The sequence below is a fragment of the Streptomyces sp. NPDC091376 genome (genome assembly GCF_044757085.1).
Taxonomy (GTDB): Bacteria; Actinomycetota; Actinomycetes; order Streptomycetales; family Streptomycetaceae; genus Streptomyces; species Streptomyces pratisoli.
On the sequence record NZ_JBIVUF010000010.1, the window covers coordinates 168299 to 280884 of the forward strand.

The 112586-nt window shown below is 71.0% G+C and carries 104 protein-coding genes, 2 tRNA genes, 1 other RNA gene and 1 riboswitch (2 of these 108 running past the window's edge); of the genes, 35 read left to right on the top strand and 72 right to left on the bottom strand.

Annotated features, from left to right (window positions below):
- Nucleotides 1–380 carry the 5' portion of an SRPBCC family protein gene (locus tag ACIQMR_RS22485; protein WP_401389993.1) on the bottom strand. Its footprint begins 64 nt before the window's first position, so the window shows 380 of its 444 coding nt (coding positions 1–380); its start codon is at nucleotides 378–380; its stop codon lies off the left edge, out of view.
- 251 nt (nucleotides 381–631) lie between these two features.
- Between ACIQMR_RS22485 and ACIQMR_RS22490 the strand changes: the two genes are divergently transcribed.
- Nucleotides 632–934 (top strand): hypothetical protein, encoded by a 303-nt coding sequence (locus tag ACIQMR_RS22490; RefSeq protein ID WP_328725372.1) that lies wholly within the window; start codon nucleotides 632–634, stop codon nucleotides 932–934.
- Between the two features lie 119 nt (nucleotides 935–1053).
- On the opposite strand, the gene ACIQMR_RS22495 is transcribed toward ACIQMR_RS22490, so the two are convergent.
- On the bottom strand, nucleotides 1054–2265 hold the full coding sequence (locus tag ACIQMR_RS22495) for a DUF445 domain-containing protein (RefSeq protein WP_401389995.1): 1212 nt from the start codon (nucleotides 2263–2265) through the stop codon (nucleotides 1054–1056).
- A gap of 822 nt (nucleotides 2266–3087) precedes the next feature.
- On the opposite strand from ACIQMR_RS22495, the gene ACIQMR_RS22500 reads away from it, so the two are divergent.
- Nucleotides 3088–4452 (top strand): SGNH/GDSL hydrolase family protein, encoded by a 1365-nt coding sequence (locus ACIQMR_RS22500; RefSeq protein WP_401389998.1) that lies wholly within the window; start codon nucleotides 3088–3090, stop codon nucleotides 4450–4452.
- Between the two features lie 195 nt (nucleotides 4453–4647).
- On the opposite strand, the gene bcp is transcribed toward ACIQMR_RS22500, so the two are convergent.
- Entirely contained in the window at nucleotides 4648–5115 is a 468-nt protein-coding gene (bcp, locus tag ACIQMR_RS22505; RefSeq protein WP_401390001.1) for a thioredoxin-dependent thiol peroxidase, read from the bottom strand.
- A gap of 138 nt (nucleotides 5116–5253) precedes the next feature.
- Here bcp and ACIQMR_RS22510 point away from each other — a divergent pair, with 138 nt between their 5' ends.
- The 3 genes from ACIQMR_RS22510 (at nucleotide 5254) to ACIQMR_RS22520 (ending at nucleotide 6481) form a co-directional block, all read left to right on the top strand.
- Nucleotides 5254–5574 carry a DUF3618 domain-containing protein gene (locus tag ACIQMR_RS22510; RefSeq protein ID WP_266373832.1) on the top strand — a complete coding sequence of 107 codons (321 nt, stop codon included), beginning with the start codon at nucleotides 5254–5256 and terminating at the stop codon, nucleotides 5572–5574.
- A gap of 53 nt (nucleotides 5575–5627) precedes the next feature.
- Nucleotides 5628–5975, top strand: coding sequence for a co-chaperone GroES (locus ACIQMR_RS22515; protein WP_328725376.1), 348 nt, complete (start codon nucleotides 5628–5630; stop codon nucleotides 5973–5975).
- 87 nt (nucleotides 5976–6062) lie between these two features.
- Nucleotides 6063–6127: riboswitch (guanidine-III (ykkC-III) riboswitch) on the top strand.
- A 33-nt stretch (nucleotides 6128–6160) separates the two neighbouring features.
- Nucleotides 6161–6481, top strand: coding sequence for a multidrug efflux SMR transporter (locus tag ACIQMR_RS22520; protein WP_266373827.1), 321 nt, complete (start codon nucleotides 6161–6163; stop codon nucleotides 6479–6481).
- 42 nt (nucleotides 6482–6523) lie between these two features.
- Here ACIQMR_RS22520 and ACIQMR_RS22525 read toward each other — a convergent pair whose 3' ends face one another.
- On the bottom strand, nucleotides 6524–8974 hold the full coding sequence (locus tag ACIQMR_RS22525) for a transglycosylase domain-containing protein (RefSeq protein ID WP_401390005.1): 2451 nt from the start codon (nucleotides 8972–8974) through the stop codon (nucleotides 6524–6526).
- A 236-nt stretch (nucleotides 8975–9210) separates the two neighbouring features.
- Between ACIQMR_RS22525 and ACIQMR_RS22530 the strand changes: the two genes are divergently transcribed.
- From ACIQMR_RS22530 to ACIQMR_RS22560, 7 genes are all read left to right on the top strand, one after another.
- Nucleotides 9211–10011: an ABC transporter permease gene (locus ACIQMR_RS22530; RefSeq protein WP_401390008.1), complete on the top strand. Its 801-nt coding sequence runs from the start codon at nucleotides 9211–9213 to the stop codon at nucleotides 10009–10011.
- The gene (locus tag ACIQMR_RS22535; protein WP_401390011.1) at nucleotides 10004–10828 is read left to right on the top strand and encodes an ABC transporter permease; all 825 of its coding nucleotides are present in this window, start codon (nucleotides 10004–10006) and stop codon (nucleotides 10826–10828) included. The genes ACIQMR_RS22530 and ACIQMR_RS22535 overlap by 8 nt, the downstream gene beginning before the upstream one ends.
- Nucleotides 10829–10960: 132 nt before the next feature.
- On the top strand, nucleotides 10961–11914 hold the full coding sequence (locus ACIQMR_RS22540; RefSeq protein ID WP_401390320.1) for an ATP-binding cassette domain-containing protein: 954 nt from the start codon (nucleotides 10961–10963) through the stop codon (nucleotides 11912–11914).
- A 117-nt stretch (nucleotides 11915–12031) separates the two neighbouring features.
- The gene (locus ACIQMR_RS22545; RefSeq protein ID WP_401390014.1) at nucleotides 12032–12748 is read left to right on the top strand and encodes a DUF1707 domain-containing protein; all 717 of its coding nucleotides are present in this window, start codon (nucleotides 12032–12034) and stop codon (nucleotides 12746–12748) included.
- 161 nt (nucleotides 12749–12909) lie between these two features.
- Complete coding sequence (locus ACIQMR_RS22550; RefSeq protein WP_401390017.1) at nucleotides 12910–13584, top strand: HNH endonuclease signature motif containing protein; 675 nt, start codon at nucleotides 12910–12912, stop codon at nucleotides 13582–13584.
- Nucleotides 13581–14255, top strand: a complete 675-nt coding sequence (locus tag ACIQMR_RS22555; RefSeq protein WP_401390019.1) for an HNH endonuclease — start codon at nucleotides 13581–13583, stop codon at nucleotides 14253–14255. Before ACIQMR_RS22550 ends, ACIQMR_RS22555 begins: the two co-directional genes overlap by 4 nt.
- Nucleotides 14256–14303: 48 nt before the next feature.
- Nucleotides 14304–14387 (top strand) — tRNA-Leu (locus ACIQMR_RS22560).
- Nucleotides 14388–14450: 63 nt separating this feature from the next.
- Here the strand turns inward: ACIQMR_RS22560 and rdgB are convergent.
- From rdgB to ACIQMR_RS22580, 4 genes are all read right to left on the bottom strand, one after another.
- A complete protein-coding gene (gene rdgB / locus ACIQMR_RS22565) occupies nucleotides 14451–15053 on the bottom strand; it encodes an RdgB/HAM1 family non-canonical purine NTP pyrophosphatase (protein ID WP_401390022.1) in 603 nt (200 codons plus the stop codon).
- A 101-nt stretch (nucleotides 15054–15154) separates the two neighbouring features.
- Nucleotides 15155–15532, bottom strand: a complete 378-nt coding sequence (locus ACIQMR_RS22570; RefSeq protein ID WP_401390025.1) for a hypothetical protein — start codon at nucleotides 15530–15532, stop codon at nucleotides 15155–15157.
- Between the two features lie 129 nt (nucleotides 15533–15661).
- Entirely contained in the window at nucleotides 15662–16399 is a 738-nt protein-coding gene (rph, locus tag ACIQMR_RS22575) for a ribonuclease PH (RefSeq protein ID WP_401390028.1), read from the bottom strand.
- 79 nt (nucleotides 16400–16478) lie between these two features.
- Complete coding sequence (locus tag ACIQMR_RS22580; RefSeq protein ID WP_093660495.1) at nucleotides 16479–16712, bottom strand: glucose PTS transporter subunit EIIB; 234 nt, start codon at nucleotides 16710–16712, stop codon at nucleotides 16479–16481.
- Nucleotides 16713–16945: 233 nt separating this feature from the next.
- Between ACIQMR_RS22580 and ACIQMR_RS22585 the strand changes: the two genes are divergently transcribed.
- Both ACIQMR_RS22585 and ACIQMR_RS22590 read left to right on the top strand, forming a co-directional pair.
- The gene (locus ACIQMR_RS22585; RefSeq protein WP_401390032.1) at nucleotides 16946–18241 is read left to right on the top strand and encodes a PTS transporter subunit EIIC; all 1296 of its coding nucleotides are present in this window, start codon (nucleotides 16946–16948) and stop codon (nucleotides 18239–18241) included.
- A gap of 287 nt (nucleotides 18242–18528) precedes the next feature.
- Entirely contained in the window at nucleotides 18529–19797 is a 1269-nt protein-coding gene (locus tag ACIQMR_RS22590; RefSeq protein ID WP_401390035.1) for a PTS transporter subunit EIIC, read from the top strand.
- 115 nt (nucleotides 19798–19912) lie between these two features.
- Here ACIQMR_RS22590 and ACIQMR_RS22595 read toward each other — a convergent pair whose 3' ends face one another.
- The 3 genes from ACIQMR_RS22595 to ACIQMR_RS22605 all read right to left on the bottom strand — a co-directional run bounded on the left by ACIQMR_RS22595 (nucleotide 19913) and on the right by ACIQMR_RS22605 (nucleotide 22737).
- Complete coding sequence (locus tag ACIQMR_RS22595) at nucleotides 19913–20329, bottom strand: universal stress protein (protein WP_358669327.1); 417 nt, start codon at nucleotides 20327–20329, stop codon at nucleotides 19913–19915.
- Between the two features lies 1 nt (nucleotide 20330).
- The gene (locus tag ACIQMR_RS22600; RefSeq protein ID WP_401390038.1) at nucleotides 20331–21857 is read right to left on the bottom strand and encodes an APC family permease; all 1527 of its coding nucleotides are present in this window, start codon (nucleotides 21855–21857) and stop codon (nucleotides 20331–20333) included.
- Between the two features lie 127 nt (nucleotides 21858–21984).
- Nucleotides 21985–22737: an MBL fold metallo-hydrolase gene (locus ACIQMR_RS22605; protein WP_401390041.1), complete on the bottom strand. Its 753-nt coding sequence runs from the start codon at nucleotides 22735–22737 to the stop codon at nucleotides 21985–21987.
- A 244-nt stretch (nucleotides 22738–22981) separates the two neighbouring features.
- Here ACIQMR_RS22605 and ACIQMR_RS22610 point away from each other — a divergent pair, with 244 nt between their 5' ends.
- Nucleotides 22982–23464: a type II toxin-antitoxin system PemK/MazF family toxin gene (locus tag ACIQMR_RS22610; RefSeq protein ID WP_401390044.1), complete on the top strand. Its 483-nt coding sequence runs from the start codon at nucleotides 22982–22984 to the stop codon at nucleotides 23462–23464.
- Nucleotides 23465–23578: 114 nt separating this feature from the next.
- Here ACIQMR_RS22610 and ACIQMR_RS22615 read toward each other — a convergent pair whose 3' ends face one another.
- From ACIQMR_RS22615 to ACIQMR_RS22635, 5 genes are all read right to left on the bottom strand, one after another.
- Nucleotides 23579–24529 carry a PLP-dependent cysteine synthase family protein gene (locus tag ACIQMR_RS22615; RefSeq protein ID WP_401390047.1) on the bottom strand — a complete coding sequence of 317 codons (951 nt, stop codon included), beginning with the start codon at nucleotides 24527–24529 and terminating at the stop codon, nucleotides 23579–23581.
- A 15-nt stretch (nucleotides 24530–24544) separates the two neighbouring features.
- Nucleotides 24545–24823, bottom strand: coding sequence for a MoaD/ThiS family protein (locus ACIQMR_RS22620; RefSeq protein ID WP_266373802.1), 279 nt, complete (start codon nucleotides 24821–24823; stop codon nucleotides 24545–24547).
- Nucleotides 24824–24926: 103 nt separating this feature from the next.
- Nucleotides 24927–25052: a putative leader peptide gene (locus tag ACIQMR_RS22625; RefSeq protein WP_401390050.1), complete on the bottom strand. Its 126-nt coding sequence runs from the start codon at nucleotides 25050–25052 to the stop codon at nucleotides 24927–24929.
- A gap of 102 nt (nucleotides 25053–25154) precedes the next feature.
- A complete protein-coding gene (locus ACIQMR_RS22630) occupies nucleotides 25155–25577 on the bottom strand; it encodes a M67 family metallopeptidase (RefSeq protein WP_266373801.1) in 423 nt (140 codons plus the stop codon).
- Nucleotides 25578–25722: 145 nt separating this feature from the next.
- Complete coding sequence (locus ACIQMR_RS22635) at nucleotides 25723–26385, bottom strand: TetR/AcrR family transcriptional regulator (protein WP_401390054.1); 663 nt, start codon at nucleotides 26383–26385, stop codon at nucleotides 25723–25725.
- 132 nt (nucleotides 26386–26517) lie between these two features.
- On the opposite strand from ACIQMR_RS22635, the gene ACIQMR_RS22640 reads away from it, so the two are divergent.
- Complete coding sequence (locus ACIQMR_RS22640) at nucleotides 26518–28752, top strand: MMPL family transporter (RefSeq protein WP_401390057.1); 2235 nt, start codon at nucleotides 26518–26520, stop codon at nucleotides 28750–28752.
- Nucleotides 28749–29435, top strand: a complete 687-nt coding sequence (locus ACIQMR_RS22645) for a DUF2993 domain-containing protein (protein WP_401390060.1) — start codon at nucleotides 28749–28751, stop codon at nucleotides 29433–29435. Before ACIQMR_RS22640 ends, ACIQMR_RS22645 begins: the two co-directional genes overlap by 4 nt.
- Nucleotides 29436–29525: 90 nt before the next feature.
- Here ACIQMR_RS22645 and ACIQMR_RS22650 read toward each other — a convergent pair whose 3' ends face one another.
- The 3 genes from ACIQMR_RS22650 to clpS form a co-directional block, all read right to left on the bottom strand.
- Nucleotides 29526–30971: an amino acid permease gene (locus ACIQMR_RS22650; protein ID WP_401390063.1), complete on the bottom strand. Its 1446-nt coding sequence runs from the start codon at nucleotides 30969–30971 to the stop codon at nucleotides 29526–29528.
- A 321-nt stretch (nucleotides 30972–31292) separates the two neighbouring features.
- Nucleotides 31293–31889, bottom strand: coding sequence for a DUF2017 domain-containing protein (locus ACIQMR_RS22655; protein ID WP_401390066.1), 597 nt, complete (start codon nucleotides 31887–31889; stop codon nucleotides 31293–31295).
- Nucleotides 31889–32200, bottom strand: a complete 312-nt coding sequence (gene clpS / locus ACIQMR_RS22660; protein ID WP_266373792.1) for an ATP-dependent Clp protease adapter ClpS — start codon at nucleotides 32198–32200, stop codon at nucleotides 31889–31891. Before clpS ends, ACIQMR_RS22655 begins: the two co-directional genes overlap by 1 nt.
- A gap of 175 nt (nucleotides 32201–32375) precedes the next feature.
- Here clpS and ACIQMR_RS22665 point away from each other — a divergent pair, with 175 nt between their 5' ends.
- Nucleotides 32376–33707 (top strand): nicotinate phosphoribosyltransferase, encoded by a 1332-nt coding sequence (locus tag ACIQMR_RS22665; RefSeq protein ID WP_401390322.1) that lies wholly within the window; start codon nucleotides 32376–32378, stop codon nucleotides 33705–33707.
- Nucleotides 33708–33855: 148 nt separating this feature from the next.
- Nucleotides 33856–34440 carry an isochorismatase family protein gene (locus tag ACIQMR_RS22670; RefSeq protein WP_266373791.1) on the top strand — a complete coding sequence of 195 codons (585 nt, stop codon included), beginning with the start codon at nucleotides 33856–33858 and terminating at the stop codon, nucleotides 34438–34440.
- Between the two features lie 54 nt (nucleotides 34441–34494).
- Here ACIQMR_RS22670 and ACIQMR_RS22675 read toward each other — a convergent pair whose 3' ends face one another.
- Together ACIQMR_RS22675 and ACIQMR_RS22680 are read right to left on the bottom strand one after the other, a co-directional pair.
- Nucleotides 34495–34809: a hypothetical protein gene (locus ACIQMR_RS22675; RefSeq protein ID WP_266373790.1), complete on the bottom strand. Its 315-nt coding sequence runs from the start codon at nucleotides 34807–34809 to the stop codon at nucleotides 34495–34497.
- Nucleotides 34810–34931: 122 nt separating this feature from the next.
- Entirely contained in the window at nucleotides 34932–37364 is a 2433-nt protein-coding gene (locus ACIQMR_RS22680) for an immune inhibitor A domain-containing protein (protein ID WP_401390071.1), read from the bottom strand.
- Between the two features lie 434 nt (nucleotides 37365–37798).
- On the opposite strand from ACIQMR_RS22680, the gene ACIQMR_RS22685 reads away from it, so the two are divergent.
- Complete coding sequence (locus ACIQMR_RS22685) at nucleotides 37799–38137, top strand: hypothetical protein (RefSeq protein WP_401390074.1); 339 nt, start codon at nucleotides 37799–37801, stop codon at nucleotides 38135–38137.
- Here ACIQMR_RS22685 and ACIQMR_RS22690 read toward each other — a convergent pair.
- Both ACIQMR_RS22690 and ACIQMR_RS22695 read right to left on the bottom strand, forming a co-directional pair.
- Nucleotides 38123–38884, bottom strand: a complete 762-nt coding sequence (locus tag ACIQMR_RS22690; RefSeq protein ID WP_401390077.1) for an RDD family protein — start codon at nucleotides 38882–38884, stop codon at nucleotides 38123–38125. The genes ACIQMR_RS22685 and ACIQMR_RS22690 overlap by 15 nt on opposite strands.
- Nucleotides 38885–39025: 141 nt before the next feature.
- Entirely contained in the window at nucleotides 39026–40528 is a 1503-nt protein-coding gene (locus ACIQMR_RS22695; RefSeq protein WP_401390080.1) for an RDD family protein, read from the bottom strand.
- Between the two features lie 265 nt (nucleotides 40529–40793).
- On the opposite strand from ACIQMR_RS22695, the gene ACIQMR_RS22700 reads away from it, so the two are divergent.
- Nucleotides 40794–41270 (top strand): SsgA family sporulation/cell division regulator, encoded by a 477-nt coding sequence (locus ACIQMR_RS22700; RefSeq protein ID WP_401390083.1) that lies wholly within the window; start codon nucleotides 40794–40796, stop codon nucleotides 41268–41270.
- 24 nt (nucleotides 41271–41294) lie between these two features.
- Here ACIQMR_RS22700 and ACIQMR_RS22705 read toward each other — a convergent pair whose 3' ends face one another.
- Nucleotides 41295–41675 (bottom strand): VOC family protein, encoded by a 381-nt coding sequence (locus tag ACIQMR_RS22705; protein ID WP_401390085.1) that lies wholly within the window; start codon nucleotides 41673–41675, stop codon nucleotides 41295–41297.
- An 84-nt stretch (nucleotides 41676–41759) separates the two neighbouring features.
- A complete protein-coding gene (locus ACIQMR_RS22710; RefSeq protein WP_401390088.1) occupies nucleotides 41760–43127 on the bottom strand; it encodes an FAD-binding oxidoreductase in 1368 nt (455 codons plus the stop codon).
- Between the two features lie 108 nt (nucleotides 43128–43235).
- Here ACIQMR_RS22710 and ACIQMR_RS22715 point away from each other — a divergent pair, with 108 nt between their 5' ends.
- Nucleotides 43236–44840 carry a tetratricopeptide repeat protein gene (locus ACIQMR_RS22715; protein WP_401390091.1) on the top strand — a complete coding sequence of 535 codons (1605 nt, stop codon included), beginning with the start codon at nucleotides 43236–43238 and terminating at the stop codon, nucleotides 44838–44840.
- 17 nt (nucleotides 44841–44857) lie between these two features.
- On the opposite strand, the gene nthA is transcribed toward ACIQMR_RS22715, so the two are convergent.
- The 4 genes from nthA to hppD all read right to left on the bottom strand — a co-directional run bounded on the left by nthA (nucleotide 44858) and on the right by hppD (nucleotide 47253).
- Nucleotides 44858–45445 carry a nitrile hydratase subunit alpha gene (nthA, locus tag ACIQMR_RS22720; RefSeq protein WP_401390093.1) on the bottom strand — a complete coding sequence of 196 codons (588 nt, stop codon included), beginning with the start codon at nucleotides 45443–45445 and terminating at the stop codon, nucleotides 44858–44860.
- Nucleotides 45442–45720, bottom strand: coding sequence for an SH3-like domain-containing protein (locus ACIQMR_RS22725; protein ID WP_401390096.1), 279 nt, complete (start codon nucleotides 45718–45720; stop codon nucleotides 45442–45444). The genes nthA and ACIQMR_RS22725 overlap by 4 nt, the downstream gene beginning before the upstream one ends.
- Complete coding sequence (locus ACIQMR_RS22730; RefSeq protein WP_323137235.1) at nucleotides 45713–45994, bottom strand: hypothetical protein; 282 nt, start codon at nucleotides 45992–45994, stop codon at nucleotides 45713–45715. The genes ACIQMR_RS22725 and ACIQMR_RS22730 overlap by 8 nt, the downstream gene beginning before the upstream one ends.
- Before the next feature lie 113 nt (nucleotides 45995–46107).
- The gene (gene hppD, locus ACIQMR_RS22735) at nucleotides 46108–47253 is read right to left on the bottom strand and encodes a 4-hydroxyphenylpyruvate dioxygenase (RefSeq protein ID WP_401390099.1); all 1146 of its coding nucleotides are present in this window, start codon (nucleotides 47251–47253) and stop codon (nucleotides 46108–46110) included.
- Nucleotides 47254–47375: 122 nt separating this feature from the next.
- Here hppD and ACIQMR_RS22740 point away from each other — a divergent pair, with 122 nt between their 5' ends.
- Genes ACIQMR_RS22740 through ACIQMR_RS22760 form a run of 5 tightly spaced genes read left to right on the top strand, consistent with a single transcriptional unit; the run spans nucleotide 47376 to nucleotide 51577 of the window.
- Nucleotides 47376–47849, top strand: coding sequence for an Lrp/AsnC family transcriptional regulator (locus ACIQMR_RS22740; protein ID WP_401390102.1), 474 nt, complete (start codon nucleotides 47376–47378; stop codon nucleotides 47847–47849).
- A 27-nt stretch (nucleotides 47850–47876) separates the two neighbouring features.
- Nucleotides 47877–48524 (top strand): ABC transporter permease, encoded by a 648-nt coding sequence (locus tag ACIQMR_RS22745; protein WP_401390105.1) that lies wholly within the window; start codon nucleotides 47877–47879, stop codon nucleotides 48522–48524.
- A complete protein-coding gene (locus ACIQMR_RS22750) occupies nucleotides 48502–49734 on the top strand; it encodes a betaine/proline/choline family ABC transporter ATP-binding protein (RefSeq protein ID WP_323137234.1) in 1233 nt (410 codons plus the stop codon). The genes ACIQMR_RS22745 and ACIQMR_RS22750 overlap by 23 nt, the downstream gene beginning before the upstream one ends.
- Nucleotides 49724–50578 carry an ABC transporter permease gene (locus tag ACIQMR_RS22755; protein ID WP_401390108.1) on the top strand — a complete coding sequence of 285 codons (855 nt, stop codon included), beginning with the start codon at nucleotides 49724–49726 and terminating at the stop codon, nucleotides 50576–50578. Before ACIQMR_RS22750 ends, ACIQMR_RS22755 begins: the two co-directional genes overlap by 11 nt.
- Nucleotides 50579–51577 carry a glycine betaine ABC transporter substrate-binding protein gene (locus ACIQMR_RS22760; protein ID WP_401390111.1) on the top strand — a complete coding sequence of 333 codons (999 nt, stop codon included), beginning with the start codon at nucleotides 50579–50581 and terminating at the stop codon, nucleotides 51575–51577.
- A gap of 30 nt (nucleotides 51578–51607) precedes the next feature.
- On the opposite strand, the gene ACIQMR_RS22765 is transcribed toward ACIQMR_RS22760, so the two are convergent.
- The 6 genes from ACIQMR_RS22765 to ACIQMR_RS22790 all read right to left on the bottom strand — a co-directional run bounded on the left by ACIQMR_RS22765 (nucleotide 51608) and on the right by ACIQMR_RS22790 (nucleotide 57732).
- Nucleotides 51608–52405: a S16 family serine protease gene (locus ACIQMR_RS22765; protein ID WP_401390113.1), complete on the bottom strand. Its 798-nt coding sequence runs from the start codon at nucleotides 52403–52405 to the stop codon at nucleotides 51608–51610.
- A gap of 158 nt (nucleotides 52406–52563) precedes the next feature.
- Entirely contained in the window at nucleotides 52564–53205 is a 642-nt protein-coding gene (locus ACIQMR_RS22770) for an IclR family transcriptional regulator (protein WP_266373770.1), read from the bottom strand.
- 490 nt (nucleotides 53206–53695) lie between these two features.
- On the bottom strand, nucleotides 53696–55480 hold the full coding sequence (locus ACIQMR_RS22775) for a DEAD/DEAH box helicase (protein ID WP_401390117.1): 1785 nt from the start codon (nucleotides 55478–55480) through the stop codon (nucleotides 53696–53698).
- 138 nt (nucleotides 55481–55618) lie between these two features.
- Nucleotides 55619–56014, bottom strand: a complete 396-nt coding sequence (locus tag ACIQMR_RS22780) for a type II toxin-antitoxin system death-on-curing family toxin (RefSeq protein WP_266373767.1) — start codon at nucleotides 56012–56014, stop codon at nucleotides 55619–55621.
- Entirely contained in the window at nucleotides 56011–56211 is a 201-nt protein-coding gene (locus ACIQMR_RS22785) for a hypothetical protein (RefSeq protein WP_266373766.1), read from the bottom strand. The genes ACIQMR_RS22780 and ACIQMR_RS22785 overlap by 4 nt, the downstream gene beginning before the upstream one ends.
- Before the next feature lie 57 nt (nucleotides 56212–56268).
- On the bottom strand, nucleotides 56269–57732 hold the full coding sequence (locus ACIQMR_RS22790) for an MFS transporter (protein WP_401390121.1): 1464 nt from the start codon (nucleotides 57730–57732) through the stop codon (nucleotides 56269–56271).
- Nucleotides 57733–57936: 204 nt separating this feature from the next.
- Here ACIQMR_RS22790 and ACIQMR_RS22795 point away from each other — a divergent pair.
- Nucleotides 57937–58008 (top strand) — tRNA-Cys (locus ACIQMR_RS22795).
- 82 nt (nucleotides 58009–58090) lie between these two features.
- On the opposite strand, the gene ACIQMR_RS22800 is transcribed toward ACIQMR_RS22795, so the two are convergent.
- The 15 genes from ACIQMR_RS22800 to ACIQMR_RS22870 all read right to left on the bottom strand — a co-directional run bounded on the left by ACIQMR_RS22800 (nucleotide 58091) and on the right by ACIQMR_RS22870 (nucleotide 75626).
- A complete protein-coding gene (locus ACIQMR_RS22800) occupies nucleotides 58091–59188 on the bottom strand; it encodes a sensor histidine kinase (protein ID WP_401390124.1) in 1098 nt (365 codons plus the stop codon).
- Entirely contained in the window at nucleotides 59181–59897 is a 717-nt protein-coding gene (locus tag ACIQMR_RS22805) for a response regulator transcription factor (protein ID WP_401390127.1), read from the bottom strand. Before ACIQMR_RS22805 ends, ACIQMR_RS22800 begins: the two co-directional genes overlap by 8 nt.
- A 63-nt stretch (nucleotides 59898–59960) precedes the next feature.
- A complete protein-coding gene (locus tag ACIQMR_RS22810; RefSeq protein ID WP_401390130.1) occupies nucleotides 59961–60671 on the bottom strand; it encodes a VanZ family protein in 711 nt (236 codons plus the stop codon).
- Nucleotides 60672–60927: 256 nt separating this feature from the next.
- Entirely contained in the window at nucleotides 60928–61620 is a 693-nt protein-coding gene (locus ACIQMR_RS22815) for a hypothetical protein (RefSeq protein WP_401390133.1), read from the bottom strand.
- A 6-nt stretch (nucleotides 61621–61626) separates the two neighbouring features.
- A complete protein-coding gene (locus tag ACIQMR_RS22820) occupies nucleotides 61627–63867 on the bottom strand; it encodes a hypothetical protein (RefSeq protein ID WP_401390135.1) in 2241 nt (746 codons plus the stop codon).
- A 33-nt stretch (nucleotides 63868–63900) separates the two neighbouring features.
- Nucleotides 63901–64389 (bottom strand): hypothetical protein, encoded by a 489-nt coding sequence (locus ACIQMR_RS22825; protein WP_401390138.1) that lies wholly within the window; start codon nucleotides 64387–64389, stop codon nucleotides 63901–63903.
- 165 nt (nucleotides 64390–64554) lie between these two features.
- The gene (locus tag ACIQMR_RS22830; protein ID WP_401390141.1) at nucleotides 64555–66861 is read right to left on the bottom strand and encodes a xanthine dehydrogenase family protein molybdopterin-binding subunit; all 2307 of its coding nucleotides are present in this window, start codon (nucleotides 66859–66861) and stop codon (nucleotides 64555–64557) included.
- Nucleotides 66858–68384, bottom strand: coding sequence for a 2Fe-2S iron-sulfur cluster-binding protein (locus ACIQMR_RS22835; RefSeq protein ID WP_401390144.1), 1527 nt, complete (start codon nucleotides 68382–68384; stop codon nucleotides 66858–66860). The genes ACIQMR_RS22830 and ACIQMR_RS22835 overlap by 4 nt, the downstream gene beginning before the upstream one ends.
- Nucleotides 68381–69259 carry an FAD binding domain-containing protein gene (locus ACIQMR_RS22840; RefSeq protein ID WP_401390147.1) on the bottom strand — a complete coding sequence of 293 codons (879 nt, stop codon included), beginning with the start codon at nucleotides 69257–69259 and terminating at the stop codon, nucleotides 68381–68383. The genes ACIQMR_RS22835 and ACIQMR_RS22840 overlap by 4 nt, the downstream gene beginning before the upstream one ends.
- Before the next feature lie 287 nt (nucleotides 69260–69546).
- A complete protein-coding gene (locus ACIQMR_RS22845) occupies nucleotides 69547–71199 on the bottom strand; it encodes a beta-N-acetylhexosaminidase (protein WP_401390150.1) in 1653 nt (550 codons plus the stop codon).
- Nucleotides 71200–71203: 4 nt separating this feature from the next.
- On the bottom strand, nucleotides 71204–72073 hold the full coding sequence (locus ACIQMR_RS22850; protein WP_401390153.1) for a carbohydrate ABC transporter permease: 870 nt from the start codon (nucleotides 72071–72073) through the stop codon (nucleotides 71204–71206).
- Nucleotides 72070–73035: a carbohydrate ABC transporter permease gene (locus tag ACIQMR_RS22855; protein ID WP_401390325.1), complete on the bottom strand. Its 966-nt coding sequence runs from the start codon at nucleotides 73033–73035 to the stop codon at nucleotides 72070–72072. Before ACIQMR_RS22855 ends, ACIQMR_RS22850 begins: the two co-directional genes overlap by 4 nt.
- Nucleotides 73036–73231: 196 nt before the next feature.
- Nucleotides 73232–74536 (bottom strand): extracellular solute-binding protein, encoded by a 1305-nt coding sequence (locus tag ACIQMR_RS22860; RefSeq protein ID WP_401390156.1) that lies wholly within the window; start codon nucleotides 74534–74536, stop codon nucleotides 73232–73234.
- Between the two features lie 205 nt (nucleotides 74537–74741).
- The gene (locus ACIQMR_RS22865) at nucleotides 74742–75035 is read right to left on the bottom strand and encodes a DUF3039 domain-containing protein (RefSeq protein ID WP_266373747.1); all 294 of its coding nucleotides are present in this window, start codon (nucleotides 75033–75035) and stop codon (nucleotides 74742–74744) included.
- A 30-nt stretch (nucleotides 75036–75065) separates the two neighbouring features.
- Complete coding sequence (locus ACIQMR_RS22870; protein WP_266373746.1) at nucleotides 75066–75626, bottom strand: YqgE/AlgH family protein; 561 nt, start codon at nucleotides 75624–75626, stop codon at nucleotides 75066–75068.
- Nucleotides 75627–75914: 288 nt separating this feature from the next.
- Here ACIQMR_RS22870 and murA point away from each other — a divergent pair, with 288 nt between their 5' ends.
- Nucleotides 75915–77255, top strand: a complete 1341-nt coding sequence (gene murA / locus ACIQMR_RS22875; RefSeq protein WP_401390160.1) for a UDP-N-acetylglucosamine 1-carboxyvinyltransferase — start codon at nucleotides 75915–75917, stop codon at nucleotides 77253–77255.
- Nucleotides 77256–77433: 178 nt separating this feature from the next.
- On the opposite strand, the gene ACIQMR_RS22880 is transcribed toward murA, so the two are convergent.
- The 12 genes from ACIQMR_RS22880 to ACIQMR_RS22935 all read right to left on the bottom strand — a co-directional run bounded on the left by ACIQMR_RS22880 (nucleotide 77434) and on the right by ACIQMR_RS22935 (nucleotide 92622).
- Nucleotides 77434–77715 carry an HU family DNA-binding protein gene (locus tag ACIQMR_RS22880; protein ID WP_003954777.1) on the bottom strand — a complete coding sequence of 94 codons (282 nt, stop codon included), beginning with the start codon at nucleotides 77713–77715 and terminating at the stop codon, nucleotides 77434–77436.
- A 401-nt stretch (nucleotides 77716–78116) separates the two neighbouring features.
- Nucleotides 78117–79538: an NAD-dependent malic enzyme gene (locus tag ACIQMR_RS22885; protein WP_401390164.1), complete on the bottom strand. Its 1422-nt coding sequence runs from the start codon at nucleotides 79536–79538 to the stop codon at nucleotides 78117–78119.
- 437 nt (nucleotides 79539–79975) lie between these two features.
- On the bottom strand, nucleotides 79976–82261 hold the full coding sequence (locus tag ACIQMR_RS22890; RefSeq protein ID WP_401390167.1) for a HelD family protein: 2286 nt from the start codon (nucleotides 82259–82261) through the stop codon (nucleotides 79976–79978).
- Between the two features lie 87 nt (nucleotides 82262–82348).
- Nucleotides 82349–83242, bottom strand: a complete 894-nt coding sequence (locus tag ACIQMR_RS22895) for an anti-sigma factor family protein (RefSeq protein ID WP_401390170.1) — start codon at nucleotides 83240–83242, stop codon at nucleotides 82349–82351.
- Entirely contained in the window at nucleotides 83239–83826 is a 588-nt protein-coding gene (locus ACIQMR_RS22900) for a sigma-70 family RNA polymerase sigma factor (protein WP_266373741.1), read from the bottom strand. Before ACIQMR_RS22900 ends, ACIQMR_RS22895 begins: the two co-directional genes overlap by 4 nt.
- A gap of 172 nt (nucleotides 83827–83998) precedes the next feature.
- Nucleotides 83999–84577, bottom strand: coding sequence for a CGNR zinc finger domain-containing protein (locus ACIQMR_RS22905; RefSeq protein ID WP_401390173.1), 579 nt, complete (start codon nucleotides 84575–84577; stop codon nucleotides 83999–84001).
- Between the two features lie 85 nt (nucleotides 84578–84662).
- Nucleotides 84663–85817 carry a uroporphyrinogen-III synthase gene (locus ACIQMR_RS22910; RefSeq protein ID WP_401390176.1) on the bottom strand — a complete coding sequence of 385 codons (1155 nt, stop codon included), beginning with the start codon at nucleotides 85815–85817 and terminating at the stop codon, nucleotides 84663–84665.
- A 75-nt stretch (nucleotides 85818–85892) separates the two neighbouring features.
- The gene (locus tag ACIQMR_RS22915; protein ID WP_401390179.1) at nucleotides 85893–87245 is read right to left on the bottom strand and encodes a nitrate/nitrite transporter; all 1353 of its coding nucleotides are present in this window, start codon (nucleotides 87243–87245) and stop codon (nucleotides 85893–85895) included.
- Nucleotides 87246–87352: 107 nt separating this feature from the next.
- The gene (locus tag ACIQMR_RS22920) at nucleotides 87353–88576 is read right to left on the bottom strand and encodes an acyltransferase (RefSeq protein WP_401390182.1); all 1224 of its coding nucleotides are present in this window, start codon (nucleotides 88574–88576) and stop codon (nucleotides 87353–87355) included.
- Complete coding sequence (locus tag ACIQMR_RS22925) at nucleotides 88573–90768, bottom strand: bifunctional polysaccharide deacetylase/glycosyltransferase family 2 protein (protein WP_401390185.1); 2196 nt, start codon at nucleotides 90766–90768, stop codon at nucleotides 88573–88575. The genes ACIQMR_RS22920 and ACIQMR_RS22925 overlap by 4 nt, the downstream gene beginning before the upstream one ends.
- Nucleotides 90769–91356, bottom strand: a complete 588-nt coding sequence (locus tag ACIQMR_RS22930; protein WP_401390188.1) for a hypothetical protein — start codon at nucleotides 91354–91356, stop codon at nucleotides 90769–90771.
- Between the two features lie 297 nt (nucleotides 91357–91653).
- Nucleotides 91654–92622, bottom strand: a complete 969-nt coding sequence (locus ACIQMR_RS22935) for a LysR family transcriptional regulator (RefSeq protein ID WP_401390190.1) — start codon at nucleotides 92620–92622, stop codon at nucleotides 91654–91656.
- Between the two features lie 108 nt (nucleotides 92623–92730).
- Here ACIQMR_RS22935 and ACIQMR_RS22940 point away from each other — a divergent pair, with 108 nt between their 5' ends.
- Complete coding sequence (locus tag ACIQMR_RS22940) at nucleotides 92731–93978, top strand: MFS transporter (protein ID WP_401390328.1); 1248 nt, start codon at nucleotides 92731–92733, stop codon at nucleotides 93976–93978.
- Nucleotides 93979–94040: 62 nt separating this feature from the next.
- On the opposite strand, the gene ssrA is transcribed toward ACIQMR_RS22940, so the two are convergent.
- The 5 genes from ssrA to ftsE all read right to left on the bottom strand — a co-directional run bounded on the left by ssrA (nucleotide 94041) and on the right by ftsE (nucleotide 97938).
- Nucleotides 94041–94410, bottom strand: a transfer-messenger RNA (tmRNA) gene (gene ssrA / locus ACIQMR_RS22945).
- A gap of 100 nt (nucleotides 94411–94510) precedes the next feature.
- A complete protein-coding gene (gene smpB / locus ACIQMR_RS22950) occupies nucleotides 94511–94990 on the bottom strand; it encodes an SsrA-binding protein SmpB (RefSeq protein WP_401390193.1) in 480 nt (159 codons plus the stop codon).
- Nucleotides 94991–95008: 18 nt separating this feature from the next.
- Nucleotides 95009–96178: a S41 family peptidase gene (locus tag ACIQMR_RS22955; RefSeq protein WP_401390195.1), complete on the bottom strand. Its 1170-nt coding sequence runs from the start codon at nucleotides 96176–96178 to the stop codon at nucleotides 95009–95011.
- A 68-nt stretch (nucleotides 96179–96246) separates the two neighbouring features.
- On the bottom strand, nucleotides 96247–97164 hold the full coding sequence (ftsX, locus tag ACIQMR_RS22960; protein ID WP_385480273.1) for a permease-like cell division protein FtsX: 918 nt from the start codon (nucleotides 97162–97164) through the stop codon (nucleotides 96247–96249).
- Between the two features lie 84 nt (nucleotides 97165–97248).
- The gene (gene ftsE / locus ACIQMR_RS22965) at nucleotides 97249–97938 is read right to left on the bottom strand and encodes a cell division ATP-binding protein FtsE (RefSeq protein WP_401390199.1); all 690 of its coding nucleotides are present in this window, start codon (nucleotides 97936–97938) and stop codon (nucleotides 97249–97251) included.
- A gap of 262 nt (nucleotides 97939–98200) precedes the next feature.
- On the opposite strand from ftsE, the gene ACIQMR_RS22970 reads away from it, so the two are divergent.
- Nucleotides 98201–98392 carry a hypothetical protein gene (locus ACIQMR_RS22970; RefSeq protein ID WP_401390202.1) on the top strand — a complete coding sequence of 64 codons (192 nt, stop codon included), beginning with the start codon at nucleotides 98201–98203 and terminating at the stop codon, nucleotides 98390–98392.
- Nucleotides 98393–98509: 117 nt separating this feature from the next.
- Here ACIQMR_RS22970 and ACIQMR_RS22975 read toward each other — a convergent pair whose 3' ends face one another.
- The 5 genes from ACIQMR_RS22975 to ACIQMR_RS22995 form a co-directional block, all read right to left on the bottom strand.
- The gene (locus tag ACIQMR_RS22975; protein ID WP_401390205.1) at nucleotides 98510–99385 is read right to left on the bottom strand and encodes a hypothetical protein; all 876 of its coding nucleotides are present in this window, start codon (nucleotides 99383–99385) and stop codon (nucleotides 98510–98512) included.
- 353 nt (nucleotides 99386–99738) lie between these two features.
- Entirely contained in the window at nucleotides 99739–100131 is a 393-nt protein-coding gene (locus ACIQMR_RS22980; protein WP_401390208.1) for a hypothetical protein, read from the bottom strand.
- 340 nt (nucleotides 100132–100471) lie between these two features.
- Nucleotides 100472–101578 (bottom strand): peptide chain release factor 2, encoded by a 1107-nt coding sequence (prfB, locus tag ACIQMR_RS22985; protein WP_401390211.1) that lies wholly within the window; start codon nucleotides 101576–101578, stop codon nucleotides 100472–100474.
- Between the two features lie 91 nt (nucleotides 101579–101669).
- Complete coding sequence (locus tag ACIQMR_RS22990) at nucleotides 101670–102908, bottom strand: protein kinase domain-containing protein (protein ID WP_340369579.1); 1239 nt, start codon at nucleotides 102906–102908, stop codon at nucleotides 101670–101672.
- A gap of 156 nt (nucleotides 102909–103064) precedes the next feature.
- Complete coding sequence (locus tag ACIQMR_RS22995) at nucleotides 103065–104759, bottom strand: serine/threonine-protein kinase (RefSeq protein ID WP_401390215.1); 1695 nt, start codon at nucleotides 104757–104759, stop codon at nucleotides 103065–103067.
- Nucleotides 104760–105214: 455 nt separating this feature from the next.
- On the opposite strand from ACIQMR_RS22995, the gene ACIQMR_RS23000 reads away from it, so the two are divergent.
- The 4 genes from ACIQMR_RS23000 to ACIQMR_RS23015 form a co-directional block, all read left to right on the top strand.
- The gene (locus ACIQMR_RS23000) at nucleotides 105215–108772 is read left to right on the top strand and encodes an FtsK/SpoIIIE domain-containing protein (RefSeq protein WP_401390218.1); all 3558 of its coding nucleotides are present in this window, start codon (nucleotides 105215–105217) and stop codon (nucleotides 108770–108772) included.
- Nucleotides 108773–109135: 363 nt separating this feature from the next.
- A complete protein-coding gene (locus tag ACIQMR_RS23005) occupies nucleotides 109136–110512 on the top strand; it encodes an ABC transporter substrate-binding protein (protein ID WP_401390221.1) in 1377 nt (458 codons plus the stop codon).
- 7 nt (nucleotides 110513–110519) lie between these two features.
- Complete coding sequence (locus ACIQMR_RS23010; protein WP_401390331.1) at nucleotides 110520–111875, top strand: carbohydrate ABC transporter permease; 1356 nt, start codon at nucleotides 110520–110522, stop codon at nucleotides 111873–111875.
- A protein-coding gene (locus tag ACIQMR_RS23015) for a carbohydrate ABC transporter permease (protein WP_401390224.1) crosses the window boundary here: on the top strand, nucleotides 111872–112586 show its 5' portion. Its footprint extends 167 nt past the window's final position; the window shows 715 of its 882 coding nt (coding positions 1–715); the start codon lies at nucleotides 111872–111874; its stop codon lies off the right edge, out of view. The genes ACIQMR_RS23010 and ACIQMR_RS23015 overlap by 4 nt, the downstream gene beginning before the upstream one ends.

Here is a 112586-nt window from a genome sequence, read left to right on the forward strand (position 1 = left end):
CGCTCGATGGCGGAGGACTGGGCAAACCCCTTGGGGCCCCCGAAGGCGTTGTGCGCCTCGCCGGGGTCGTAGTCCATGCGCAGTTGCATCCTCGTGTGGGTCGAGTCGATGGGGAGGAGCGATACGGAGCCGCTGAGGTGCGGGGCCTCCGTGGTCCTCCAGGTCATCGTCTCGTTGGGACGGAGATCCGTGGTGGCGGCGTCGAGCCCGTGGGCCGTGCCGCCGCTGGCCTCCAGGTCCATGTGTACGCCGGAAGCGCCTTCGCGCCGGGCTTCCCGTACGCCTCCGACGAACCGTGGATAGTCCTCGACCTGGTGCAAGTGGTCCCAGACCACGTCACCGGGCGCAGTGATGTCGATCTGTTCCTCGAGAGTGGGCATGACGGTCTCCCTGCCTCTCCTTCCAGGGTGCGTTCCGTGGCGCTTCATCGCAACGGATCCGGCGGCTCCGGAGCGGCCCGGAAGCCTGCCGTCCGCCGCGATCACACATCACGCACCACTCGCCCTTCAGACCTTGCCCGTTGATGCCTCGCGTCGGGGCCGGGACGCCCGGGCGCCCCGGGCCGGGGGCAGGTCCGGTCAAACCGCTCGTTAGGCTCCAGGCAGTCGAAAACGATCGAAGGGGGCATCCCATGGCCAGGATTCCGGCAGCGGCAGTCGCGGCGAGCGGCCTCATCGGGGGCTACGGCGTCGCCCGCTGGACCAGGAAGCGGCCGCTCGGCGGGGTTGCGCTGGCCGCCGCCGGGGCCGTGGCCGCGCGCCAGTGGCAGCAGGAGGCCGGCGGGAAGGCGGCGGCCGGGCTGAGTGCGGCGTACGTCGCCGCGTTCGCCGGGTCGCATCCGCTGGCCAAGAAGCTGGGGGCGTGGCCCGCGGTGTTCACCGTGGCCGGCGGTGTGGCGCTGGCTTCCTGGGCCGTGACCCGGCGGGCCGCCTGAGACTTTGCCCCGAGAGCGTTGAACGGGGACGGCGGCCCGTACGTACGTAAGGGCAACTCCCCCATGGTGGCTGGGCGCGCAACCGGCGGACAGAGTCCGATTGCGCGCCCAGCGCTTCCTCAGCCGCCGAGCGCGTGCGCCACCGTATAGATCAGCAGACCGGCCAGCGCACCGACGACCGTGCCGTTGATACGGATGAACTGCAGGTCGCGGCCGATGTGCGCCTCGATCTTGCGGGAGGTGTGCTCGGCGTCCCAGCTCGCGACCGTGTCGCTGATCAGGGACGTGATCTGCTCGCGGTACGTCGTCACCACATAGACCGCCGCGTCCTCGATCCAGCCCTCCAGCTTCTGCTGCATCCTGCCGTCCGTCGCCAGGCGGGCGCCGAAGGACATCAGGGAGGCGCGGGCGCGCAGCCGCAGTTCGCTGCGCTCGTCCTCGGCCGCCGAAATGATCATGGCGCGTACGGAGGACCAGGCGGAGGCGATGATGTCCTGCACCTCGGGGCGGGACAGCATGTCGGACTTCATGCGCTCGACCCGGGACCGGGTGTCCGTGTCGGCCTGGAGGTCGGAGGCGAAGTCGGCCAGGAAGCGGTCGATCGCGCCGCGCGCGGGGTGGTTGGGGGCGTCGCGCATCTCGGTCACGAAGCGGACCAGTTCCCGGTAGACCCGCTCGCCGACCTTGCGGTCGACGAAGCGCGGGGTCCAGCCCGGGGCTCCGCCCTGGACGGCGTCCATGACGGAGTCGCCGTGCACCGTCAGCCAGTCGTGGGCGCGGGCGCAGATCAGGTCGACGGCACGGTGGTGCGCGCCGTCCGCGACGATCTTGTCGAGGGTCTTGCCGATGCCCGGTGCGATCTCGGCGGTCTCGGCGCGGCGGGTGATGGCCTCGCCGACGACGGCCTGGACGTCGGAGTCCCGCAGGACGGCGAGTGCGCCGCGCAGGGCGGTGGACAGTTCGGCGGTGACGCGGTCGGCGTGCGCGGGCTCGGCGAGCCAGGCGCCCAGTCTGCCGCCGAGGGCGAGGCCGCTGAGGCGGGCCCGTACGACGTCTGCGGAGAGGAAATTCTCCCCCACGAAGGAGCCGAGGGACTCGCCGAGCTGGTCCTTCTTGGTGGGGATGATCGCGGTGTGCGGGATGGGGATGCCGAGGGGGTGCTTGAACAGCGCGGTGACGGCGAACCAGTCGGCGAGCGCACCGACCATGCCGGCCTCGGCGGCCGCGGCGACGTAGCCGGGCCATCCGTCGATTCCCGCGTTCTTCGCCCAGGTGGCGAGGGTGAAGATCAGCGCGACGAGGAGCAGCAGACCTGTGGCCGTGGCCTTCATACGTCGGACGCCGCGGCGCTTCTCCTCGTCGGCGGCGGTGTACGCGAACGAGGCAAGCGGGGCGGGGCGGACGACGGATTCCCCGGGCCGGGCGCCGGACCCTCCGGACCGCCTGCCGAACGGCCGGCCGGTGCTTCTCGGCGGGGTGGCGGAGCCTCCGGGCCGATCGCCCGCATCACGGGTCTGCGTACCGGAGCCCTCGGACCGATCGCCCGCATCACCGGCTCGCGTGCCGCTGCCTCCAGCCCGATCACCCGCACCGGCGGCCCGATCGCCGGAGCCCGCGGGCCGATCGCCCGTACCAGCGGCCCGATCGCCGGAGCCCCCGGCCCGATCGCTCGCATCACCGGGTCGCGCGCCGGAGCCTGCGGGCCGCCTGGGCGTCCGTTCGCTGCCGCCCTCCTGCCGGGCTTCGGTGCCTCCCGGCTGCTGCGTGCCCGAACCTCCGAGCGGCCCGGTTTCGCCGTCCCGGGCTGCCGGGCGCGCGCTCGTGCTGCCTTGGGCGGCCCGGTCGGCGGCAGCGTCGGGCGGTGCCACCGGCGGCCGACCGCTCCGGTCGCCGTCGGCGCCCGGCATCGTCGGACCGGCGTGCGTCCCCCCGCCCCCGCCCGGTACGCCAGGTCCGGGGCCACCCGGTCCCGGACCTCCGGAACCAGCACCGTCGGGGCCCGGACCTGCGCGTTCAGGTCGTTCCGTTCGCTTCATCGACTCCACCCGTCCGCGTACGCATCGTCCCTACCCAACGGCCGTACGCCTTTTGCCTACCTGAGGTACTCCCGGGGCGCACGTCGAGTTCCCACCGGCATATCGGATGATGTGTCCATGAAAACCCAGCGGGCCGGATACGGCCTGTTCGCCGCCCTCGTCGCCCTGACTCTGCTGATCTGTGCCGCGATCATCGCCACCTTCGCCGTCACCGGCCCGGACCACGGACAGCCGACCCCCGCCGGTGCCGCGGCCGGACCCGGGACGGACCCCGCGGCCGGAGCCGGGCCTGTCGGCACCCGGCCCGGCGGGGCGACCGCGCGGGCCGTGGACACGGGCGGCTGGGCCGGGACCTGGTCCGCCGCACCCGGACAGGCCGGAACGGGCCCCGCCGGACCGCACTCCGTACGCAACGTCGTGCACACCTCCCTCGGCGGCGACCAGGTGCGGATCACCCTCTCCAACCTCTTCGGGACGGAGCCCCTGTACATGGCGCACGCCTCGATCGCGGTCGCCGCGGCCTCGGACGGCGCCTCGGACGGCGCCTCGGTCGTGCCCGGCACCCTGCGCGAGGTGCTGTTCGCGGGACGCCCGTCCGTGATCGTGCCGCCCGGCGGGCATGTCGTCGGCGATCCGGCTCCCCTCCTCGTTCCCGAGGACGGACATCTCCTGGTCACCCTCCATGTGCCCGCATCCGGCCCCGCCGGCACCGTCACGCTGCACGAACGCGCGAGGCAGACCTCCTACCTCGGCCCCGGCGACCGTACGCGGGACACCGACGGCTCCGCCTTCACGCACCGGACCTCGACCTGGCACTACCTGACCGCCGTCGACGTCCACAACCCGGCCGCCCGTGGCGCCGTGGTCGCCATCGGGGACTCGCTCACCGACGGCGCCGGCTCCACCTCGGACACGGACCGTCGCTGGACGGACCACCTCGCCGACCGGCTGCGCGCGGGGCGCTGGGGATACGGGGTCCTCAATCTGGGCATCGGCGGCAACCGCCTCCTGCAGGACGGCATCGGCCCGAGCGGACTCTCCCGCTTCGAGCGCGACGTGCTCGACCGGTCGGGAGCCCGGGTCGTCGTCATCGAACTGGGCATCAACGACATCATCCGCCCACCGCGCCCGGCGGATCCGGCCGCGATCACGGCAGGTCTTCGGACGCTCGCGGAGAAGGCCCGGGCCAACGGGCTGCGGGTCGTGGGAACGACGCTGATGCCGTTCGAGGGCCACCGGCGGCACACTCCGGAGCTGGAAGCGGTACGAGAAGAGGTCAACGAAGCCGTCCGCGCGGGCCGGGTCTTCGACGACGTCATCGACTTCGACCGGGCGGTGCGCGACCCGTACGCGCCGGACCGGCTCCTCCCGGCGTACGACTCCGGTGACCATCTCCACCCGAACGACGCGGGATACGCGCAGCTGGCCCGGAGCGTGGACCTGGCCGTACTGATCGGCGAGCGGTCCGCCGCCCGGCTGTGACGCGTACGGGGACCAGACCGGACCGGACCACCGGATTCACGTCCCCGGGACCCCGTCCGCGTCTCCGCCCCGTCCCCGTACAGGTCCCGCCCCGTCCCCGTCCGTCTCAGGAACGGGGAGCGAGCCCAGCCCCGGGACCGCGGCCGGGGTCCCGCGCAAGGCGGGACCCGGCCGGGCTGCCGGGCCCGGGGGCTCTCAGATGCCCAGGTCCTTGATGATCTTCGCCACGTGACCGGTCGCCTTCACGTTGTACAGCGCCCGCTCGACCTTTCCGTCCTCGTCCACGACGACCGTCGAGCGGATCACGCCCGTCACCGTCTTGCCGTAGAGCTTCTTCTCGCCGAACGCGCCGTAGGCCTCCAGCACCGCCTTCGACGGGTCGCCGACCAGCGTGACCTTGAGGTCCTCCTTGTCGCGGAACTTCGCGAGCTTCTCCGGCTTGTCCGGCGAGACGCCGATGACGTCGTACCCGGCTCCCGCCAGCAGCTCCAGGTTGTCGGTGAAGTCGCAGGCCTGCTTGGTGCAGCCGGGGGTCAGGGCCGCCGGGTAGAAGTACACGATGACCTTGCGGCCCTTGTGGTCGGCGAGCGAGATCTCGTTGCCGTCCGCGTCGGGCAGGGCGAAGTCCGGGGCGGTGTCGCCGGGCTGGAGTCGCTCGCTCATTCTCGGTTCTCCTCAGGAGTGTGGGCGTACGGCACCGAGCGTAATAGGGGTGCCGTGGGGTGCGGTCGCCGTCGAGCTGACAGACTGTCGAGGAACAACTGAGGAAGAACTACCGGATACGACGACGGAGGCGGCGCGGTGTCGGACGCCAGGACCCCTGCGCAGATCGAGGCGGACATCGTCCGCCGGCGCGACCAGCTCGCCGAGACGCTCGACGAGATCGGGGTGCGGATGCACCCGAAGACGATCATCGGGGATGCGAAGGCCAAGGTCGCGTCGACCGTGGACCAGACCGCGGGACGGGCGTTCGTCGCCGTGAACCGTGCGGTGACGGACGTGAAGGCCCGGTTCGTGCACCACGACGGCGCGCCCCGGCTGGAGCGCGTGGTGCCCGTGGCGCTGGCTGTCGTGGGCCTGGTGGGACTGCTCGCGCTGACCGCGAGGAAGCGGAAGGCATGACCCGCTCGACCCCGGCGGCGGCCGAACCGGCTTCCGGCAGGTAGGTTCGAGTCGTGAGCCACAACACCCTCGACAAGCACGACAAGCTGCCGATCAAGATGCTGCACGACCGGGTCCTGGTCCGGTCGGACGCCCCCGAGGGCGAGCGGCGGTCGGGCGGCGGCATCCTGATCCCGGCGACCGCGGCCGTCGGCCGGCGCCTCGCCTGGGCCGAAGTGGTCGCCGTCGGACAGAACGTCCGTACGGTCGAGGCGGGTGACCGCGTGCTGTACGACCCGGAGGACCGCGCCGAGGTCGAGGTGCGGGGAGTCGCGTACATCCTGATGCGGGAGCGCGATCTGCACGCCGTCGCGGCGGACCGCTTCGAGGGCGGCGAGGACTCGACGGGGCTCTACCTCTGACGCAGGCCCGCCGGACCGCACCGCCCCGCACACTCATCCGGAACCGGAAAAGGCCTGGTGACCGAGTTCACCAGGCCTTTCGCACGCCGTTTGCTACGGTGTGACGAACCCGACGAGACGCGCCGTACCGGGCATCGCAAAGACGACGCACCCCGCACGAAGTCCGCGTCTCGGAGGTGCCTGTCATGGCCTGGGTTCTGCTTGTTCTCGCCGGTCTGCTCGAAGTCGGCTGGTCGATCGGGATGAAGTTCACCGAGGGGTTCACCCGGCTGTGGCCCAGCGTGTTCACGGCCGCCGGGATCGTCGCGAGCATGCTGCTGCTGTCGCACGCCGCCAGGACACTGCCGATCGGTACGGCGTACGGCGTCTGGGTCGGCATCGGAGCGGCGGGCGCCGCGATCGTCGGCATGGTCGTCCTCGGGGAGCCGGCGACCGCCGCCCGGATCTTCTTCGTCGTCCTCCTACTCGTCGCGGTCGTGGGCCTGAAGGCCACCTCGGGGCACTGATCGCGAGGCACTCGGCCCGCAGGGCCCTGAACCGGCTGACGCTCACAGCCTGCGGGGCACGACACCCCAGCCGTCGGGGCCGTCCGTCCCCTGGGCGTCCCCGCCGGAGCCGCCGTCGCTCGTCCTTCCCCGGGGGTCGGCGCCGCCCTGCGTCGTTCCGCCCTGGCTCGCGCCGCCGTTCAGCGGGCCGCCCGTCGTGGGGAACGGACCGGTCGGATCGCCCCCGGAGGGGCCGCCGTTGGTGGGACCGCCCGCCGACGGGAATCCGCTGTCCGTCGGCGACCCGCCGACCGTCGGGCTGCCGCCCGTGTCCGCGCCACCGTTCGACGGCGACTGCGACTGGCCCTGCGGCCGGCCGTCCTCGGTCCGGCCGTCGGTCTCCGGCGGGCCCGACGAACCCTCCTCGGGCTCCTCCAGCTCGTCCGGCGGGTACAGCTCCTCGCCCGCGCCCGGAGCGAGCATCAGATCGAAGTCCTCGGCCTCGGAGCCCGACAGCGCGGCTGCCGTGAACTGGCCCCAGATACCGGCCGGCGCCCCGCCACCGTTGATCCGCGACAGACCCAGCGCCCCGTACAGCGACTTCTGCACACCGGTGTCCGGATCCTGGCCCATGACGGCGACGACGGTCGCCAGGTCGGGGGTGTAGCCGGCGAACCAGGCCGCCTTGTCGCCCTCGGCCGTGCCGGTCTTCCCGGCGGCCGGCCGCCCCGCGGACAGCGCCGCCATGCCCGAACCCTGCCGCACCACGCCCATCAGGACGGACGTGGTGGTGTCCGCGGCCTCCCTGCTGATGACCTGCCTGCTCGGGACCTCGGGCAGTTCCAGCTCGACACCGTCCTTGGTGATCGTCTCGACGAGCGAGTACGTGCCGTGCCTGCCGTGGTTGGCGAGCGTCGCGTACGCCTCCGCCATGTCGAGGACGCTCGCGGTCGCCACCCCCAGCGCGATCGACGGAGTCGCCGTCAGATCCGGCGTGCTCTCCGGCACACCGAGGGCGATCGCGGTCTCCCGCACCCGTCGCGGGCCGACGTCCTGGGCCAGCTGCGCGTACACCGAGTTGACCGACCGGTCCGTCGCCATACGGACGGAGAGCGGACCGTACGAGATGTTGTCCTCGTTCTCCGGGGCGTAGCCCGTCGGCCCGTACCGGCCCTGGACCTCGCGCCGGTCGCTGCCGTCGTACAGCGTGTTGGGCGTGATACGGCGGCCGTCCTGCGTCATCGAGCCGTTCTCGACGGCCGCGGCGAGGACGAACGGCTTGAAGGTGGAGCCGACCTGGTAGTCGCGGCGGGTGGCGTTGTTGACGTACTGCTTCGTGTAGTCGATGCCGCCGTACATGGCGACGACCCGTCCGCTCGCCGGGTCGATGGAGGCGCCGCCCACGCGGACGTTCCGGTCGGCGGGCCGGGCGGGATCGCGCCGGGACGTCACGTGCTGGTCGACGGCCGCGGCGAAGGCGTCCTGCTTCTTCCGCTCCAGCGTGGTCGTGATCCGGTAGCCGCCGCGGGCCAGGGTCTTCTCGTCGAGGATCCCGCTGCCGGTGATCCAGTCCTCGACGGCCTGGACGATGTAGCCGCGCTGCCCGGACAGCCCCGTCGCGGGGCCGCCGGTGTGCGGCATCGGGAAGATCATGGTGGCCCGGTCGGCGGCGGACAGCCAGTCCTCCTTCACCATGCCGTCGAGCGTGTAGTTCCAGCGCGCCAGCGCCCTGGGCCGGTTCTCGGGATGGGCGGCGAGGTCGTACGCGCTCGGCGCGTTGAGCAGCGAGGCGAGATACGCGCCCTCGGCGGAGTCGATCGCGCTGACGTCCTTGCCGTAGTACGCGTGCGCGGCGGCCTGGATGCCGTAGGCGTTGCGCCCGAAGTAGCTGGTGTTGAGATAGCCCGTCAGGATGTCGGCCTTGCTCTCCTCCCGGTCGAGCTTGATCGCGATGAAGAACTCCTTCACCTTCCGGGTGACGGTCTGCTCCTGACCCAGGTAGTAGTTCTTGACGTACTGCTGGGTGATGGTGGAGCCGGACTGCCTGCCCTTGCCGGTGACCGTGTTCCACGCGCCGCGGACCATGGCCTCCGGATCGATGGCACGTTCGGAGTAGAAGTCACGGTCCTCGGCGGCGAGTACGGCGTGCTGGACGGCCACCGGGACCTGGGAGAGCTGGACGTTCTGCCGGTTGACCTCTCCGTCGCGGGCGATCTGGGTGCCGTCCTTGTACAGGTACACGTTGGACTGGGCGATGGCGGCGGAGTTCGCGGGCGGAATGTCGACGAGCAGGTAGCCGGTGACGAAGCCGCCGATCAGGACCAGCGCGAACAGCAGGAACGCACCGCACGTCAACCGCCAGGTGGGGACGAGACGACGCACGCCGGTGCGCCTGGGGCGGGACGTCCCGCCCGGTGCGTCGCTTCGGCCCTTCCCGCCAGGCGGGCCCGGGACGGACCCGACGATCGTCGGCTCCCTCGGGTCCCGGCGCTGCTGCTGTGGCTCGTCGGTCATGTCTGTGGGGACTCCTCGGCGCCGGCCGGGGGCGCACCCTCCGGCCCAACAGTGTCATTTCGGGCGATTCGCTTGGTGTGCCCATACTGCACTTCTCGCCCTGTTAACCCCCGGATGCCCGGCCGAAATACGGTCGCGGCGGCCCGTCCCGCCGGGCTAGGGTCGTGCGCTTTGGTGCCGTACGGACACGTCGTGCGCTTCGGCGCCGACACGGAGCGGAACGGAGAGGAGCTGTGGTGCGGCTCTACGCGGTTGTCGCGACAGGCGGGTTCCGGCGCTATGCGACCTACCGAGTGGCCACGGCGGCGGGCGTGTTCACCAACACCGTCTTCGGTTTCATCATGGCCTACACCTATATCGCCCTGTGGGACCAACGACCGCACCTCGGCGGCTACGACCTCCCCGAGGCGCTCACCTACGTGTGGCTGGGCCAGGCCCTGCTGATGACCTGCGCCATGATGGGTGGCGGCTTCGAGGACGAACTGATCGAACGGATCAGGACCGGCGACATCGCCATCGACCTCTACCGCCCCGCCGACCTCCAACTCTTCTGGCTCGCCGGCGACTTGGGACGGGCAGCCTTCCACCTGCTGGGCCGCGGCATCGTCCCCGTACTGCTCGGCGGCCTCGCCTTCGACCTCGCACTGCCGGCGTCCCCACTCAGCTGGCTCGCGTTCCTGCTCGCCGTGACACTCGGCGTGGTGGTGAGCTTCGCCGTCCGCTACCTGGTGGCACTGTCGGCGTTCTGGCTGATGGACGGCGCCGGAGTCACCCAGATCACCTGGCTGGCAGGGCTGTTCTTCTCCGGGATGCTGCTGCCGCTCACCCTCTTCCCCGGCGCACTCGGCGAACTGGCACGGATCCTGCCCTGGTCCTCACTGCTCCAGATCCCCGTGGACGTCCTCCTGGGCAAGCACACCGGATGGGGACTCGTGCAGGCATACGCCTTCCAGTTGAGCTGGGCGGCGGCACTCCTCGGCGCCGGACGCCTCCTCCAGACGATCGCGACGAGGAGAGTGGTGGTCCAGGGTGGCTGAGCGACTGCCGGCCCTACGAGCCGGCCTGCGGGCCTACGGGCTCATCGCCGTCATGTGGATGCGCTCCACCATGACCTACCGGACGTCCTTCGCCATGACGGCGCTCGGGAACTTCGCCGCCACCGCGTTCGACTTCCTCGTCATCCTGCTGATGTTCACGCACGTCGACACCCTCGGCGGGTACAGCCTGCCCGAGATCGCGCTCCTGTACGGGGCCTCCGGCACCGCCTTCGGCATCGCCGACCTCGTCATGGGCTCCATGGACCGGCTCGGACGACGCGTACGCGACGGCACCCTGGACACCCTGCTCGTCCGGCCCGCCCCCGTACTCGCCCAGGTCGCGGCGGACCGGTTCGCACTCCGCCGGCTCGGCCGGATCACCCAGGGCCTCCTGGTCCTCGGCTACGCCCTGTTCGCACTCGACATCGCCTGGACACCACTCAAAGCCGCCATGGTGCCGATGATGCTGCTGAGCGGGGCGGCCGTCTTCGCCGCGATGTTCGTGACCGGCGCGGCGTTCCAGTTCGTCGCCCAGGACGCCGCGGAGGTGCAGAACTCCTTCACGTACGGCGGGAACACGCTCCTGCAGTACCCACCGACCGTCTTCGCCAAGGATCTGGTGCGCGGCGTGACCTTCGTCGTCCCGCTCGCCTTCGTCAACTGGCTGCCCGCGCTGTACGTGCTCGGCCGCCCCTATCCACTGGACCTGCCCAGCGGGCTGGCGTTCGCACCGCCGCTCGTCGCGGCCGTGTGCTGCGCGCTCGCCGGACTCGCATGGCGGGCGGGCCTTCGTTCGTACCGAAGCACGGGGAGCTGAACGGTGACCGAGGATTTCAAGGCAGAGGATCTCAAGGCAGCCGAGGACCACGACGGCTTCGAGGGCTTCGAGGACTACGAGCGCTTCGAGGACCACGAGGACCACGAGGACTCCGGCGCGGCCGAGGCCCTCATCGAACTGGACGGCGTCGAGAAGGTCTTCGATGTCCGCCGCAGAACCGGACGGCTGCGCCGGGAGAAGACACAGGTACGGGCCGTGGACGGCATCAGCTTCCGGGTGCCGCGCGGCGAGGTCGTCGGCTACATCGGCCCCAACGGCGCAGGCAAGTCCACCACCATCAAGATGCTGACGGGCATCCTGACCCCCAGCGGCGGGCGGCTGCGCGTCGCCGGCATCGACCCGTCACGCGAACGGACCCGGCTGGCCCGGCGCATCGGCGTGGTCTTCGGACAGCGCACGACCCTGTGGTGGGACCTGCCGCTGATCGACTCGTACCGGCTGGTCCACCGCATGTACCGGATCCCGGACGCGCGCTACCGGGAGAACCTGGAGCGGTGCGTGGAACTGCTCGACCTGGGCGAGCTCCTCAACGTTCCCGTACGGCAGCTCTCGCTCGGACAGCGCATGCGCGGCGACATCGCGGCGGCGCTGCTGCACGACCCCGAGGTGCTCTACCTCGACGAACCGACGATCGGGCTCGACGTCATCTCCAAGGCGAAGGTCCGCGAGTTCCTGAAGGACCTGAACGCCGAACGGGCGACGACCGTGCTGCTGACCACGCACGACCTGACCGACATCGAGCAACTGTGCAGGCGGGTCATGGTCATCGACCACGGACGGCTGATGTACGACGGAACCCTGGCCGGACTGCACGAGGTCGGCGCGAGCGAACGGACCCTCGTGGTCGACCTGGAGCGCCGGCTTCCGCCGATCGAGGTGGCGGGGGCCCGGCCGGTACGGGTCGAAGGCCCGCGGCAGTGGCTGGCGTTCCCGGCGTCCGCGTCGGCGGCGCCGATCGTGGCGGCGATCGCGGCGGAGTATCCACTGGTCGACCTGTCGGTGCGGGAACCCGACATCGAGGCGGTGATCGCGAAGATGTACGCGGAGCGATCGACGGCGCTCTGAGCGACGGCGGCGGGCGTAGCGGGCGTAGCCGGGCGCGGCGGGCGTGGCGGGCGTGGCGGGCGTGCGATCGGCCGCGGCGGCGGTGTCAGGAACCGGCGATATGACTAGGCTGAACGCATGACGAGCGATCTTCCGGACATGCGGGCCTCCGACGCCGAGCGGGAGCAGATCGCCGAGCGGCTGCGGGACGCCGTGGCAGAGGGCCGCCTCGGCATGGACGAGTTCGAGGAACGGCTCGACGCCGCATTCAAGGCCCGTACGCACGGAGAGCTGGTGCCCCTCGTACGGGACCTCCCGGCGCCGGGCGGCAGCACGACAGCGGCGCTCACCCCCACGCCCACCGCAGCCGTTCCCGAGGGCGCGGTCGACTACTCACGACGGGTGGGCCAACCGGCCACGTCCAAGGGCGCGTTCGCGTTCTGGGGCGGATTCGGCCGCAAGGGCACCTGGACCGTCGCCCGCAACTTCACCGCCGTCGCCCTGCAGGCGGGCGGGGAGATCGATCTGCGCGAGGCGAACTTCGAGGACCGCGACATCGTGATCCGCTGCATCACGATCATGGGCGGCATCCAGGTCACCGTCCCACCGGACATCCAGGTCGATGTCAAGGGCTTCGGCTTCATGGGCGGCTTCGGCGAAGCGGGCTCCCCCACGGCCGAGACCGGCATCGCACCGGGCGCCCCCCGCGTCACGATCACCGGCTTCGCCCTGATGGGCGGCGTCGGCGTCGAACGCAAACTCCGGCGAGCCGACAAGCAGCGCCTGAAGGAGGCGCGCCGCCGCGAACGCCTGGAGAAGCGCGAGGGCCGCGGGACGCGCGGCGAACTGGACTGACCTCTTCCGGCCCGGGGCCGGCCCAGGGCCGCCTCGGTTCGGCCCGGTCCGGATCGCCCCGGACGTCTTGGCGCACCGATCACCGGACGTGACCATCCGATATTCGGTTCGCTACTCCGTGCGAGGCTGCGAACACGCGGCCGGGACGGAGGGGGTACGCGATGCCGGAAAGCCCGTACACACGCGAACGCCTTGCAGAGGCGGTGGAAGCGTCGCGGACGCTGTCGGAGGCGCTGACGAAGCTGGGGGTGGATCCGAAGAGCCCGTCGCGGCGGTATATCCATGACCGGATGAGGCGGCTGGGCATAGACACGTCGCACTTCCAGCGGGAAGGGGTTCGCTGGACCAAGGAAGTACTCGAACCTGCAGTAGCGGCGTCGACAACTGTGAGCGAGGTGCTGCGCCGCCTCGGGGTCGACGTCGTCGGCGGTCATCACACGAGCATCAGCCGCCGCATCAAGCTTTACGGCATAGACACGTCACACTTCCGGCAGCCCTCCCGAGCCGGGAGGCAGCGCCGGGCAGCACCCGAAGAGCTGCTGACCGAGCAGGAACCGGCCCAGGCGCGGCGGATACGCGGCGATCGTCTCAAGCGGGCCCTGACCGTCCTGGGCGTCCCCGAGCGGTGCGCGCTCTGCGGGACGGCTCCGGTCTGGCGGGGACACGCACTGCCGTTGGAGGTGGACCACATCGACGGCGACTGGCGCAACAACCGCGTCGAGAACCTCAGGTTCCTCTGCCCCAACTGCCATTCGACGACCGACACTTATCGCGGCCGGGGCAAGGCCCGCAGAGCTCTGGCGCGACCGGACGGCCGCGGGGGCGAGGACCGATGAGCGAAAGAGAGCGGTACACACGCGAGTTGCTGGCCGAGGCAGCTCGGCAGTGCAGCGATATCGACGAGGTCATCGCATTCCTGGGCACACGCTCCCGCAGCAACCTGGGCCGCTACTTGATGCGGCGCTTCGCCCACTACGACATCGACGTATCGCACTTCCGCCGTCGCGGCTACCGAAGGGGCGGGCCACGGCCGTCGGCCGCGGAACTCGCCCAGGCTGTGGCGAGTTCCGTTTCCCTGGCGGACACGCTCCGCCGCATCGGCCGACCGGAAAGCACGAGCCGCCGGGCACTGCTGAAGAAGTGGATCGCCGACGACGGTCTCGACACCGCCCACTTCCTGGGCCAGGCACACCAGAGAGGCAAACCGGGCACCACCCCTGCCCTCACGGCCAAGGACGTACTCGTGAAACACGAGGGCAAGCGCCGCAGCAAGTCGGCGCACCTGCGTCGCGCCCTCAGGGAGATCGGCGTACCGGAGGAATGCGCCGAGTGCGGAACCGGGCCTGAATGGCTGGGACGCCCCATGACCTTGGAGGTCGACCACGCCAACGGCGACTGGAGTGACAACCGCGCGGACAACCTGCGGCTGCTGTGCCCCAATTGCCACGCAATCACCGGTACATGGTGCCGAGGAGGCAGCCGCCGGAACCCGAGCCATTCTGCGTAGATTCCCCCGTACCGGCAGAGTCGTCGGCCCGTTAGGATGGCGGGGCCAGCGGCCGTGTCGTAACAGGCAGCCGAGCTGCGTTTAGATCGCAGTGGGAGAAATCCCGTGTGGGTTCGAATCCCACCGGCCGCACAGACCATAGATTCGAAAGCCCGGACCGCGGAATTCGCGGCCGGGCTTTCGGGCTCCCCACCGTCAGCCCAGCAGTTCCCGCACCACCGGCACCAGCGCCCGGAACGCCTTCCCCCGGTGGCTGATCGCGTTCTTCTCCTCCGGCGTCAGTTGCGCGCACGTCACCTCGTGGCCCTCCGGCTGGAGGATCGGGTCGTAGCCGAAGCCGTTCGTGCCGACCGGCGCGTGGCGCAGCGTGCCGCGGAGGTGGCCCTCGACGACGCGTTCCGTGCCGTCCGGGAGGGCGAGGGCGGCGGCGCAGGCGAAGTGGGCGGCGCGGTGGTCGTCGGAGATGTCGGAGAGCTGGGCCAGGAGCAGGTTGAGGTTGGCGGTGTCGTCGCCGTGGGTGCCGGACCAGCGGGCGGAGAAGATGCCGGGGGCGCCGCCGAGGACGTCGACGCAGAGGCCGGAGTCGTCGGCGACGGCGGGGAGGCCGGTGGCCTTGGCCAGGGCGTGGGCCTTGAGGAGGGCGTTCTCGGCGAAGGTGACGCCGGTTTCCTTGACGTCGGGGATGTCGGGGTACGCGTCCGCGCCGACGAGGTCGTGGGGCAGACCTGCGTCGGCGAGGATCGCGTGGAGTTCGGTGATCTTTCCGGCGTTGCGGGTGGCGAGGATCAGGCGCGTCATGTGCCCAGTATCTCCGCGTGGGGCGCGTGGTCGGCCACCGGCCGATGGCTACCGCCGCAGGCCGCTCGTCTCCGGTCGCCCGCCGCCCGTCGGCCCGTTGGCTACGAGGTGCATACCTTGCCGAGTTCGGCGGCCGCGTCGGTGACGGGCTTGATGTCCGGGGTGGCGTCGCCGTTCTCGACGGAGGTGCGGACGTTGTCGACGCCCTTGGTGAGGTCGTCGACGGCCTTGGACAGGTCGGCGTTGTCGGTCGTGTCCTTGAGGTTGCCGAGTTCCTTGTCGATGTCGTCGAGGGCCTCGGTCAGCTGGGTCGGGTCGTCGGTCGCGGTGCCGACGGCCTGGGAGAGCCTGTCGACGCTGGTGGCTATGGCGTCGGCGGTCTTGACGCAGTCCAGGGCCTTGTCGACGGCACCGCAGCCGACGGCTCCGGTGAGCGCGACGGCGGTGACGACGGCGAGTGCGATACGGCGGCTGCGCATGAAAACGGTCCCTCCCTGGGGTTGCGGGCGTGGGGGTCCCCCCACGCCCGCAGGGCGTAGGGGGAGTACGGTTCGGCCCGTACGCCCGTGCTGCCTGAGACGCCGGCAGTGGCGTTCTTGGTTGCTTCTTTACTCGCCGAGTGTCTGGGCGAGTGCCTCGGTCTGGAGCGCGGCGAGGTCGGCGCAGCCGCCGGTGGCGAGGTCGAGGAGCGCGTTGAGCTCCTTGCGGTCGAAGGGCTCGGCCTCGGCGGTGCCCTGGACCTCGACGAAGCGGCCGTCGCCGGTGCAGACGACGTTCATGTCGGTTTCGGCGCGGACGTCCTCCTCGTAGCAGAGGTCGAGGAGGGGGGTGCCGTCGACGATGCCGACGGAGACGGCGGCGACGGTGCCGGTGAGGGGCTTGCGGCCGGCTTTGACGAGCTTCTTGTTCTGGGCCCAGGCGACGGCGTCTGCGAGGGCGACGTAGGCGCCGGTGATGGCGGCGGTGCGGGTGCCGCCGTCGGCCTGGAGGACGTCGCAGTCGAGGACGATGGTGTTCTCGCCGAGGGCCTTGTAGTCGATGACGGCGCGCAGGGAGCGGCCGATGAGGCGGGAGATCTCGTGGGTGCGGCCGCCGATCTTGCCGCGGACGGATTCGCGGTCGCCGCGGGTGTTGGTGGAGCGCGGCAGCATCGAGTACTCGGCGGTGACCCAGCCTTCGCCGCTGCCCTTGCGCCAGCGCGGGACGCCTTCGGTGACAGAGGCGGTGCAGAAGACCTTGGTGTCGCCGAAGGCGATGAGGACGGAGCCCTCGGCGTGCTTGCTCCATCCGCGGTCGATGGTGACCGGGCGGAGCTGTTCGGGGTTGCGGCCGTCGATTCGAGACATGTGGTGAGCCTATCCGCCCGTGCGTGAGGGGCCCGTCCCGGTGTGGGAGGGGCCCCTCACGGGTGAGTGGGGAGAGGGCTCACATCATGTCTTCGATGTCCGCGGCGATGGGGTCGGCGTCGGTGCCGATGACGACCTGGATGGCGGTGCCCATCTTGACGACGCCGTGGGCGCCGGCGGCCTTCAGCGCGGCTTCGTCGACCTTGCTCGGGTCCACGACTTCGGTGCGGAGGCGGGTGATGCAGCCTTCGACCTCTTCGATGTTGTCGATACCGCCGAGCCCGGCGACGATCTTCTCAGCCTTGCTGGCCATGTCCTTCTCCCTGCGTTCATGAGGCCCGTACGGGGCGCCCGGTGCTGCCTCGGCCCGCCATCGGTCCGGTTTCGTCACGGTAATGCACGGTTGGCCCATCTTCATGGGCGGGTGACCGCTGCGTACCGAATGATGACGATCACCGGCGGGACAACTGGTCCCCAGCCGTACGAGAACTGGTCTACACCAGTCTGCGGCACCTGCCAAACCAGGCGAGTTCCGGGAGGACGCCGATGAGCACCGAGAGCGCGGCCGCGCCGTGGCAGACCTGGTGGAACAAGTCGTTCCAGGGGCTGCAGAAGATGGGCCGCAGTCTTCAGCTGCCCATCGCCGTGCTGCCGGCGGCCGGCATTCTCAACCGGCTCGGCCAGCCGGACGTCTTTGGTGCTCAGGGGCTCGGCTGGGACAACGTCGCGAAGGTGATGGCGGGCGCCGGCGGTGCGTTGCTGGACTCGGGCCTCGGGCTGCCCCTGCTGTTCTGCGTGGGTGTCGCGATCGGTATGGCGAAGAAGGCGGACGGCTCGACGGCTCTCGCGGCCGTGACGGGTTTCCTCGTGTACTACGGCGTGATCCGGCAGTTCCCGAACGAGTGCATCGACCCGGCCACCCCGGTGGCCACGGGCTGCCAGGCGGCCGACGGATCGGTCGAGGCCTTCACGTACCAGAACCCCGGCGTCTTCGGCGGCATCGTGATCGGCCTGCTGGCGGCGTACTTCTGGCAGCGGTACCACCGCACCAGGCTGGTGGACTGGCTGGGCTTCTTCAACGGCCGCCGGCTGGTGCCGATCATCATGTCGTTCGTCGCGATCGCGTTCGCGGCGCTGTGCCTGTGGGTCTGGCCGCCGATCGGCCAGGGGCTGGAGAACTTCAGCGACTGGCTGTCGGCCCTGGGTGCCTGGGGTGCGGCGATCTTCGGGGTGGCGAACCGGGCGCTGCTGGTGATCGGGCTGCACCAGTTCCTGAACGTGCCGCTGTGGTTCCAGTTCGGTACGTACACCAAGCCCGACGGCACGGTGGTGCACGGCGACATCAACATGTTCCTGGCGGGTGACCCGCACGCGGGCCTGTTCACCACGGGCTTCTTCCCCATCATGATGTTCGCCCTGCCGGCCGCGGCGCTGGCGATCACGCACTGTGCGAAGCCGCACCGCCGGGCGGAGGTGGGCGGGTTGATGATGTCGGCGGCGCTGACGTCGTTCGTCACGGGTATCACGGAGCCGCTCGAGTACTCGTTCATGTTCATCGCCCCGGTGCTGTACGCGGTCCACGCGCTGCTGACGGGTGTGTCGATGGCGGTGACCTGGGGGCTCGGCGTCAAGGACGGCTTCACCTTCTCGGCGGGGCTCATCGACTACGTGATCAACTGGGGCCTGGCGACGAAACCGTGGCTGATCGTCCCGATCGGGCTGTGCTTCGCGGCGGTGTACTACGTGATCTTCCGGTTCGCGATCACCACGTTCAACCTGATGACGCCGGGGCGTGAGCCGGACGAGATCGGTGACGAGATGGAGCGCGACGTCACCAAGTAGGCGGGGCGTCGCCACGTAGTCGGGGCGTCACCACATGGGCGAGGGCATCGAGTAGGCGGGGGCGCCATCAGGCAGCCGGGGGCGGTGGGGGCGTTCCGTCGCTGTTGGCCCGGTATGAACCAGGCCACAGAAATCGCAGGTTCCTTATCTTTCCCTCACGTGCTACAACAGGTCTACACCTCTGACTGGTGTAGACCACGCGGTCCAGACCACCGCGTTCCCCCCTGAGACGCCGCCGTCCCATCTTCCCCTGGTTCCGGGCGGCGCCTTGCCCACTGGAGGAAGTTGTGACCACGGCCAGCGCCGCCCCCGAGGCGCAGAAGAAGAAGACGGGCGCGGGCGCGATGGCAGTGATGCAGCGCATCGGCCGCAGCCTCATGCTGCCGGTCGCGGTGCTGCCCGCCGCCGCGCTTCTGGTGCGCTTCGGCCAGCCCGACATGCTCGGCAAGGAGTCGTTCCCGACCTTCATCACCGAGATAGCCGGGTACATGTCGGCCGGTGGTGGCGCACTCCTCGACAACATGGCGCTGCTGTTCGCCGTCGGCATCGCGATCGGCTTCGCGAAGAAGTCGGACGGCTCGACCGCGCTGGCCGCCGTCGTCGGTTACCTGGTCTTCAAGAGCGTGCTCGGCACCTTCACGGACAGCAGCCTGCCCAAGAAGGAAGCCATCGTCGACGGCAAGATCGTCATGGTCGAGCAGGCCGTGGACGCCAAGGTCCTCGGCGGCGTGGTGATGGGCATCATCGTGGCGCTGCTCTACCAGCGGTTCTACCGCACCAAGCTGCCCGCCTGGGCGGGCTTCTTCGGCGGTCGCCGGCTGGTCCCGATCCTCGCCTCGTTCGCCGGTCTGATCGCCGGCATCGTCTTCGGCCTGATCTGGCCGTGGCTCGGCTCCGGTCTGCACTCGTTCGGTGAGAGCCTCGTCAACTCCGGCGCCGTGGGCGCGGGCATCTTCGGTGTGGCCAACCGTGCGCTGATCCCGGTCGGCATGCACCACCTGCTGAACTCCTTCCCGTGGTTCCAGGCCGGTTCCTACGAGGGCAAGAGCGGTGACATCGCCCGCTTCCTGGCCGGTGACCCGTCGGCCGGACAGTTCATGACCGGCTTCTTCCCGATCATGATGTTCGCCCTCCCGGCGGCCTGCCTCGCGATCGTGCACTGCGCCCGCCCGGAGCGCCGCAAGGTCGTCGGCGGCATGATGTTCTCCCTCGCGCTGACCTCCTTCGTCACCGGTGTGACCGAGCCGATCGAGTTCACCTTCATGTTCATCGCCCCGGTGCTGTACGCGATCCACGCGGTGCTGACCGGTGTCTCCATGGCGCTGACCTGGTCCCTCGGCATGAAGGACGGCTTCGGCTTCTCCGCCGGCGCGGTCGACTTCTTCCTCAACCTGGGTATCGCGTCGAACCCGTGGGGCCTGGCGCTGGTCGGCCTCTGCTTCGCCGCGGTCTACTACGTGCTCTTCCGCTTCGCGATCACCAAGTTCAACCTCCCGACACCCGGCCGGGAGAGCGATGAGGAACTGGCCGAGCTCGAGAAGGCCGAGGCCAAGTAGGCCCGCCCACGGCAGCCGCGCCGGAGCCCCCGTCTTCCGAGCAGGAAGGCGGGGGCTCCTGCCGTGCCCGGTGTTCCGCCGTGGTCGGTTGCCGGCCGGGACGCCCTTGCCGTGGTCAGTCCCCGGCCGGGACGCACAGCACCGGAACCCTCGACAGGTGCAGCAGTTTGTGCGGGGTGGAGCCGAGGAGGGCTCCGCGCAGTGGGCTCTCACCGTAGCTGCCGACGACGATGACCCGGGCGTCATGGCGGGCGGCCGCGTCCAGCAGAGCCTCCGCCGGCTTCTCGTCGAGGACCTCGACCGCCGTGGGTACGCCCGCGTCGTCGGCTTCCGCCACCGCGTGCGCGAGCGCGACGCGGCCGGTCTGGCGGACGGCGTCGAGGTGGGCGCGGTACTCCTCGCCCTGCGCGCCCGGCGGCGCCGCGCCGAAGACCACCACGAGCGGCTCGCCGAAGGCCGCGGACACCTCGATCGCGACCCGCAGGGCGCGCAGTGAGCCCGGTGACTCGTCGTAGCCCAGAACGACCGCCATCTCAGGGCTCCTTGGTGCGGCGCACGAGGTCCGGGTCGCACACGCCTGGGCGTTCCTGCCAGTACCGGTCGCTCGTCAGGCGCCGCGCGACCATGAAGACCAGCCCCATGATCACGATGAAGATGCCGATGACGAGCGGCGGGGCGAGCCCGAGCCACGAGACGCCGCTGTAGGAGTTCGCCGGGTCGGACATGTGGATGACGGCCTCCACCAGCAGCCACAGCAGCAGCACGGCACCGACGAGCGGGCCCATTCCGATGAGGACGAGGTTGCCCACGCTCTCGGTCAGATGGCGGCGGTAGTAGACGGCGCAGGCGATGCCGGTGAGCGCGTAGTAGAACGCGATGAGCAGCGACAGGGCGGTGAGCGAGTCGAGGAGGGCGTTCTCGCTGATCCGGCTGACGACGAGGTACCAGACGGCGGCGACGATGGCGACGGCCCAGGTGCTCACGTGGGGTGTGTGGAAGCGGGGGTGGATGCGGGCGAAGACGGACGGCAGCGCGCCGCGGCGGGCCATGGACAGTCCGGTGCGCGACGCGGGGATGATCGTCGTCTGGGTCGAGGCGAGGGCGGACGTCGAGACCGCGAGGAGGACGAGCCAGTCCCAGCCGCCCATGACCTGCCGGGCGAGCGAGGCGAAGATGAACTCCTCCTCGGTCGCGTTCTTGGCGAGGTACGCGGGCCCGGCGAAGGCCACGACCGCGATGCAGACCGACAGGTACGTGCCGAGCAGGATGATCGTCGACCAGATGCCGGCCCTGCCCGGGGCGCTGGCGGAGTTCTTGACCTCTTCGGTGAGGTTGACCGCCGACTCCCAGCCCCAGTACATGAAGACGCCCAGCAGCAGGCCGGCGGTGAGCGCCCCGCCTCCGGCCCCGAACGGGTTCAGCCATCCGATCTCGGGTTCGACGGCGGGGAGTGAACTGGTACCGGCGTAGACGCGGTGGATCGCGACGACCGCGAAGGCGAGCAGGGACGCGATCTGCGCGAGGATGAGCACGTTCTGCACATGGGCGGACGCCTCGGTGCCGATGACGCAGATGGCGGTCATGACGAGGATGAGGAGGACGGTCAGCAGCGGGCGGACGACGTCGTTGGTGGCCCAGCTGTCGAGGCCGACGGTGAGGAGCCCGAAGCCGACGGCGACGTCGGCGAGTGAACCGACGACGAGCACACCGGTCATCATGATCGCCCAGCCGCCGATCCAGCCCGCCCAGGGGCCCATGGCGCGGGTGACCCAGGAGAAGGTCGTGCCGCAGTCCTGGTCGACCCGGTTGAGGTAGAAGAACGCCGATGCGATCAGCAGCATCGGCACGAACGAGGCGAGCACCACTCCGGGGGCGTAGACCCCGACGAGCGCCACGACCGATCCGATGACCGCGGCCAGGGAGTAGGCGGGCGAGGTCGAGTTGATGCCGATGACGAGCGCGTCGAGGAAGCCGATCGCGTTGTGCTTCAGTTCCCCCGGCCCTTCCCCGGTATGGGAGCTGGGTGGGGGCGGGCGGGTGTCCGTGACGTCATCGGCCATGTGTCCTCGCAGGTCAGGACGATGTGTCGGTTTTATGCGATTTTAGCGGGACACGCCGTGGGTGGCCTGCCGAGTTGATCTCGCGGTACCTGCGCCCTGACCCTGGAGTTCGTGGACGGCGGAGACCTCAGAGCTCGTAGACCGCGCCCGGGACGGCCAGCTCGGCCGGTCCTTCGTACACCTCACGGGCGTCCGCCAGATTCCGCTCGGCGTCCGTCCACGGCGGGATGTGCGTCAGTACGAGACGCCCCACACCGGCGCGGGCGGCGTGGGCGCCGGCCTCGCGGCCGTTGAGGTGGAGGTCCGGGATGTCTTCCTTGCCGTGGGTGAAGGCCGCCTCGCAGAGGAAGAGGTCGGTGCCCTCGGCGAGGTCCACCAGGGGGTCGCAGACACCCGTGTCACCTGAGTAGGTCAGGGAACGGCCGCCGTGCTCGACGCGGATGCCGAAGGTGTCGACGGGGTGCGCGACCTTCTCCGTGCGGACCGTGAACGGGCCGATCTGGAAGGTGCCCGGCTTGAGCGTGTGGAAGTCGAAGACCTCGCCCATCGACTTGTCGGAGGGGGTGTCCGCGTAGGCGGTGGTGAGGCGCTGTTCCGCGCCCTCCGGCGCGTACACCGGGATGGCGTCGGCGCGACCGCCGTCGTGGCGGTAGTAGCGGGCCACGAAGTAGCCGCACATGTCGATGCAGTGGTCCGCATGAAGATGACTGAGGAAGATGGCGTCCAGGTCGTACAGACCGATGTGGCGCTGCAGCTCGCCGAGGGCGCCGTTGCCCATGTCGAGGAGCAGCCGGAAGCCGTCGGCCTCTACGAGGTAGCTCGAGCAGGCCGATTCCGCGGACGGGAACGACCCCGAGCAGCCGACGACGGTGAGCTTCATGGAGCTTGAACCTCCGTGGACGGTCGTCCGGTGGACGGGGAACGTGGGTGGGGAACGGGGTTGGCCGAAGCGTGCGCCGGGGAGCTCGTGCGGTGCGTCGAGCGTAAGGCGCGAAAGGGTCGGGCGCTCCTTTGCGGGTACCCGTTGTGGGGGAACTCACCTGCCCTGTCACCGGATAGGACGAGGTGCGGGGGCGTGTGCCCGGCGCGCGCGGCTCGGGATGCGCGCCGGTACCGTCTGGGGTATGGACACGTCCTGGTGGCTCGCGCTCGGCGCGGTGGTGGTGGTCGCGCTGGTGGCCGCGGTGACGCGGGTACGGCCGGGCGGCCGGGTCGGGCCGCGCACGCGGCCGGGGAGGGCGCCGGGCAGACCGCCGGGAAGGCCCGCGGAGCGGGGTGCGCGGCCGGGGCCGGCGCGGCGGCCGCAGCCGGGCGAGATCTGGTGGGCGGACGTTCCCTACGAGGACGGCCCGGGCTCCAAGGACCGGCCCTGTCTCGTCCTGGCCGTGCACGGTGGCGCGGCGCGCGTCGCCAAGATCACCAGCCGTTACCACGACGAACGGCCGGGCGTGATTCCGCTGCCGCCGGGCACGGTGGGCGATGCGCAGGGGCGCGCGAGTTTCCTGGAGACGGACGAGTTGCGTGAGGTGCGCGTACGGGACTTCAGGCGGCGGGTCGGGGTGGTGGACCCGCTGCTGTGGGACCAGCTCCGGCACCTGTCTCCGTGACGGCGCCCCTTCCCCCGCCGTGACGGGTCCCGTCCCGTCCGGCCGCGAACCCACGCCCGCTCGCCCCGTCCCGGGCCGCGCCCGCGGGGGCGGACCGGGACGGGACCGGGCGAGTCAGGCCCAGAGCTGGCCGTGGAGGGTTTCGATGGCCGCCTCGGTGGTCGGGGCGGTGTAGACGCCCGTCGAGAGGTACTTCCAGCCTCCGTCGGCGACGACGAAGACGATGTCCGCCGGCTCCCCCGCCGTGACCGCCTTCTTGCCGACGCCGATCGCCGCGTGCAGCGCCGCGCCCGTCGAGACGCCCGCGAAGATGCCCTCCTGCTGGAGGAGCTCACGGGTGCGGGTGACCGCGTCGGCCGATCCGACCGAGAAGCGGGTGGTGAGTACGGAGGCGTCGTACAGCTCGGGAACGAAGCCCTCGTCGAGGTTCCTCAGCCCGTACACGAGGTCGTCGTAGCGCGGCTCCGCGGCGACGATCTTCACGTCCGGCTTGTGCTCGCGGAGGAAGCGGCCGACGCCCATGAGGGTGCCGGTCGTGCCGAGGCCCGCGACGAAGTGCGTGACGGACGGCAGGTCGGCGAGGATCTCGGGGCCGGTGGTGGCGTAGTGGGCGCCCGCGTTGTCCGGGTTGCCGTACTGGTACAGCATCACCCAGGACGGGTGCTCGGCGGCGAGTTCCTTGGCCACGCGCACCGCCGTGTTGGAGCCGCCCGCGGCCGGGGACGAGATGATCTCGGCGCCCCACATCGCGAGGAGCTGCCGACGCTCCTCGCTCGTGTTCTCCGGCATGACGCAGACGATGCGGTAGCCCTTGAGCTTGGCCGCCATCGCCAGTGAGATCCCGGTGTTGCCGCTGGTCGGCTCCAGGATCGTGCAGCCGGGCGTGAGGCGGCCGTCCTTCTCCGCCTGCTCGATCATGTGGAGCGCGGGGCGGTCCTTGACCGAGCCGGTCGGGTTGCGGTCCTCCAGCTTGGCCCAGATACGGACGTCCTCGGAGGGGGACAGCCGGGGCAGCCGGACGAGCGGCGTGTTGCCGACCGCGGCGAGCGGGGAGTCGTAGCGCATCGGGAGCCGGGCCGATCAGGCCATGCCGCCGGCCACGGCCGGCAGGATCGTGACGCTGTCACCGTCGGACAGCTTGGTGGAGATGCCGTCGAGGAAGCGGACGTCCTCGTCGTTCAGGTAGACGTTCACGAAGCGGCGCAGCTGGTCCCCGTCGACGATGCGGGCCTGGATTCCGGCGTGCCGGGTCTCGAGGTCGGCGAACAGCTCGGCGAGCGTGTCCCCGCTGCCTTCGACGGCCTTGGCGCCGTCGGTGTAGGTGCGGAGGATGGTCGGGATGCGGACCTCGATGGCCATGGCATGGGCTCCTGTCGGGAGAGACGTAGGGCGTTGCGTGAGGGGCGCGCGGCTCGGCCCCCGCGCAGGGGCTGGTGCGGGCTGGTGCGCTCGGGAGCCGTGGTCAGGCCGTACGGCGGTCCGCGCAGCACGTACAGATGGCGCTGGCGAGTCGGCACAGGTCGACGTGCAGCCGCGCCACGAGCAGCGGGGTGCCCGGCGTCTTCTCGCTCACGTCGTTCGAAACCATGCGGTCATCGTAACGATTCCCGGTGCGGCTCCCGGCATGTGATCTCGCATCGCGGACGGGATCTGTTCGACTGGCGGACGCCGGGCTCGTCGACACCCGCTCTCAGTACGCCTCGACGACCTTGACGTCCTCCTCGGTGACCTCGCCCTCGACGATCCGGAAGGACCGGAACTGGAACGGGCCGGCGTCGTCCGCGTCGGCCGTGGACACCAGGACGTAGTGGGCGCCGGGCTCGTTGGCGTAGGAGATGTCGGTGCGGGAGGGGTACGCCTCGGTCGCGGTGTGGGAGTGGTAGATGATCACCGGTTCCTCGTCGCGGTCGTCCATCTCCCGGTACAGCTTGAGCAGATCCGTCGAGTCGAACTCGTAGAACGTGGGCGAGCGCGCGGCGTTGAGCATGGGGATGAAGCGTTCGGGCCGGCCCTCGCCCACCGGTCCGGCGACCACGCCGCAGGCCTCGTCGGGGTGGTCCTCGCGGGCGTGGGCGACGATCCGGTCGTACAGGGCCTGGGTGATGGTCAGCATGATGACGAGAATAGGCGGACGGCGCGCGGATCTGAGATCCGGGGACCAATGAGTGAGATCACGCCGGATCGCCCTGCAGGTCGACCTAACGGTTGCCCCGCCGGTCGTACCGCCGGTCGTAGCGCCGCCCTTCCTACCGGTCGTCCTACCGGCCTTCCTGCCGGTCGTCCGGCCGGTCGGTCGGCCGGTCGGTCGCGGCGAGCAGCGCGTGCACGGTGGTCTCCATCGCACGGCGGGCGGCCTGCGTGTCCAGGCCGCTGCTGCGCCAGTGGTACCAGGCGCCCCATGTGGTCACCGCGTCCAGCCCGTTGAGCAGGTCGTTCCTGCGCTCCCCGGGCAGCCGGTCGAGTTCCACGGCGAAGACGTCGGCCAGCCGCCGGCGGGCGAAGTCCATCACGTGCCGGACGGCTTCCTCGACCCGCTCGGAGGGCCGCTCGATCCGCATCATCGTCCGCCGTGACGGAGTGACCCACTCCAGGACGCGGGCGCGCTGCTCGACGAGCGCCGCGACCCGCGCCTCCCGCGGTCCGTCCGTCGGCAGCGGCTGGATCTGTGCGGCCAGCTGGTCCAGGCGCCGGGCGATGGCGGTGTCCTGGAGCTGGGCCATGTCGGCGAAGTGGTGGAAGACCAGGCGCCGGGACACCCCGGCGCGCTCGGCGACGCGGTCGGCGGGGAACTGGGTCTCCCCCTCGTCCAGCAGGGAGAGCATCGCGTCGGCGATCTTCTCGCGGGTCTGCCGCCCGCGCTCGGTACGGCCGTCCGGCGCTCCGCCCCGGGCGCGTTCGGCCTGTGGGTGCGACTGCTTCACGGCGCCACCTCCCGTCCCTCGGTCCGTCCTGTGCGTTCATCGCGGCGTTGACATTGTTGCACTCCCGATGCAACTGTGCCGATTGCACGCCGAGTGCAATAACTTTCGCCGCACGAGAGGTCCGCTCATCCGATGCTCCTGTCCGTAGGGCGCTGGTGCGCCCGCAGACCCAAGCGGACCGTCGCCGCCTGGCTGCTGCTGCTCATCGCCCTGGGCGCCGCCTTGGGGGCCTTCGGGAAGATCACCACCGAGGCCGTGACCATCCCCGGCAGCGACAGCCAGGCCGCCCGCGACGCCGCCGAGGCCTTCGACGACGCGGCGTCCGGCCGCCAGCCCGTCGTCCTGTACGCACCGGCGGATGCCGAGCCACTCACCGCGGCCGGGCAGCGGAAGGCGGTGGAGGAGGCCGCCCGCGCCGTCGCGGAGGTGGATCACGTCGTGGCCGTCACCACGCCCTACGAGACGGCGGGCGGTGGCGGCCTCGGCGCGGACGGCAGCACCGGCCGGCTCACGGTCGAACTCGACGTCACCGGCTGGGACATCACCCCCGAAACCACCCGGAGCATCACGGACGCGGCAGCCCCGGCAACCAGGGCCGGGATCGAGGTGACCCCCGGCGGCGACCTCGCCGCCGCCGCGGACAAGGGCTCCACCGGCCACAGCGAGATCATCGGGCTCGCCGCCGCCTTCGTCATCCTCGCCGTGGGCTTCGGCAGCCTGGTCGCGGCCGGGGTCCCGCTGCTCACGGGAGTCGTCGGTCTGGCCGTCTCCCTGTGCGCGATCGGGCTGGCGGGCCATCTGATGGACATGCCGTCCTCGGGCACGACCATCGCGGCGATGATCGGCCTCGGCGTGGGCATCGACTACACGCTCTTCTGCCTGACCAGGTTCCGTGAACTCCGGGCGGGCGGCATGAGCCCCGAGGACGCCGCCGCGCGCACCACGGCAGGCTCCGGCAAGGCCGTCGTGTTCGCGGGCAGCGCGGTCATCGCCGCCCTCGCCGGGCTCGCGCTGGGCGGTCTGCCCCTGCTCCACGCGCTGGCGCTGGCCCCGGGCATCGCCGTGCTCGTCGCCATGGCGGCCACGCTCACACTGCTGCCCGCGGTGCTCTCGCTGCTCGGGCGGCGGCTCACGCCCAAGGTCCGCGCGACCGGGGCCACGAGCGAGGCGTCAACGACCGCCGCCCGGGCACGGCCGGCCGGCTGGGGCCGGATCGCCGCGTCCGTCGCCGCACGGCCGTGGCGCTTCCTGATCGCCGCGCTCGCGCTGATCGGCGTGCTCGCCGCCCCCGCCGCACAGTTGACGTTCGGTCAGCTCGACGCCGGCGACAAGGCCGCCGGGACGGCGAGCCGCATCGCGTACGACCGGCTCGCCGACGCCTTCGGTCCCGGCGCCAACGGCCCGCTGCAGGTCGTGTCCACGCTGCCCGCCCCGGTGTCCGGCCCCAAGGACGCCCTGGTCACGGACGTCACCGCCGCCCTGCGCGGCACCCCTGGCGTCGCGTCCGTCGGGCCCGCGCAGCTGTCCGCCGACGGCACTCATGCGCGCTGGCAGGTCACTCCCACCACCGCGCCCGCGGACCCGGCCACCACCGCGCTCGTACGCGAGCTGAGGAACGAGACGCTGCCCGAGGCGACCGCCGGCACCGGTCAGGTGACCCATGTGGGCGGGGCCACGGCCGCCCAGGCCGACCTGAACGACCGGCTGACCCGACGGATGCCGCTGGTCGTCGGCTTCGTCCTCGCCGTCGCCGCGCTGCTCCTGCTGGTGGCCTTCCGCTCCCTGGTCGTCGCGGTGACGGCCGCGCTGATGAACCTGGTCGCGGTCGCCGCCTCGTACGGTGTGCTGACCGCGGTCTTCCAGTGGGGCTGGGGCGCGACCCTCATCGGGCTCGAAGGGCCCGTGCAGATCCCCGGATACGTCCCGCTGCTGATGTTCGCCGTGCTGTTCGGTCTCTCCATGGACTACGAGGTCTTCCTGCTCAGCGCGGTCCGCGCGGCCTACCTGCGTGACGGGGACAACCGGCGGGCGGTGGTCGCCGGGCTGGCCGGAACGGGACGGATCATCACCTCCGCCGCGCTGATCATGGTCAGCGTCTTCCTCGGCTACCTGCTGTCCGACGACCCCGTGGTGAAGATGTTCGGCATCGGTCTGGCCACGGCCGTCGCGCTCGACGCCACCGTCGTGCGCGGCGTGCTCGTACCGTCCACGATGGTGCTGCTCGGCCGCGCCAACTGGTGGCTGCCCGCCCGGCTGGACCGGCTGCTGCCGCATCTGGCCATCGAGGACGACGGCCATGACGACGCGTCCCCGCCCGCCGCCCCGGCCGGTGGCACCGCCCTCACCGGCACCCGGGGGGCGTCATGATCCGGCGTCCTGCCGCCGGCCGTCGGAGGCTGCTGCGGGTCATGCTCGCCGCGGCCGCCGTACTCGCCGCGCTGCCCGTCGCCGACCGGATCGCCGCCGCGGTCGCCGAGGAGCGGATCGCCGAGCGGATCGCGGGACGGCAGAGCGCCCTGGTCGGCACCCCGCAGGTGAGCATCGACGCCTTCCCGTTCCTGCCGGCAGCCGCGGAGGGAACCCTTCCACGGGTGGCGGTACGGGCCGACGCCGTGACCCGGGAAGGGCGGACCGTGCAGGCGTCGCTGGAGCTGCGCGAGGTCTCCGAGCGGGCGGGCGCGTACACGGCCGCCACCGCCGAGGCGCGGTTCACCGCGCCCTTCGGCTCCTTCGGTGACGACCTGGGCGAGGGAGCCTCGTTCTCCGCGGACGAGGAGGGGCGCCTTCGCATCGACCGTGATGTCCTCGGCCTGCCGCTGACCGTCGTCGCCGAGGTGCGCCTGGCCGGGCGCACCGTCACCGTGGTGCCCGTCGCCGCCTCGTTCGCGGGCCGTCCGGTGGACCCGGCGGGGCCCCGTATCTCCGCGGCCTTCAGCGGCCGGGAGCGCACGGTGCCGGAGCTGCCCGGCGGGCTCACCCCCACCGGCGTCTCGGTCGGCGACGCCGGGGTAACGCTCCACGCCCGCGCGGACGGCGTGCGGTTCACCTGAGCCGTGTCCCGCGACCGGGGACGCACATCGGGCCATGCCGGGCGGGAGAGCCCGGCATGGCCCGATGACTGGTGCGAGGGGAGCGTGCCGCTACTTGGCGGCGTCCGCGTACTCGCGGGCGGGCTCGGCGGGGCCCTGCGGCTTCTTGGACTTCATGACGAACCAGCCGATGGCCAGCGCGACGGCCCAGCCGGCGCCGACGTACAGGCTCACGCGGGAGTCCGGGTCGTACGCGATCAGGCAGGTCACGAAGAGCAGGAACACCAGGGCGATCCAGCTGCAGACCGCGCCGCCGGGGGCCGGGAAGGAGGAGGCGGGCAGCCGGCCGGCCTCGACCGCGCGGCGGTAGCGGATGTGGCTGATGAGGATCATCATCCAGGTCCAGATACCGGCCGCGGTGGCCACCGAGGTGACGTAGCCGAACGCCTTCTCCGGGACGACGTAGTTGAGCAGCACGCCGATACCCATGAGGGCGACGGAGACGGTGATGCCGATGGCCGGGGTCTTGCTCGCGGCGAGCTTGCCCAGCGCCTTCGGAGCCTCGCCGTTGGAGGCCAGGTCGCGCAGCATACGGCCGGTGGAGTACATGCCGGAGTTGCAGGACGACAGGGCCGCGGTGAGGACGACGAAGTTGACGATGGCCGCACCGGCCGGGATGCCGATCTTGGCGAACGCGGCGACGAAGGGGCTCACGCCGGGCGCGAACTCCGTCCACTTGACCACGCAGAGGATGACCGTGAGGGCACCGACGTAGAAGAGGGCGATGCGCCAGGGCAGCGAGTTGATCGCCTTGGGCAGGGTCTTCTCGGGGTTCTCGGACTCGCCGGCGGTGACGCCGACCAGCTCGACGGCGAGGTAGGCGAACATCACGCCCTGCAGGGTCATCAGGCTGGAGCCGATGCCCTTGGGGAAGAAGCCGTCGAAGGCCCACAGGTTGGAGACCTGGGCGGTGTCACCCGCGGCGCTGAAGCCGAAGGTCAGCACGCCGAGACCGATGACGATCATGCCGATGAGCGCGGTCACCTTGACCATCGAGAACCAGAACTCGATCTCGCCGAACAGCTTCACCGAGATCAGGTTGGCGATGTAGAGGACGACCAGGAAGACCAGGGCCGTGACCCACTGCGGGACCGAGGGGAACCAGTAGTTGATGTAGATGGCGGCGGCGGTGAGTTCCGCCATGCCGGTCACGATCCACATCAGCCAGTACGTCCAGCCGGTGACATAGCCGAAGAACGGGCCGAGGAACTCCCGGGAGTACTCCGCGAAGGAGCCGGAGACCGGCCGGTAGAGGAGCAGCTCGCCGAGCGCTCGCATGATGAAGAAGATGATCACGCCCGCGAGGGCGTACATGAGAATGAGGCTGGGTCCGGCCTTCGCGATGTTCGCGCCGGCGCCCAGGAACAGACCTACGCCGATGGCGCCGCCGATGGCGATCATCTGGACCTGGCGGGGCCCGAGCCCACGCTCGTAGCCCTCACTCGAAATGCCCGCGGCCTCATTGCCGTCATGCTTGTCGACCCGCGCTGAGGTCATGGATGGTGCGCCTTTCTCCATGCTGACCCGCGCGCCGACTGCCTGCGGCTGCGGACCAGGTCCTGATCCCCCCGGATATGGATGGAGTGCCACCGGCGATCTGCCGGTCCGAGCGCCCCCGGGAACATGGGTGGCGTCCCCGGCAGGTCGTGAAGATCTATCACGCCCGCAACATTGATCCAGCCAGGGCGATGTGACGCACCGCACAGGAAGAACCGGACAATAACCCCTTGGCTCAGCAAAGCGGAGCGCCCGAGTGACGGGATCGTTATCCGGAATTGAGCGTCCGTTGAGCGAACACCACCGGGCGCGACGGTGTCGCTACGGGGTCAGCGTCTCGACGAGCGTCTCCTGGAGCGCGCCGAGCCAGAGGTACGCCATGACCATCGGCTTGCGCGGATCGGAGTCCGGCAGCCGGTAGAGGTCTCCGCCCTCGTCCTCGTCGGCGACCTCCAGCCGGGTGCCGATGGTCAGCCGCAGGTCGTTGAGCGCGCCGAGCCAGTGCAGCGAGTCGTCGGCGGTGAGCTTGAGGACGGCGCCGCCCTCCCCCGTCGCGGTCAGCGCGTCGAGGTTGCGGACGACCACGAGCGCGTCGTCGCGCTTGCGGGTGCGCAGGTCGTTCTCCGTGTAGCGGCGGAACTCGGCGGAGAACTCCCGGACTTCCTCGCTCTCGCCGTCCTCGGCCTCCGGGCCGCCGTACGCGTCGGGGAACAGACGCGCCAGCGCCGGGTCGGACGGCGGCTCGCTCGGGCCCTCGGCGAAGAGCGCGGCGAGCGGGTCCTCGCCCTGGGCCGGCTCGTCGCCGGGGCCGATGAGTTCCAGCAACTGGACGGTGAGCGAGCGCAGGATGGAGATCTCGACCTCGTCGAGCGCGACGGCCGCGCCGCCGCCCGGCAGCGCCTCGAAGTGTCCGGCCATCACTGACGTTCCTGGGAGAGCGTGGCCCACAGCCCGTAGCCGTGCATCGCCTGCACGTCACGTTCCATTTCCTCGCGACTGCCGCTGGAGACGATCGCGCGGCCCTTGTGGTGGACGTCCAGCATCAGTTTGTGGGCCTTGTCCTTGGGATAGCCGAAGTAGGCCTGGAAGACGTACGTGACGTAGCTCATCAGATTGACCGGATCGTTGTGGACGATCGTCACCCAGGGGACATCGGGCTCGGGTACGGCGAAGGTCTCCTCGGCCGACTGGGTCTCTTCGATCTCTAGGGGCACAGTCACTCCACCCATGCTGCCACCCGAGGGGCCCCGTCGCATAAACGACCCCGGCCGAATCGCCGACATCTCGTCACTCTGACGAGATGTGCGCTAGCATCGCTCGTATGGCAGCGATTCCCGGGGGGCAGCCCCCGGACCCCCGGCCGGCTCGGCCGGCGGCCGAGACGAGAGTTCGAGGTTGACCATGGTGAGCACTGCGGATCTGGGTCTTCCCGTGGAGGTGCCGTCGACCGCGCTCTTCACCGACCAGTACGAGTTCACGATGCTCCAGGCGGCGCTGAAGGCCGGTACGGCGGAGCGTCGCTCCGTCTTCGAGCTCTTCACCCGCCGGCTCCCCGAGGGCAGGCGCTACGGAGTCGCCGCCGGCATCGGGCGCGTCCTGGACGCCGTGGAGAACTTCCGCTTCGACGACGGCGTGCTCCGCTTCCTCAGGGACCGGCGAATCGTCGACGAGCCCACGCTGCGCTGGCTGTCCGACTACCGCTTCAGCGGCGACATCTGGGGCTACCCGGAGGGCGAGGTCTACTTCCCCGGCTCGCCGGTCCTCCGCGTCGAGGGCTCCTTCGCCGAGTGCGTGCTGCTGGAGACCGTGGTCCTGTCGATCCTCAACCACGACTCGGCGATCGCCGCCGCCGCCTCCCGCATGTCCTCCGCCGCCGGCGGACGCCGGCTCATCGAGATGGGCGCGCGGCGCACGCACGAGCTCGCCGCGGTCGCCTCCGCGCGCGCGGCGTACGTCGGGGGCTTCGACTCCACCTCCGTGCTCGCCGCCGGCTTCCGCTACGGCATCCCGACGGTCGGTACCAGCGCCCACGCGTTCACTCTTCTGCATGACACCGAGCGTGACGCCTTCCGGGCCCAGGTCTACTCGCTCGGACGCGGTACGACCCTGCTCGTCGACACCTACGACGTCGCCGAGGCCGTCCGTACGGCCGTCGAGGTGGCCGGGCCGGAGCTCGGCGCCGTGCGCATCGACTCCGGCGACCTGCTGCTGGTGGCCCACCGGGTGCGGCAGCAGCTGGACGAGCTGGGGGCGCACGACACGAAGATCGTCGTGACGTCCGACCTGGACGAGTACGCGATCGCCTCGCTCGCCGCGGCGCCCGTGGACGCGTACGGCGTCGGAACGCAGCTGGTCACCGGCAGCGGGCAGCCGACCTGCTCGATGGTCTACAAGCTGGTCGCGCGGGCCGGCTCCGCCGATGCGGGGGCGCCGCTGACCGCTGTGGCGAAGAAGTCCTCGGGCGGGAAACTGTCCGTGGGGGGCCGCAAGTGGGCCGCCCGCCGCCTCGACGGGCAGGGCGTCGCCGAGGCCGAGGTGCTCGGCACCGGACCGGTGCCCGACGAGCTCGCGGACCGGCAGCTGCTGGTGGAGCTGGTCAAGGGCGGCGAGGTCGTCGCCCGTGAGCCGCTGGACGCGGCGCGGGAACGGCACATCGCGGCGCGGTCGGGACTGCCGATGTCCGCGACGCAGCTGTCCCGTGGTGAGCCGGTGATCCCTACGGAGTACCGGATGTGACCCGGGTGAACACGAGGTGATCCGCGGGGCACCCGAGAGCCGACGGCAGCGTCGCCAACGGGCAAGGGCCCCCTCCCACAAGACGGTTGAAGTCTCTACCCTCAGAACGTCGCCCCCATACCGCCCCCCTCCCCGAAGGACACCCGCCATGCACCGCGCATTGATCGTCGTGGACGTTCAGAACGACTTCTGCGAGGGGGGCAGCCTCGCGGTGGCCGGGGGCGCGGACGTCGCCGCCGCCATCACCGACCTGATCGGCCAGGCCACGGCGGGGTACCGCCATGTCGTGGCCACCCGCGACCACCACATCGACCCGGGGGACCACTTCTCGGAGCACCCCGACTACGTGGCGACATGGCCCTCGCACTGCGTCGCCGGGACCGAGGGCGTCGGCTTCCACCCGAACTTCGCGCCGGCCGTCGCCTGCGGCGCGGTCGACGCGGTCTTCGAGAAGGGCGCCTACGCGGCCGCGTACAGCGGCTTCGAGGGCACCGACGAGAACGGCTCGGCGCTGGCGGAGTGGCTGCGCGCCCGCGACGTCACCGAGGTCGACGTCGTCGGCATCGCGACCGACCACTGCGTGCGGGCCACCGCGCTGGACGCGGCGCGCGAGGGCTTCCGCACCCATGTGCTGCTGGACCTCACCGCGGGCGTCGCCGAGGCGACGACGGACCGTGCTCTGGAGGAGCTGCGGGACGCGGGCGTGGAGCTGTCGGGGAAGCCGGTGGTGTGACGGGGGCTTCCCCCGCCCACGGCGCCGCGGCGCCCCGGCGCTGCCGCGGGGCCGTTACGCTCCGCCCGCCGGCCGCAGCAGGGCGCGTATGGGGTGCCAGAGCTCCTGGGTCAGGGGGTCGTGGGTGCGCCAGAGCAGGCCGTCGGGGTGGTGCAGGACCGCCGTGATCTCGTCCGGCGTCGGCGGCTCCGCGTTACCGCGCAGGTACACCGCGCGCAGCCCCAGATTCCGCAGCCGCGTCAGTGCGCGCGCACGGTTCGCCGCGTGCACCAGGATCCGCACCGTGCGTCCGTCGCCTGCCGGGTCGGGCAGGCCGATCGCGACCACGACACTGCCTCCTGGCAGCTTGCAGAAACCTCCGCCGGGCATGCCGCATCACTCCCCCGTGAGCTCGCTGTCAATAAGAACTTCGTCAGACGCACCTAAACACGATCGGCCGCCGCCCGCTAGAGGGCGACGGCCGATCATGCTTTGACCTGCGACGATGCTGCTTACTTCGTCGAGGGGCCGACCTTCACCGTGATCGTCTGGCCGTTCTTCGGCTCGTTGACGATTGCTATACGAGTGTTGGTGTCAGCAACCTTGACACCGGCGGTCGGGTTCTCCTCGAACCAGTAGACGCCCTTGCGGTCGTCGAAGACCGAGTTGCCCTTGTGGGAAGCGATCCGCTGCGCGACGTCCGCCTTGTGCAGCGTGAGCGCATCCGACCGGAAGGTGCTGAAGGTCGAGTCGAACGCCTGGATGCGGTTGCGCATCAGCGTGCCGTCGGCCCACTTCAGCGCCTTCGCGTTGGCGTCGATCGGAAGGATCAGACCCTGGCCCGGGTGGGCGCTGGTGTTGTTGTCCTTCTGGGAGGTGTCCCACTGCCAGATGAGCAGGCCGTTCTGGTACGGGTAGTGCTCGACCCAGCTGTCCTTCGGCGCCTTGAAGCCGAAGTTGTACGGCCCGACCTTGAGGGTCTGGTCGTACGAGACGTACTGGCGGTTCTCGGCCAGGTAGTACTGCTCGTACTCGTTGGTGAAGGACTCACCGATACGGGAGAAGCCCTTCGCGGTCCAGCCGTTGTCGTCACCCTCGGCGTTGTCCGAGAACACGGGGGCGCCATCGGCGTTGACGGTGATCGCGTCGGCCGTGAAGCCCTTGCCGCCCGCGCCGCCGTCGGTCTGGTAGCGGAAGCGGACGTCGACCTTCTTGCCGGCGTACGCGTCCAGCGAGTAGACGAGCTTCTTGTTCCCCTCCGAGGGACCGGTCAGCGCCGGGGCGTCGCTCGCGTCGCGGGGGATCGCCTTGCCGTCGGCCGTGCCGTCGACGGCGGTCCAGGTGGCGCCGCCGTCCGCCGACACCTCGGTGTAGAGGAAGTCGTAGTCGGCCTCGATGTCCCACCAGCCCGAGAGCTCCAGGGACGCCTTGGACTTGCCGGTGAGGTCCACGGAGCGGGTGAGGGTGTTCTTGAGGTCGTCACCCATGTCGCTCCACCACTGCTTGGAGCCCTCGGCGGGCTTCACGATGGTGGTGGTGACCTTCTTCTTCGGCAGCTCGACGACGAGGGCCTGCGGGTTCTTGGTGTTGTACTCGGCCACACCCAGCTTGTGGGTGGACTTCGTCCCCGCCTTGGCCTTGGTGTAGTTGAGCCAGCCGAGCTGCAGCTTGTCCCAGGCGTTCATGTCGCCCGGCAGGTCGCCGATGGAGTCCTTGCCGGTGCCGAGCCAGGAGCCCGACGACATCAGGGACCAGAAGCCGGTGGAGTTCTCGCCGCCGCCGGACGTGTCGTACAGGTCCGGCAGGCCCAGGTCGTGGCCGTACTCGTGGGCGAAGACACCGAGGCCGCCGTTCTCCGGCTGCATGGTGTAGTCGCCGACCCAGATGCCGGTGGTGCCGACCTGGGCGCCGCCGGCCTTGTTGTTCGCCGGGCCGGTCTTGCCGGCGTCGGTGCCGTACGCGTACCAGCGGTGGGCCCACAGGGCGTTCGGGCCCTCGGCGCCGCCGCCCGCGGACTCGTCCTCACCGGCGTGGACGATCTGGAAGTGGTCGATGTAGCCGTCGGCCTCGTTGAAGTTGCCGTCGGCGTCGAAGTCGTAGCGGTCCCACTGGTCGTACTGGGACAGCTCCGCCTTGATCTGCGCGTCGGTCTTGCCCTTGGCCTTCTGGTCGGCCGCCCAGGCGGTGACGCCGTCACGGACCGTGTCCCAGACGTTGCTGCAGTTGGACTGGCCGCAGTAGTTGGAGCCGTAGCGGGCTTCGTTCCAGTCGACCTTGACCCAGTCGGAGACCGTGCCCTCGACCGAGTAGCGGCCGGAGGAGGTGCGCTCGTAGTAGGTCTTCAGCGAGTGCTTGGGGTTCCCCTTCTTGTCCTTGCCCTCGCCGAAGTACAGGTCCTGGAAGTGCTGCTGGTTGTAGTCCTTCTGCCAGGCCGTGGAGTTGTCGACCTTGCGGTCCGGCTCCGCGATCTTGTTGTGCAGCGGACCGGGGGTGCCGCCGTACTTCTTGACGGGCGGCTTGGGGCCGTCGCCGTCGGGGTCGACCATCGTCGTGTCGTCGACCTTGTCGCCGAACTCCACCAGGATCGTGAAGATCTTGTCGGTCTTCTCCCGGCCCAGCTCGACGTACTTCTTGTTGTCCAGCTTCACCACGTTGGACCCGCCGCGCTTCTGCACGGTCGCGTCCCCGGATATGACCTGCTCCAGCGCCGCCTGGCGCTGCTGCTCCTGCTGCTTGCTGAACGGACCCTCGAGGTCGTGGTCCACATGGCCCTTCTCGGCCTTGTGGTGGTCCGCGCCGGGCGCCGGATCATGGCGCTCGACACTGACCGGGCCCGAGGGCTTGTTGTCGGCCTGGGCCGTGGTGAGGGCCGCGGCCGTCGCGCCGGTCGTGGCCAGGGCCACGATCACCGCGGACGCTCTGATCGCCCGTCGTCTGTTGGTCACTTGAAGGTGTCCTCCCCCGCGCACCGGCGTTCCGCGGACCAAAGGATGTGGGGTGATCCGCGCGCGGCAGCGCGTCACAAGTGACGACATTCGACCGGAGTTGGCGGAGAAAAGACAGACCTTGACTTGAACACAGCAACTGCACTATGCAGTAGTGCAGTTCCGGATATCGGACGCGGCACTCACGCGCGGCCCGGGAGGTCACAGGCGCCTCGGGCGAGCCTCCCAGGACCCCCGCCGGCCGGTCAACAGGCGCACCGGCCGGACCGGTTGGCGAGACGAGTGACTCCATGCGCCCCCAGTGCACCGGTACCGTGGGTTAGGTCACGCTTACTACCGGTTCCTCTCGGGCATCCACCGTCGTAAGGTCGCCGGAGAGTGCGACCCGTTGCGACACACCACCGACATCGATGCTCCGAGGGACGGAAACCGTCATGCCGCGTCCGACTGCCGCACAGCTCGCCTACGGTTCGGCCACCGTCGTCATCTCGACCGTCGCCATGCTTCTCCTCTCCCGCACGACGACGGGCATCGGCGTCGCGGTCATCGGGGTCGCCGCGCTCGCCCTGGGCCTGCTCGTCGCCGTGACCGTGCCCGTGCCCGCGAAGGCCGGGACGAGGGCGAGGGCGGCACGCACGGTCCAGGTGAACCGTACGGCCGCCCTCGCGGATCACGCCCTGCCCGGGGACACCCCCGCCAAATCCTCCGCCCGGCTGCCGGTCGCCCACGCGGGCGCCGAGGCCCGCGTCGGCCACCACTCACTGCGCCGCTGACACCACCACCGTCTTGGCCGCCTTGTCGTGCAGACCCTGCTTGTACGGCTTGTCCACCAGGATCATGATCGCCAGGATCAGCGGCCACAGGCACGGGCAGCAGATCAGCTGCGGCAGCCAGAGCACGCAGGCCCTCATGAGGGAAGCGCCGGTGTCCGGCGTGCTGCCGTCGTTGAGCATCGCCACGCGCATCTTCATCAGCTTCTTGCCGATGGTCCGGCCGGAGCTGCGCACCATCAGGGTGTCGTACCCGACGAAGGCCACGATCGAGATGAGCTGGAACACCCACTGAACGCCGCTGTTCGCACCCGTGAGGAATTCGTCGAAGTCACCGCCTCTGGTCCCCACCCGGTCGTAGATCCCGAACGGGATACCGATGAGCGCGAGCGGGATGGTGACGATCAGCCAGTCGATGAAGCGCGCGAGGAACCGCTTGGGGGTGTCCGCGAGGGGCGGCATCCCGTGGAGCGGATCGCTTCCCCCGTACGGATCGCCACCGTAGGCGTGCGCATCGTACGGCGGAGGCGGGGCACCGCCGCCGTACGGTGAGCCGTAGGGGGAGCCGGCCCCGGGCGGTGGCGCGCCGTACGGGCCCTCACCCGGCGGAGGCCCGCCGGGCGGTGGCTGCGCGCCCGGCGGTGGACCACCCGGCGGCATGGGCTCCTGAGGCCCCTGGGGCTCCTGGGGCCGCTTGCGGAACGGGTCGTCCTCGGGCGGCGGCGGTCCGGGCGGCTGATCGTTGCTCATGGGGGCCAGTGCACCCCGCCGGACCGGGCCCCGCAACGGCTCGCATGCCGTTCGGGGGACGACGGGACCCTCAGGGCCGACGGGACCTGAAGGACGGCGCGGACCGAGCGGACCGGCCGCCGGGAACCGGCGGGCCGGACGTCAGCCGGTGACGAACGTGTGCGCCACCTTGTCGTGCCAGCACTGCCGCCAAGGGCGGTCGAAGACGCACCACAGCACGTTCACGACGCCGATGAGCAGCACGCCGAGTACCCCGTGCACCAGCCAGCGGCGCAGCGCGCCACCGAACGACGGGGGCGCGTGCGATTCGATGTCCCGCACCTCCAGGCCCAGCAACTTCTTGCCGAGCGTACGGCCCCACTTGGCGGTCGGCAGTGCCTCGTAGAGCGTGCCGAGGACCAGGAGCGCGGCGAGGGCGATGCCGAACTGGGTGGCGGTCGTAGCGTCGAGGAGCCAGACGGTGACCGTCTCGCCGGACATCTTCGCCGCCTGGATCTTGCCGTCGATGTGCGTCAGTGCCTTGGAGACGAACGGGAAGGACACGGCGCCGACGAGGGCGCCCAGAACGACGGTGTCGATCAGCCGTGCCACGAGGCGCTTGCCGAGACCGGCCGGGCGGGCCGAGGCCTGCGCACGGGCGGCCAGCAGGAACGGGTCGTCGACCGGTGGCTTCCACGGAACGACCGGCGGCTCCTCGGCCTGCGCCTGCGCCAGCTGGTGCACCTGCTGGGCCCAGGACGCGGCCCCGCCGCCGACTCCGGCGGACAGGGGCTGCTGCCCGGCAGGCTGCTGCGTCTGCTGGTGCTGTTGCTCGTGCTGCGGCTGCTGCTGTTGTTGCTGTGCGGGGACCTGCGGCTGCGGTGCCTGCTGCGGCTGAGCCGTGGGCTGTGCCTGCTGCCCGCCAGGCTGCTGCGTCTGCGGGCGCGGCGTCATCGTACGGATCGTCATGGTGCCCTCGGCGGGCGGCGTAGCGCGCTGGGGGCGGACCGTGTCGCCGCCTTCGGAGCCGGTCCGCGGGGGCGCCTGCTCGTCCGCGGCTCCGCCGACGCTGCGGACACCGGGCAGGGCGCCACCGGTCGGGTCGCCGACACCGGCCGCCGGCCGTCCGGGCTCGCGGTCGAACCGGACGCCGGAAGGCGCCGCGCCCTCGGCCGCGCCGGCCGTGCGCGGGTCCCGCACCGCGGCGGCGGGCCGGTCCCAGGCCTGGCCGGGGACGGGGGCCGAGGCGTCCGCGCCGGTGCCCGGCGAGCCGCCCCCATAGGGGTCCTGGTCGGCCGAGCCCCAGGAGACACGGCGGTCGCGGTCGCCGCCGAAGCCGGTCTGGCGGGAGGCGTCGGCCTGCCAGGCGGTGGAAGGCTCGGGGCGGGCCCCGGCGGCCGGGTCCGGATCCTCGTCCAGGAAGACGGGGCCGGTCTCCTCGACCGAGGGGACGGCAGGGGCGGGCGGTGTGGCGGCCGGGGCCGCGGTCGCGGTGGCCGAGGGCGGTGACGACGGCATCGCCTCACCGTCCTTGGGCGCCGGACGGCTCGTACCCGGCACCCAGGCGGTTCCGTTCCAGTACCGGACGTATCCGGGGATGGACGGGTCGGGGTAGTAGCCGGGCGTGGGGCTGCCGTCGCCGGTTGCCGGGGTTGGGGCGCTCATCACCGTGGTCCCGTATCTCCTGGAGGGCATCGAGGTTGTCGAGGGCATCGACTGAAGGGTCCACATCTATCAGACCCTCGCACCGCCCTGGGCCCGTCCCGCCCTAAGGACCACTTTCCGGTACCGCTGTGCCCCACCACCACGGCCGTGTGCCGAGTCACTGAGAAGTTGTTGCCCGAAGTCGCGTAATGGACTGCGGGGATGGCGCTCTCTCCCTGCGTGGCCCGCTCCGGGGCCTCGTACCAGGAAAGGAAGTCGCACTCTCATGCACACCGTGGTGGAACGCGAGCTGGAGCTCAAGCTGGTCCTGTCGCCGGAGCGGAGCATCCCTGTGCCCGCGAGGCTCGGCTATCGCACGGAGGACCCGTACGCCGTGCACATCACCTTTCACATCGGTTCCGAGCATCCCGTGCACTGGACCTTCGCCCGCGAGCTTCTGGTCGAGGGGGTCTTCCGGCCGTGCGGGCACGGAGATGTCCGTATCTGGCCGACCAAGGTGGACCGGCGCAGCGTCATTCTGATAGCGCTGTCGTCGCCGGACGGCGAAGCCCTGCTGGAGGCGCCCTCCGCGCAGGTGTCCGCGTGGCTGGAGCGGACACTGCGGGTCGTGCCCCCGGGGTCCGAGCGGGAGCACCTCGGGATCGACGAGGAACTGGCCGAACTCCTCGCGCCGACGCCGGCGGACGATCTGTATCTGAGCGACCGGTGGCTCACGGACGATTCGACGGACGGTGAGGCGTAGGCGGGCGGGCCGGTGACCGGGTGGTCACACGTAGGTATGGGTGATGAACTCGATGGAGTGGCCGTCGGGGTCGTCGATGTAGACCCCGCGGCCGCCGAAGAGATGATTGATCCGCTGCGGCTCGGCGTGCATCGGGTCGGCCCAGTACGCGAGCTCCCGCTCCTTTATCCGGCCGAAGATCTCGTCGAACTCCTCCTCGGAGACGAGGAACGCCAGATGCTGGGAGACGATGTCCGAGTCCGTCTGCCCGTCGAGATAGTCCAGCGTGACCCCGTTGGCGAGCGGGACGCCGGCGAACGGGCCGAACGGCGTCGGATCCGGCGCGCCGATCAGCTCGGTGAGGAAGCGGGCCGAGGCGAAGCGGTCGCTGCTGTGGACGATGGTGTGGTCAAGACGTGCGGGCACGGCTCCTCCTTCTTCATCGTGTGCTTTCACGCTATGCGGGGAGCCGTGTCCGTACCATCCGGCTTTGGTCCTGGTCCCGGAGACCTAGAACAGTTTGCCCGGGTTGAGGATGCCGAGCGGGTCGAAGGTCTGCTTAATGCCGCGCTGCAACTCGATGCCCACCGGCCCGAGTTCGCGGGCGAGCCATTCTTTCTTCAGTACGCCCACGCCGTGTTCGCCGGTGATCGTGCCGCCGAGCTCCAGGCCGAGAGCCATGATCTCGTCGAACGACTCGCGGGCACGCCGGGATTCGTCGGGGTCGGCGTGGTCGAAGCAGACGACGGGGTGGGTGTTGCCGTCGCCCGCGTGCGCGCAGACACCGATGGTGAGGTCGTACTTCTCCGCGATGGCCGCGGTGCCGTCGAGCATCGCGCCCAGCCTGGACCGCGGAACGCAGACGTCGTCGATCATCGTCGCGGTCTTCACGGCCTCCAGGGCGGTGAGCGAGAGCCGGCGCGCCTGGAGCAGCATCTCGGACTCGGCGGCGTCCTCGGCCGGGACGACCTGGGTGGCTCCCGCCGCCGTGCACAGCTCGCCGACGGCGGCCAGGTCGGGGCCCGGGTCGGGGGTGTCGAAGGCGGCCAGCAGCAGCGCCTCGGTGGTGTCCGGGAGGCCCATCTGCGCCATCTTGTTGACGGCCCTGATGGTCGTACGGTCCATGATCTCCAGGAGCGAGGGCGTGTGGCCGCGCTCCATGATCGCGCAGACGGCTTCGCAGGCGGTGGCGGCAGAGGGGAACTCGGCGGCGAGGACGAGCTGCTGCGGGGGCTTGGGCCGGAGCGCGAGGACCGCTTTGACAACGATGCCGAGGCTGCCTTCCGAGCCGACGAAGAGACGGGTGAGGTCGTAGCCGGCGACGCCCTTGGCCGTGCGGCGGCCGGTGCTGAGAAGCCTGCCGTCGGCCAGGACGACCTCGAGACCGAGGACGTACTCGGCGGTGACGCCGTACTTGACGCAGCACAGCCCGCCGGAGGCGGTGCCGATGTTGCCGCCGATGGTGCACATCTCCCAGCTGGACGGGTCCGGCGGGTAGTACAGACCGTGCTCGCCCACGGCGCGTGACAGCACGGCGTTGATGACGCCGGGCTCGACGACCGCGATCCGGTCCACCGGGCTGATCTCCAGGATGCGGTCCATCTTGGTCAGCGAGAGGACGATGCAGCCGTCCGAGGCGTTGGCGGCCCCCGACAGCCCGGTGCGGGCGCCCTGGGGCACGACGGGGAGGCGCAGTGCGGTCGCGGTCCGCATGACGTGCTGGACCTGCTCGACCGTGCGCGGCAGTACGACGACGGCGGGAATGCCCGCATCACAGAAGCTCGCCATGTCGTTGGCGTAGGAGGCCGTGACGTCGGGATCGGTGATCAGGGCTTCGGCCGGCAGGCCCTCGCGGAGCCGTGAGAGGAGATCGTCCATGATCCCAGATTCGCACCGGGGGCCATCGGTGTGAACCCGTCTGCGATCCGCGTCGCTCCGCCGGGTGTGCTCTTCGTATGGATCGACGATTGGCGCACAGTGATCGCCATGACGCCGCGATACGCGCCCAATGTCAGAAATGCCGCGATTGCCTCGGTGGTCGCCGGGGCGCTGGCCGCCGCGATCGTTCTCTTCGGCCCGGCCACGGACGACGGTCCGCCGCCGCCCTCACCGGGCCCCGAGGCCCGGGCCATGCTCGCGGGGGGACCGGGGGCGCCGCTGTCGCCGATCGAGCTGTCGGCACTGATCAAGGGCCAGGAGAGGCGGCTGCAACGGTACCCGGACGACCATGTCTCCTGGGCGGTGCTCGGCTCGGCGTACGTGGCGCAGGCGTCGATGATCGGTGACCGTTCCGACTACCGGAGGGCGGAGAAGGCCCTGAAGCGGTCGCTGGGGACACTGCCGGGCGAGAAGGGCAACGCCGACGCGCAGCTGGGGATGGCGGCGCTGGCCAACGCGCGGCGGGACTTCGCGACGGCCAAGCGGTGGGGCGAGAGCGTCAAGGCCCGGTCGCCCGAGCAGTGGACGGCGTATCCGGTGCTGATCGACGCGTACAGCGGGCTCGGCTCGTACAGTGCGGCCGCGAAGGCCCTGCTGACACTGGAGAAGCTGCGGCCGCGCACCGTCCAGACCCTGCTGCGGGCCGCGCAGGTGCACCGCGACCGCGGCCGGCTCGACGACGCCGAGGCGATGACGGACGAGGCGACGGCCCTCGCACACGGCAGGGCGGAGAAGGCTGCCGCCCTGCACCGGCTGGGCGAGCTGGCGTGGGACCGGGGCGAGCCGGCCGCCGCGGTGGCGAACTTCGACGCGGCGCTGCAGCTGGAGCCCGGCCACCATCCCTCGCTCGCCGGGCGGGCGCGGGCGCTGGCGGCGCTGGGGCGTACGGACGACGCGTTCCGCGACTACCGGGCGGCGATCGAACGGGCGCCGCTGCCGCAGTACGCGCTGGAGGCGGGCGAGCTGTACCAGTCGCTGGGGCTCACCGGGGAGTCACGAGCGCACTTCGAGAAGCTGCGCAGGCTGGTGGCCAAAGCCCGGAAGCTGGGGGTGAGCGAGGAGCTGACGCTCGCCCGGTACGAGGCGGACCACGGCCTGGCCAAGGCGGCGGTGCAGCGCCTCGCCCAGGAGTGGAAGCGCGGGCACCGCAGCGTGTACGTGGCGGACGCGCTCGGGTGGGCGCTGTTCCGGGCGGGACGGGCCGAGGAGGGGCTGAAGTACGTGAAGCGGGCCACGGCGTTGGGGCTGCGGAACGCGCTGTTCACCTACCACCAGGGCGAGATCGAGCGCTCGCTCGGCAAGGACGGCCCGGCCCGCCGGCATCTGCGGGAGGCGCTGCGCCTCAACCCGTACTTCTCGCCGCTGCTCGTGGCCCCTGCGAAGCGTGCCGTCTCGGCCCTCGGCGATCCGCCGCCGGGCGGCCCGGTGGACGTCGAGGGCGAACCCTGGACGGACGAGCCGCTTCCGGAGGAGGACGAGGAGGCGACGGAGGAGGAAGGCGGCGAGGAGCCGTCGGAAGGACCGTCGCGAGAGGCGAGCGGGGCAGCGGACGAGGAGGACGAGCCGTCCAGCGCTTCGGGCTCCCCGTCCCCGTCGTCCTCGTCGGCCGTGCCCTCGTCCTCGTCCTCGTCACGGTCCCGGTCGGGTGGCTGACGCGCCGCCCCGCCTCCTCACAGCACGGCCGTCCCGATGAGCGCGTCGCGCCGGACCAGCCCCGCGAGGGCCGCCTCGTCGAGATGTTCCGTTCCGGCGGGCCGCATGGGGAGCACCAGGTAGCGGGTTTCCGAGGTGGAGTCCCAGACCGTGATGCGGGTGGTGTCCGGGAGGCGGACGCCGAACTCCTCCAGGACCGCGCGTGGTTCGCGCACGACGCGGGAGCGGTAGGCCTCGCTCTTGTACCAGCTGGGGGACGGGCCCAGCAGCCGTACGGGATAGCAGGAGCAGAGCGTGCAGACGACGACGTTGTGCGTCTCGGGGGTGTTCTCGACGACGCGCAGCCGCTGCGGCTGGACGCCGCCGGCGGAGTAGCCGAGTTCGGCGACGGCGGAGGTGCCGTCGGCGAGGAGCCTGGCCCGGAAGTCCGGGTCGGTCCAGGCCCGGGCGACGACCTTCGCGCCGTTCGCCGGCGACGCGCTCGTCAGGAACGCGTCGAGGGCCTCGTCGAGTGCGGCGCCCGCGACGATGCCGCGGTCCTCCAGGAGGGTTTCGAGACGCCGTACCCGTCGGGAGATCTCGGCGTCGGTGTGCCGGCCGGTCATGACTGGTCGTCCTCCAGATAGCTCTCGAACAGGTCGAGGACCACGTGGTGGTCGCCCTCGCCCCACAGCTCACCGGCCGCGAAACTCACCGCGTAGACCTGCTCCAGCGGGGCGTCGCCGCGCCCCTGTGCGTTCCGGTCGGCCAGGAGCGAGCGGGCCTCGGGTTCAACGACGGTGCCGCGCTTGCCCCGGGCGTACCGCGGCAGCCGGGTGTGGTGCGGCGGATCGTGGTGCACGGTGCGGACCCGTGCCCCGGCCCGGAAGCGGTCAGTCATCGAGCTCGCCCGCCTCGATCACGCCCTTGCGCTCCAGGAGCGTACGGATCGCGAAGAACCAGCGTTCGTAGTAGGACGCCGCAAGGTATTCGGCCGGCGCCATGGACTCGATCGCGTCGCGGAACTCGTCGAGGTTGTAGACCTTGCCCGCGATCAGCGTGCAGTTGAGCGCGAAGACCCGGGCCTCCCAGTCGGCATGGAAGGGCTCGCTCTCGTCCGCGGTGTCGATGGGCCCGAAGCCCTGCATTCCGCCGACGTCGTTGATCCTGGCCATACGACGACGATATCCCCGTACGGCAACGCCGCGCGGCCCCACGGTCAGGGCCGTGGGGCCGCGGGCGGACCGGGCCGGAGCCGGTGCGGTGTACGGGTTTCAAACGGTGCCGCTTACAGGTTTCCGCGCTTCTCCTGCTCGCGCTCGATCGCCTCGAAGAGCGCCTTGAAGTTGCCCTTGCCGAAGCCCATCGACCCGTGCCGCTCGATGATCTCGAAGAAGACGGTCGGACGGTCCTGGACCGGCTTGGTGAAGATCTGCAGCAGGTAGCCGTCCTCGTCGCGGTCCGCGAGGATCTTCAGCTCGCGCAGGGTCTCGATCGGCACACGCGTGTCGCCGACCCACTCGCCGAGCGTGTCGTAGTACGAGTCCGGCGTGTCCAGGAAGCGCACCCCGGCCGCGCGCATGGTGCGCACGGTGGCGACGATGTCGTTCGTGGCGAGCGCGATGTGCTGGACGCCGGCGCCGCCGTAGAACTCCAGGTACTCGTCGATCTGCGACTTCTTCTTCGCGATCGCCGGCTCGTTGATCGGGAACTTCACCTTCAGCGTGCCGTCGGCGACGACCTTCGACATCAGCGCCGAGTACTCGGTCGCGATGTCGTCGCCGACGAACTCCTTCATGTTGGTGAAGCCCATGACCTTGTTGTAGAAGGCCACCCACTCGTTCATCCGGCCGAGCTCGACATTGCCGACGCAGTGGTCGATGGCCTGGAAGGTGCGCTTGGCCGGGGGCTCGACGATCGGGTCGGCGGCGGCGAAGCCGGGCAGGTACGGGCCGTCGTATCCGGACCGGTCCACGAGGGTGTGGCGGGTCTTGCCGTACGTGGCGATGGCGGCGAGGACGACGGTGCCGTGCTCGTCCTTGACCTCGTACGGCTCCTCGACCCCGCGGGCGCCGTGCTCGGTCGCGTAGGCGTAGGCGGCGCGGGCGTCCGGCACCTCGATGGCCAGGTCGACGACGCCGTCGCCGTGCTCGGCGACGTGCTCGGCCAGGAAGCGGCCCCGGTCGGTGGCCTGCTTGATGACGGAGGTGAACACGAAGCGGGCGGCGCCGTTGGTGAGGACGTACGAGGCGGTCTCACGGCTGCCGGTCTCGGGGCCCGCGTAGGCGACGAGCTTCATGCCGAAGGCCGTGGAGTAGTAGTGCGCGGCCTGCTTGGCATTGCCGACGGCGAAGACGACCGCGTCCATTCCCTTCACCGGGAAGGGGTCGGCCTGCCGGGCGGTGTCGGGGGTGTGTCCCAGGGTCTCTGTCATGGCGGCAGACTCCCGCCGATCCACAAGCTGCGCAATAGTTCGTGTATCGGCTGGGCAATGTGCTCGGTCGCAGTCCGATTTGTTCGGGCGATCTGTACAGGATGACCACTCGGGAGGCTGCTGTGGCGATCGATCATCTGGACGGCAGGCTCATCGTGCTGCTCGCACGGGAGCCGAGGATCGGGGTGCTGGAGGCCTCCCGCAGGCTCGGGGTGGCGCGCGGCACCGTCCAGGCGCGGCTGGACCGGCTTCAGTCGAACGGAGTCATCCGCGGATTCGGGCCCGACGTCGACCCGTCGGCCCTCGGCTATCCCGTCACCGCGTTCGCGACGCTGGAGATCAAGCAGGGTCAAGGCGCCGACGTACGGGCCCACTTGGCCGGCGTCCCCGAGGTGCTGGAACTGCACACGACGACGGGTCACGGCGACATGCTCTGCCGGCTCGTCGCCCGCTCCAACGCCGACCTTCAGCGGGTGATCGACCGGGTTGTCGGTTTTGATGGCATCGTGCGGGCGTCGACGGCGATCGTGATGGAGAACCCCGTGCCCCTGCGGATCATCCCGCTGGTGGAACAGGCCGCGCAGGACGCCGGCTGACGCGAGCAGGGACCGAGGTGACGGCGGATGAGCTTCTGGGAGTACCTGGTCACGGCCCACCAGCAGCTTCTCACCGACACCTACCAGCATGCCAGCGTCGTCTTCCAGTGCATGGTGATCGCCACCGTGCTGGGCGTCCTGATCGGCCTGGTCACCTACCACAGCGGCTGGGGCGGGAATCTCGCCATGACCACGACGGCGATGATCCTCACCATCCCCTCGCTCGCCCTGATCGGTCTGCTGATCCCGGTGGTGGGCCTGGGCGTGCCGCCGACCGTGATCACGCTGACGCTGTACGGGCTGCTGCCCATCGTCCGTAACTCGATCGTCGGGCTGCGGGGCGTGGACCCGTCGCTGGTGGACGCGGCCAAGGGCATCGGGATGTCCCCCATCGCCCGGCTGCTGCGGATCGAGCTGCCGCTCGCGTGGCCGCCCATCCTCACCGGCATCAGGGTCTCCACCCAGATGCTGATGGGCATCGCCGCGATCGCCGCGTACGCCTCGGGGCCGGGGCTCGGCAACGAGATCTTCCGCGGGATCGCCTCGCTGGGCAGCGCCAACGCGCTGAACCAGGTGCTCGCGGGCACGCTCGGCATCGTCATCCTCGCCCTGCTCTTCGACGCCGCGTACGTCGGGCTCGGCAGGCTCACCATTGCGAGGGGGATCCGTGCCTGAGTCCTCCGGAGCCGCGATCGAGCTGCACGAGCTGACCAAGCGCTACCCGGGCAACCCCAACCCGGCCGTCGACAACGTCTCGATGGAGATCAAGGCCGGTGAGACGGTCATCTTCGTCGGGCCCTCCGGCTGCGGGAAGTCCACCACGCTGAAGATGATCAACCGGCTGATCGAGCCGACGTCCGGACGGATCAGGATCGGCGACGAGGACGTCACCGACATGGACCCGGTGAAGCTGCGCCGCAACATCGGGTACGCGATCCAGGCCTCGGGCCTCTTCCCGCACATGACGGTCGCGGAGAACATCGCCCTCGTACCGAAGATGGCCGGCTGGTCGAAGCCGAGGGTGCGGGAGCGGGTCGAGGAGATGCTCGATCTGGTGGGGCTCGATCCGCGCGAGTTCCACGGGCGCTATCCGCGTCAGCTGTCGGGCGGGCAGCAGCAGCGGGTGGGCGTGGCACGGGCGCTCGCGGCCGATCCGCCCGTGCTGCTGATGGACGAGCCGTTCGGGGCCGTCGACCCGATCACCCGGGACCACCTCCAGGACGAGCTGATCCGGCTGCAGCACGAACTGCACAAGACCATCGTGTTCGTCACCCACGACTTCGACGAGGCGATCAAGCTCGGCGACCGGATCGCGGTGCTGCGGGAACGCTCGCACATCGCCCAGTTCGACACCCCGGAGGCGATCCTCACCAACCCGGCCGACGACTTCGTCTCCGGGTTCGTGGGCGCGGGAGCCGCGCTGAAACGGCTCAATCTGACCCGGGTACGGGACGTCGAGGTGGCGGACTTCCCGACGGTCGGCGTGGACGACCCGCTCCAGTCGATCTTCAACAAGCTGCGGCTGAGCACCCACAACGAGCTGCTGATGCTGGACCGGCGCGGCAGGCCGTACAAATGGCTGCGGCGCGGCGACCTGATGCGGGCCAAGGGTTCACTGGCGCGCGCGGGCCAGCTGGTGCACGACACCGTCACCCGGGACGCGACGCTGCACGACGCGCTGGAGGCGGTCCTCATCGACAGCGGCGGGCGGGTCGCCGTGACGGGCCGGCGCGGCGAGTACATCGGCGTCGTCGACATGGAGACGCTGATGAACTCGGTGCACGAGATGCTGGAGGCGGACCGGCTGGCCGCCATCGAGCACCAGCACCAGCTGGAGGAGCTGCGCCACCACAGGACCGAGCAGGAGCTGGAGGGTGGTGGGTGAGTACGTGAACACCGCGTCCCCCGAGCGCCCTCCCGGAGAGCACGACGTCAAGGGCCATGCCTTCCGCGACGAGGAGGAGGAACCGGCACCACCGCCGCGGGTGCCCGGCCGCCGGATCACCTGGCGCAAGCTGGTGGTGAGGCCGGCCGTCCTCGTCCTCGTGCTGCTGGCCACGTATCTGTGGATCAGCAACGTCCAGCTCGACACGATCGCCCAGAACTCCCTGGCCGGCGGCAACGTGCCGCTGCGCACCTGGCAGAGCGTCAAGCTCACCGCGATCTCCACCTTCTGGGTGCTGATCATCGCCATTCCCCTGGGCATCGCGCTGACCCGGCCCGGGATCTCCCGGGCCGCACCGCTGTTCACCGCGCTCGCCAACATCGGCCAGGCGACCCCGGCGATCGGGCTGCTCGCGCTGCTGGTGATCTGGCTGGGCATCGGCCCGTCCACCGCGATCATCGGCATGGTCGTCTACGCCGTGCTGCCGGTGCTCGCCAACACGGTGGCCGGCCTGAAGGCGATCGATCCCCAGCTGGTGGAGGCCTCACGCGGGATCGGCATGTCCGCGGCGGGGACGCTGACCAGGGTCGAGCTTCCGCTGGCCGTACCGCTGATCCTCGCGGGGGTGCGGACGGCGCTGGTGCTGAACGTGGGCACCTCGACGCTGGCCACCTTCGTCGGTGGCGGGGGCCTCGGCGACCTCATCACCTCGGGGATCCAGACCCAGCGGATGCCGGTGCTGATCCTCGGCTCGGTGCTGACGGTGGCCCTCGCCCTGCTGGTGGACTGGCTGGCCTCGCTGGTCGAGCTGGTGCTGACGCCACGCGGACTGGAGGCGGGCTAGATGCGCGGGCGCGGACGGTCGCTGCGGGCCGCGCTGGCCGGCTGCGCGCTGCTGCTCCTGGCCGCGCCGGCGGGACTCGCGGGCTGCGGGCTCAAGAGCGGTTCGCCGCTGGTGGACGACGTGAAGCCGGGATCGGTCGGCCAGGGTCAGCCGCTCAAGGGCGCCTCGCTGACGGTCACTTCGAAGAACTTCAGCGAGAACATCATCCTGGGCTCGATGATCGGGCTGATCTTCAAGGCGGCGGGCGCGGAGGTCCTGGACCGTACGAACCTGCCGGGGTCGATCAGCGCGCGCGAGGCGATCGTCAACGGCGACGCGGACGCGATGTACGACTACACGGGCACGGCCTGGATCACGTACCTGGGCCACCAGGAGCCCATCGTGGACCCGTACCAGCAGTGGCTGGCGGTACGGGACGCGGACCGCGGGCACGGCGTCGTCTGGCTGCCCGCCTCCACCCTCGACAACACCTACGCGCTGGCGATCAGCCAGAAGAACAACGCGAAGTACGGGCTGAAGACGCTGTCCGACGTGGCAGCCCTGTCGCACAAGGACCCGTCGGCGGTGACGCTCTGCGTGGAGAACGAGTTCGCCTCGCGCGAGGACGGACTGCCGGGCATGGAGAAGGCGTACGGCATGAACATCCCGGCCGCCAACATCCGGAAGATGGACGCCGGGATCATCTACACCCAGGTGTCGAAGTCGGATTCGTGCCTGCTCGGCGAGGTGTACACGACCGACGGCCGGATCAAGGCGATGAACCTGATCACCCTGGAGGACGACAAGCACTTCTTCCCCAACTACAACGCGGCTCCGGTGCTGCACCGAGCGACGTACGAGAAGTACCCCGACATCGCGAAGCTGCTGGACCCGCTCAGCAAGAAGCTCAACACCCAGGTCGCGCAGGACCTCAACGCGAAGGTGGACGTGGCGGGGCAGGATCCGCACACGGTGGCGAAGGAGTGGCTGATCCAGGAGGGGTTCATCAAGGAGGGCTGAGCGTGAGGGACACGTCCCCGGACCCGCGAGTCAGCACTGCGGGACCTGTCCGCCCTTCTCCAGCGCCCTGAGCGAGGACACCGCGTCCTTCAGCTCCGTGACCGGGATCAGCCGCAGCCCGTCCGGGAGTTCGGCCTCGGCGGCGTCGCACTCGGCCTTCGGGACCAGGAACACGGTCGCTCCGTCGCGGGCCGCGGCCTGGGTCTTCAGGGCCACGCCGCCGACCGCGCCCACCTTGCCCTCGGCGTCGATCGTTCCCGTACCGGCGACGGTGCGGCCGCCGGTGAGGTCGCCGCCCGCGCCGTCGCCGTCGAGCTTGTCCACGATGCCGAGCGAGAAGAGCAGCCCGGCACTGGGGCCGCCCACGTCGGCGAGGTTCAGGCCGACCTTCACGGTGTCCGGGTCCTTCTTCAGGTAGCCCAGGGCAGCCTGCACCGCGCTGTTCTGGGACTTCACCATCTCCGCGGTGTTGTGCTTCTCGATCTGCTCGTCGGACTGCCCCGAGGGGTAGACGACGTCGTGCGGGAGCACGGCGCGGTCGGCACGGATCCACGCGTCCAGGACGTCCCCGAAGTCGACGTCGACCGACGGCCCGGTCGCCACGATCGTCGTCATCCGCAGCTGCCCGTCGGTCTTCCGCACGGGCGCCCCGGAGATCGTGATCACCGGTTTCCCCTTGTCCGCCCCCAGCACATCGGTGGTCTGCCCGGGCTGGGCCACGGTGAACGGCAGCGGCGCGAGACCCGCGACCGCGAGCAGCGCGACGACCGGCACGGCGCAGACGGCGAGAGCCCAGGGGCGCGAGAGACGAGAGAGGCGTGAGAACACGGTGTCAATGTATCGGTCCGCCCGGGAGGCCAGGACCGGGGTCGAGCCCGGGGGGCACGGGCGGGGTCGAGCCCGGGGGGGGGCACGGGCGGGGATCACGGGAGGGGGCACGGGCGAGGGTCACGGCAGGGGGGCACGGGCGAGGGAGCCTTCGTGGGTCAGCGGAGGGCGTCCGCGACCTCGCGGGCCGCGTCGACGACGCGGGGGCCCACGCGTTCCGGCACGGAGTCGGCCAGCATGACGACACCGACACTGCCCTCTATGCCGGTCACGCCGATCAGCGGTGCGGCCGCACCGCTCGCGCCCGCCTCGAGCTCGCCGTGGGTGAGGGTGTACGCGGGCTCGGTCAGACCGCCCTGCCGGGCGGCGAGGATGGCCTTGCCCGCGGCGCCGCGGTCCAGCGGGTGTCGGAACCCGGCCCGGTACGCCACGTGGTAGTCCGTCCAGGTCGGCTCCACGACCGCGACCGCGAGCGCCTCCGCGCCGTCGACCAGCGTCAGATGGGCCGTCGCGCCGATGTCCTCGGCGAGCGAACGCAGCGCGGGCAGTGCCGCCTCCCGTACGAGCGGATGCACCTGCCGTCCGAGGCGGAGCACGCCGAGCCCGACCCTGGCCCGGCCACCCAGGTCACGACGGACCAGGGCGTGCTGCTCCAGGGTGGCGAGCAGACGATAGACGACGGTCCGGTTGACGCCGAGCCGGTTGGACAACTCGGTGACGGTGAGCCCGTGGTCGGTGTCGGCGAGCAGTTTGAGGACACGCAGTCCCCGGTCGAGCGTCTGGGAGGTCTCCGCGGTCACGACGCCCTCTCCTTCGAGGTGAGTGACGGCGACGCTCTCAGGAGGCCAGCGGCACCGGTCCCATCGGCGACGCACGGAGAGGCCGCCGGCAGGCCATGGCACACCGGCTGCGCTCCGCGGCGGCGCTGCCACGGGGCGTTTCATTGCGGTGGAATTTAGCGACCTGGTCCGCTCAGCGGAAGACCTCGTCCAGAATCCGGGCGTCGCGAGCACGGGACACCCACCATCGGGAGGTATGTCCGGACGATCGCCGATTCGGTCCGATACGCACCTCTTCAGCCTCTGCCGAAGCCGCTGCCGAAGCCTCTGGCGACGAGGTGCTCCGGGACCGGTCGGGTACGGCGGGAAGGCCGGTACGGAAGCACCGGTCGGTACGGCGAGAAAGCACCGGGGCGCGGGCGCCGCGGGCCGAGCGCGGGCGCTGTGAGCCGGACGCGGGCGGCGCGGGCTCAGGGCCTGGCGGACCGTCAGCTCATGCCGCGCCAGGCACTCAGCGCATGCGCGTGGCCCACTCCTGCACCTTCTTGATCCGCTCCCGGATCTGCCCCGCCGTCGCCTCCGCGCTCGGCGGCCCCCCGCAGACGCGCCGCAGCTCGGTGTGGATCACGCCGTGCGGCTTGCCGCTCTGATGGACGTACGCGCCGACCATCGTGTTCAGCTGCTTCCTCAGCTCCAGCAGCTCCTTGTGCGAGACCACCGGACGCCGCTCCGCCGGCAGCTCCAGCAGGTCCGCCTCCTCGTCCGGCTTCTTGCGGCTGTGCGCGATCTGACGCGCCTGCCGCTTCTGGAGGAGCATCTGCACCTGGTCCGGTTCCAGCAGCCCGGGGATGCCGAGGTAGTCCTGCTCCTCCTCGCTGCCCGGGTGCGCCTGCATACCGAACTCGGCGCCGTTGTACATCACCCGGTCGAAGACGGCGTCGGACTCCAGCGCCTCGAAGGGCAGCATGTCCTGCTCGCCGGTGTCCTCGTCCTCCTGCTTGTTCGCCTCGTCCATCTCCTTCTCGGACTCGGCGTAGGGGTCCTCCTCCCCCTCCTTCTTCGGCCGGTCGAGCACATGATCACGCTCGACCTCCATCTCGTTCGCGAAGCTGAGCAGCATCGGGATCGTCGGCAGGAACACGGACGCGGTCTCGCCGCGCCGCCTCGACCGTACGAAACGGCCCACCGCCTGGGCGAAGAAGAGCGGCGTCGAGATGGTCGTGGCGTACACGCCGACCGAGAGCCGCGGGACGTCGACGCCTTCGGACACCATCCGGACGGCGACCATCCAGCGGTCCTCGTTCTCGCTGAACTCGTCGATCCGCTTCGACGCGCCCGCGTCGTCGGACAGCACGACGGTCGCCTTCGTGCCGGTGATCTCCCGGATGAGCTTGGCGTACGAGCGCGCGGAGTCCTGGTCGGAGGCGATGACGAGACCGCCCGCGTCCGGAACGGCCTTCCTGACCTCGGTCAGCCGCTGGTCGGCGGCGCGCAGCACGTTCGGCATCCAGTCGCCGCGCGGGTCGAGCGCGGTCCGCCACGCCTGCGAGATCGCGTCCTTGGTCATCGGTTCGCCGAGCCGCGCGGCGATCTCGTCCCCGGCCTTGGTGCGCCAGCGCATGTTGCCGCTGTAGGACAGGAAGATCACGGGCCGGACGACGCCGTCGCCCAGCGCGTTCCCGTAGCCGTACGTGTAGTCGGCGGAGGACCGCCGGATGCCGTCGTTGCCCTCCTCGTACGTGACGAAGGGAATGGGGTTCGTGTCGGAGCGGAAGGGCGTACCGGTGAGCGCCAGCCGGCGCGTGGCCGGTTCGAACGCCTCCAGGCACGCCTCGCCCCACGACTTGGAGTCACCGGCGTGATGGATCTCGTCGAGGATGACGAGGGTCTTGCGCTGCTCGCTGCGGTTGCGGTGCAGCATCGGGCGTACGCCGACACCGGCGTACGTGACGGCGACGCCGTCGTACTCCTTGCTCAGCGGACCGGCGCTGTAGTCCGGATCCAGCTTGATGCCTATCCGCGCCGCCGCGGCAGCCCACTGCTTCTTCAGATGCTCGGTCGGCGCGACCACCGTGATCTGCTGCACGACATGGTGGTGCAGCAGCCAGGACGCGAGGGTCAGCGCGAACGTCGTCTTGCCGGCCCCGGGGGTCGCGACCGCGAGGAAGTCACGGGGCTGCTCCTGGATGTACTTCTCCATCGCGCCCTGCTGCCAGGCGCGCAGCTTGCCGGCCGTACCCCAAGGGGCCCGGCCGGGAAAGGCAGGTGAGAGGTGGTGGGAGGCGGTAGTAGTCACGGTCTCCGGTTCGAGGCAGGGGCTACGGCGTTACGTACGACAACCGGGCCACCCTACCGGTGCGACCGCTCCGGGACGGGCGTCATCGCGCCATGGCGGACGGGGTTGAGACCCGGCTCACAGCCCACGCCGTCCGGCTCACAGTGTGCGCAGCACCGCCCCGATCGTCGCCGGATCGGTCAGCTCGCCCGCGGCCACGGAGACGACCAGGTCGTACGCCCGGTCCTGGTCGATGCCTGCGGGATCGGAGCCGTTGAGGGCGAGGAAGACGGCGGTCGACAGCCAGGCCGTGCGCTTGTTGCCGTCGACGAACGGATGGTTCGCGGCGATGGCGTGCAGCAGCGCGCCGGCCTGCTCGTACAGGTCCGGGTACGCGGCGACTCCGTACATCCGCGAGCGCGGCCGGTGCACCGCGGACTCCAGCAGACCGCCCGCGCGCAGCTCCGGCGGATGACCGCCGAAGGCGATCCGGGCGATGCCGGTCACCTCGCTCACGGTGAGATGACGCGTCTGGGTGGTGGTCTGGTGGGTCATTCGCCGAGCCTCCTCAGCAGCCCCGCGTGCTGCTGCGCCAACCTCCCGGCCAGCGCCTCCAGCCGGTCGTTCTGCACCCGCAGATAGTGATGCACCGCATCGTGCGCGAGCTCCTCCGCGGCCCGGTCCTGTGCGTCCGCGAGATCGTGCAGCGCGTCGCGTTCGGCATCGGTGAGGATGATCGTGAGCTCATGCATGGCCCGATGCTAAGCGCGCCCCCGCGGCACCGCGCGGCGAATTCCACGCGATCCGCGTTACGCCGGACGGCGGGCGTGGAGGCGGGTCGCGACCCACGCGCCGAGCAGCGCCACGACCGCCATGGGCAGGAACACGGCGGCGAAGGCGGCCGGGTGCGCACCGTCCGCGCCCGCTGCCATGTGTGCGCCCGCCGCACCGCCGCCGAGCGCCGCGAAGGCCGCGCCGCCCACGGCCAGCAGGAGGACGTTCGACAAGCCGTCGGAGATCTGGAGGGCGGCGGAGTTGGCGCCCGCCGCCTCGGGGGCCGACAGCTTCAGCAGCAGCACGCTGGTCGACGAGATGACCAGGCCCATGCCGAAGCAGCCCCAGCCCCATGCGGCGGCGACGATCCACACCGGCACGGACGCGATCAGCACGCTCGGCGCGGCCGCGATCGCCGCCGCGACGAGCACCATCCCGGCGACCATCAGCCGCTCCCGGTACGGCTCCACGCGCGGCCGGGACTGGACGAACGACCCCAGCGCCCAGGTCGCCCCGCCCACCGCGAGCGACATTCCCGCGAGCGTCGGCGACAGCCCGCGCTGGGTGACCAGCATCAGCGGTACGAAGGACTCGGCCGCGATGAAGGATCCGGCGGCCACACCGCGCAGCAGGACCACCGACGGCAGCCCGCGCGCGGAACGGAGCGTCCCGGGCGGCAGCAGTCCGAGCGCGGCGGGCACCAGGAGCGCGGCGCCCGCCACGGCCGGGACCAGCGACAGCGGTCTGAGGTCCTGGCCCGCGTACTGCAGCAGGCCCGCGCCCAGTGAGATCCCGAGCGCCAGCCGGATCCTGCGCCGGTCGAACGCCGCGACCGGCGCCGCCGGGTCCGGCGGCCCGGCCGCCCGCTGCCGTATCGCGGGCAGCGCGAGCGCGAGCGGTACGACGACCAGGGCCGGGATACCGATGAACACCCAGCGCCAGCCGAGCTGTTCGGTGACCGTCCCGGAGGCGAGCGGCCCCACGACGGACGGGACCACCCAGCTCGCGGCGAACGCCGCCATGATCGTCGGCCGCAGCCGCTCCGAGTAGGCCCGGCCGACGACGACGTACAACGCGACGATCACCAGCCCGCCGCCCAGTCCCTGGACGGCCCGGCCGCCGATGAACTGCCACATCGAGGTGGCGGCCCCCGACAGCAGCAGCCCGGCCCCGAAGCAGGTGATCCCGGCGGTCAGCGGCCCGAGCGGCCCGCTGCGGTCGGCCCACTGCCCCGACAGCACCATCCCGAACAGGCTGGTGGTGAAGTACGCGGAGAAGGCGAACGCGTACAGCGGCACCCCGTCCAGCTCCCGCGCGGCCACGGGCATCGCCGTCCCGACGGCGGTCGCCTCGAACGCGATCAGCAGTACGACGGACACGATCCCGATGCTGAGCGCACGGTGACTGCGCCCGAGGACACCACCTCGGTCATCGAGGTCGGCGGCTCTGTCATCGGTGTCATCGGTGTCATCGGTGTCGCGTGCGTCGAGGGCGGCCATGCGCCCCAGGGTAAGGGGCATCGTTTCGACTCGCCCCTGTCGCAGGACGGGGCTCGTCCTCATCCCTTGGTCCTAGTCCGCCGCGCGCCGCAGGGCGCCGGCGCCCCGACCGTGAACGGCGTGTGGCAGTCGTATTGCGGCCCCGCCGAAGTCCTTGAGCCCCGCTCGGCCCCGCCCGTAGGTTCGAGGCACCGAGATGCACACGACCGTGTGCCCGAGTGGTTCAGGGGCTCGCCTGCAAAGCGAGTTACGTCGGTTCGAATCCGATCACGGTCTCTACCTGCCTTCAGCAGGCGGAACGAATGGGCGGCACCCTCGCGGGGTGCCGCCCTTCGCGTCGTCCCTCTCAGTTTCCGTCTCAGCTGCGACCACGCACTGCGGGAATGGCGGGAAGCCGGACCGTGACGAGGAGACCGCCGGCGGCGCGGGGGACGAGGTCGAGGGTCCCGTCGTGGGCGCGGACGATGCTGTGCACGATGGCCAGGCCGAGGCCGACGCCGGCGTGCTCGTCCGTGCGCGCGCGTTCCGTTCCGCGCTGGAAGGGTTCGGTGAGGGTCGGGACCAGTTCCGGTGGGAGCCGACGGCCCGTGTTCTCGACCCGCAGCACGCTCGTGTCGCCGCGCGCCTCGGTGCGGACCGTCACGGTGCCGCCGACGGGGAGGTTGTGGACGATGGCGTTCTGGACGAGGTTCGTCACCATCCGCAGCAGGAGCTCCGCGGAGCCGCCGGCCCGGGCCGCACCGCCGGTGACGTCGAGCGAGATCCGGCGCTGTTCGGCGAGGGGAAGCAGCGTTTCGGCGGCTTCCTCGGCGATGAGGGAGAGGTCGACGCTCTCGCTGGTGAAGTTCCCGCGGTCGCCGCGGCTGAGCAGCAGCAGGGCCTCGGTGAGGTCGATCGCCCGCGTATTGACAGCGTGCAGGCGTTCGATGAGTTCGCCCCGGTCCCGCGTGGGGTCCTTGCGGGCGACGTCGAGGAGGGTGCGCGAGATCGCCAGCGGGGTGCGCAGTTCGTGGGAGGCGTTCGCGGCGAACCTCTGCTGCTCGGCGACGTGGGACTCCAGTTGTCGGAGCATCGAGTCGAACGCGTCGGAGAGTTCACGGAATTCGTCCTGGCGGCCCTTCATGCGGATCCGGTGGGACAACGACCCATTCCCGGCCATCCGTGCCGCATCCGTGATCTGTGTGAGCGGTGCGAGCATCCGGCCGGCGAGGATCCAGCCTCCCAGGAGGCCGAACACGAGCAGGCAGACCATCGCCACGGCCGCGGCGGGGGCGAAGGTGCGCACCAGGAGGTAGCGGTTGGGCGCGATCCCGAGAAGGCCCTTGGGGCTGTCGGGTACGTAGCGCAGCAGGAACACCCACACCACGGCCAGCAGGAGAGCACCGGCGACGGCGAGGAACCCCGCATAGCTGAGGGTGAGTTTCATTCGGGCGCTGAGGCCCGGGCGTCTACGCACGCGTAGGGCCGGAGTCGGTGATGCCCGTGCCGGAGTCGGTGGTGTCCGTGCCGGTGTCGATCCGGTAGCCGACGCCCGGCACCGTCGCGATGATCCATGGCTCGCCGAGCCGTTTGCGCAGTGCGGAGACGGTGATGCGCACGGCGTTGGTGAGAGGGTCGGCGTTCTCGTCCCAGGCCCGTTCCAGCAGTTCCTCGGCGCTGACGACCCCGCCCTCGGCGGCGACGAGGACTTCCAGCACGGCGAACTGTTTGCGGGTGAGCCCGACGTAGCGTCCGTCGCGGAAGACCTCCCGGCGGAAGGGGTCGAGCCGCAGGCCCGCGATCTCCCGGACCGGGGGCCGGGCGTACGCGCGTCTGCGGTCGAGCGCCCTCAGCCGCAGGACGAGCTCCCGCAGCTCGAACGGTTTGGTGAGGTAGTCGTCGGCGCCGAGCCCGAAACCGGAAGCCTTGTCGTCGATCCGGTCGGCGGCGGTGAGCATGAGGATCGGCATGCCGCTGCCGGAAGCGACGATGCGCCGCGCGACTTCGTCGCCGGAGGGACCGGGGATGTCGCGGTCGAGGACCGCGAGGTCGTAGGAGTGGACGCTGAGCAGTTCCAGGGCGGATTCGCCGTCACCGGCGATGTCGGCGGCGATCGCCTCCAGCCGCAGACCGTCACGGACGGCCTCGGCGAGGTAGGGCTCGTCCTCCACGATCAGTACGCGCATGTCCGAAGCCTAAGCAGCACCCCATATCGCCGACGTATGCGGCGACGTCTGCGCACCGGACACTCAGCCTGCCGGTGCCGGTGCCGGCTCGGGGCGCGGCCGGCCCGACGGCGCGTCCGCCGTACTGCGCCACCAGCGGCGCGAGGCCAGCGCGGCCAGCACGGCGCCGGCGGCGTTGACCAGGACGTCGTCCACGGAGGACACCCGGTCCAGCCGCAGGACGTACTGCGCGGTCTCGACCAGGACCGAGCAGCCCGCCCCGAGCGCCAGGATCCGCGGCACGGACGCCGCCGCCCGGAAGCGCATCGGGGCGAAGAACCCCAGCGCCGCGAAGACCAGCAGGTTGCCGACGATCCCGAGCGGCCCCATCGTGACCAGGTCCCGCAGCGGAACCAGGCTCAGCCGGGCGGGGACGGTACCGGCGCCGGCGCCCGGCATCATGGTCATCCACACGAACGGCACGGTCCCGTGCACCAGGCCCACCTCGGCCAGCGACATCCGCCACGCCCATGCGACGCCGGCGGCACGCCGACGGCGCGCCAGAGCCCACGCCACCAGCACGGCCAAGGGCAGCGCGACCAACGTCATGAGCACCACACCGTTGAACGTGTCGAGGCAGCCGTGCCACCGCCCGGACAAGCACCTCGGAGCGGACATCATGAGCGGCCGCCGCACGACGAACAAGGCGCTCCCCACGCCGAGCATCGCCAGGCCGAGGAGCACGATCCTGCGCGTGCGGCGGGGCGGTGCCGACGGGGACGCGTTGTGGTTCATGACCCCATTGGAGACGGAGGGCCGTTGCCGTGGCGTATGTGATTGTCGATACACCCGCGATACACGGAATCCCTGGCGGGCCTTCTCCGCGGCCGGTCGTTGCAGTCGGGGCAAACCGGCCTGGGCCCACGCCCAGGGCAGCAGGAAGTCCTTGAAGCTGACGTCCGACGGCAAGAGGCTCTTCATGCCGCAGAACGAGACCGTCACGGCGGTGTCGGGAGGCGTCGCGTAGAGCTGCCCTCGCCGGAGGACGTCCCTAGGTGAAGTCGGGCCAGTTCACCTCGTCGACCTTGGGCGCGGACTTCGGAAGGTTGGTGTCGTTGGCGCAACCAGCCTGGTCCGCGACCTTGTTGGCGACCTGCAGCACGATGTCGAGGCCGACTTCGCGGGCCTGCTTCGCGCTCAGGTGGGCGGAAGGCATGGGGCGGGCCAGGACGTCCACCGACACGTACCGGCTCTTCTTCATGTGCGCGGGAGTGTCGGCCGGATAGTCCGGCCGACATTCGAAGTAGACCCGCTGGGTGGCCCGCAGGTAGGAGGCGTACGCTCCGGCGGCGAAGGGCGTGGGCTTGTCTCCAGGGCGGGCATCGGCACTCAGGGGGTCGTCGGCTCCGGGCAGCTCCTGCGCCCAGGAGACATCCATGTCGAGCACCGTGTCCAGCCGCTTGTCGCCGAGTGCCTCGTACTGGCAGTGGGCGGGCGAATGGTCCTCGACGACAGCGAACTCCGACTTCTCGTGGAGCAGCTCCTTGCCGGGCCCGAGCAGCTTCTGCAGCGACGCCCGGCTCGGCGTCCCGTCCCAACACGGCTTCGCGGGCGCGCTCAGCGGCTTGGCCTCCGCCGTGCCGTCGCCCACCCAGAGCCAGACACCCAGCCCGGCGGCCGCGACCGCCACCACTCCGGCGAGAACAAGGACTTTGCCCCGCACGGACATTCTTGTCACCGACATGCTCGCCTACTTCGGAGGGTTGCGCTTGTAGTGGTCCTTGGCTTCACGCTGCAGTTCCTTACCGTGGTCGTATCCGTCGCCGGTCCGGGTGTCCACTTCCTGCCGCAGCACGGTCGGGTCGACCCCGTTCGGTGTCCCGGCAGTGGAGAGCCCGTTCAGGGCCTGGTCAACGGCGTTCTCACGCGCTTTGAACGAGCTCTCGCCCGCGTTGTGAGCCGTCTCCGCCGACGTGTTCCGCTCGGCGCCCTCGACGATCTCACCGACAACGGTCTCGGTAACGCCGGTGACGATCTCGCCGGCGATGGGGACGCGCTCGGTGGCAAGACCGACCGTCGAACCGAACACTGTGTTGAACATGTCGGCGCGCTTCTGCAGCTGGTCGTTGTAGTCCTGGTCGCTCAACTGGCCCTTGGTGACGATCTCGTCGTGGCGTGCGCCACCCAGGATCCCCTCGATCGTGCCGGTTCCGTAGGCGATGTGCTTCAGGTTGTCTGCCGGGTTGCCCGTGAACCCGTCCGGGTTGTTGACGACCTGGTGCATCAGGGACGCCGAGTAGTTCTCCGCACCGAGTGTCGCTTCGGCGTACGACTCCGGGTTCCGGCCGATGGTGTCCAGGAACTCGGTCGTCGCCAGGGCGTTGAAGCCGGTGGGGTTGCCGTAGAGATCGGCGAAGCTGTCGCTCTGCCGCAGCGTGTTGTTGATCTCCGGCATGTACTCGCCCGCCATGCGCCCCATGCTGTCGGCCATCTTGTCGTCCATCAGCTTGGGGTCCCCCGCCAGCGAGTTGACCACCTTCTCCATGATGGCCAGGCGCTCCGGAGTGTGCTCCGGGTGCGGGGACACAGGGCCGTGGTCGAACGGCATGCCCGTCGTCGCCGCCTCCAGCGCGTGCCCGAGCGCGTCCTTGCCGAACACCTTGTCCTCGCCCGCGGTCATCGGTGAGGTCGCGTCGGGGATCCAGGTGCGGGCGCCCTCGCCCTTGCCGTCGGAGCCCATGCCCATCAGGTAGTCGAGGTTGGTCATGCTCTCGCCGGGGCCCGCGACGTTCGCCTGCAGGAATGCGGTGGAGGCGTCGGGGTTGCGGCCGTACGCCTCCAGCAGGCCCGTGAGCGGATCCCAGCCGCCTCCGCCGGTCGCGTCGGCGTTGAGGCCGAAGCCCTCCATGCCCGCGTAGCTGCCGTCCGGGCGGGACCAGGCGCCGCCGTCCATCTCCCGCTCGTACGCGATCATGTCGTTGCCGACCTTGTCGAGAAAGTCCTTCTCGTACGTGCCGTGGCGCAGCAGGGTGCCGAGGACCTGGTAGCCCTTGGGCTCGATGCGGTTGCCCAGCATCTCCAGGTCGAGGTTGCTGCGCCCCAGCTTCATCAGCTCCTGGGTGTACTCGTCGCCGAGCTTCGGCTGCGCCGTGGCGAGGGCGATGCCCATGCTGTCCTGGATGCTGCGCGCGAGCTGGAGCTGTGTGCCGCCCTCGGCGGTGCCGTCGAGGGAGAGCTGTGCCTGGAACCTGAGGGCGCCCTCGGGGCCGAGGTCGCGGTAGAGCTTGGTGGCGAAGGGCTGGTCGTCGGCGTTGTACCGGAGGATCGTGCGGAGCTCCTTGAGCTCCTCCTCCGACAGCTCCTTGCCCTCCTTGTAGAGCTTGAGGCTCTTCTGGGCGAGCTCGGCGGCGCGCTCCTCCTGGGCCGCGTCGAGCGAGTCGTAGTTCGTGTGGCCGAAGTTGTTCGGGTCGTTGCCGTGCGACTTGCCGAGCGCCCGCGACACGGAGGCGTCGATCTCCGTCGCGTGCCCGATCAGCCCGGTCACGCGGTCGGCCAGGGCCTGGGCCGCGCCCTTCTGTGCGTCGGTGCGGTCGTCGGTGTCGCCCCGTACGTGCGGGAAGAACCAGCGGACGGCTCCGCCGCCGATGTCCTCGATCCGGCAGCCGAGATCGGCCGCGTCCGTGCCGACCGCGGTCTTCACCTTCTTCTGGATGCCGACGAGTTCGGTGTGGGCGTCCTGTAGGAGCTGGTACGTCGTCTGGGCCTGCGCCTGCGCGTCGGCGAACTCCTTCTTCGTCTTACGGACGAAGTCGCGGGTCACCGTGGCGTTGTCACCGCGCCAGCGCGCACGCTCCGACTTGGCGTACATGCCGCTGTCGGCGTTGCTCGCCAGCTTCTTGAGGCTGTCGGCGACCTTCTTCCAGTCCGCGACGGCCGTGCCCAGCTTGCCGAGATCGACCTCGACGAGGTCCGTGAGAGTGAGGCTGCCCACCGCTGTCCCCCTGTTCCGCCCGTTTCCCCGCGTCTACTTGAAGTACTCGTTGATCTTCGACCAGGACTCCGCGCTGCCGTCCCGGTGCCGCAGCGAAGCGGCGATCTGCGCGTCGTCGTTCGCGTGCTGCGCCTTGCTGTAGTCGAGGTGGTTGGAGATGTGCGCGCAGGCCTGCAGCAGGGTCTTCAGGGAGGTGTCCCACACGCTCAGGGCCGTCCCGAGGGCCGGGCCCAGGGCGAAGTGGTTCCGCGAGAGCTCCGAAGAGGCCTGCATCGTCGACCCCGCCCCGCTCTTGTCCGCCCCCATCCCGGCGAGGTCCGCCCCTTTGCTCAGCTCGCCGTGCAGAATGAACGCCTCGTGCCCGACGGCTCCCAGGTCGTCCTGGTTCACGACGAGCCCGCCCGTGCCGGAACCGCCCGTACCTGAACCACCCGGATCCGCGGGCACCTGATTGAGCTGCATGCCGGTCGGCTGCCGCTCGCCCGCCGCGCTCTTGAGCTGCTCCCACTCGTCCCAGGACATGAAGGTTCCTCCCCCGTGCGTCCCGTCGTCCGGGCACACTTCGGTCGAACCTAGTGAACGGCTTCACGTACTCGCAAGAGCAATCGGTACGTCACGTTCAACTGGCCGCTCTCAGCGCGGTGGACACGGGTCGACGACTCCAACTCCCATGTCCCGTCGCAGAGTTCAGGCGGAGGAAGCCACCGCCGCCTGAGGCCGGATCGGGAGGCGGTTGACCGGGCGGCCCGTTGCCGCGCGGACCGCGGAGGCGACGGCGGCCGGGGAGGTGACGACCGGGACCGCGCTGGCGGCCTTGGCGCCGAAGGGGGCCACCACGTCACGTTCCTCGATGAGTTTGACGATGCGGACGTCCGGGGCGTCGAGGGCCGTCGGCAGGGCGTAGCCCGTGAGATCGGGGTGGCGGACGAGGCCGCGGGCGGTGCGGAGGTTCTCGGTGAGGGCGGCGCCGACGCCCTGGGTGACGCCCGCTTCGATGCGGGTGGCGAGCTGGGCGGGGTTGAGGACGCGGCCGACGTCCTGGGCCACGGCCATCTCGACGACGCGTACGGAGCCGAGTTCGATGTCGACGTCGACGACCGCGCGGATCGCGCAGAAGGCGAGGCCGACGAAGGCGTCGCCCTGGCCGTGGTCGTCGAGGGGCTCGGTGGGGTGGGGGCGGCACTGGGCGGTGGCCCAGAGTTCCTTGCCGTCCATGGCCTCGGTGACCGTCGTGGAGAGGACGCCGTCGTACGACGTGATCTTGCCGTCGGTGATCTGGAGCAGTTCGGTGGACATGCCGAACTTGTGGGCGAGGGGCTGCAGGAGCTGGGTGCGGACCATCTTGGCCGCGCGCTCGACCGCGCCGCCGGAGACCCAGGTGTGCCGGCCGTGGGCGGCCGGGCCTGCCGGGGGCTGGTCGGTGTCGACGGAGGCGACGTGGACCTCGTCGATGCCGAGGGTCTCCTGCACGATCTGGCGGGCCAGGGTGGCGAAGCCCTGTCCGGTCTCGACGGCCGCGCAGATGACCGTGGCGATGCCGTCCTGGACCTTCACGGTGGCCGTGGAGACCTCGTCGGCGCCTTCCGCGCCGAGCATGTGGACCATGCCGAGGGCGTAGCCGACGCCGCGGCGCACCGCGCCGGGCTCGCCGGCGCCCTCGGGTCCGCCGGGCAGCAGCCAGGCCTCCTCGGGGGTGTCCATCGGCAGCGTGGGCAGCGGGAAGTCGCGGACGGCCTGGAGGAGTTCGGCGACCGGGGCGGGGCAGGTCACGGTCTGGCCGGTGGGGAGGATGTCGCCGGTCGCGAGGACGTTGCGGAGACGGATCTCCGTGGGGTCCAGACCCAGTTTCGCGGCCAGCTTGTCCATCTGGGCCTCGTAGGCCGCGCACACCTGCAGCGCCCCCTCTCCGCGCACATGGCCGGAGGGCGGGTTGTTGGTGCGGACGGCCCAGCCCTCGATGAAGGCGTGGGGTACGACGTACGGGCCGCAGGCGAAGGCGACGGCGGCGGCGAGGGACTCGGAGGAGGCGTCGGCGTACGCGCCCGCGTCCAGCAGGATCTGCGCCTCCACCTTCACCAGCTTGCCCTCGGCGTCCGCGTGGTGGCGGTAGCGCAACAGCGTGGGGTGGCGGTGGGCGTGGCCGAGGAAGGACTCCTCGCGGGTGGCGGCGAGCTTGACCGGGCAGCCGGTCTTCAGGGCCAGCAGGCCGAGCGGGATCTGGAAGCCCGGGTCCTCGCGGTCGCCGGTGGCGCCGGGGACGCCGGTGACGACGACCTTGACGCGTTCCTGGTCCAGGCCGAAGCAGGCGGCGGCCAGGTCGCGGTCGGTGTGCGGGTCGGTGGAGGCGGTGTAGAGCTCGACGCCGCCGTCGGGGCGCGGCACGGCGAGGCCGGCCTCGGCGCCGATGGGGGCCGGGTCCTGGCGGCCGATGCGGTAGAGCCCCTCGACGACGGTCTCTCCGCTCGCCTCCGGGTCGCCGAAGCTCAGCGGGATGTGGCGGATCAGATTGCCGTCGGGGTGGAGCGGCTCGGCGGCGAAGGCCTTCTCGGGGTCGGTGACCGGTTCGAGGACCTCGTACTCGACCGAGATCGCCGCGGCGGCGAGCCGGGCCGTGTCGGGGTGGTCCGCGGCGACCGCCGCGATGGCCTCCCCGTGGTGGCGCACGACGTCGGACGCGAAGACGGGGCGGTCGGCGATCCGGCGCCCGTAAGCGGCGTCGCCCGGCACGTCGGCGTGGGTGATGACGGCCTGTACGCCGGGCATCTCTGCCGCGGCGGAGGTGTCGATCGCCGTGATACGGGCATGAGGGTGCGGGGAGCGCAGGATCGCCGCCCACAGCAGCCCCTCGGCCCAGAGGTCCGAGGCGTACGGGAAGGTGCCCTCGGTCTTGGCGCGGGCGTCGGCCGGGGGAAGGGAAGCACCGAGGCCGTGAGCGGGCAGTTCCTGCTGGGGACCGTCGACCGCCGGGGCCGCGATGGCCGCGTCGTTGCTCACACCATGCCTCCGTCGTGCGGGTGGGGCTGCACACTACCGCCGCCGGGGGGTGCCTGGTGCGGGATGCGGGCCCCTTCATGGATCCCCTCGTGGGTCCCGTCATGGGCACCGTCGTGGTTGCCCCCGCGGGCCTCTTCGACGGCCTCGGCCGCCGCCGCGGCGCTCGCCTCGCGCTCGGCGACGACCTCGCTCACGGCGTCGATGACGCCGCGGTAGCCGGAGCAGCGGCAGAGGTTCCCGCAGAGCGCCTGGCGGGTCTCGAGCTCCGTCGGGGCGTGGTTGCCCTCCAGCAGATCGTGGACGGTCATGGCCATGCCGGGGATGCAGAAGCCGCACTGGACGGCTCCGCACTTGGCGAGGGCGCGCTGGACGTCGGACGGTTCGCCGTCGGCGGCAAGGCCCTCGACCGTACGGACCTCGGAGCCGGCCGCCGTGGCCGCGGGCACCAGGCAGGAGGCCACGAGCCGGCCGTCGACCTGGACGTTGCACGCGCCGCACTCGCCCTGTGAGCAGCCGTCCTTGGCGCCGGCGAGGCCGAGGCGTTCGCGCAGCACGTACAGGAGCGATTCGCCGATCCAGGCGTCCGTGACGGGGCGGTCGGCGCCGTTCACCCGCAGGATGTACGAGCCGTGGGGGTGTTCGTCGCTGCGGGCCGCGGAGGGTTCGGCGGAGGTGTCCGCGCCTTCGCCGGGCACCGCGCCTTCGCCGGGCACCACGGCTTCGCCGGGCACCACGGCTTCCGCGGACACCGGCTCCGCCGACTCCGCGTGCTCCGCGGGATTCGTCGGGCGTGTGGCCTCAGAGGTGTCGGGGCGGGCGTCGGGTACGGCCGGCTCGCCCTGCTGCTCGGGAGCGGGTACGGCGTCACCTCCGACAGGCCCCTCCGTCACCCAGGGCGCGGACGCGCCGCCGGGCAGGGTCGCCGGGTACGACACCTCGGGCCCCGACTCGGGCACCGGCGTACCGGCGGCGGGCGTGCCGCCGTCCGGGGTCGTGGCCCAGGGCGCCGTCGCGCCGCCCGGCAGGGTGGCCGGCGGGGTGCCGCCGCCCCACTGGGACGCCAGGGCCGACGTGGTGAACTCGCCCGATTCCTCCGGGATGTCCCCCTGGGCGACCGGGATCGTCCACTGCCCCGTGAGGTCGCTCCCCGCTTCCGGGGACGGTTCCGCGGGGGCCGCCGACGGGTCCACGGCTTCCGGGAACGTCCACTGGCCCGTGGCTCGGGGATCGTGGGCTCGCGGATCGTGAACGCGCGGATCGTGGGAGGCCTGCGGCGCCCCCTGCTGCGGCGCGGCCCAGCCGCCCGTCGCCGCCGGATCGGTGGCGGCCTCGGGCGTCACGGGCGGGATCTGCGGCGGCACGTACCCGTGCCCGGGGGCGGCGAGCGGAATGTCCATCTCGGCCTCGGGCGGCAGCTGGACGAACGCCGTGGCCTCGGCGTCGTACTCACCGCCCTGCGGGATCGGCTGCCAGCCGCCGCCGTGCGGGGCGCGGTTGCGCGACGTGTTCTCTTCGGAGCTCATGACAGCGCCCTCCCCAGTGCTCGTCGGGCCAGCGCGGCGACCACCCGCCGCAGATGCTGGACGGCCGGCGGCAGCTGTTCCTCGCCCTGCGGGTCCGGGATGCAGGCGGCCGCCACGTACTCGCCGAACGCCGCCAGCGCCTCCGGGGCCAGCCCGCGCTCACCGTCCCAGTCGATCAGCGAGGCGATCCAGCGCTCCGCCTCCAGCGGGCGCAGCGGCATGGGCGCGATCGCGCCGACCGCGCAACGCACGCCGCGCCGCGCCGGGTCGAGGACGACGGCGACCGCCGCCGAGGCCCGGCCCGGGCCGGTGCGCCCGGTGGCCTTGAGGAACACCTGCGGGGCGTGCAGCAGCGGTACGCGGACGAAGCCGATCAGCTCGGCGGGGCCGAGCATCTCGCGGCCGGCGAGCAGATGGGAGACGGGGATCTCCCGCGTCGCGCCGCCGGGTCCCGCGATCACCAGGTCCGCCTCCAGGGCGGCCAGTACGGGCAGGGTGTCTCCGGTGGGGGCGGCGGTGACGATGTTGCCGCCGAGCGTGCCGGCGTTACGGATCTGCGGTGGCCCGGCGGCGCGCGCGGACGCGGCGAGCGCGGGGATGAGCGCGGCGAAGTCGGGCCGGCCCATCCGGGCGTGGGTGAGGCCGGCGCCCAGGAGCGCGTGCCCGTCCTGGTACTGCCAGCCGCGGATCTCGCTGATACGGCCGAGTCCGACGAGGCCCGCGGGCCGCAGCCGGCCCTTGTTGACGGCCGCCATCAGGTCCGTACCACCGGCGACCGGCACGGCGGCGGGCATGGCGGTGAGCGCCGCCACGGCCTCGTCGAGCGAGGCCGGCAGCGTCACGGACTGCGCCGCCTGCGGTGCGTGCGTGGTCAACCCAGCTGCCCCTTCCCGGTGTCCCGGCTGTCCGCCTGTGTTGCCGTACCGTACGTGCTCACAGCCCGGACGTGGCAACTCTGGCACATCTTCCGAGCGGTCCGACGCGAGGGTCCGCGAAGGACGCATCCGCCCCGGACCTCCCCGGGCAAGAGAAATGCCCGTTTTGATACGGCATTGCCGTCACATGCGGATTGCCGGTTCAAGGCATTCCTTGTACGACTTTTTCCCCGTGGCCCACCACGGTCCCAGGGACTCGCACACGGGACACCCCGTTGAGGCAGGGCTCACACGTTTGGGGGCGCCCCCTCGATCGGGCGTCCGAGCACACCCGGTCGCTTCTGCCACGGCAACGGGCCGCCGGGCGGCCGGTAGCCGACGCCGAGCGCGTCAAGGCGGCGGTAGTGGGCCGACATTCGCCGCTCGAAATCCGCGACGTCACGGTCGGCGGGCGCGGGCAGCGCGGACCAGGCGACCTCGGCGAAGGCGGCGAGACGCGGGAAGGTCTGGTAGTCGACGCGGGAGCGGTCCTGCATCACCTCGGTCCAGACATTGGCCTGGGTGCCGAGGACATGCGCGGCCTCGGGGGTGCCGGCCAGCTCCGGCGGAACGGGTTCGAAGCGGTAGACGTCCTCCAGGGTGCGCACGTACCCGATGGGCATGGGCTCGTCCTCGCCGGGCGCCTGGCGGTGGTCGAGATAGACCTGCTGCTCGGGGCACATGACGACGTCGTGCCCCGCGCGGGCGGCGGCGATCCCGCCGGCGTAGCCGCGCCAGGACGAGACCGCCGCGCCGTCGGCGAGACCGCCTTCGAGGATCTCGTCCCAGCCGATGAGGCGGCGGCCGCGGGCACGCAGCCAGCTGTCGAAGTGGCGGATGAACCAGGACTGCAGTTCGTCCTCGTCGGCGAGGCCCAGTTCCTCGATGCGGGCCTGGGCGGTGGGCGAGACCTTCCACTGGTCCTTGAGGCACTCGTCGCCGCCGATGTGGACGAAGGGCGAGACGGTGGCGGGGAAGAGGTCGAGGATCTCTTCGAAGACCCCTTCGTAGAAGCGGAGGACGGCGTCGGTGGGAGCGAGGACGTTCGGGTTGATGCCCCAGTCGTCCCAGACGGAAAGGGCGGTCGTGTCGACGACGTCGGTGTTGCCCAGTTCCGGGTACGCGGCGATGGCGGCCTGCGAATGGCCGGGGATGTCGATCTCCGGGACGACGGAGATGTGCCGTTCGGCGGCGTAGGCGACGATTTCGCGGATGTCGTCCTGCGTGTAGTGACCGCCGTGCGGATTCTCGTCCCAGCGGTCCGACGCCCGGTGCCCCCATTTCGTACGCGAACGCCAGGCGCCGACCTCGGTGAGGCGGGGAGAGCGCTTGATCTCGACGCGCCAGCCCTGGTCGTCGGTCAGGTGGAAGTGGAACACGTTGAGTTTGTGCGCGGCCATGAGATCGAGGTAGCGCAGGACGTCGTCCTTGGGGAGGAAGTGCCGGGCGACGTCGAGCATGAGACCGCGCCAGCGGAAGCGGGGCGCGTCCTCGACGAACGTTCCGGGCACGGCCCAGCGCCGGCCGGCGGCGACCGGGGCGCGGCGGAAGGCGTCCGGTCCGAGCAGCTGCCGCAGCGTCTGGACGCCCCGGAAGACCCCGGCGGCTCCCCCGCCGTGCACGGTGACGCCGTCGGCGTCGGCGTGCAGCCGGTAGCCCTCGGGGCCCAGTTCACGGGCCTCGTCCGATCGGACACGCAGCCGAATCGTCGTGCCGTCCTCGCCGGACCCGGCCTCCAGCGGCAGTCCGGTGGCGGCACCGAGAGTGCCGCGCAGCCAGCGCGCGGCCCCCTCGGTTCCGGGGCCGGCGTCCACGACGGTCGCCCCGTCGAGAACGAAGTCGCCCGCCTCCGGTACGGCACGCACGGTGTTCGGAGCGGGGATCAGTTCGTCGAAGGTCATGACGTCAGTCCTTCACCGCTCCGCCCAGCCCGGAAACCAGACGCCGTTGTACGAGGACGAAGAAGACGAGTACCGGAATCGTCATCACGGTCGACGCCGCCATGATCCCGCCCCAGTCGTTCTCGTCCGGTTTGAAGAACACCAGCAGCGCCATCGGCAGGGTGGACTGCGAGGTGTCGCTGATGATGAAGGACTTCGCGAACAGGAAGTCGTTCCAGGTCGAGATGAACGAGAAGACGCTCGTCGCCACGAGGCCCGGGAACACCAGCGGGAACAGGATCTGCCAGAGGAAGCGGGTCCGGCTCGCACCGTCGATACAGGCGGCTTCCTCCAGCGCCTCCGGGACCGCCTTGACGAATCCCCGCAGCATCCAGATCGCGAACGGCAGCGAGAAGGCGATGTGCGGAAGGATCAGCGCCCCGAGGGTGTTGAGCTGACCGAAGTCCCGCATCAGGAAGAACAGCGGGATGGTGAGCGCCTCGATCGGCACCATCTGTGCGACGAGGAACATGATCAGCAGGGTGGTACGGAACCGGAAACGGAACCGGGTCACGGCGGTCGCCGCGAGAAACGCGATCAGCGCGGAGGCGATCACGACGGCGCCCGCCACGAAAAGGCTGTTGAGGAAGTACCGGCCGAATTCCTGCTGTTCGAAGACGCGGCGGAAGGAGTCGAGGGACGGGGAGAGGGTCCAGGGGCGCGCCTCGGTGGACTGGATCTCACCTGCGGGTTTGAAGGCGGAGAGGACCATCCAGTAGAGCGGGAAGGCGACTACGGCGGCCACGACCAGGGCGGTGGCCTCCGCCGCGAGCCGCCACGGCCTGCGGATGCGGACGCGGACGCGGACGCGGATACGCGTGGAGAGCGCGCTCACAGTTCCTCCCCCTGGCGGCGCAGCAACCGCAGATAGACCAGCGTGACCGCGAGCAGGATCAGCAGCATCACGACGCCGATCGCCGAGCCGAGGCTGTACTGCGAGGAGGCGAAGGCCTTTTGGTAGGCGTAGACGTTGAGGACGAGATTCTGGCCGGCGATTCCGCCGCCGTTCGTCATGACGTAGATCTGGGTGAAGACCTTGAAGTCCCAGATGATGGACTGGATGGTCACCACGACGAGGATCGGCCGCAGCATCGGTGCCATGACGGAGCGCCAGATCCGCCACTGCGAGGCGCCGTCGAGCGAGGCGGCTTCGAGGACCTCGCCGGGGATGGCCTTGATGCCGGCGTAGACGGTCACCATCACGAACGGGAACGAGCACCAGACGACCTCGAACAGGACGAGGGCGAAGGCGCTGTAGCGCCCGTACGTCCAGGAGAGGTCGCCGAGCCCGAGGACCTTGTTGACCGGGCCGAAGTCCGGGTCGAAGAGGAAGACCCAGACCGTCGAACCGGTGACGGCGGGCGTCGCCCAGGCACCGAGCGCGGCGAGCATCAGCGCGAGCCGCGGCACGGCGCGGATGCGGGTGAGCAGTACGGCGAGGGCGCACCCGACGGCGAGGGTCGCGACGACGCAGGCCGCGGCGAAGACGACGGTGGCGAGGAGGACCTGCCAGAACTGTCCGTCGCGGAACAGGGCTCTGTAGTTGCCGAGTCCCTGGAAGGAGGTGGGCTCGCCGCCGCTGACCTGTGCCTGGGTGTACTCCAGGAACGAGATGAGCCCGAGCTGGTAGATCGGGTAGACGAGCAGCCCGCCCAGCACGACGAGCGCGGGCGCGAGATAGATCCACGGGGTCGGGCCCCCCTGGCGCCCCGGGGCCCCCGGCCGCCGGGCACCGCGGGCGGTACGGGGGCCGGGGGGTGCGGATTTCGGCCGGGGCTCCTTCGTCCCGCCCGGGATGACCACCGGTGCCTCGCCGGCCGAGCTCCCGGAGGCGGGAGAGCCGGGTTCGACGGGGTCGGGCCGCGTGGCGATCGCCTCGCCGGTCGGGCTCGTGGACGGGCCACCGGGCGTCGCCGGTTCCGGCCGTGGGCCGGGCACGGCCCCGCTGTGCGGGCCGGCGGGCACGCCGCCCGGCGTACGGTTCGTCATTCGCTCAGCCCGCGGACGCGAACGCCGCGTCCATCTTCTTCGCCGCGTCGTCCGAGGCCGATGCCACGTTCTTCTTGCCGCTGACGATCTCCTGGAACATCGTCGGCAGGACCAGCGACGCGTCGATCTGGCCCCAGCCGGGGGATGCCGGGACGAACCTGGTGTCGGCGGCGAGCGTGTCGATGAACGGCTTGACGAAGGGCTCCTTCGTCGCCGCCTGTGTCCGGACGTCCGTGTACGTCGGGAGGAAGCCCATCGCGTCGAAGAGCTTGCCCTGCGTCTCCTTGCCGGTGAGGGACTTCATCAGCTCGACCGCCAGCGTGCGGTGCGAACTGCTCTTCAGTACGCCGATGTTGTTGCCGCCCGCGAAGGCCGGGGCGATGGACCCGGCGGTGACGCCCGGCAGCGGGACGACCGCGTACTTGCCCTTGACCGTGCCCGCCTCGACCGCCGCGTGGCTGAAGTCGCCGCCGATCGCCATGGCGGCCTTCCCGGAGGCGAAGGCCGTCACCGTCGCGTTGCCGCCCATCGACGCGCACTTCGCGGCCGGGCAGTTGTCGTCGCCGAAGAGCGAGGTGTACGACTCGATGCCCTTGCGCGCCGCCGGGCTGTTGACGGCCGCCTTGTACGTACCGCCGCTCTCCGTCGCCAGTTCGCCGCCGTTCGCCCAGAGGAAGGGCATCGCGCCGTACGTGTACGCCCCGCCGACGGCGATCCCGTACAGCTCCGGCTTCGCCTTGTGGACCTTCTTCGCGGTGGAGACGAGTTCCGCCTGGGTCTTGGGGGGCTGGATGCCGAGGTCCTCGAAGACGTCGGTGCGGTAGTACAGGGCGCGGACACCGACGAAGAGCGGGGCGCCGTACACCTTTCCGTCCACCGTGACCGACCGCTTCGCGGTCGGGTCGGTGTCCTTCGCCTCCGCCCAGGCGCCGAACTCCTCGCTGATGTCGGCGAGGCCGCCGTCCTTGACGTACCCGGCGGTGTCCGTGTTGCCGTACTCGATCAGATCCGGCGCGCTCCCGGGGTCGTTGAACGCCGCCTTGATCCGCTGGGCGCGGGTGTCGACGGGGATGTACTCGACCTCGACCTTCACGTCCTTGTGCGTGGCGCGGAAAGAGGCGATTGCCGCGTCGACGACCTGTTCCTTCGGCTTGTTGCTGACCTCCTGGAAGAGCCAGACACGCAGCGTGCCGCTCTTCTCGTCGGTCTTGGCGCTGTTGTCGGAGGTCTGCGGGGCGCACGCGGTGGCGGTGAGGCCGGCCAGGGCAAGTGCGGTGACCGGGGCGGCTATTCGGGCAGGAAGCTTCACAGTGGGGTCCCCTCCGACAGCGTTGCAACATACGCAACGTTCGTTTCGTACTGCACAACAGGCAGGAGGTTAGGGCGACCCAAACAGCCCGACAAGAGGTCTCAACCACTCTGTGACCAGTGGACGCACTCCGTGCAACGCGAACGGCCCCCCGGAGCGCGCCCAAGCGCGCCCCGAGGGGCCGTTCTCCGACGGAAGGACCCGCCTACTTCTTGTCCTTGCCGCTCTTGTCCTTGTCCTTGTCCCCGCCGGCGCCCATGGACTCGTAGATCTCCTTGCACATCGGGCAGACCGGGTACTTCTTGGGGTCGCGCCCCGGCACCCAGACCTTGCCGCACAGTGCCACCACGGGAGTGCCGTCGAGGGCGCTCGCCATGATCTTGTCCTTCTGGACGTAATGGGCGAAGCGCTCGTGGTCGCCGTCGCCGTGCGACACCTGAGGTGTCGGCTCCACGAGGGTGCCCGTACCTGCCCCGCGCTCGGGCTCGAGAGTGCTCATAGCTGCCAAGGGTACTCAAGCCCCGCCGATTCAGTTCAGCGACGGGTCGTCCGGATAGGTGGCCACCATCGCGAGCTCGTTGCGCTGCCGGCGCAGCACCGACCGCCACAGCGACTCGGGCTGCGGCGAGGACACGTCACCGGGCTCCGACTCGACCACGTACCAGGCCCCCTCCGTCAGCTCGTCCTCCAGCTGGCCTGGACCCCAGCCCGCGTATCCCGCGAAGATCCGCAGCGAGCCGAGGGCCGCCGCGAGCAGCTCGGGCGGCGCCTCCAGGTCGACGAGCCCGATCGCGCCGTGCACCCGCCGCCAGCCGAGCGGGCCCTCGTCACCGGGGATGACGGCGAGGCCGAGCGCCGAGTCGAGCGAGACGGGACCGCCCTGGAAGACCACACCGGGCTCGCCGGCCAGCCGCGCCCAGGGCTCCAGGATGTCGCCCACGCCGACCGGGGTGGGCCGGTTCAGGACCACGCCGAGGGAACCCTCCTCGTCATGGTCGAGCAGGAGCACCACCGCGCGGTCGAAGTTCGGGTCCGCCAGTGCCGGAGTGGCGACGAGCAGCCGCCCTGTGAGGGAGGACACCTCGGTCATGCGACACATGATCCCGCATCTTCGCCCTCCAGGGGGAGCAGGCGTCCGAGTGCGAGCCGACGCAGCTCAGGGCGCACCGCGGCAGCGGGAGCGCGCGCCCGTACGGACAAGGCGGACGGTCACCCTCCGCAGGCGCGCCGAAACGGTGCGTATTGTGCCGAATTCATTACACCTGTGGGGTGCCCTTGGCCTTACGACACAGGGGTAGGTGGGCCTTAACCTTTTCTCTGGCCCCCTGCCCGACCTCCCCCTTGCTTTGTTGGGGGGACCCTCCGGAACGCGAGATTCATGACCGGCACAGACGATGTACTGCTTGTCCACGGCGGAACCCCGCTGGAGGGCGAGATCCGCGTCCGCGGCGCCAAGAACCTGGTGCCGAAGGCTATGGTCGCCGCGCTGCTCGGCAGCGAGCCGAGCCGGCTGCGCAATGTGCCCGACATCCGCGACGTGCGGGTGGTGCGCGGGCTGCTGCAGCTGCACGGTGTGACGGTGCGACCGGGTGACGAGCCCGGCGAGCTGGTGCTCGACCCGACGCATGTCGAGAGCGCCAACGTCGCCGACATCGATGCCCACGCGGGTTCCTCGCGGATCCCGATCCTGTTCTGCGGCCCGCTGCTGCACCGGCTCGGCCACGCCTTCATCCCCGGTCTGGGCGGCTGCGACATCGGCGGCCGGCCGATCGACTTCCACTTCGACGTGCTGCGACAGTTCGGCGCGAAGATCGAGAAGCGGGCGGACGGGCAGTACCTGGAGGCTCCGCAGAGGCTTCGCGGTTGCAAGATCCGGCTGCCGTACCCGTCCGTGGGCTCCACCGAGCAGGTGCTGCTGACGGCGGTGCTGGCGGAGGGCGTCACGGAGCTGTCGAACGCGGCGGTGGAGCCGGAGATCGAGGACCTCATCTGCGTACTGCAGAAGATGGGCGCGATCATTTCCATGGACACCGACCGGACGATCCGGATCACCGGTGTCGACCGCCTCGGCGGCTACACCCACCGGGCGCTCCCGGACCGGCTGGAGGCCGCGTCCTGGGCGTCGGCGGCGCTCGCGACCGAGGGCAACATCTATGTGCGCGGTGCTCAGCAGCGCTCGATGATGACCTTCCTGAACACGTACCGCAAGGTCGGCGGCGCCTTCGAGATCGACGACGAGGGCATCCGCTTCTGGCACCCCGGCGGCTCGCTCAACGCCATCGCGCTGGAGACGGACGTGCACCCCGGCTTCCAGACCGACTGGCAGCAGCCGCTGGTGGTGGCGCTGACGCAGGCGGCGGGGCTGTCGATCGTCCACGAGACGGTGTACGAGTCCCGCCTCGGCTTCACATCCGCGCTCAACCAGATGGGTGCGCACATCCAGCTGTACCGGGAGTGCCTGGGCGGCTCGGACTGCCGCTTCGGCCAGCGGAACTTCCTGCACTCGGCCGTCGTGTCCGGCCCGACGAAGCTCCAGGGCGCCGATCTGGTGATTCCCGACCTGCGCGGCGGCTTCTCGTACCTGATCGCGGCGCTGGCGGCGCAGGGGACGTCCCGGGTGCACGGGATCGATCTGATCAACCGTGGCTACGAGAACTTCATGGAGAAGCTCGTCGAGCTGGGCGCGAAGGTCGAGCTGCCCCGCGGCGCGATCGTCTGACGCCTCCGGCACGCAGCGACGTGGGCCCACCGGACACCGTCCGGTGGGCCCACGTCTATGAGGATCGCCCGGCGCCGGCCCGTGCGGCCCGTACCGGCCTCAGGACTCCACAGCGGCCTCGGGACACCACAAGGGCGGTGCACCCCGTACGGGGTGCACCGCCCTTGAGTGCAGGGGCTTACTTGCCCTTGGCGGCTTCCTTGAGCTTGGAGCCCGCGGAGACCTTCACGCTGTAGCCGGCCGGGATCTGGATCGGGTCGCCGGTCTGCGGGTTACGAGCGGTGCGAGCGGCACGGTGGGTGCGCTCGAAGGTCAGGAAACCGGGGATGGTGACCTTCTCGTCGCCCTTGGCGACGATCTCGCCGACGGTCTCGGCGAGAGCGGCCAGCACAGCGTCGGCGTCCTTGCGGGTCACCTCGGCACGGTCGGCCAGCGCGGCCACCAGCTCACTGCGGTTCATGTTCTTACTCCCGTGTTCTTCTTGCTTGTGAGGCGTGCCACGCGGCGGAAGCCGCATGTCGGGTACAGCGAAGCCGATGCTGCCAGGGCCCTCGGACATTCCCCGGACCCGGGTCTGCCATCAGACCCTCGCGCCCAATTGAGCATCCTGCCCCCACCAGCGGCGGGAAAGCCAATCCGGCACCCTCCGGAGTCACACGAAAAGCGCCACAGGCTCGTTCCGGTGACGTTCCGTCGACTCCGTGCGGACTCCACGGAGCCGACGCGACTCGGACAGAGCCTGCCGGCCCTACGGAGCCAACGCGGCCCTGGGGGCCTGATGGAGCCGTGCGGCCGTCGCGGGCTCATGGTCCGCCACCCTAAGGGCGCTTTCCCGACCCCGCGACTCGCGACGCGCCGTGCTCAGCCGGACACCGTGGCGCCCGCGGCCTTCGCGGCCTCCCGAACCGCTCCCGCGACCGCTCCCGCGACCTTGTCGTTGAAGACGGACGGGATGATGTAGTTCGGGTTGAGCTCGGCCTCGGTGACGACGTCCGCCAGGGCGGTGGCCGCGGCGAGCATCATCTCCGTGTTCACCGTACGGGACTGTGCGTCCAGGAGCCCGCGGAAGACGCCCGGGAAGACCAGCACGTTGTTGATCTGGTTCGGGAAGTCGGAGCGGCCGGTGGCGACAACTGCCGCCGTCTGGCGGGCGATTGCCGGGTCCACCTCGGGGTCGGGGTTCGCAAGCGCGAACACGATGGCACCGTCGGCCATCGCCGCGACGTCCTCCGCGCCCAGCACGTTCGGCGCGGAGACGCCGATGAAGACGTCGGCGCCCCGGACGGCCTCCTTCAGCGTGCCGGTGACGCCCTCGGGGTTGGTGTTGTCGGCGATCCAGCGCAGCGGCGTGCCGGGCGCGGCATCCACCAGGTCCTCGCGGCCGGCGTGCACGACGCCGTGGATGTCGGCGACGACGGCGTGCTTCACGCCCGCCGCGATGAGCAGCTTCAGGATGGCCGTACCGGCCGCCCCGGCGCCCGACATGACGACCCGTACGTCCCCAACCGCCTTGCCCACCACGCGCAGTGCGTTGGTGAGGGCGGCGAGCACGACGATCGCGGTGCCGTGCTGGTCGTCGTGGAAGACGGGGATGTCGAGGGCCTCGCGCAGCCGCGCCTCGATCTCGAAGCAGCGGGGCGCGGAGATGTCCTCGAGGTTGATGCCGGCGAAGCCGGGGGCGATCGCCTTGACGATCTCGACGATCGCGTCGGTGTCCTGGGTGTCCAGGCACAGCGGCCAGGCGTCGATGCCCGCGAAGCGCTTGAAGAGGGCCGCCTTGCCCTCCATGACGGGCAGGGCGGCCTTCGGGCCGATGTTGCCGAGGCCGAGGACGGCGGAGCCGTCCGTCACGACTGCGACGGAGTTGCGCTTGATGGTGAGGCGGCGGGCGTCCTCGGGGTTCTCGGCGATCGCCATGCAGACGCGTGCCACACCCGGCGTGTAGATCATGGAGAGATCGTCACGGTTGCGGATGGGGTGCTTGGACTGCATCTCGATCTTGCCGCCGAGGTGCATGAGGAACGTACGGTCGGAGACCTTGCCGAGGACGACGCCCTCGATGCCGCTCAGCTTCTCGACGATCTCGTCGGCGTGGGTGGTGGAGGTCGCCGCGATGGTGACGTCGATACGGAGCTTCTCGTGGCCGGAAGCAGTGACGTCGAGGCCGGAGACCGAGCCGCCGGAGGACTCCACGGCCGTGGTGAGCTGCGAGACCGCGGTTCCGCTCGCGGGCACCTCCAGCCGGACCGTCATCGAGTACGAGACGCTGGGCGCCGTTGCCATGGCCGAGTTCCTCTGCTTTCCCTAGCTTCATTGCTGCATCGCCCGGCGGTGGCCGGGCGGGGCCATCCGATGGTCGCACCTACCAGCGAGTAGCAGGTAATACTGTTCGTTTCGGTTTCGGAAAACCTTTTCCACGATACGAGAATCCTCGACGAAACAGAAGAGGATCACGGGAAACGGAAGAGGTCCGCGTCACTCACGGCGACGCGGACCTCTTCCTGATGCGTTTGAGCGACACCGACCCGCCATGCTCGCCTCGCGGCAAGTGGTCCCTCTGAGGGACGAAGGTTGGGCCCGGGGGCTTGGATCGAGCCGGTGTCACAGACAGGCTAACAAAGACTCCCAGAAGGTGATTCCCTCTACGCCGAGTTGACCCCCGAACGGCTCCGCGACGCCCGCGGCGCGGACGCCGCGGGCCGCGCCGCCGGCGCCACGGCTCAGTCCCTGAGCAGGTCCGGGACCCCGTCCGCGTCCGGTTCGTCACGCTTGCCCGACACCACGGTCAGCTGCTGGGTGGCACGGGTCAGCGCCACGTACAGCACCCTCAGCCCGGCCGGGGACTCGTCGGCGATCTCCGCGGGCGAGACGACCACGGTCGCGTCGTACTCCAGTCCCTTGGCCTCCAGCGAACCGAGAGCCACCGCCCGGTCACCGAGGCCGGCGAGCCAGCGCGCGGCCTCCTCGCGCCGGTTCATCGCGACCACGACGCCCACGGTGCCGTCGACCTCGTCCAGGAGCCGCTCGGCCTCCTGCCGTACGGTCCGCTCCAGATCGTCGCGGGCGACGGTGAAGCGGGGCGTGAGGCCGGTCGAGCGAACGGCGCGCGGGGCCTCCATCCCGGGCATCGCGAGGGCCAGCACCCGCGCGGCGAGCTCGGCGATCTCGGAGGGGTTGCGGTAGTTGACGGTGAGGTCGAAGCGGCGGCGCGGCCGGGTGCCGAGGGCCTCGTCGCGGGCCTCGGCCGCCTCGTCCGGGTCCGACCAGGAGGACTGCGCCGGGTCGCCCACGACCGTCCAGGTGGCGTGCCGGCCGCGGCGGCCGACCAGGCGCCACTGCATGGGCGTGAGGTCCTGGGCCTCGTCGACGATGACATGGGCGTACTCGGTGCGCTCCGCCGCCAGCCGCTCGGCCCGCTCGCGCTGGGTCTCCTCGCGCTGCGGCATCAGCTCCTCCAGCCCGGTGAGCTGGTCCAGCGGATCGAGTTCGCGCTTCCTCCTGGGGCGGGCCGGGACGCCGAGCAGGGACTGCAGCTCGTCCAGGATCGCCACGTCGTGCACGGAGTACCCGTCGCGTCTCAGACTGCGGGCGAGTCTGCGCACCTCGCCGGGGTTGAGGATGCGTCGCGCCCAGCGGCCGAGCCGCCGCTCGTCGGCCATCGCGGCGAGCACACCGCGCGGCGTCAGCTCGGGCCACCAGGCGTCCAGGAACGTCAGGAACGCGTCCTCGGAGGTGATGTCCTCGTCGAAGGACGCCCGCAGTTCGGCGGCGAGCTCCGGATCGGTGTGCCGCGTCCCGGCGCCGGACCGCGCGTACAGCGCGTCCAGCAGCAGCCGGCGGGCGCGCGGCCGCAGCAGATTCACCGGCGCGGTGCCGCCGAGCACGTTGTGGCGGATGCGCCGCAGCTCCTCGGCCTCCAGCTCCAGGCGCCGCCCGAAGGCCACGACGCGCAGGCGGTCGGGGGCGCTGCCCAGTTCGAGCGCTCCCCGCGCCGCCTTGCGCAGCACCTTCAGCATCCGTGAGGAGCCCTTGACGCGGGCGACCGCCGGATCGTCGTACGTCGTCGCCTCCACGCCGTCCACCAGGGAGCCGACCGCGCGGATCGCGACCTGGCCCTCCTCGCCCAGCGAGGGCAGCACGCCCTCGGTGTACGCCACGAGCAGCGGGGTCGGCGAGACGACGAGGATGCCGCCCGCGTAGCGCCGCCGGTCCTGGTAGAGGAGATAGGCGGCGCGGTGCAGCGCGACCGCCGTCTTGCCCGTGCCGGGGCCGCCGGCGACCTCGGTGACGGAGGCGGCGGGGGCGCGGATGACCAGGTCCTGCTCGGCCTGGATGGAGGCCACGATGTCCCGCATGGTGTGGCTGCGGGCCTGGCCGAGCGCGGCCATCAGCGCACCGTCGCCGATGACGGGCAGCTCGGCGCCGCCGAGACGCGCGGTCAGTTCGGGGCGCATCAGGTCGTCCTCGACGCCGAGGACCTTGCGGCCCTTGGAGCGGATGACCCGTCGGCGTACGACACGGCCCGGGTCGACCGGCGTGGAGCGGTAGAAGGGCGCGGCGGCCGGGGCCCGCCAGTCGATGACCAGCGGCGCGTAGTCGGAGTCGAGGACTCCGATACGGCCGATGTGCAGCGTCTCGGCGATGTCGGCGTACTGTCCGGACCCCTCGGTCCGCACGGCGTCCTCGGCCGGCTCGACCGAGGTGTAGGCGCCGTCGGGCCCCTTCTTGCCGTGCTTGCCGCGCAGCAGGTCGATGCGGCCGAAGAGGAAGTCCTCGAACTCGCTGTTGAGCCGATTGAGGTGGATCCCGGCCCGGAACACCTGGGCGTCGCGCTCGGCGAGCGCGCCGGGTGTGCCGACCTGGCCGCGTTTGGCGGCGTCGTTCATCAGGAACTCCGCCTCGTGGATCTTCTCCTCGAGCCTGCGGTACACCTGGTCCAGATGTTCCTGTTCGACACCGATCTCGCGGTCCCGGACCGTGTCGACAGCGGCTTCCTGCGCGGCCACCGAGGCCCCCTTCTGACGTGCACTGGGCAGCCGTCAACCGTACGCGAAGGGGGCCGGTCTGTCAGGCGGCGGGACCGGCGTCGTGGCTCAGGCCTCGGCGCCGACCTCCACCAGACGCTTTCCGTCGAAGGTACGGACCTCGAAGTGATCGATCTCGTTGCGGTCCATGGCGGCTCCGCCGTGGACGTACAGCGGGTTCTTCGCCATCTTGTGCGTGCTGTCCTCGATGCCGTATCCCCACTTCGGGACCGACCAGGACGTCACGACCTCTTCCTCACCGGTCTTGGAGACGGCGATGAGGCTGCACTTCAGCGGTCCCTTGACGTTCTTGAGCTCCAGGACCGTGTGGGTGCCCCAGGCCTTCTTCTCCATACCGACCGTGGCGCTGACCTTGGTGATCGCGTCCGTGGCCTGGACCTTCTCCTCCATGTGGTTGAAGAAGGCGTCCTCGGCGGGGCTGGTGGGATGAGGTGCCGCGACATTGCCCGCCGTGGCGTCGTCCTGGGTGACGACCACCGCGACGGCCGGGCCGCCGATGATCAGGACGGCCGATGCCGCGATCATGTACATGCTGCGGCGGCGCTTCCGGGACCGTTTGACCGCGACCTCGTCGACGAGCCGGTTCAGCAACTGCGGGCTCGGCGCCGTCGGGATCGAGCCGAGCGAACCGGCCTGTCCCGCCGAAGCCGCCGGGGCGGCCGTCCGGGGCGGGGGCTCCATGATCCTGCTGTCGAACGGCAGGACATTGGGCTGCGGGGGCACGGCCGGGCGGGCCGGGGCCTCCGCGAGCATCGCCAGCATCGGCTCCATGCCCGAGAACTCCTCGAGGTGGGCGGCACAGATGTCGCAGCCCGCGAGATGCGCCTCGAAGGCGGAGGCTTCCGCGTCGTCCAGAATGCCGAGGACGTACGCCCCGACGGTTTCATGGACCGAGCCCTCTTCGGACTGTCCGAACTGTCCGAACTGGTCCTGCCTGTTCATGCCGTGACCCCCCTCTCCTCCAGAGCGAGCTTCATGGAACGCAGTGCGTAGAAAACACGGGACCGGACGGTCCCACTGGGTATGCCGAGTGTCTCGGCCGCCTCATTGACCGTACGCCCCTTGAAATACGTCTCGACGAGTACTTCCCTGTGCGCAGGGGTCAAATCATCGAGCGCATCGGATAGCGTCATCAGCCACAACGCCTTGTCGATCTCGTCCTCCGCGGGCATGACCTCCAGCGGCGACGGATCGACCTCCTGCGGCCGGGCCTGCCGGCTGCGGTGACCGTCGATGACGATGCGCCTAGCGACCGTCACCAGCCAGGGTCGGACAGAGCCGGTGGCCCGATTGAGCTGACCGGCGTTCTTCCAGGCACGGATGAGCGTCTCCTGAACCACGTCCTCGGCTCGCTGGCGGTCGCCGGCGACGAGGCGCAGTACGTAGGCAAGGAGGGGGCCGGCGTGCTCCTGATACAGCGCGCGCATCAGTTCCTCGTCCGGGACGGAGGTGCTGGTGCGCGACGAGTCGGCGCGATGCCGGGCCCTGCCTGAACGGTCATCGGCCACGGCGGCATCCTTGCGCACCTGAACCTCCCGGTCGAGACCTTGTCTGATGTGTGGCTGCTTGTCTGTCCTCCATCACTACGGAAGAGCCCGCCGATCCACTCAACGCGGGCGGAAAAACTTTTCAAGATCTTTTACGGGGTCGTCCCCGGGCATGCCTCAGGGCCGGAGCCGCACCCCGGTCGAGCCGCCGTCAGACCCGGGCGACGGCGGTCCTGCGGCGGTGCCTGGCGACCCGCTCGCGGTTCCCGCAGACCTCGCTCGCGCACCAACGGCGGCGCCGCCCACGGGAGGTGTCGAGGTAGACGCGGCGGCAGTTGTCGCCCTCGCAGCGGCGCAGCCGGGCGCGGGCGCCGGGGTCGGTGAGCAGTTCCACGGCGTCCCGGGCGACGGCGGCGAGCAGCGCGGCGCATTCGGGGCGGGCGAGCGGGGCGCGGACGAGGACGCCCTCGTCGTCGCGTACGGCGGTGACGGCGGGCGGGGCGGAGTCGGCGGCGAACGCGTTCAGCCGCGCGAGAGCGGGGTCCGCCGCGCCGGGCCCGGCCGGTCCGTGGTCGATCTCCGCGTCGACCAGGCCCGCCACACAGTCGCGGAGTTCGAGGAACGGCGCGACCCAGTGCCCGGTCACCGGGCCCAACGGCGTCCCGGGTGGCAGCAACCCGGCCGCCACCAGCCAACGCCCGAGCCCCTCCGGCCCGTCCGGCGTCACCGCCACGAGATCCAGGCAGACGCGCCCGGAATCGAACCGCCACTCGTACGAGCCGTTGCCCATGACTTCAGGGTGCCCGCGCGAAGGCCCCGCGGGAACCCCTCCTGCGGGGACGGGGCGCGGGTCGTCCCAAAACGTGCGCCGTCGCTCACGCGTCCGCGTACTTCGTGTCCACCGCCGGGTCCAGTGCCAGGCGGTAGCCGCGCTTCACGACCGTCTGGATGAGGTTCGGGGCGCCGAGGGCCGTACGGAGGCGGGCCATCGCCGTTTCGACCGCGTGCTCGTCACGGCCCGCGCCGGGGAGGGCGCGGAGGAGGTCGGCACGGGAGACCACCCAGCCGGGGCGGCGGGCAAGGGTGTTCAGGAGCGACATTCCGGCCGGCGGGACGGGGCGGACGTCGCCGTCGACGAGGACCGCGTGGCCACGGATCTCCACCCGGCGCCCCGCGACCGGCAAGGTCCTGGCCCGCGAGGGCAGTTCGACACAGAGCAGCTGGACGAGCGGGCCGAGACGGAAGCGCTCCGGCTGGACGGTGTCGAGGCCGCGGCTCTGCAGCGGTACGGCCGTGACCGGACCCACGCAGGCCGGCAGGACGTCGTGCCCGAGCGCGTCGAGGAGTTCCGGGAGCAGCCCGCGGGTCTCGGCGCGCGAGAACAGCGATGCCGCGGCGGGCGCGCTCGTGAACGTCACCGCGTCCAGCGACCGCGCCACCGTGGCGTCGAGCAGCCGGTCCAGCGGACCGAGGTCCTCCGGCGCCATCCACCGGTACACGGGTACGACGACGACCTCCGCGCCCCCGGCCCGCAGGGCCTCCACGAAGCCGGGCAGCGGCTCGCCGTGCAGCTGCAGCGCCACCCGCCGGCCCGCGACGCCCTCACCGAGGAGCCGGTCGAGCACCTCGGCCATCGACTCGGACGTCGGCGACCACTCCTCGGTCAGTCCGGCGGCACGGATCGCGCCCTTCACCTTCGGCCCGCGGGCGAGGAGTTCGACGCCGCGCAGACAGGCGAGCAGTTCCTCGCCGCAGCCCCAGCCGTCCGCCGCCTCCACCCAGCCGCGAAAGCCGATCGCGGTCGTGGCGACCACCACGTCCGGCGCGTGGTCGATGAGTTCCTTCGTGGCGGCGAGCAACTCGCCGTCGTCCGCCAGCGGCACGATCCGCAGCGCGGGGGCGTGCAGCACCGTCGCGCCGCGGCGGCGCAGCAGCGCGCCCAGTTCGTCGGCGCGCCGGGCCGCCGTGACACCGACCGTGAAGCCCGAGAGCGGGGCGACCGCCGGAGCGACGTGCTGTTCGTGGTACATGCCGACCGAGCCTGGCAAGGGAGCGTGACAGGCTCGGTTCGGCTGCGTTTCCCCGTGGTTACGAGGCACTCCGGCTCACACCTCGACGTAGCTGAGCTGCGGCTTCGTCTCGGCTGTGGCGGCCGGCACACGGCCGGCCGCGGGCCGGCGAAGGTATACCGCCCAGGTGACCACGAAGCACACCCCGTAGCAGACGAGGAAGGCGACGAAGGCGCCCGTGCCCGTCCCGGCCGTCAGGAACGACTGCCGGAAGGCGAGGTTGATCGCGAGCCCGCCGAGCGCGCCCACCGCACCGATCAGCCCCATCGACGCCCCCGAGAGCCTGCGCCCGTACGTCTCCGCCGCCTCGCCCGTCATGCCCTTGGCCAGCGCCTTGGCCTGGAAGATGCCGGGGATCATCTTGTACGTGGAGCCGTTGCCGAGCCCGGTGAGGACGAACAGGGCGATGAAGCCGACGAGGAACACGGGCAGCGACTCGGCCGTGGACGCGTACACCACGACCCCCGTCGCCCCGGCCATCGCGGCGAACGTCCACAGCGTGATCCTGGCCCCGCCGAAGCGGTCCGCGAGCGATCCGCCGACCGGCCTGATGAGCGAGCCGAGCAGCGGCCCGACGAAGGTCAACGACGCGGCCTGCAACGGGGTGCGCCCGAACTGGGTCTGCAGCACGAGCCCGAAGGCGAAGCTGTAGCCGATGAACGACCCGAACGTCCCGATGTAGAGGAACGCCATGATCCAGGTGTGGGCGTCCTTCACCGCCTCCTTCGCGGCGCCGGTGTCGTTCTTCACGGGCGCCAGGTTGTCCATGAACAGCGCGGCGCACAGTGCGGCGATCGCGATCAGCGGGATGTAGAGGCCGAGCACGAGCCTCGGATGCGCGGCCCCGGCCGTCCCGATGACGAGCAGTCCGACGAGCTGCACCACGGGGACGCCGATGTTTCCGCCGCCCGCGTTGAGCCCGAGCGCCCAGCCCTTCTTCCGCAGCGGGAAGAAGGAGTTGATGTTGGTCATGGAGGAGGCGAAGTTACCGCCGCCGACCCCGGTCAGGGCCGCGACCGCCAGGAAGGTCCCGTACGACGTGCCCGGCTCCATCACCACATAGGCGGCGCCGGTCGGCACCAGCAGCATCAGGGCGCTGAAGACGGTCCAGTTCCGGCCGCCGAAGCGGGCCACCGCGAAGGTGTACGGCACCCGGATCACGGCCCCGACCAGGGTCGCGGTTCCGATCAGGAAGAACTTCCCGGCCGGGTCGACCCCGTACTCGGGCCCCATGAACAGGACCATCACGGACCACAGCGTCCAGATGGAGAAGCCGATGTGCTCGGACAGCACGGAGAAGACGAGATTCCGCCGGGCGATCCTCTCCCCCTCCTCCTTCCAGAAGGTCTCGTCCTCCGGGTCCCACCGCTCGATCCACCTGCCGGCCATGGCGCGCCTCCACTGCTGCTCCGGGTAGTGGATCCGACGCTAGGGACAGCGGGTTTCACCCCCGTGGCACGAGGTGACCGGTGCGCAACCTTGCTCTCACCCGGGGCTCAGGCGCGGTGTGAGCGCCGCTTTCCGCGCCGGGCGCCGCTCTCCTGCCCGGCACCGTTCGGCCAGAGTCGGGGGCGCCGCTTGGCGGCGACGTCCTCGGCCCAGCCGAAGAGCACGATGCACACGGCGATCAGGGCCCAGGTGAGGAGGAGTACCGGCACCCAGCTGTCGAGCAGCCACTCGGCGTGCTCCTCCAGGAAGCCGACGTCCCACAACCGGTCCCACATGGTGCTCGCCACGAGGATGCACACGTTGCTCCACAGATAGACCGTGACGGCCCGCGAGTTGAGCAGGGTGACCGTGCTGTCCCAGCCGCGCAGTCTCGGCGGCCACTCGGACCACGAGGGGCTGATGTGCAGGAGCAGCAGCACCGATCCGAAGGACCAGAGGGCCTGTGCCGGCGGGATGCTGTCGAGGTCGAAGTCCGTACGGAAGCCCGAGCGCAGCGCCCACCACAGGCCGACGGCCATGATCACGGGCGCGACGGACGGGACGACGTAGCGCGGCAGTCTGCGCAGCAGCCCCTCGTGATGGGCCATGCCGAGGATCCAGCACGCGCCGAAGGTGCTGAAGTCGGTGAGCGCGGAGTCGATCCGTTCGGGCAGCGAGACGTACCCGGCGGTGAGGACGGCGGACAGCGCGAGCGGTGCGAGCAGCGTCGGCCAGGGCACCTTCCGCAGGGCCCACAGCAGCAGCGGCGACAGCATGACGTACCAGAGGTACGCCCTGATGTACCAGAGCGGGCCCGCGAGGTCCTCGGCCCAGGACCCGCCGAGGAGGCCGGGGACGCCCGCGAGCTCCCCGGCGAACGGCGGGTCGCTGACCGGCACGATCCAGAACAGCAGATGGGTCCACCACCAGCCCGGGTGCCCCTCGGAGTCGGGTCCCCATCCCTGGAGCACCATGCCGGTCACACCGACCGCGCCCAGCACCCACAGCGGTGGCAGCAGCCGTCTCATACGGCCACGGATCACCTGGACCGCCGGCCGCTTCAGGGAGCGCGCCATCAGGCTGCCGGCGAGCGCGAACATCACGCCCATGGACGGGAAGACGAGCGGCAGCCAGGCCCAGCCGACGAGGTGGTAGAGGACGACCCGGAAGAGCGCGAGCGCGCGCAGCAGGTCGAAGTACCGGTCGCGGCCCTGCACGGCGGCCCCGGGCGCGGCGTCGTCGGCCGGCCTGCGGTGTCGCGCCTGTTCGAACGTGGTCGTCGCGGCGGTCATGCGACCGGCCACCGTTCTTCACTGGCCTTCCGCGGGCTCGGTATCGAGCCGGGCGCCTCCACCGCTCCCGTACGGCGCAGCTTCTGCCAGCGGAGCCGGCCGCCGGTGAGGGCGGTGATCCACGACTGCAGCAGCACGACGTACATCAGCTGCCGGTACAGCAGTTGCTGGAGGGGCAGCGAGATCAGATGCACCATGCGTTCCTTGTCGAGCCGGAACGCGTACGCGGCGCACACGGCCTGGATGGCGAGCACGGCGAGCCAGGCGACGATGGTCTTCTGGGTCGGCCCGAAGACCAGCCCGTACAGCAGGAAGACGTCGATCAGCGGGGCGAGCAGCGGGAACAGCACCATGAAGAGCGAGACCAGCGGCAGGCCGACCCGGCCGAAGCGGCCGGAGGGGCCGCTCTCGATCAGGGCGCGGCGGTGCTTCCAGATCGCCTGCATCGTGCCGTACGACCAGCGGTAGCGCTGGGACCACAGCTGCTGGACGGACTCCGGGGCCTCGGTCCAGGCGCGGGCCCGCTCCGCGTAGACGACGCGCCAGCCGTCGCGGTGCATCGCCATGGTGATGTCGGTGTCCTCGGCGAGGGTGTCCTCGCTCATGCCGCCGACCCGTTCGAGGGCCTGGCGGCGGAAGGCGCCGACCGCGCCCGGGATGGTCGGCATGCAGCGCAGCACGTCGTACATCCGGCGGTCCAGGTTGAAGCCCATCACGTACTCGATGTGCTGCCAGGCGCCGATGAGCGTGTCCCGGTTGCCGACCTTGGCGTTGCCCGCGACCGCGCCGACCCGTGGGTCGCCGAAGGGCTGCACCAGTTCGCGGACGGTGGACGGCTCGAAGACGGTGTCGCCGTCCATCATCACGATGAGGTCGTGACGGGCGTTGCGGATACCGTTGTTGAGGGCTTCCGGTTTGCCCGAGTTGACCTGCCGGACGACCCGGACGTTGGGCAGCCACATGTCGTCGACGAGGTCGGCGGTGCCGTCCGTGGAGCCGTCGTCGATGACGATGACCTCGATCGGGTGGTCGCTCTCCATCAGGGAGCGCACCGTGTTCTCGATGCACTCCTTCTCGTTGTACGCGGGAACCAGCACGGTCACGGGCTCCGTGACGGCCGGGCCCCAGCGGAAGCGCCGGCGGCGCACCTTGCGGGCGTGCCCGAAGGAGAGCACCAGCATGAGGCCGAAGCGGGCGAGGACGAGCCCGCCGATCAGGGCGAGGCCGACGGTCAGCACCGAGGTCGTCTCCTCCGAGACGGCGACGGCCGCGACCCACGCCTTGCCCTTCCACAGCTCCGGACCGGTGACGCGCGTGTGCGCGGTGGGCGCCCCGAGGGCCTCGGTGAGGTGGGTGAACCGGTAGCCGCGCTGCTTCATGTCGGGCAGGAAGCGGTCGAGGGCGGCCACGGTCTGGGAGCGGTCGCCGCCGGAGTCGTGCATCAGCACGATGGAGCCCTTGGTGCCCTGGGGCGTGGCGCGCTTGATGATCGCGTCGACGCCGGGGCGCTTCCAGTCCTCGCTGTCCGTGTCGTTGAAGGCGGTGATGTAGCCGCGGCTGCCGATGTACTCGGTGACCGGCCAGGACTTGTCGTCCAGGGCGTCCGAGAACGAGGAGTACGGCGGCCGGAAGAGCGAGGTGCGGATGCCGGCGGCGCCGGCGAGCGCGAGCTGGTTCTGGGAGAGCTCCCAGTCGATACGGCTCTGCGTCTGGAGCGCCAGATCCGGGTGGTTGAAGGTGTGCAGCCCGACCTCGTGGCCCTCGGCGACCATCCGCTCCACCAGTTCGGGGTGGCGGGAGGCCATCGTGCCGGTCACGAAGAAGACGGCGTGCGCGTCGTACTCCTTCAGTTTGTCGAGGACCTTCGGCGTCCAGACCGGATCGGGTCCGTCGTCGAAGGTCAGCACCAGGTTCTTGTCCGGTATCCGGAGCGCCTTGGGCGCGCCGGGGACGCGGGCGTCGATGACCGGGCCGCCGCCCAGGATCTGCTCGGGCACCTGGCCGCTGGAGGCCGGGGGACGTACGCGATGGTCGGCGAGGATCTCGCTGTGCACGTACCCGCGCAGCATGAGCATCGCGAGCAGCGCGACGAGGAAGAGCGAGGGCAGCAGATAGCGCATGGGCAGTCTGCGCCGCACGGCGGACCTCTTGCCGGCTGCCTGCCGGGCGGTCCGTCTGCCGGAGGAGGCCATCTAGAGTGCGCCTTCCGCTGCGAGCTGCCGGCTTCCCTGCTCCATCGCCTGGCCCACCGGCTGGCCGGAGGGCTCCGTCGATGCCGAGGTGCTGGGCGATGGATCGGGATCGTCCGGCGTCGGCTCCTCGCCGCCGGAACCTCCGCCGCCCGAGCCGCCCGCAGGCAGGGACGGGCTGGGCTTCGGGTCGGGCGACGTGCCGACGGAGCCGCCGGCGCCGCCGGTGGTGACCTGCGCACTGGTGCCCGGATCGGCCGAGGGACTGGGCTGCTGCCCGCCGCCGGCCGGGTCGCCGGCCGTGCCGCTGGGCTGCTGCGGCAGGGCGGCCGGGGTGTCGCTGGGAGACGGGCCGCCGGCGGCGTCCGCGGGAGCGGCCGGGTCGGACGGCGCGTCGGTGGGACCGGGGGTCACCCCGGCGGAGTCGTCCTTGTCGTCCGAGACGCCGGGGATGAGCAGCGACGGCGCATCCGAGTTGCCGCCGATGAGGGCGACGACGAGGGTCACGGCGTAGCCGGCACAGATCAGTGCCAGGACCCAGCCGACGCGCCGGAACTTCTTGCTCCGACGCCCGCTCTCGTCCACGAACACCGGCCCGTCGGAGCCCTCTTGAGGGGGCGGCTCGGTAGCCCTGAGTTCCGACAGCTGACGGCCGAGACCGTCGAGCTGAACGGTGACTTCATTGGGCTCATGGGTATGCCCTATACGGGAGTTTTCTCGCCAATTTTCCACTGCTGTACGCACTTCCCCCACTGAACGGAGAGGCGGGAGCGCAGGCGAGACCGGACGCTTGCCGTCGGACCGGGCCCCCTAAACCCGGACCGAGCGCCCCCAACCACGTTGCACCCGGACCATGAATGTAGCGCACACCGTCGACGGGCGGCCGGGCTATCGGCAGTTGCTCCCCATGAGTGACCGGTCGGTTTCGGGCAGCCAGCTACCTGCGGGGATTTTCAGCCAATCTTCAGCTGTGGCGAGTTGCGCCGCCGCCGTGCGCAGGGCGTCCAGACCGGGATGCGTGAAGCCCCGGCGCCACACCAGCGAGATGGGCGACAGGGGTACGGGGTCGACCAGCGGGCGTACGACCATGCCCGGCACCGTCAGGAACTCCGTGCTCGCCAGCACCGACCATCCCTGTTTGCGCACCACACGGACGAACTCCTCCTGCCCGGCGATCTCCGGGAAGGGGTCGGCCATGACGATGCCGCGGCCCGTGAAGAGCCGGGCGGCCAGGTCCGTCCACTCGGCGGTGGCCGCGTTGCCCGCGCCCGCGTAGAGGGTCTCGCCCGCCAGGGCGTCCAGGGGTACCTCCGTCAGCGATGCGAGCGGATGGTCGTCCCGCAGCAGTACGGCCATGCGTTCGTACCGCACAGGCTGATGAGCCAGATCGGCGCGGAGCGACGGATCGAGCCCGGCCACTCTGCCGGAGGAGACATCGAGCCGCCCTGTGATCATCTCCGCGGCCGCGCCGGTGAGACCGCTGAGGTAGCGGGCGACGAACTCCAGGCCGGGGGCGGCCTGCCGGACGTGGTTCAGCACCCGGTAGGCCGTCCCCACCGGCGCGCCGACATCGAAGAGCAGCGGCCGGTCCGTCTCCGCGAAGGCCGCGGCGAGCGCGTCCTGGGCGTCGAGGACCCGGCGCGCGTGCGGCAACAGCCGTTCGCCGTCGGCCGTGAGCGTCACCTGCCGGGTGGTCCGTACGAACAGCTCGGTGCCCAACTCCCGCTCCAGCCGCCGGATGTCACGGCTGAGCGCCTGCTGGGCCACGTACAGCCGGGCGGCGGCGCGGGTGAAGTGCAGTTCGGCGGCGACGGCGGCGAAGGCGCGGAGCAGCCGGGGTTCGAGGTCCTGGGGCACGCACGAGAATTTACAACACAGGTGCGTCAATGCGCCCCGAACAGGTGTTGGACCGCTGCCGGTGCTCGCGGCGAGCCTTGGTCCATGCCGCATTCGACCTCACCACGGATGACCACGTCGGGCGGGACTCTGGTCCTGGCCCCCGCACACCAGGAGCCCGGATCCACCCGCCCGCCGGGCCCGTACGCCCGCCTCTTCCGCATCCCCGGCGCCCGCGCCTTCACCGCGGGGAACCTCATCGCCCGTCTTCCCATGGGCATGTTCAGCGTGAGCGCCGTGATCATGATCGCCGGGGAGCGCGGCTCGTACGCCCTCGCCGGGGCCGTCACCGCGACCGGGCTCGCCGCCACCGCCGTCGTCGCCCCCTGGACCGCGCGGCTCGTCGACCGGTACGGCCAGGCCCGGGTCGCCGTCCCCGCGACCGTGCTCGCCGTGCTCGGCTCGCTCGCGCTGCTGCTGTGCGTCCGGCGCGGGGCGCCGGACTGGACGCTGTTCGCCGCCTACGCCGCGACCGCCACCACACCCAACACGGGCGGGATGTCCCGGGCCCGCTGGGCCCATCTGCTGAAGGACGACCCCGCGGCCCGGCACACCGCGAACTCCTTCGAGCAGGCCGCCGACGAACTGTGCTTCATGCTGGGCCCGGTGCTCGCCGCCCTGCTCTGCGCGGCGCTCTTCCCGGAGGCCGGCACCCTGGCCGGTGCGGCGCTGCTGCTGACCGGGGTGCTGCTGTTCGCGGCCCAGCGCTCCACCGAGCCGCCGGTCTCCTCGCGCGCGTCCCGCGGAAGCTCCCCGCTGCGCACCCCCGGAATGGCCGCGATGCTCGCCGTCTTCCTGGCCACCGGCGCGGTCTTCGGCTCGATGGAGGTCGTCACCATCGCCTACGCGGACGGCCCGGAGGCCGGGGTCGTACTGGCCCTGCAGGCCGCCGGATCCTGCCTGGCGGGCCTCGCCTACGGCAGAGCCCACCGCACCGCCCGGCTGCGCACCTGTCTGGCCGCGATGACGGTCCTGATGACCCTGCCGCTCCTGGCGGCGAACACCACGGGCTCCCTGCTCGCCGTCGCGGGCACTCTGCTGGTCGCGGGCATGGCGACGGCCCCGACGATGGTGACGGGCATGACCACGATCCAGCGCCTCACCCCCGAGGGCCGGCTGAACGAGGGCATGACCCTGGCCGTCACCGCGCTGCTCGGCGGCATCGCGGCGGGCTCGGCGACGGGCGGCTGGACGGTCGAGCACGCGGGCCCGGCCCTCGGCTACACGATCCCGGCCGCCGCGGCGGGCCTGGCGCTGCTGCTGTCGCTGGTACCGGCGCGGATGGGGGCAGGCATGACGAAGGCCCGGCTGTCGTGACAGCCGGGCCCTTCGCCCACATGGGGTTTCGGTGATCCCGGGGACATGCCCCGGGGTCTCCGTGGTGGAGATGGCGGGAATCGAACCCGCGTCCAACGGTGCGGAATCAGGGCTTCTCCGTGTGCAGTCCGCTGCGATTTTCTCGGCCCCGGAGATCACGCGGACAAGTCTCCGACGGGCTCAGTCACTGTTTGATTTCCCTCCAGGCCCCGTGACCGGGTCTAGAGGTTTAGTTCCCTAGCTGATGCCAGGATCCGGGTCGGGAACAGCCCCGGGCTGACACTTCGCAAGTCGCTACTTAGGCAGCGAGGGCGAAGGAATCGCGCTTGGTATTGGCGATTATTGGTTGCGACATATGGTTTACGAGATCATTGCCGCTTCCTCGACACGCTTCCCCTGCTTCGACAGCCGCTGTCGAAACCGATCATCCCCATGTTGACTTATCAAACGTGCCCCCTCTGGGAGGGCATGTGCCATCGTACGTGACCGAGGCACGCGCGTGCCAGCCTATTAACCCGGGAGCAGGGGCAGGTCAGGCGCGCTGGCGGCGACGGGCCGCCGACATCGCGCGGTCCGTCTCACGGCGGTCCTGCTTCTCCCGCAGGGTCTGTCGCTTGTCGTACTCCTTCTTGCCCCTGGCGAGCGCGATCTCCACCTTGGCCCGGCCGTCCTTGAAGTACAGCGCCAGAGGCACGATCGTGTGACCCGTCTCCTGGGACTTGGACTCCAGCTTGTCGATCTCCTCCCGGTGCATGAGGAGCTTCCGCTTGCGCCGGGCGCTGTGGTTGGTCCAGGTGCCCTGGCTGTACTCCGGTACGTGCACGTTGTGCAGCCACGCCTCGTGGTCGTCGATCTGGACGAACCCGTCCGCGAGCGACGCCCGCCCCTGGCGCAGCGACTTCACCTCGGTGCCCATCAGCACGAGACCGCACTCGTAGGTGTCGAGGATGTGGTAGTCGTGCCGCGCCTTCTTGTTCTGCGCGATCAGCTTGCGCCCTTTTTCCTTAGCCATAGTGCGGTCATTTTCGCACTACGACCCGGTGCCGAGGCCACTCAATACTGTCTGGGCCCGCTCCTCGGCCCGCCCGCTCACCGCGAGGTCCGGTGTGATGCCCCGGCCGTCGACGTCATGGCCCGACGGGGTGCGGTAGTGACCGACGGTGAGCTCCGCCACGGAGCCGTCGGGCAGCCGCTCCGGCATCTGCACCGAGCCCTTGCCGAAGGTGCGCGCACCCACCGTGATCGCGCGGCCGCGATCCTTGAGGGCGCCTGTGACCAGCTCGGCCGCGCTCATCGTGCCGCCGTCGACCAGGGCCACGACGGGCCGCTCGGTGTCCCCGCCCGGCCGTGCGTAGAGGGCCTTCTGCTCCCCGCGCACGTCGTACGTGGCGACGAGTCCGCCGTCCAGGAAGGCGGAGGCGGTGGTGACGGCCTCGGAGACCAGGCCGCCGCTGTTGCCCCGCAGGTCGAGCAGGACCCCGGCGCCCGCCGGCGCGGCCTGCACCGCCTGCCTCACCCGCTCTCCGGTGCCCTTGGTGAAGGCCGCGATCTTGATCATCACGGCCGGGCCGGCGAGGTCACGTACGGTGACGGCTTCGGTGGCGAGCCGGGCCCTGCGCAGGGTCTCGTTCCAGGCGCGGTCGCCGCGCTGCAGCCCCAGTACGACGGACGAGCCGGTCGTGGCGCCCTTGCCGTCGCCGCGCAGGAGCGCGACGACCTCGCTGACCGGGCGGCCGTCTATGGCTGCGCCGTCGATGGTGCGCAGCTGGTCGCCGGGCCGGATGCCGGCCCTGTCGGCGGGCCCGCCGCGCTGCACCCGGGACACCTCGGCCCGGCCGTCGGCGCCGCGCTTCGCCCACAGCCCGACGCCCGTGTAGGAGCCGTCGAGGGCGCGCTCGAACTCCTCGTACTCACCCGCGTCGTACACGGCGCCCCAGCGGTCCCCGCTGCGGCTCACGACCTCCTCGGCCGCCTTGGCACCGGACTTGCCGTCGGCCATGGCCTCGGCGGCGGCCCGGGCGACCTCGTCGCGGTCGACGGTCGCGGCCGCCGCGCGCACCCGGGGCGCGGCCGGCTCGTCCTCTCCACGGGGCAGCAGCCCGGTGGCGGAGGCGGTGGCGAGGACGCCCGCGAACACCAAGGTGAGGGCCGCCCCGTGGCGGAGTCCACGGGACATCATGGGTGGTTCGGGGCCCAACATGGCGCCCACTCTAGGACAAGCGAAGGGCGCCGTAGGGCTGTTGACCCGTACGGCGCCCGGGGCGCTCGTCACACCTTCAGGTACTTGCGCAATGCGATGAAAGCGGCCAAGGAGGGCATCAGCAGCCCGATCACCAGGACCAGCGGAAGTACCGCTATCACGGCGTCCCAGCCGATGAAGTTGACCAACGGCATCTTCTCGGCCAGCGCGAGACCGCCGTCGACGAGGAAGTACCGGCCGACCAGCAGCAGCACACAGGCGACCGCGCCACCCAGCAGGCCGGCGAAGGCCGCCTCCATGATGAACGGCATCTGGATGTAGAAGCTGGACGCTCCGACGAGCCGCATGATGCCCGTCTCACGCCGACGGCTGAACGCCGAGACGCGCACCGTGTTGACGATCAGCATCAACGCGATGACCAGCATGAGTCCCATGATGAAGAGGGCGGCGATGTTCATGCCCCGCATCATGTTGAACAGGTTCTCCAGGATGCCGCGCTGGTCCTGGACGGACTGCACACCGTCACGGCCGGCGAAGGCGGTCGCCACGACCTGGTACTTCTCCGGGTCCTTCAGCTTGACCCGGAACGACTCCTGCATCTGGTCCGGCGTGATCACCGTCGCGATCGCGGTGTCGCTGTACTGCTCGCGGTAGTGCTTGTAGGCCTCGTCGGCCGACTCGTGATGGACCTTCTCGACGATGTCCATCTTGCCGAGATCGGCCTCGATCTCTTCCTTCTGCTGCGCGGTGACAGCGCCCTTGGAGCACTTGTCGTCCGTCTCCGCGTCGTTCTTGTTGCAGAGGTAGATGGAGACGTTGACCTTGTCGTACCAGAAGTCCTTCATCGTGCTGACCTGTTCACGCATGAGCAGGGCGCCACCGAAGAGGGCGAGCGACAGGGCCACGGAGACGATGACCGCGAAGGTCATCGTCAGATTGCGGCGGAGACCGACTCCGATCTCCGACAGTACGAACTGGGCGCGCATGGCGAGTGTTTCAGCCTTTCCTGTGCCTGCCTGTAGCTGCTACCTGTGGGCGCTGGGTCGGCTCCGCTCGGTCGAGCGGGCCGATCAGTGCTGGTAGCCGTAGACGCCGCGCGCCTGGTCGCGCACGAGCCGGCCCTGTTCGAGCTCGATGACGCGCTTGCGCATCTGGTCGACGATGTTCTGGTCGTGGGTCGCCATCACCACCGTGGTGCCGGTCCTGTTGATCCGGTCCAGCAGCTTCATGATGCCGACGGAGGTCTGCGGGTCGAGGTTTCCGGTCGGCTCGTCCGCGATCAGCAGCATCGGGCGGTTGACGAACGCACGGGCGATCGCCACACGCTGCTGCTCACCACCGGACAGCTCACCGGGCATCCGGTCCTCCTTGCCGCCGAGACCGACTAGGTCGAGGACCTGGGGAACCGCCTTGCGGATCTCGCCGCGCGGCTTGCCGATGACCTCCTGCGCGAAGGCCACGTTCTCGGCGACGGTCTTGTTGGGCAGCAGACGGAAGTCCTGGAAGACGGTTCCGAGCTGCCGGCGCATGTGCGGCACCTTCCAGTTGGACAGGCGCGCGAGGTCCTTGCCCAGGACGTGGACCATGCCGTGGCTGGCGCGCTCCTCGCGCAGGAGCAGCCGCAGGAAGGTCGACTTGCCGGAACCGGACGAGCCCACGAGGAAGACGAACTCCCCCTTCTCGATCTCCAGGGAGACGTCACGCAGGGCTGGACGGTTCTGCTTGGGATAGCTCTTGGAGACGTTGTCGAATCGGATCACGGGTGCACCACGGTCGGCCGGGAGTATGTGTGCGTGACCTTACGCGAATGGGCATGGCGCGTGCAGTCGCCGCCCGGAGTTGCGCGATTTGTCCGATTGGCGGTCGGCTCGTAAGCCTCACGGAACGGGTGTAATCCGACGGGGCGCGCCGAAACGCGCGAGAGCTGGCACAGTGGTATCGGGAACGGATGCGTTTCCTGGAGCGTTGCGCGGAGAGAACGGACTGTGCCGGCGACTCCGCCGCGCGGGAGGAGGAGAGCGCATGACCTATGACCGACTGGTGTGCGCCAACTGCGCGGCCCCGGTCGCCGAGGGCCGCTGTCCCGTCTGCCGGGCGAATCGCGAGCGCCTGCAGCAGGAGGGCCCCTTCGCGGGCCTGAACCCGGCGATGCTGGTGGCACTACTGGTGGTCCTCGTGGCGGCGCTGGCGCTGCTGGCGCACCAGACCGCCTAGGTCCGAGCGATCCGGCCCGGCTTCCCGCACGACCCCCGCACCACCCACGAACGGAGCACAAGGGCCCGAGCTGCCGTGAGGCAGCCCGGGCCCTTGTCACATGCTGTTACGCGCTGATCACACCGCGGCGCGGCCGCCGCCGACGAGGCGCGGCAGCATCCTGAAGCCGATGCCACCGGCGATCATCGTCGCGGCACCGAGCAGCAGGAACGTGGTCTCGGCGGCGCCGGTCTCAGCCAGCTCCTCCTTGGCCTGACCCTGCTCGACCGGCTTGGAGCCGGCGGCGTCGGTGTCCGTGTTGTCGGCGCACTCGGCACCGTCGACGTCGACGGTGCAACCACCGGCGTCGCCGCCGGTCGAACCACCGGTCGAACCGCCGGTCGCAGCGGCGCCACCGGTGGTGGAACCACCGGTGGTGGCCGGGTCACCGGACGTGGAACCCGTGGTGGCCGGGTCACCAGTGGTGGAACCGGTCGTCGCCGGGTCACCGGACGTGGAACCCGTGGTGGCCGGGTCACCAGTGGTGGAACCGGTCGTCGCCGGGTCACCGGTCGTCGAACCCGTGGTGGCCGGGTCACCGGTCGTCGAACCGGTCGTCGCCGGGTCACCGGTCGTCGAACCCGTGGTGGCCGGGTCACCAGTGGTGGAACCGGTCGTCGCCGGGTCACCGGTCGTCGAACCCGTGGTGGCCGGGTCACCGGTCGTGGAACCGGTCGTCGCCGGGTCACCGGTCGTCGAACCCGTGGTGGCCGGGTCACCGGTCGTCGAACCGGTCGTCTGACCGAGCGTGTCACCGCCCCCGTCTTCACCCTCACGAATACCGAGGCCGACATCGACCCCGTTCTCGTCGACCTCCGCGCTGGCACTGATGCCGCCAACACCAACATCAATACCGACGGCCTGGGCGGCGCCCGCGGCGGTCAGGGACGCGCCGGCGGCGATCACTGCACCGGCGGCTATCCGCGCGACGCGAACACGCGTCTTCTTGGTCATCTGCTGCTACCCCCAGTAGCTGATTCGTCTGTAGTGCAGCGTCCGGGGCTGCAGCCACCGAGGGTCGCGCTTCCGCTTGCCCCGTTGCTCACACGCGCCCCATAGATACGCATGCCGCGCGCCACCCTTCCCACTTTCCACGGACACGTCAAGGTCGTTGCGCGTGCGATGCCCGAAATAAGGGCAGTTGACCGAGGTACGGGCATGCAACTGTGACGTAAACCCGGAACTGGCGCCCCACCAGCGGCAGTTCCCATGTCGACAAAGCGAGCTGGCACCCCGGATTCCGCTTGCGTCAGCGAATCGACAAGAGCTGTCGTCGCGCTCCGCAAAGCCTCCATGGCATCGGAGGCTTACGTGCCTCCGCACTTCCTCTGGGCATTGATCTGACCGCGAGTCATGACCCTGCCGTCCCACGTCACGTACTCATCGTCGGCCAGTTGAGCACTCCGCACCTCGGCGAGATCGATGGGACTGTCGCGGCCATCCTCGGCATGGCCATCCACGAGCACTTGGGTCTCGACGAAGAACTCGTCAGGCAGCCGGCCGGCGAGAAGCTTCTCCTCCTCCGCGAAGCTCCGGGCACTTCCTATGAAGAACAGGCCCTCTCGCACTTGGGCCGAGGCGGGGCCTCTGGCGCTCCATAGCGTCTCGAAACCGTCCCCCCGCCCCTTGCCTACTGCGGTCACAGAAACGAGCGCCCCCACGACCGATTCAGACGGGCACCTCGGGTAGGCGATCACCACTTCCCCGCCCTCCAGCCGAGCCCCAAAATCCGGTGGGTCAGGCGCCTGCAACGTGCACGCCGAAAGCCCGACTGCGATGGCCAGCGCGCACACCGCCGACGCCGCGCCGCTTCTCCTCAACGTGGACCCCCATCCGCGTCACTGCGGCCCTCTCGTGCTTCTTCTCGCACCGCGACCGTCCCGTCCCGGAAATGCATCCTTCTGCATCTCGCCCAGCGCTTCACCCCGGAAAGCCGGATCGTCAGGCACGTTGGCGACTGACAGCGCGCCAGGCCGAGCACGCGAACGGCGCCGCAGCCCCCTGAGGGGCCCGGCGCCGTCATGTGCCGCGAAGTGCGGGTTACTTCTCCTGCTGCTTGCGCCAGCGGATGCCCGCCTCGAGGAAGCCGTCGATCTCGCCGTCCAGCACCGACTGCGGGTTGCCGACCTCGAACTCCGTACGGAGGTCCTTGACCATCTGGTACGGGTGGAGGACGTACGAACGCATCTGGTTGCCCCAGGAGCTGCCGCCGTCGCCCTTGAGGGCGTCCATCCTGGCCCGCTCCTCCTGGCGCTGACGCTCCAGGAGCTTCGCCTGGAGGACGTTCATCGCGCTCGCCTTGTTCTGGATCTGGGAGCGCTCGTTCTGGCAGGAGACCACGATGCCGGTCGGAACGTGGGTGATACGGACCGCGGAGTCCGTCGTGTTGACACCCTGGCCGCCCGGGCCCGACGCGCGGTAGACGTCCACGCGCAAGTCGGACTCGTCGATCTCGACGTGGTCCGACTGCTCGACGACGGGGAGGATCTCGACGCCCGCGAAGGACGTCTGGCGCCGGCCCTGGTTGTCGAAGGGGGAGATCCGCACCAGGCGGTGCGTGCCCTGCTCCACCGAGAGCGTGCCGTAGGCGTACGGCGCCTTGACGACGAAGGTGGTCGACTTGATGCCGGCCTCCTCCGCGTACGACGTCTCGTAGATCTCCGTGCCGTAGCCGTGCCGCTCGGCCCAGCGCAGGTACATGCGCTGGAGCTGCTCGGCGAAGTCGGCGGCGTCGACGCCACCGGCCTCGGCCCGGATGTTGACCAGCGCCTCGCGCTCGTCGTACTCGCCGGAGAGGAGGGTGCGGACCTCCATCTCGTCCAGCGCCTTCCGGACGGACTCCAGCTCGGCCTCGGCCTCGACGCGCGTGTCCGGGTCGTCCTCGGCCTCGGCGAGCTCGAAGAGCACTTCGAGGTCGTCGATCCGCCCGCGCAGCGCCTCGGCCTTGCGGACCTCGGCCTGCAGGTGCGAGAGCTTGCTGGTGATCTTCTGCGCCGCCTCGGGGTCGTCCCACAGGGACGGCGCGGCCGCCTGCTCCTCGAGCACGGCGATGTCTGCCCTCAGCTTGTCGAGGTCCAGGACGGCCTCGATCGACCCCATGGTCGAGGAGAGGGACTTCAGCTCTTCGGATACATCGACGACTGCCACGCGTCCAAGGGTAACGGCATCACGCGACAGCCCCTCGCGCCTGTGGACAACAGGGGGTACCGAGGGGTGCCCGGAAGGCTCCCGCGGGCTCCTAGGGCTGTGCGGGGGCCGACTGCTTGGAGTCCTGGGGCGGTACGGAGCCGTCGTCGCCGCTCGTCGCGAGCCAGCCGCCGACGCCCACCGCCGCGGCCAGCACCAGACCCGCGACACCGAACGTGATGCGGCGTCTGCGCACCGCGTCGGCCTTGTGGCGGGCGGAGCCGGGGCGGCGCTGACCGGGGGTGCGCGGGGCGCGGGCCGTACCCCGCGCACCGCCCGCGAGCTCGTCGGGGCCCGGGACGCGCATGGAGGTGTGGGTGTCCCGGTTGGAGTCCGTGGCGGAGCCGCGGACCAGCGGGACGGCGCCGCGGCGGCGCGGTTCCTCGGGCAGCGTGGCGTACTCGGGCTCCTCGTACGCCTCCGAGGTCTCCCCGGCGTCCGGCTCGTCCACGTCGAGCGGGGGCAGCCCCGCGAGCAGCGGCAGCAGGTCGTGCAGCCGGGCGGCGAGTTCGGAGGCGCGCAACCGGGACGCGGGCGCCTTGGCCAGGCACTGGACGATCAGCTGCCACAGCTCGTCCGGGATGCCGGGGAGCGGGACGACGGTCTCGGTGACATGGCGGCGCAGTACGGCGCCGGGGTGGCCGCCGCCGAACGGGGTGAAGCCGGCGAGCAACTCGTACAGCACCGTCGCGAGGGCGTAGATGTCGACGGCGGCGCGCGGCGGGAGGCCCTCGACGATCTCCGGGGCCAGGTAGTCCGGCGTGCCGATGATCTTGGTGGCCCGGGTGCGGCGGGGCGTGTCGATCAGCTTGGCGACGCCGAAGTCCGTCAGCAGGGCTGGGTGGGCTCCGCCGGGGCCGAGCGGGCCCTCCATGTCCAGGAGGATGTTCTCCGGCTTGACGTCGCGGTGGACGACGCCGGCGGCATGGGCCGCGGCGAGTCCCTCGGCGACGTCGGCGACGACCGCGACGGCGGCCTCGGGGGCGAGCCGGCGCTCGCGGTCGAGGCGGGTGCGCAGGTCCGTGCCGCGGACCAGGTCCATGACCAGGGCGAGGTCGTTGCCGTCCACGACGAGGTCACGGACGCCGACGACCCGGGGGTGGTCGAGTCCGAGGAGGGCCGTGCGCTCCTGGACGAAGCGTCCGACCAGTTCCTGGTCGGAGGCGAGGTCCTCGCGCAACAGCTTGATGGCGACGGGGCCTTCCGGCCCTTCTCCGAGCCACACAGTGCCCGCGCTGCCCCGGCCCAGGATCTGGTGGGCCGAGTACCGGCTGCCGATATTCCGTGCCAAGACTGCTCCCTCAGCGGCTGGCGTTGCGCATCAAACTACGCGGCTGTCGGGGTGCCTCGTGCCCCGGATGGCGCCAACCGTCACTTCTGCGGGGCTTTTTCCCCCGCAGAAGTCGACATAACGACAGAGTGATCGCCCGTGGTGGACGTTCGGCCTCTACTGACCCGTGCCGGTACCGGCACCCGCGCCGGTTCCGGTACCCGGGTCGGGGGTGCTGCCGCCGAGCTCCGAGATCCAGTTGCTCACGCTCGACACCGCGTCGCCGATGGCCTGCCAGTAGCTCTTGCCCTGGGCGATCCAGTCCTGGAGCGGGGTCAGCTCCCAGACCAGCCAGCCCGCGACGAACAGCAGGACCAGCGTGAAGAGACAGCCCTTGAGGCAGCCGAGACCCGGAATCCGCATCCGGTTGGCGCTCCGCTGCCGCGGCTCGCGCGGCGGACGCGGCGCAGGCTGCTGGGGCGGCGGCTGCGGCGGGGCGTACTGCTGACGCTGGGGCTGCGGCGCGTACTGCTGCTGCGGCGGCGGTGCGTACGGCTGCGGCTGCCGGCGGCCCTGCGGCTGCTGACGCTGCTGCGGGTGGGGCTGCTGCTGGTACGGCGGCTGCGGCGCCGGCCGCCGCTGCGGACGGCGGCGCAGCGGGTCCTCGCCCGGGTCGAGGTACTGGACCTGCGTCTGCTCGTTGCGGTCGCGGGCCGCCTGCAGCTGGGACTGCCACGGGTGCGGACCGTCGGGCTGCGGCTGACCGTCAGGACGCGGCGGTACGGGCGGCATGACCGCGGTCGGGTCGGCGGCGCCGGGGCCGCCGGACTGCTGCATCACGCTGGTCGCCGCGTTCGGGTCGTACCCGCCGATGCCCGCGCCCGCACCGTAGGAGGTGGCGCCGCTCGGCAGCACCTGGGTCGGGTCGGCCGCGCCGGGCATGCCGGGAACGGTGGCGGGCGACGGATCGGGCGCGAGGAGCGCGCCGACGCCCTCCGCCGCCTCGATCTGCGCGGGCGTGGAGTGGACCCCGATGCCGGCGGCGACGACACGCAGGCCGCGGGCGAGGTTCTCGGCGCTCGGCCGGTCGTTCGGCTCCTTGCGCAGACAGCGCTCGATGACCGTCCACAGCGGGCCGGGGACGGTGGAGGGGCGGCGGGGCTCCTCGCTGAGGTGCCGGTGGAGCACTTCGAGTGCCGTACCGCCGGCGAACGGCGGACGGCCGGTGACCAGCTCGTACAGCATGATCCCGGCGCCGTAGACATCGACGGCCGAGGTCTGCGGGCGGCCCTCGGCGGACTCGGGCGCGACATACGCGGGGGTGCCGACGAACTCGTGCGTGCGGGTCAGGCCCGGGGAGTCGGCGAGGCGCGCGATGCCGAAGTCGGTGAGCATCGGGTGCATCTCGCCGTCGCGCTCGGCCAGCAGCACGTTGGCGGGCTTGAGGTCGCGGTGGACCACGCCGTCGGCGTGGCTGGCGGCGAGCGCGTCCGCGATCTGGGCGGTGAGCAGGGAGGCCGCGACCGGGCTGAAGGGGCCGTTGTCCCGGATGTAGCGGTGCAGGTCGGGGCCGTCGACGAGATCCATGACCAGGGCGAGGACGTCGCCCTCGACGACCAGGTCGCGGGTGCGCACGATGTTCGGGTGGGTGAGGCGGAGCAGGACGGACCGCTCGCGCAGGAAGCGCATCACGATGTCCGCGTCGTTCGCGAGCTCCTCCTTGAGGACCTTGATCGCGACGGTCTCGCCGGGCTGGCCGGGCACGGCTGCCTCGGCGCCCGCGGTCTCACGCTGGCGGGCTCGCCAGACGGTGCCCGTGGCGCCGCGCCCGAGCGGCTCCTCGAGCAGGTATTTGCTGCCTACCGGCCGCACGTCATGCGCTCCCTGCTGATCGTGTCGGATCGTCGTTCGGTCGTCGTTCCGTCGTCGTTCCGGTGATGGTCGTCGTGGTCGTCCCGGTGGTCCCGTCTCCGGTCCATGGTTGGTCCCGCGCGGGTGTCCGACCCACTGTAGTGCCGCCGATCGGGTCACCGGACTGACCTCCGGATTGGCCGGTAAGACGTTCCCGGCGGGCCGATGGTTGCCGAACTGCCGTGCGGTGGGCGGCGGTGACGATCCCAACCAGGAACTTTTACGTCCAGAGCCGACCATTCAAGATCACTTCTTGCCGGGTCCCGGGCGCGTTGTCGGCGGCGGATGCGAGGATGCCTCCAGCACGGAGTTGTGGGGTCGGGAGAGCCCTGCGGCCGTGCCGACCTGCCGGGTGGGGGGAATCACAGGGCGGCTCCCCTGCCGGGCACCCCGCGCAGAAGGGACCGCTGACGGCGATGCAGATCCGGCTGACCGTCCTCGCGCCGCGCAGCGGCCAGTCCACGCAGGGCGCCGAGCGCGCCTGCGACGTGCTCGTCACCGCCCCCGCGGGCACGGCGCTGGCGGCGGTCGCCTCCGGACTGGCCGCGGCCGTGTCGGGCCCCGACGCGCCACCGTCCGGGACCGTCGTGCTCTACGCGGGCCGGGAGCGGCTCGACGCCCAGCGGTGCGCGCTGGGCGAGCCGCCGCTCGTGGACGGCGCCGTGCTGTCGCTCCAGGCGCCCGGCGAGGACGAGACGGCCGACGCCGAGGGCGCCGCGCGTACGCAGCTCCAGGTCGTCGCGGGTCCGGACGCGGGCGGGGTCCATCTGCTGCACGACGGCCGCATCAGGATCGGGCGCGCGGCGGAGGCGGATGTTCCGCTCGATGATCCGGATGTCTCGCGACTGCACTGCGAGGTGACGGTCGCGGAGGACGGCGCGGTCACGGTGGCGGACCTCGGCTCGACGAACGGCACGACGCTGGACGGCGCCGACGTCGGCCCGCGGCCGGTCCGGCTGGCCCCTGGCGCGCTGCTCCGTATCGGTGAGTCGACGCTCCGGCTGGCCGCCTCGCCTCCGGCCCTCGCCGACCGCCCGGCGACGACCCCGGACGGCGAGGGCCATCTGCGGGTGCGCCGGCCCTCCCCCGAGCCCGACGAGGACCAGGTCCGCCAGGCGGACCGGATCCCGTCCTGGGCCCGCGAGCGCGAGGCGGCCGAGCGCGGTGCGACGGCGCCCGGCGCCGCTCCCGCCCGCCCCGGCGACGACACCCCGGCCCACGGCCGTGCGGACGCGTACGGCCATGAGGCCCGCGGCGGGCACGGCGGCGTGGCCGCGCCCGCCCACCCGGCCGCGTCCGACGGCGGTCCGGGTTCCGGCGGCGTCCGGCAGGCCCGTGGCACCACCACCCACGGAAGCGGTACGGGCCACGGTGTCGGGCACCCGGGCGGTGCCGCGCCCGGCGACCGGAGCGCCCCCGGCACCCCCGGCCGCACCTCAGGCGCCCCCGCACCCCGGCCCGGCGGCACGCCCGGCGGCAGCGACGAGACCCGGAGCAGCACCCGCCCGGCGGCCCCCGGCGGCCAGAGCACCCCCGGCGCTCCCGGCGGGTCCCCAAGCGCCCCCGCAACCCGGCCCGGCGGCACATCACACGACAGCGACGAGACCCGGAGCAGCACCCGCCCGGCCGCCCCCGGCGGACAGAGCGCCCCCGGCGGCGAGGCCGGTGGACGGAGCGGGAGCGACCAGGGCGGTGCCGGTATGCGGCGCAGGCGCGGGATAGGGGCATGGGCCCGGCGGCTCGCCGGCGGGCGGGACGAGACCGGCGGGACCGAGGCGGCCGGCGGACGGCCGACGGCCGCCTCCACGACGCCCGCCGTGGAGACCTGGCCCGATCCCGCCACCGTTCTGCTCACCGCGCTCGGCCCGGGGCCCCGGCTGTGGGAGCGGGAGCCCGGACATCCCGAGGCCCTCGTCGTCCGGCTCGGCACGGTGGACCGGGCGGAGACCTCCGCCGTCCCCGTCACGGTGGGACTGCGCGAGGCCGGGTCGCTCGGGCTCGCGGGACCGCGACCGCGGCTCATCGGGCTCGCCCGGTCCGTCGTCGCGCAGCTCGCCGCGCTGCACTCGCCCGCGGATCTGGAGATCGTGCTGATCAGCACGGACCGGGCCAGACCGCTGGAGGAGCGCAAGCACGCCTGGGGATGGCTCGGCTGGCTGCCGCATCTGCGGCCCGCGCACGGCCAGGACTGCCGGCTCCTCCTCGCCTACGACCGGGACCAGGCGGCCGCCAGGGCCGCCGAGCTGACCCGGCGGCTGGACGACGGTCCGCTCGGGCCGGGCTGGCCGAGCGCCGAGCGCCGCGCGGTCGAGCAGGCGGCGGCCCGGTACGCGGGGCCGCGGACGCTCGTCGTCCTCGACGGCGATCCGGGTTCCGCCACGCTGCGCGAGACCACGGCGCGGCTCGCCGGGGCCGGCGCTGCCGCCGGAGTCCATGTCGTCTGTCTGGCCGAGACCCCGCCCGCCTCCCCGCTCTCCCCGGTGGCGGCGACGTACGAGGAGGCCTGCGCGGCGTCGCTGGCCTTCCGGGAGTGCGGCGCGGTCGGGCTGCTCAGCGGTGATGTGGCCACGGCGCTGCGGCTGCTGCGTACGGCGGCGGGACAGCCGGCCGGCCATGGCACGGTCGCCGCGGTGGACGCGGTGTCCGCGGCCTGGGCCGAGCGGTTCGGCCGGGCGCTCGCACCGCTGCGCTCGGACGCGGACGCGCACGCGTCGTACGGCCGGGTGGTGACGGCTCCGCTGCCGCAGTCGGCGCGGCTGCTGGACGAGCTGGGTCTGGCCCGGGCCACCCCTGCCTCGCTGATGGCCCGTTGGGCGTCCGCCGCGGACGGCACGGGCGTGCTGGGCGCGGGACCGGGCGGCCCGGTCGCCGTCGACCTCGCCTCGGACGGCCCGCATCTGCTGATCGAGGGACCTGCGGGCAGCGGTCGTACGGAGCTGCTCCGCGCGCTCGCCGCGTCGCTTGCCGCGGGAGGCCGGCCCGACCGGCTCGGGCTGCTGCTGGTCGACGGCGCGGGCGGAGAGCGCGGAGAGGGCCTCGCGGCGCTGACCGAACTCCCGCATGTCACGGAGCATCTGGTCGCCTCGGACCCGGTACGGATGCGGGAGTTCGCCCAGGCGCTCGGCGCGGAGCTGAAGCGGCGGGCCGAGCTGCTCGGCCGGGAGGGCTTCACGGACCGGCACACACGGCGCGAGGTCTCCGAGCGGCTCGTCGGGCAGCGCCCGCCGAGCCCCGCCGAATCCCGCCCGGACTCGCTCCCCTCGCCCCGCCAGGAGTCGCTTCCCGCGCCCCGCCAGGAGTCACGCGGCGAACCACGCGGGGATTCCCGGGGCGACTCACGCGGCGACTCCCGGGGCGACTCCCGCGGCGATCTGGACCCGCCGACCGGCGGCACGCTCAGGCTCCGCCCCGCCGCCGCGCGTGCCCAGGCCGAGGCACACGTGCCATTGCCACGGCTCGTCGTCCTCGTCGACGACTACGACGCGCTGGTCGCACCGGCGCTCGGCAGCCCGGGACGGCCCGCGGCCGGTTCCGTCGTACGGGCTCTGGAGGCGGTGGCCAGGGACGGCGAGCGGCTCGGTGTCCATCTGGTCGCCACGTCCGCCCGGCCCGACCGCACGGCGGACACGGAACTGGCGCACAGCGCACGGCTGAGGGTCGTGCTGGACGCGCCGCCCGTCTCCCCCGGCCCGGACGACCCGGCCCCGGGGCGCGGCAGGCTCGGGCATCCGGACGGCCGGGTGACGCCGTTCCAGGGCGGCCGGGTGACGGGCCGTATCCCGCGTACGGCGACACTGCGGCCCACGGTGGTGGAGCTGGCCTGGGAGCGGATGGGCGATCCGCCGGCCCGCCGGCCCGTGCGCGAGCTGGGCAACGGTCCGACGGATCTTGCCCTGCTGGCCAGCGCCCTGGACCGCGCCGCCCGCTCGGTCGACGCCGCCCCGCTCCCGCCGCTGAAACCGGCCCACTCCTGACACCGGCCCACTCCTGACACCGGCCCACTCCTGACCGGCCGGGACCGGGGCGGGCCCCTGACCGGACGGGGCAAGCCCCCGACCGGAGCGTCCCGACGCGCAGCGCGGGCCCCTGTCCGGGCCCCCGGCTCAGCGGGCCCCTGTCCGGGCCCGGCTCAGCGGCGGCGCAGGGCCCCTGACGGCCCCGAGCCCACCCACGTACCTGACGCAACGTCACGGCCCCATCACGATCACCCAGTTGACAGCGAAGGCGGTATTGCCTCTCCCCTCCCCCGGGCGTAGACCTGATCGCACGGGACGGGAGCGGCGTTGCCTTTACGTCACGGCTTCGCCCTCCGCACGCGCGGAAGAGACGGGGCAGTGATGCGCACAACACGCAAAGCTCGTACGGCTCGCGGCACCACCGTCGTGGCGCTCGCCGCGCTGGGCGCGCTCGCCCTCGCGGGCTGCGGCGACGGCGGCAAGGGCGGCGACGGAGGCGCGGCGGACGCGACGAAGGGCACGGATTCCGCACAGACGGTCCGGCTGCCGAGGCTGGACGGCCAGAAGATCGAGGTCGCCGCGGTCTGGACGGGCCCCGAGCAGGAGAACTTCACCAAGGTTCTCAAGGAGTTCGAGAAGCGCACCGGAGCGACGGTCACGTTCGTTCCCGCGCAGGACCCGATCGTGAACTTCCTCGGAACGAAGATCGCCGGCGGCAGCCCGCCCGATGTCGCGATGCTGCCCCAGGTCGGCGCCGTCGAGCAGGCCGTGGCGCAGAAGTGGGCCAAGCCCCTGGGCCCGGAGGCCAAGGCCGAGCTCGCCAAGAACTACGGCAAGGGCTGGCAGGATCTCGGCTCCGTCGACGGCACTCCGTACGGCGTGTACTTCAAGGCCGCCAACAAGTCCCTCGTCTGGTACAACACGGCGGTCTTCGAGAACGCCGGTGCCGCCGAGCCCAAGACCTGGAAGGACTTCCTGACGACGGCGGAGACCATCTCCGCGTCCGGCGTCACTCCGGTCTCGGTCGGCGGCGCGGACGGCTGGACGCTCACCGACTGGTTCGAGAACGTGTATCTCTCGCAGGCCGGGCCGGAGAAGTACGACCAGCTCGCCAAGCACGAGATCAAGTGGACGGACCCGTCCGTCACGAAGGCCCTGACCACCCTCGCCGAGCTGTTCGGCAAGCCCGGTCTGATCGCGGGCGGCGCCGACGGGGCCCTGCAGACGGAGTTCCCCAAGTCCGTCACCCAGACCTTCACCGGCGGCGACCAGCCCAAGGGCGCGATGGTGTTCGAGGGCGACTTCGTCTCCGTCAACATCGCCCAGACCGAGGCGAAGATCGGCACAGACGCGAAGGTGTTCCCGTTCCCGGCGGTCGGCGCCGAACCACCGGTGGTGACCGGTGGCGACGCGGCGGTGGCCCTGAAGGACTCCAAGGGCGCACAGGCGCTGCTGACCTTCCTCGCCTCGCCGGACGCGGCGAGGATCTGGGCCGAGTCCGGCGGCTTCATCTCCCCGAACAAGTCCCTGGATGTCGCCGCGTATCCGAACGACGTCCAGCGCGACATCGCCAAGGCGCTCATCGCCGCGGGCGACGACTTCCGCTTCGACATGTCGGACCAGATGCCGCAGTCGTTCGGCGGCACCCCCGGCAAGGGCGAGTGGAAGGCGCTCCAGGACTTCCTGAAGAACCCGAAGGACGTCGCCGGTACGCAAGCGCGGCTGGAGGCCGACGCGGCCAAGGCGTACAAGAACTGACGTGGCGATGACGTCTCCCGAGGCGTCCACCGGAGCGGCGGGGGCCACACCGCCCGCCACCGGGGGCGTACGCAAGAGCGTGACCGGCACGAAGGGCCTGGTGGCGGCCGGTTTCCTGCTGCCCGCACTGGTGCTGCTCGGCGCGCTCGTGGTCTACCCGATCGGGTACTCGCTGTACCGGTCCTTCTTCGACCGGTCCGGCAGCGGCTTCGCCGGATTCGACAACTACGTGGAGATCTTCACCGACGACACCATCTTCACCGCGGTCAAGAACAACGCGATCTGGGTGGTCGTGGCACCGGCCGTCGCGACGGCGCTCGGGCTGATGTTCGCGGTGCTGACGGAACGGGTGCGCTGGGGCACGGCGTTCAAGCTGATCGTCTTCATGCCGATGGCGATCTCGATGCTCGCCGCGGGCATCATCTTCCGGCTGGTCTACGAGCAGGACCCGGAGCGTGGTGTCGCCAACGCGGTCTGGGTGGGGGTGCACGACACGTTCTCCGAGTCGGCGGGTTTCCCCAAGGCGCGGCCCCTGCCCGCGCATCCGCTGAAACCGGCCGGCGGCGGGGCGTTCGTCACCGAGCAGCCGGTCACGGCGGGCAGCCCGGTCGAGCTGCCGCTCGTCGGCGTACCGGCCGACACGATGCCGTCCGACGCCCGCCCGGCGAAGGCCGCACAACCGGACGACGGCCGGATCACCGGCACCGCCTGGCTCGACTTCACCCGGGGCGGTGGCGGGACGGTGAACGCCGTCGACGCCAAGGAGCTGGGGCTCAAGGGCCTCAAGGTCGAGGCGGTCAAGGACGGCAAGGTGGTCGCCACGGCCACCGCGGCCGCCGACGGGACCTTCTCCCTCCCGAAGGAGGCTGACGGCGCCGTGCTGCGGCTCCCCGAGAGCAACTTCCGGGAGCCGTACAACGGTGTCGACTGGCTGGGTCCCTCGCTTGTGACCCCGGCCATCATCGGCAGTTACGTGTGGATGTGGGCGGGCTTCGCGATGGTGCTGATCGCCGCGGGCCTGGCGGCCGTGCCGCGTGAACTCCTCGAAGCGGCACGGGTGGACGGTGCCAACGAGTGGCAGGTCTTCCGGAAGGTGACCGTTCCGCTGCTCGCGCCGGTCCTCGCGGTCGTCCTCGTCACGCTGATGATCAACGTACTGAAGATCTTCGACCTGGTGTTCATCATCGCGCCCGGATCGGCGCAGGACGACGCGAACGTCCTCGCGCTCCAGCTGTACCGCTCGTCGTTCGGCACCGACGCGGACCTGGGTGTGGGCAGTGCCATCGCCGTCCTTCTCCTGCTCCTGGTGATCCCGGTGATGGCCTTCAACATCCGCCGGATGCGAAGGGAGACCCGCCGATGACGACGTCCGACGGCGTGGTGAAGGCGAAGCCGTCGCTCGCGGCCCGGATCGCCGCCCGCACCGGAGGCGGGGCGATGCGGGTCCTCCTCGTACTGGTCGGGCTGTTCTGGCTGATGCCGACGATCGGGCTGCTGCTGTCCTCGCTGCGCTCGCCCACCGACATCAACGCGAGCGGCTGGTGGAGGGTGTTCACCGCACCCGCGCAGCTCACCACCGCGAACTACTCCCGGCTGCTGGAGAACGACACGATCACCGGCTCACTGCTGTCCACGGTCGCGATCACCGTGCCGGCCACGGTCCTGGTCGTCGTGATCGGTTCGCTCGCCGGATACGCCTTCGCCTGGATGGAGTTCCCCGGCCGCGACTGGTGGTTCCTGGTCGTGGTCGGGCTGCTCGTCGTACCCGTACAGGTCGCGCTCGTCCCGGTGTCGAAGCTGTTCGGGAGCATCGGGCTGTTCGAGACGACGGCCGGTGTGGTGGTCTTCCATGTCGCCTTCGGCCTGCCCTTCGCGATCTTCCTCCTCCGGAACTTCTTCGCGGAGATCCCCAGGGAGCTGCTGGAGGCGGCACGGCTGGACGGCGCGGGCGAGATCCGGCTGTTCACGCGGGTCGTGCTGCCGCTCGGCGGGCCGGCGATCGCCTCGCTCGGCATCTTCCAGTTCCTCTGGGTCTGGAACGACATGCTGGTCGCGCTGATCTTCGCGGACTCGG

Bases quoted from the DNA above. Each gene is read 5' to 3' on its own strand.
- ACIQMR_RS22490 (WP_328725372.1), top strand. From the start codon at position 632: ATGGCCAGGATTCCGGCAGCGGCAGTCGCGGCGAGCGGCCTCATCGGG.
- ACIQMR_RS22495 (WP_401389995.1), bottom strand. From the start codon at position 2,265: ATGAAGGCCACGGCCACAGGTCTGCTGCTCCTCGTCGCGCTGATCTTC.
- ACIQMR_RS22500 (WP_401389998.1), top strand. From the start codon at position 3,088: ATGAAAACCCAGCGGGCCGGATACGGCCTGTTCGCCGCCCTCGTCGCC.
- bcp (WP_401390001.1), bottom strand. From the start codon at position 5,115: ATGAGCGAGCGACTCCAGCCCGGCGACACCGCCCCGGACTTCGCCCTG.
- ACIQMR_RS22520 (WP_266373827.1), top strand. From the start codon at position 6,161: ATGGCCTGGGTTCTGCTTGTTCTCGCCGGTCTGCTCGAAGTCGGCTGG.
- ACIQMR_RS22525 (WP_401390005.1), bottom strand. From the start codon at position 8,974: ATGACCGACGAGCCACAGCAGCAGCGCCGGGACCCGAGGGAGCCGACG.
- ACIQMR_RS22545 (WP_401390014.1), top strand. From the start codon at position 12,032: ATGACGAGCGATCTTCCGGACATGCGGGCCTCCGACGCCGAGCGGGAG.
- ACIQMR_RS22550 (WP_401390017.1), top strand. From the start codon at position 12,910: ATGCCGGAAAGCCCGTACACACGCGAACGCCTTGCAGAGGCGGTGGAA.
- ACIQMR_RS22555 (WP_401390019.1), top strand. From the start codon at position 13,581: ATGAGCGAAAGAGAGCGGTACACACGCGAGTTGCTGGCCGAGGCAGCT.
- rdgB (WP_401390022.1), bottom strand. From the start codon at position 15,053: ATGACGCGCCTGATCCTCGCCACCCGCAACGCCGGAAAGATCACCGAA.
- ACIQMR_RS22570 (WP_401390025.1), bottom strand. From the start codon at position 15,532: ATGCGCAGCCGCCGTATCGCACTCGCCGTCGTCACCGCCGTCGCGCTC.
- rph (WP_401390028.1), bottom strand. From the start codon at position 16,399: ATGTCTCGAATCGACGGCCGCAACCCCGAACAGCTCCGCCCGGTCACC.
- ACIQMR_RS22580 (WP_093660495.1), bottom strand. From the start codon at position 16,712: ATGGCCAGCAAGGCTGAGAAGATCGTCGCCGGGCTCGGCGGTATCGAC.
- ACIQMR_RS22585 (WP_401390032.1), top strand. From the start codon at position 16,946: ATGAGCACCGAGAGCGCGGCCGCGCCGTGGCAGACCTGGTGGAACAAG.
- ACIQMR_RS22595 (WP_358669327.1), bottom strand. From the start codon at position 20,329: ATGGCGGTCGTTCTGGGCTACGACGAGTCACCGGGCTCACTGCGCGCC.
- ACIQMR_RS22600 (WP_401390038.1), bottom strand. From the start codon at position 21,857: ATGGCCGATGACGTCACGGACACCCGCCCGCCCCCACCCAGCTCCCAT.
- ACIQMR_RS22605 (WP_401390041.1), bottom strand. From the start codon at position 22,737: ATGAAGCTCACCGTCGTCGGCTGCTCGGGGTCGTTCCCGTCCGCGGAA.
- ACIQMR_RS22610 (WP_401390044.1), top strand. From the start codon at position 22,982: ATGGACACGTCCTGGTGGCTCGCGCTCGGCGCGGTGGTGGTGGTCGCG.
- ACIQMR_RS22615 (WP_401390047.1), bottom strand. From the start codon at position 24,529: ATGCGCTACGACTCCCCGCTCGCCGCGGTCGGCAACACGCCGCTCGTC.
- ACIQMR_RS22620 (WP_266373802.1), bottom strand. From the start codon at position 24,823: ATGGCCATCGAGGTCCGCATCCCGACCATCCTCCGCACCTACACCGAC.
- ACIQMR_RS22625 (WP_401390050.1), bottom strand. From the start codon at position 25,052: ATGGTTTCGAACGACGTGAGCGAGAAGACGCCGGGCACCCCGCTGCTC.
- ACIQMR_RS22630 (WP_266373801.1), bottom strand. From the start codon at position 25,577: ATGCTGACCATCACCCAGGCCCTGTACGACCGGATCGTCGCCCACGCC.
- ACIQMR_RS22640 (WP_401390057.1), top strand. From the start codon at position 26,518: ATGCTCCTGTCCGTAGGGCGCTGGTGCGCCCGCAGACCCAAGCGGACC.
- ACIQMR_RS22645 (WP_401390060.1), top strand. From the start codon at position 28,749: ATGATCCGGCGTCCTGCCGCCGGCCGTCGGAGGCTGCTGCGGGTCATG.
- ACIQMR_RS22650 (WP_401390063.1), bottom strand. From the start codon at position 30,971: ATGACCTCAGCGCGGGTCGACAAGCATGACGGCAATGAGGCCGCGGGC.
- ACIQMR_RS22655 (WP_401390066.1), bottom strand. From the start codon at position 31,889: ATGGCCGGACACTTCGAGGCGCTGCCGGGCGGCGGCGCGGCCGTCGCG.
- clpS (WP_266373792.1), bottom strand. From the start codon at position 32,200: ATGGGTGGAGTGACTGTGCCCCTAGAGATCGAAGAGACCCAGTCGGCC.
- ACIQMR_RS22670 (WP_266373791.1), top strand. From the start codon at position 33,856: ATGCACCGCGCATTGATCGTCGTGGACGTTCAGAACGACTTCTGCGAG.
- ACIQMR_RS22675 (WP_266373790.1), bottom strand. From the start codon at position 34,809: ATGCCCGGCGGAGGTTTCTGCAAGCTGCCAGGAGGCAGTGTCGTGGTC.
- ACIQMR_RS22685 (WP_401390074.1), top strand. From the start codon at position 37,799: ATGCCGCGTCCGACTGCCGCACAGCTCGCCTACGGTTCGGCCACCGTC.
- ACIQMR_RS22690 (WP_401390077.1), bottom strand. From the start codon at position 38,884: ATGAGCAACGATCAGCCGCCCGGACCGCCGCCGCCCGAGGACGACCCG.
- ACIQMR_RS22695 (WP_401390080.1), bottom strand. From the start codon at position 40,528: ATGAGCGCCCCAACCCCGGCAACCGGCGACGGCAGCCCCACGCCCGGC.
- ACIQMR_RS22700 (WP_401390083.1), top strand. From the start codon at position 40,794: ATGCACACCGTGGTGGAACGCGAGCTGGAGCTCAAGCTGGTCCTGTCG.
- ACIQMR_RS22710 (WP_401390088.1), bottom strand. From the start codon at position 43,127: ATGGACGATCTCCTCTCACGGCTCCGCGAGGGCCTGCCGGCCGAAGCC.
- ACIQMR_RS22715 (WP_401390091.1), top strand. From the start codon at position 43,236: ATGACGCCGCGATACGCGCCCAATGTCAGAAATGCCGCGATTGCCTCG.
- nthA (WP_401390093.1), bottom strand. From the start codon at position 45,445: ATGACCGGCCGGCACACCGACGCCGAGATCTCCCGACGGGTACGGCGT.
- ACIQMR_RS22725 (WP_401390096.1), bottom strand. From the start codon at position 45,720: ATGACTGACCGCTTCCGGGCCGGGGCACGGGTCCGCACCGTGCACCAC.
- ACIQMR_RS22730 (WP_323137235.1), bottom strand. From the start codon at position 45,994: ATGGCCAGGATCAACGACGTCGGCGGAATGCAGGGCTTCGGGCCCATC.
- hppD (WP_401390099.1), bottom strand. From the start codon at position 47,253: ATGACAGAGACCCTGGGACACACCCCCGACACCGCCCGGCAGGCCGAC.
- ACIQMR_RS22745 (WP_401390105.1), top strand. From the start codon at position 47,877: ATGAGCTTCTGGGAGTACCTGGTCACGGCCCACCAGCAGCTTCTCACC.
- ACIQMR_RS22760 (WP_401390111.1), top strand. From the start codon at position 50,579: ATGCGCGGGCGCGGACGGTCGCTGCGGGCCGCGCTGGCCGGCTGCGCG.
- ACIQMR_RS22780 (WP_266373767.1), bottom strand. From the start codon at position 56,014: ATGACCCACCAGACCACCACCCAGACGCGTCATCTCACCGTGAGCGAG.
- ACIQMR_RS22785 (WP_266373766.1), bottom strand. From the start codon at position 56,211: ATGCATGAGCTCACGATCATCCTCACCGATGCCGAACGCGACGCGCTG.
- ACIQMR_RS22790 (WP_401390121.1), bottom strand. From the start codon at position 57,732: ATGGCCGCCCTCGACGCACGCGACACCGATGACACCGATGACACCGAT.
- ACIQMR_RS22805 (WP_401390127.1), bottom strand. From the start codon at position 59,897: ATGCGCGTACTGATCGTGGAGGACGAGCCCTACCTCGCCGAGGCCGTC.
- ACIQMR_RS22810 (WP_401390130.1), bottom strand. From the start codon at position 60,671: ATGAACCACAACGCGTCCCCGTCGGCACCGCCCCGCCGCACGCGCAGG.
- ACIQMR_RS22815 (WP_401390133.1), bottom strand. From the start codon at position 61,620: ATGTCGGTGACAAGAATGTCCGTGCGGGGCAAAGTCCTTGTTCTCGCC.
- ACIQMR_RS22825 (WP_401390138.1), bottom strand. From the start codon at position 64,389: ATGTCCTGGGACGAGTGGGAGCAGCTCAAGAGCGCGGCGGGCGAGCGG.
- ACIQMR_RS22835 (WP_401390144.1), bottom strand. From the start codon at position 68,384: ATGAGCTCCGAAGAGAACACGTCGCGCAACCGCGCCCCGCACGGCGGC.
- ACIQMR_RS22845 (WP_401390150.1), bottom strand. From the start codon at position 71,199: ATGACCTTCGACGAACTGATCCCCGCTCCGAACACCGTGCGTGCCGTA.
- ACIQMR_RS22865 (WP_266373747.1), bottom strand. From the start codon at position 75,035: ATGAGCACTCTCGAGCCCGAGCGCGGGGCAGGTACGGGCACCCTCGTG.
- ACIQMR_RS22870 (WP_266373746.1), bottom strand. From the start codon at position 75,626: ATGACCGAGGTGTCCTCCCTCACAGGGCGGCTGCTCGTCGCCACTCCG.
- murA (WP_401390160.1), top strand. From the start codon at position 75,915: ATGACCGGCACAGACGATGTACTGCTTGTCCACGGCGGAACCCCGCTG.
- ACIQMR_RS22880 (WP_003954777.1), bottom strand. From the start codon at position 77,715: ATGAACCGCAGTGAGCTGGTGGCCGCGCTGGCCGACCGTGCCGAGGTG.
- ACIQMR_RS22885 (WP_401390164.1), bottom strand. From the start codon at position 79,538: ATGGCAACGGCGCCCAGCGTCTCGTACTCGATGACGGTCCGGCTGGAG.
- ACIQMR_RS22895 (WP_401390170.1), bottom strand. From the start codon at position 83,242: ATGAACAGGCAGGACCAGTTCGGACAGTTCGGACAGTCCGAAGAGGGC.
- ACIQMR_RS22905 (WP_401390173.1), bottom strand. From the start codon at position 84,577: ATGGGCAACGGCTCGTACGAGTGGCGGTTCGATTCCGGGCGCGTCTGC.
- ACIQMR_RS22910 (WP_401390176.1), bottom strand. From the start codon at position 85,817: ATGTACCACGAACAGCACGTCGCTCCGGCGGTCGCCCCGCTCTCGGGC.
- ACIQMR_RS22915 (WP_401390179.1), bottom strand. From the start codon at position 87,245: ATGGCCGGCAGGTGGATCGAGCGGTGGGACCCGGAGGACGAGACCTTC.
- ACIQMR_RS22920 (WP_401390182.1), bottom strand. From the start codon at position 88,576: ATGACCGCCGCGACGACCACGTTCGAACAGGCGCGACACCGCAGGCCG.
- ACIQMR_RS22925 (WP_401390185.1), bottom strand. From the start codon at position 90,768: ATGGCCTCCTCCGGCAGACGGACCGCCCGGCAGGCAGCCGGCAAGAGG.
- ACIQMR_RS22940 (WP_401390328.1), top strand. From the start codon at position 92,731: ATGACCACGTCGGGCGGGACTCTGGTCCTGGCCCCCGCACACCAGGAG.
- smpB (WP_401390193.1), bottom strand. From the start codon at position 94,990: ATGGCTAAGGAAAAAGGGCGCAAGCTGATCGCGCAGAACAAGAAGGCG.
- ACIQMR_RS22955 (WP_401390195.1), bottom strand. From the start codon at position 96,178: ATGTTGGGCCCCGAACCACCCATGATGTCCCGTGGACTCCGCCACGGG.
- ftsX (WP_385480273.1), bottom strand. From the start codon at position 97,164: ATGCGCGCCCAGTTCGTACTGTCGGAGATCGGAGTCGGTCTCCGCCGC.
- ACIQMR_RS22970 (WP_401390202.1), top strand. From the start codon at position 98,201: ATGACCTATGACCGACTGGTGTGCGCCAACTGCGCGGCCCCGGTCGCC.
- ACIQMR_RS22975 (WP_401390205.1), bottom strand. From the start codon at position 99,385: ATGACCAAGAAGACGCGTGTTCGCGTCGCGCGGATAGCCGCCGGTGCA.
- ACIQMR_RS23000 (WP_401390218.1), top strand. From the start codon at position 105,215: ATGCAGATCCGGCTGACCGTCCTCGCGCCGCGCAGCGGCCAGTCCACG.
- ACIQMR_RS23005 (WP_401390221.1), top strand. From the start codon at position 109,136: ATGCGCACAACACGCAAAGCTCGTACGGCTCGCGGCACCACCGTCGTG.
- ACIQMR_RS23010 (WP_401390331.1), top strand. From the start codon at position 110,520: ATGACGTCTCCCGAGGCGTCCACCGGAGCGGCGGGGGCCACACCGCCC.